The 113,596-nt window shown below is 72.6% G+C and carries 86 protein-coding genes, 1 tRNA gene and 1 rRNA gene (1 of these 88 running past the window's edge); 42 read left to right on the forward strand and 46 right to left on the reverse strand.

Annotated elements, in window-relative coordinates:
* Nucleotides 1-465: the 5' portion of a LuxR C-terminal-related transcriptional regulator gene (locus ABZ840_RS26805; RefSeq protein WP_361562989.1), read on the reverse strand. The gene continues 396 nt to the left of window position 1, outside the view; the window shows 465 of its 861 coding nt (coding positions 1-465); its start codon is at nucleotides 463-465; the stop codon falls past the left edge of the window.
* 459 nt (nucleotides 466-924) lie between these two features.
* Here ABZ840_RS26805 and ABZ840_RS26810 point away from each other — a divergent pair, with 459 nt between their 5' ends.
* The 22 genes from ABZ840_RS26810 to ABZ840_RS26915 all read left to right on the forward strand — a co-directional run bounded on the left by ABZ840_RS26810 (nucleotide 925) and on the right by ABZ840_RS26915 (nucleotide 29,729).
* Nucleotides 925-1,710, forward strand: a complete 786-nt coding sequence (locus tag ABZ840_RS26810) for an alpha/beta fold hydrolase (protein WP_361562990.1) — start codon at nucleotides 925-927, stop codon at nucleotides 1,708-1,710.
* Nucleotides 1,711-1,713: 3 nt separating this feature from the next.
* Nucleotides 1,714-2,628 carry an isocitrate lyase/phosphoenolpyruvate mutase family protein gene (locus ABZ840_RS26815; RefSeq protein ID WP_361562991.1) on the forward strand — a complete coding sequence of 305 codons (915 nt, stop codon included), beginning with the start codon at nucleotides 1,714-1,716 and terminating at the stop codon, nucleotides 2,626-2,628.
* Complete coding sequence (locus ABZ840_RS26820; RefSeq protein ID WP_361562992.1) at nucleotides 2,625-3,587, forward strand: 3-oxoacyl-ACP synthase; 963 nt, start codon at nucleotides 2,625-2,627, stop codon at nucleotides 3,585-3,587. Before ABZ840_RS26815 ends, ABZ840_RS26820 begins: the two co-directional genes overlap by 4 nt.
* Entirely contained in the window at nucleotides 3,587-5,833 is a 2,247-nt protein-coding gene (locus ABZ840_RS26825) for an iron-containing redox enzyme family protein (RefSeq protein WP_361562994.1), read from the forward strand. Before ABZ840_RS26820 ends, ABZ840_RS26825 begins: the two co-directional genes overlap by 1 nt.
* Before the next feature lie 38 nt (nucleotides 5,834-5,871).
* Nucleotides 5,872-7,080 carry an acyl-CoA dehydrogenase family protein gene (locus tag ABZ840_RS26830; protein WP_361562995.1) on the forward strand — a complete coding sequence of 403 codons (1,209 nt, stop codon included), beginning with the start codon at nucleotides 5,872-5,874 and terminating at the stop codon, nucleotides 7,078-7,080.
* Between the two features lie 65 nt (nucleotides 7,081-7,145).
* Nucleotides 7,146-8,267 carry a cytochrome P450 gene (locus ABZ840_RS26835; RefSeq protein WP_361562997.1) on the forward strand — a complete coding sequence of 374 codons (1,122 nt, stop codon included), beginning with the start codon at nucleotides 7,146-7,148 and terminating at the stop codon, nucleotides 8,265-8,267.
* A 61-nt stretch (nucleotides 8,268-8,328) separates the two neighbouring features.
* Entirely contained in the window at nucleotides 8,329-9,384 is a 1,056-nt protein-coding gene (locus ABZ840_RS26840) for a saccharopine dehydrogenase (RefSeq protein ID WP_361562998.1), read from the forward strand.
* Nucleotides 9,374-10,546 carry a saccharopine dehydrogenase C-terminal domain-containing protein gene (locus tag ABZ840_RS26845; protein WP_361563000.1) on the forward strand — a complete coding sequence of 391 codons (1,173 nt, stop codon included), beginning with the start codon at nucleotides 9,374-9,376 and terminating at the stop codon, nucleotides 10,544-10,546. The genes ABZ840_RS26840 and ABZ840_RS26845 overlap by 11 nt, the downstream gene beginning before the upstream one ends.
* 37 nt (nucleotides 10,547-10,583) lie before the next feature.
* Complete coding sequence (locus tag ABZ840_RS26850) at nucleotides 10,584-11,927, forward strand: ATP-grasp domain-containing protein (RefSeq protein WP_361563002.1); 1,344 nt, start codon at nucleotides 10,584-10,586, stop codon at nucleotides 11,925-11,927.
* Entirely contained in the window at nucleotides 11,920-13,230 is a 1,311-nt protein-coding gene (locus tag ABZ840_RS26855) for an MFS transporter (protein WP_361563004.1), read from the forward strand. Before ABZ840_RS26850 ends, ABZ840_RS26855 begins: the two co-directional genes overlap by 8 nt.
* A 161-nt stretch (nucleotides 13,231-13,391) precedes the next feature.
* Entirely contained in the window at nucleotides 13,392-14,711 is a 1,320-nt protein-coding gene (locus tag ABZ840_RS26860; protein ID WP_361563006.1) for a SidA/IucD/PvdA family monooxygenase, read from the forward strand.
* Complete coding sequence (locus ABZ840_RS26865; protein ID WP_361563008.1) at nucleotides 14,711-15,781, forward strand: FAD-dependent oxidoreductase; 1,071 nt, start codon at nucleotides 14,711-14,713, stop codon at nucleotides 15,779-15,781. Before ABZ840_RS26860 ends, ABZ840_RS26865 begins: the two co-directional genes overlap by 1 nt.
* Nucleotides 15,778-18,048 (forward strand): class I tRNA ligase family protein, encoded by a 2,271-nt coding sequence (locus tag ABZ840_RS26870; protein ID WP_361563009.1) that lies wholly within the window; start codon nucleotides 15,778-15,780, stop codon nucleotides 18,046-18,048. Before ABZ840_RS26865 ends, ABZ840_RS26870 begins: the two co-directional genes overlap by 4 nt.
* Nucleotides 18,045-21,377: an amino acid adenylation domain-containing protein gene (locus tag ABZ840_RS26875; RefSeq protein ID WP_361563010.1), complete on the forward strand. Its 3,333-nt coding sequence runs from the start codon at nucleotides 18,045-18,047 to the stop codon at nucleotides 21,375-21,377. Before ABZ840_RS26870 ends, ABZ840_RS26875 begins: the two co-directional genes overlap by 4 nt.
* Nucleotides 21,374-22,906, forward strand: a complete 1,533-nt coding sequence (locus tag ABZ840_RS26880; protein WP_361563012.1) for an AMP-binding protein — start codon at nucleotides 21,374-21,376, stop codon at nucleotides 22,904-22,906. The genes ABZ840_RS26875 and ABZ840_RS26880 overlap by 4 nt, the downstream gene beginning before the upstream one ends.
* On the forward strand, nucleotides 22,896-23,159 hold the full coding sequence (locus ABZ840_RS26885) for an acyl carrier protein (protein ID WP_361563014.1): 264 nt from the start codon (nucleotides 22,896-22,898) through the stop codon (nucleotides 23,157-23,159). The genes ABZ840_RS26880 and ABZ840_RS26885 overlap by 11 nt, the downstream gene beginning before the upstream one ends.
* 3 nt (nucleotides 23,160-23,162) lie before the next feature.
* Nucleotides 23,163-23,777 (forward strand): GNAT family protein, encoded by a 615-nt coding sequence (locus ABZ840_RS26890; protein WP_361563016.1) that lies wholly within the window; start codon nucleotides 23,163-23,165, stop codon nucleotides 23,775-23,777.
* An 8-nt stretch (nucleotides 23,778-23,785) separates the two neighbouring features.
* Nucleotides 23,786-24,820, forward strand: coding sequence for a C45 family peptidase (locus ABZ840_RS26895; protein ID WP_361563018.1), 1,035 nt, complete (start codon nucleotides 23,786-23,788; stop codon nucleotides 24,818-24,820).
* A 65-nt stretch (nucleotides 24,821-24,885) separates the two neighbouring features.
* Entirely contained in the window at nucleotides 24,886-25,650 is a 765-nt protein-coding gene (locus tag ABZ840_RS26900) for a 4'-phosphopantetheinyl transferase superfamily protein (protein WP_361563019.1), read from the forward strand.
* Entirely contained in the window at nucleotides 25,647-26,468 is an 822-nt protein-coding gene (locus ABZ840_RS26905) for a hypothetical protein (RefSeq protein WP_361563021.1), read from the forward strand. The genes ABZ840_RS26900 and ABZ840_RS26905 overlap by 4 nt, the downstream gene beginning before the upstream one ends.
* Nucleotides 26,469-26,517: 49 nt before the next feature.
* Nucleotides 26,518-28,689 (forward strand): RecQ family ATP-dependent DNA helicase, encoded by a 2,172-nt coding sequence (locus ABZ840_RS26910; RefSeq protein WP_361563023.1) that lies wholly within the window; start codon nucleotides 26,518-26,520, stop codon nucleotides 28,687-28,689.
* A 368-nt stretch (nucleotides 28,690-29,057) separates the two neighbouring features.
* A complete protein-coding gene (locus ABZ840_RS26915; RefSeq protein ID WP_361563025.1) occupies nucleotides 29,058-29,729 on the forward strand; it encodes a hypothetical protein in 672 nt (223 codons plus the stop codon).
* Nucleotides 29,730-29,925: 196 nt separating this feature from the next.
* On the opposite strand, the gene ABZ840_RS26920 is transcribed toward ABZ840_RS26915, so the two are convergent.
* From ABZ840_RS26920 to ABZ840_RS26935, 4 genes are all read right to left on the reverse strand, one after another.
* On the reverse strand, nucleotides 29,926-30,564 hold the full coding sequence (locus tag ABZ840_RS26920) for a hypothetical protein (RefSeq protein WP_361563027.1): 639 nt from the start codon (nucleotides 30,562-30,564) through the stop codon (nucleotides 29,926-29,928).
* 66 nt (nucleotides 30,565-30,630) lie between these two features.
* Nucleotides 30,631-31,332, reverse strand: coding sequence for a ribonuclease HII (locus ABZ840_RS26925; protein ID WP_361563028.1), 702 nt, complete (start codon nucleotides 31,330-31,332; stop codon nucleotides 30,631-30,633).
* A gap of 375 nt (nucleotides 31,333-31,707) precedes the next feature.
* A complete protein-coding gene (locus ABZ840_RS26930) occupies nucleotides 31,708-32,616 on the reverse strand; it encodes an ADP-ribosylglycohydrolase family protein (RefSeq protein ID WP_361563030.1) in 909 nt (302 codons plus the stop codon).
* Between the two features lie 10 nt (nucleotides 32,617-32,626).
* A complete protein-coding gene (locus tag ABZ840_RS26935) occupies nucleotides 32,627-33,286 on the reverse strand; it encodes a histidine phosphatase family protein (RefSeq protein ID WP_361563031.1) in 660 nt (219 codons plus the stop codon).
* 206 nt (nucleotides 33,287-33,492) lie between these two features.
* On the opposite strand from ABZ840_RS26935, the gene ABZ840_RS26940 reads away from it, so the two are divergent.
* Entirely contained in the window at nucleotides 33,493-34,152 is a 660-nt protein-coding gene (locus tag ABZ840_RS26940) for a TetR/AcrR family transcriptional regulator C-terminal ligand-binding domain-containing protein (protein ID WP_361563033.1), read from the forward strand.
* 70 nt (nucleotides 34,153-34,222) lie between these two features.
* Here ABZ840_RS26940 and ABZ840_RS26945 read toward each other — a convergent pair whose 3' ends face one another.
* Entirely contained in the window at nucleotides 34,223-34,828 is a 606-nt protein-coding gene (locus tag ABZ840_RS26945; protein ID WP_361563035.1) for a YdbC family protein, read from the reverse strand.
* 354 nt (nucleotides 34,829-35,182) lie between these two features.
* Here ABZ840_RS26945 and ABZ840_RS26950 point away from each other — a divergent pair, with 354 nt between their 5' ends.
* Entirely contained in the window at nucleotides 35,183-35,719 is a 537-nt protein-coding gene (locus tag ABZ840_RS26950) for a TerD family protein (RefSeq protein ID WP_361563037.1), read from the forward strand.
* Nucleotides 35,720-35,807: 88 nt separating this feature from the next.
* Here the strand turns inward: ABZ840_RS26950 and ABZ840_RS26955 are convergent, their stop codons facing one another.
* A complete protein-coding gene (locus ABZ840_RS26955; protein ID WP_361563039.1) occupies nucleotides 35,808-38,678 on the reverse strand; it encodes a vitamin B12-dependent ribonucleotide reductase in 2,871 nt (956 codons plus the stop codon).
* A 120-nt stretch (nucleotides 38,679-38,798) separates the two neighbouring features.
* Entirely contained in the window at nucleotides 38,799-39,320 is a 522-nt protein-coding gene (gene nrdR / locus ABZ840_RS26960) for a transcriptional regulator NrdR (protein ID WP_361563041.1), read from the reverse strand.
* Nucleotides 39,321-39,859: 539 nt separating this feature from the next.
* On the opposite strand from nrdR, the gene lexA reads away from it, so the two are divergent.
* Complete coding sequence (gene lexA / locus ABZ840_RS26965) at nucleotides 39,860-40,651, forward strand: transcriptional repressor LexA (protein ID WP_361563043.1); 792 nt, start codon at nucleotides 39,860-39,862, stop codon at nucleotides 40,649-40,651.
* Nucleotides 40,652-40,948: 297 nt separating this feature from the next.
* Here the strand turns inward: lexA and ABZ840_RS26970 are convergent, their stop codons facing one another.
* The 5 genes from ABZ840_RS26970 to ABZ840_RS26990 all read right to left on the reverse strand — a co-directional run bounded on the left by ABZ840_RS26970 (nucleotide 40,949) and on the right by ABZ840_RS26990 (nucleotide 49,824).
* Nucleotides 40,949-42,982, reverse strand: a complete 2,034-nt coding sequence (locus ABZ840_RS26970) for an ATP-dependent DNA helicase (RefSeq protein WP_361563044.1) — start codon at nucleotides 42,980-42,982, stop codon at nucleotides 40,949-40,951.
* Nucleotides 42,983-43,057: 75 nt separating this feature from the next.
* Nucleotides 43,058-44,830 (reverse strand): IucA/IucC family siderophore biosynthesis protein, encoded by a 1,773-nt coding sequence (locus ABZ840_RS26975; RefSeq protein WP_361563145.1) that lies wholly within the window; start codon nucleotides 44,828-44,830, stop codon nucleotides 43,058-43,060.
* Nucleotides 44,831-45,044: 214 nt separating this feature from the next.
* Nucleotides 45,045-45,692 carry a GNAT family N-acetyltransferase gene (locus ABZ840_RS26980; RefSeq protein WP_361563147.1) on the reverse strand — a complete coding sequence of 216 codons (648 nt, stop codon included), beginning with the start codon at nucleotides 45,690-45,692 and terminating at the stop codon, nucleotides 45,045-45,047.
* Between the two features lie 194 nt (nucleotides 45,693-45,886).
* Nucleotides 45,887-47,944, reverse strand: coding sequence for an IucA/IucC family protein (locus ABZ840_RS26985; RefSeq protein ID WP_361563149.1), 2,058 nt, complete (start codon nucleotides 47,942-47,944; stop codon nucleotides 45,887-45,889).
* Between the two features lie 437 nt (nucleotides 47,945-48,381).
* Nucleotides 48,382-49,824: a diaminobutyrate--2-oxoglutarate transaminase family protein gene (locus tag ABZ840_RS26990; RefSeq protein ID WP_361563046.1), complete on the reverse strand. Its 1,443-nt coding sequence runs from the start codon at nucleotides 49,822-49,824 to the stop codon at nucleotides 48,382-48,384.
* 355 nt (nucleotides 49,825-50,179) lie between these two features.
* On the opposite strand from ABZ840_RS26990, the gene ABZ840_RS26995 reads away from it, so the two are divergent.
* On the forward strand, nucleotides 50,180-51,406 hold the full coding sequence (locus tag ABZ840_RS26995) for a hypothetical protein (RefSeq protein ID WP_361563048.1): 1,227 nt from the start codon (nucleotides 50,180-50,182) through the stop codon (nucleotides 51,404-51,406).
* A 99-nt stretch (nucleotides 51,407-51,505) separates the two neighbouring features.
* Here the strand turns inward: ABZ840_RS26995 and hflX are convergent, their stop codons facing one another.
* From hflX to miaA, 6 genes are all read right to left on the reverse strand, one after another.
* The gene (gene hflX, locus ABZ840_RS27000) at nucleotides 51,506-53,005 is read right to left on the reverse strand and encodes a GTPase HflX (RefSeq protein WP_361563050.1); all 1,500 of its coding nucleotides are present in this window, start codon (nucleotides 53,003-53,005) and stop codon (nucleotides 51,506-51,508) included.
* Nucleotides 53,006-53,210: 205 nt separating this feature from the next.
* Complete coding sequence (locus ABZ840_RS27005) at nucleotides 53,211-54,761, reverse strand: M1 family metallopeptidase (RefSeq protein ID WP_361563052.1); 1,551 nt, start codon at nucleotides 54,759-54,761, stop codon at nucleotides 53,211-53,213.
* A gap of 152 nt (nucleotides 54,762-54,913) precedes the next feature.
* Nucleotides 54,914-57,265, reverse strand: coding sequence for an HD domain-containing protein (locus ABZ840_RS27010; protein ID WP_361563054.1), 2,352 nt, complete (start codon nucleotides 57,263-57,265; stop codon nucleotides 54,914-54,916).
* Between the two features lie 216 nt (nucleotides 57,266-57,481).
* On the reverse strand, nucleotides 57,482-58,372 hold the full coding sequence (gene dapF, locus ABZ840_RS27015; RefSeq protein ID WP_361563056.1) for a diaminopimelate epimerase: 891 nt from the start codon (nucleotides 58,370-58,372) through the stop codon (nucleotides 57,482-57,484).
* 74 nt (nucleotides 58,373-58,446) lie between these two features.
* The gene (locus ABZ840_RS27020) at nucleotides 58,447-58,899 is read right to left on the reverse strand and encodes a hypothetical protein (RefSeq protein WP_361563151.1); all 453 of its coding nucleotides are present in this window, start codon (nucleotides 58,897-58,899) and stop codon (nucleotides 58,447-58,449) included.
* Nucleotides 58,900-59,267: 368 nt separating this feature from the next.
* Nucleotides 59,268-60,218 carry a tRNA (adenosine(37)-N6)-dimethylallyltransferase MiaA gene (miaA, locus tag ABZ840_RS27025; RefSeq protein ID WP_361563058.1) on the reverse strand — a complete coding sequence of 317 codons (951 nt, stop codon included), beginning with the start codon at nucleotides 60,216-60,218 and terminating at the stop codon, nucleotides 59,268-59,270.
* Nucleotides 60,219-60,377: 159 nt separating this feature from the next.
* Here miaA and ABZ840_RS27030 point away from each other — a divergent pair, with 159 nt between their 5' ends.
* Complete coding sequence (locus ABZ840_RS27030) at nucleotides 60,378-60,665, forward strand: antitoxin (protein WP_361563060.1); 288 nt, start codon at nucleotides 60,378-60,380, stop codon at nucleotides 60,663-60,665.
* Nucleotides 60,666-60,765: 100 nt separating this feature from the next.
* Here ABZ840_RS27030 and ABZ840_RS27035 read toward each other — a convergent pair whose 3' ends face one another.
* The 4 genes from ABZ840_RS27035 to ABZ840_RS27050 form a co-directional block, all read right to left on the reverse strand.
* Nucleotides 60,766-61,485: a class III extradiol dioxygenase subunit B-like domain-containing protein gene (locus ABZ840_RS27035; protein WP_361563062.1), complete on the reverse strand. Its 720-nt coding sequence runs from the start codon at nucleotides 61,483-61,485 to the stop codon at nucleotides 60,766-60,768.
* A gap of 147 nt (nucleotides 61,486-61,632) precedes the next feature.
* Complete coding sequence (gene miaB, locus ABZ840_RS27040; RefSeq protein WP_361563064.1) at nucleotides 61,633-63,120, reverse strand: tRNA (N6-isopentenyl adenosine(37)-C2)-methylthiotransferase MiaB; 1,488 nt, start codon at nucleotides 63,118-63,120, stop codon at nucleotides 61,633-61,635.
* A gap of 93 nt (nucleotides 63,121-63,213) precedes the next feature.
* Nucleotides 63,214-66,060: an FUSC family protein gene (locus ABZ840_RS27045; protein ID WP_361563066.1), complete on the reverse strand. Its 2,847-nt coding sequence runs from the start codon at nucleotides 66,058-66,060 to the stop codon at nucleotides 63,214-63,216.
* Entirely contained in the window at nucleotides 66,057-66,515 is a 459-nt protein-coding gene (locus ABZ840_RS27050; protein WP_361563068.1) for a MarR family transcriptional regulator, read from the reverse strand. The genes ABZ840_RS27045 and ABZ840_RS27050 overlap by 4 nt, the downstream gene beginning before the upstream one ends.
* Nucleotides 66,516-66,628: 113 nt before the next feature.
* On the opposite strand from ABZ840_RS27050, the gene ABZ840_RS27055 reads away from it, so the two are divergent.
* Entirely contained in the window at nucleotides 66,629-67,624 is a 996-nt protein-coding gene (locus ABZ840_RS27055) for a TAXI family TRAP transporter solute-binding subunit (RefSeq protein ID WP_361563070.1), read from the forward strand.
* Between the two features lie 29 nt (nucleotides 67,625-67,653).
* On the opposite strand, the gene ABZ840_RS27060 is transcribed toward ABZ840_RS27055, so the two are convergent.
* Together ABZ840_RS27060 and ABZ840_RS27065 are read right to left on the reverse strand one after the other, a co-directional pair.
* Nucleotides 67,654-69,084: a HAMP domain-containing sensor histidine kinase gene (locus ABZ840_RS27060; protein WP_361563072.1), complete on the reverse strand. Its 1,431-nt coding sequence runs from the start codon at nucleotides 69,082-69,084 to the stop codon at nucleotides 67,654-67,656.
* Nucleotides 69,085-69,099: 15 nt separating this feature from the next.
* Entirely contained in the window at nucleotides 69,100-69,819 is a 720-nt protein-coding gene (locus ABZ840_RS27065) for a response regulator transcription factor (RefSeq protein ID WP_361563074.1), read from the reverse strand.
* Nucleotides 69,820-70,129: 310 nt separating this feature from the next.
* Here ABZ840_RS27065 and ABZ840_RS27070 point away from each other — a divergent pair, with 310 nt between their 5' ends.
* The 8 genes from ABZ840_RS27070 (at nucleotide 70,130) to ABZ840_RS27105 (ending at nucleotide 77,487) form a co-directional block, all read left to right on the forward strand.
* Nucleotides 70,130-70,915 carry an amino acid ABC transporter ATP-binding protein gene (locus ABZ840_RS27070; protein ID WP_361563076.1) on the forward strand — a complete coding sequence of 262 codons (786 nt, stop codon included), beginning with the start codon at nucleotides 70,130-70,132 and terminating at the stop codon, nucleotides 70,913-70,915.
* Nucleotides 70,916-70,969: 54 nt separating this feature from the next.
* Complete coding sequence (locus ABZ840_RS27075) at nucleotides 70,970-71,878, forward strand: glutamate ABC transporter substrate-binding protein (RefSeq protein ID WP_361563078.1); 909 nt, start codon at nucleotides 70,970-70,972, stop codon at nucleotides 71,876-71,878.
* Nucleotides 71,879-72,027: 149 nt separating this feature from the next.
* Nucleotides 72,028-72,675, forward strand: a complete 648-nt coding sequence (locus tag ABZ840_RS27080) for an amino acid ABC transporter permease (RefSeq protein WP_361563079.1) — start codon at nucleotides 72,028-72,030, stop codon at nucleotides 72,673-72,675.
* Nucleotides 72,676-72,748: 73 nt separating this feature from the next.
* Entirely contained in the window at nucleotides 72,749-73,684 is a 936-nt protein-coding gene (locus ABZ840_RS27085; RefSeq protein ID WP_361563081.1) for an amino acid ABC transporter permease, read from the forward strand.
* A gap of 431 nt (nucleotides 73,685-74,115) precedes the next feature.
* Entirely contained in the window at nucleotides 74,116-76,035 is a 1,920-nt protein-coding gene (locus tag ABZ840_RS27090) for an FAD-dependent monooxygenase (protein WP_361563083.1), read from the forward strand.
* 117 nt (nucleotides 76,036-76,152) lie between these two features.
* Nucleotides 76,153-76,239 carry a putative leader peptide gene (locus tag ABZ840_RS27095; RefSeq protein ID WP_324605607.1) on the forward strand — a complete coding sequence of 29 codons (87 nt, stop codon included), beginning with the start codon at nucleotides 76,153-76,155 and terminating at the stop codon, nucleotides 76,237-76,239.
* Between the two features lie 295 nt (nucleotides 76,240-76,534).
* The gene (locus ABZ840_RS27100; RefSeq protein ID WP_361563085.1) at nucleotides 76,535-77,095 is read left to right on the forward strand and encodes a cysteine dioxygenase; all 561 of its coding nucleotides are present in this window, start codon (nucleotides 76,535-76,537) and stop codon (nucleotides 77,093-77,095) included.
* On the forward strand, nucleotides 77,092-77,487 hold the full coding sequence (locus ABZ840_RS27105; protein WP_361563086.1) for a rhodanese-like domain-containing protein: 396 nt from the start codon (nucleotides 77,092-77,094) through the stop codon (nucleotides 77,485-77,487). Before ABZ840_RS27100 ends, ABZ840_RS27105 begins: the two co-directional genes overlap by 4 nt.
* A gap of 48 nt (nucleotides 77,488-77,535) precedes the next feature.
* Here ABZ840_RS27105 and recX read toward each other — a convergent pair whose 3' ends face one another.
* From recX to ABZ840_RS27125, 4 genes are all read right to left on the reverse strand, one after another.
* A complete protein-coding gene (gene recX, locus ABZ840_RS27110) occupies nucleotides 77,536-78,159 on the reverse strand; it encodes a recombination regulator RecX (RefSeq protein ID WP_361563088.1) in 624 nt (207 codons plus the stop codon).
* Between the two features lie 6 nt (nucleotides 78,160-78,165).
* Complete coding sequence (gene recA, locus ABZ840_RS27115) at nucleotides 78,166-79,287, reverse strand: recombinase RecA (protein ID WP_361563090.1); 1,122 nt, start codon at nucleotides 79,285-79,287, stop codon at nucleotides 78,166-78,168.
* 217 nt (nucleotides 79,288-79,504) lie between these two features.
* Nucleotides 79,505-80,728 carry an AI-2E family transporter gene (locus ABZ840_RS27120; protein WP_361563153.1) on the reverse strand — a complete coding sequence of 408 codons (1,224 nt, stop codon included), beginning with the start codon at nucleotides 80,726-80,728 and terminating at the stop codon, nucleotides 79,505-79,507.
* A gap of 185 nt (nucleotides 80,729-80,913) precedes the next feature.
* The gene (locus ABZ840_RS27125) at nucleotides 80,914-81,108 is read right to left on the reverse strand and encodes a DUF3046 domain-containing protein (protein WP_361563092.1); all 195 of its coding nucleotides are present in this window, start codon (nucleotides 81,106-81,108) and stop codon (nucleotides 80,914-80,916) included.
* 79 nt (nucleotides 81,109-81,187) lie between these two features.
* Here ABZ840_RS27125 and ABZ840_RS27130 point away from each other — a divergent pair, with 79 nt between their 5' ends.
* Nucleotides 81,188-82,111: a hypothetical protein gene (locus ABZ840_RS27130; protein ID WP_361563094.1), complete on the forward strand. Its 924-nt coding sequence runs from the start codon at nucleotides 81,188-81,190 to the stop codon at nucleotides 82,109-82,111.
* Here the strand turns inward: ABZ840_RS27130 and ABZ840_RS27135 are convergent.
* Entirely contained in the window at nucleotides 82,090-83,340 is a 1,251-nt protein-coding gene (locus ABZ840_RS27135; protein ID WP_361563095.1) for a helix-turn-helix domain-containing protein, read from the reverse strand. The genes ABZ840_RS27130 and ABZ840_RS27135 overlap by 22 nt on opposite strands.
* Nucleotides 83,341-83,538: 198 nt before the next feature.
* On the opposite strand from ABZ840_RS27135, the gene ABZ840_RS27140 reads away from it, so the two are divergent.
* Together ABZ840_RS27140 and ABZ840_RS27145 are read left to right on the forward strand one after the other, a co-directional pair.
* A complete protein-coding gene (locus ABZ840_RS27140; RefSeq protein WP_361563097.1) occupies nucleotides 83,539-84,990 on the forward strand; it encodes an alkyl sulfatase dimerization domain-containing protein in 1,452 nt (483 codons plus the stop codon).
* Complete coding sequence (locus ABZ840_RS27145) at nucleotides 84,987-86,351, forward strand: MFS transporter (protein ID WP_361563099.1); 1,365 nt, start codon at nucleotides 84,987-84,989, stop codon at nucleotides 86,349-86,351. The genes ABZ840_RS27140 and ABZ840_RS27145 overlap by 4 nt, the downstream gene beginning before the upstream one ends.
* Nucleotides 86,352-86,449: 98 nt before the next feature.
* Here ABZ840_RS27145 and ABZ840_RS27150 read toward each other — a convergent pair whose 3' ends face one another.
* Genes ABZ840_RS27150 through ABZ840_RS27160 form a run of 3 tightly spaced genes read right to left on the reverse strand, consistent with a single transcriptional unit; the run spans nucleotide 86,450 to nucleotide 88,506 of the window.
* Nucleotides 86,450-86,758 (reverse strand): AzlD domain-containing protein, encoded by a 309-nt coding sequence (locus tag ABZ840_RS27150; RefSeq protein ID WP_361563101.1) that lies wholly within the window; start codon nucleotides 86,756-86,758, stop codon nucleotides 86,450-86,452.
* Nucleotides 86,755-87,492, reverse strand: coding sequence for an AzlC family ABC transporter permease (locus ABZ840_RS27155; RefSeq protein ID WP_361563155.1), 738 nt, complete (start codon nucleotides 87,490-87,492; stop codon nucleotides 86,755-86,757). The genes ABZ840_RS27150 and ABZ840_RS27155 overlap by 4 nt, the downstream gene beginning before the upstream one ends.
* 45 nt (nucleotides 87,493-87,537) lie before the next feature.
* Nucleotides 87,538-88,506 carry an AraC family transcriptional regulator gene (locus ABZ840_RS27160; protein ID WP_361563103.1) on the reverse strand — a complete coding sequence of 323 codons (969 nt, stop codon included), beginning with the start codon at nucleotides 88,504-88,506 and terminating at the stop codon, nucleotides 87,538-87,540.
* Nucleotides 88,507-88,607: 101 nt separating this feature from the next.
* Here ABZ840_RS27160 and ABZ840_RS27165 point away from each other — a divergent pair, with 101 nt between their 5' ends.
* The gene (locus tag ABZ840_RS27165) at nucleotides 88,608-93,302 is read left to right on the forward strand and encodes an ATP-dependent helicase (protein ID WP_361563105.1); all 4,695 of its coding nucleotides are present in this window, start codon (nucleotides 88,608-88,610) and stop codon (nucleotides 93,300-93,302) included.
* 72 nt (nucleotides 93,303-93,374) lie between these two features.
* Nucleotides 93,375-94,181 (forward strand): DNA-formamidopyrimidine glycosylase family protein, encoded by an 807-nt coding sequence (locus tag ABZ840_RS27170; protein ID WP_361563107.1) that lies wholly within the window; start codon nucleotides 93,375-93,377, stop codon nucleotides 94,179-94,181.
* Nucleotides 94,182-94,299: 118 nt separating this feature from the next.
* On the opposite strand, the gene ABZ840_RS27175 is transcribed toward ABZ840_RS27170, so the two are convergent.
* From ABZ840_RS27175 to ABZ840_RS27220, 10 genes are all read right to left on the reverse strand, one after another.
* Nucleotides 94,300-94,650, reverse strand: a complete 351-nt coding sequence (locus tag ABZ840_RS27175) for a hypothetical protein (RefSeq protein WP_361563156.1) — start codon at nucleotides 94,648-94,650, stop codon at nucleotides 94,300-94,302.
* Nucleotides 94,651-94,969: 319 nt separating this feature from the next.
* Nucleotides 94,970-95,440, reverse strand: coding sequence for a DNA starvation/stationary phase protection protein (locus tag ABZ840_RS27180; RefSeq protein WP_361563109.1), 471 nt, complete (start codon nucleotides 95,438-95,440; stop codon nucleotides 94,970-94,972).
* Nucleotides 95,441-95,632: 192 nt separating this feature from the next.
* Complete coding sequence (locus ABZ840_RS27185; protein ID WP_361563111.1) at nucleotides 95,633-96,016, reverse strand: helix-turn-helix transcriptional regulator; 384 nt, start codon at nucleotides 96,014-96,016, stop codon at nucleotides 95,633-95,635.
* Between the two features lie 109 nt (nucleotides 96,017-96,125).
* A complete protein-coding gene (locus ABZ840_RS27190; RefSeq protein WP_361563158.1) occupies nucleotides 96,126-96,614 on the reverse strand; it encodes a nicotinamide-nucleotide amidohydrolase family protein in 489 nt (162 codons plus the stop codon).
* A gap of 119 nt (nucleotides 96,615-96,733) precedes the next feature.
* The gene (gene pgsA, locus ABZ840_RS27195; RefSeq protein WP_361563113.1) at nucleotides 96,734-97,429 is read right to left on the reverse strand and encodes a CDP-diacylglycerol--glycerol-3-phosphate 3-phosphatidyltransferase; all 696 of its coding nucleotides are present in this window, start codon (nucleotides 97,427-97,429) and stop codon (nucleotides 96,734-96,736) included.
* Nucleotides 97,426-98,922 (reverse strand): 30S ribosomal protein S12 methylthiotransferase RimO, encoded by a 1,497-nt coding sequence (gene rimO, locus ABZ840_RS27200; RefSeq protein WP_361563115.1) that lies wholly within the window; start codon nucleotides 98,920-98,922, stop codon nucleotides 97,426-97,428. Before rimO ends, pgsA begins: the two co-directional genes overlap by 4 nt.
* A gap of 140 nt (nucleotides 98,923-99,062) precedes the next feature.
* Nucleotides 99,063-99,866 (reverse strand): RodZ domain-containing protein, encoded by an 804-nt coding sequence (locus tag ABZ840_RS27205; RefSeq protein ID WP_361563116.1) that lies wholly within the window; start codon nucleotides 99,864-99,866, stop codon nucleotides 99,063-99,065.
* 214 nt (nucleotides 99,867-100,080) lie between these two features.
* Entirely contained in the window at nucleotides 100,081-102,843 is a 2,763-nt protein-coding gene (locus tag ABZ840_RS27210; RefSeq protein ID WP_361563118.1) for a DNA translocase FtsK, read from the reverse strand.
* 191 nt (nucleotides 102,844-103,034) lie between these two features.
* Nucleotides 103,035-103,718: a response regulator gene (locus ABZ840_RS27215; RefSeq protein ID WP_361563119.1), complete on the reverse strand. Its 684-nt coding sequence runs from the start codon at nucleotides 103,716-103,718 to the stop codon at nucleotides 103,035-103,037.
* Between the two features lie 253 nt (nucleotides 103,719-103,971).
* On the reverse strand, nucleotides 103,972-109,473 hold the full coding sequence (locus ABZ840_RS27220) for a HAMP domain-containing protein (RefSeq protein ID WP_361563121.1): 5,502 nt from the start codon (nucleotides 109,471-109,473) through the stop codon (nucleotides 103,972-103,974).
* 281 nt (nucleotides 109,474-109,754) lie between these two features.
* Here ABZ840_RS27220 and ABZ840_RS27225 point away from each other — a divergent pair, with 281 nt between their 5' ends.
* Nucleotides 109,755-112,403, forward strand: coding sequence for a SpoIIE family protein phosphatase (locus tag ABZ840_RS27225; RefSeq protein WP_361563122.1), 2,649 nt, complete (start codon nucleotides 109,755-109,757; stop codon nucleotides 112,401-112,403).
* Between the two features lie 95 nt (nucleotides 112,404-112,498).
* Here the strand turns inward: ABZ840_RS27225 and ABZ840_RS27230 are convergent.
* The 3 genes from ABZ840_RS27230 to rrf all read right to left on the reverse strand — a co-directional run.
* A tRNA-Thr gene (locus tag ABZ840_RS27230) sits at nucleotides 112,499-112,571 on the reverse strand.
* Nucleotides 112,572-112,709: 138 nt separating this feature from the next.
* The gene (locus ABZ840_RS27235) at nucleotides 112,710-113,387 is read right to left on the reverse strand and encodes a DegT/DnrJ/EryC1/StrS family aminotransferase (RefSeq protein ID WP_361563124.1); all 678 of its coding nucleotides are present in this window, start codon (nucleotides 113,385-113,387) and stop codon (nucleotides 112,710-112,712) included.
* 116 nt (nucleotides 113,388-113,503) lie between these two features.
* Nucleotides 113,504-113,596, reverse strand: a 5S ribosomal RNA gene (gene rrf, locus ABZ840_RS27240); the annotation flags it as partial.

A 113,596-nucleotide genomic window follows, 5' to 3' on the forward strand; every position in this document is an offset into this window, starting at 1 on the left:
CGTCCGGACCCGTACTCCGTAATCGGATACCGCCCGCACATACCTTTTGGTCGCCTCGTCGAATCGCGTGGTGTGCTGGTAGAGCGTCCGCATCGCGACACCCGCCTCGATATGTCGCCGCACGGAATCGAGCGCCTTGTCCAGAACGGGCCCCGGCCGGGGCCCGTCCGGCTGTGCGGTCAGGATTTCTCTTCGGGCGCCGGAGAGTGCCTCGTTGATGGCTTTCTCTATGGCTTCCAGCCCGTCCAGATGAGAAATGAATGGTTCCGGAGGCCCCGCCGGCACCTCCGGAACGCTGCCGATGCCGTCGATCGGACGGCCCACCGTGAGCCGCGACAGCTCGTCCAACTGCGCGGCCAGCCGCCGCAGAGTGCCTTCCGTCCCTTCTGGATCTTCCGGCACGGACTCTAATCGCGCAGATTTCTGTCCGTTTTGGCCTGCGTTAATACCATTTGCGTCATTCACGCCTCTAACCCCCATGCTGTCTGCATGTCCCTTTAGTGCGTGTAAGTCCCCTCAGTTTCCCGTAGTACGGAAACCCGAACCATCTTAGATCTTCAACTCGGGCTCCAGGCAAGGGACATTGATTGCAGGCGATCAAACGGAATGCGTTCGCTTCGGCCGGGCGGCGCTCTCCTCTTTGTTGATCGGACTCCCCACCACTTCGCAGGGAAGGTTCAGAGAACATGCGGGAAAACTTTTCCTCGTCCAGCCGGACGCCCCGTCGGCCGAACTTCACTCTTCGTATCGGGTTCGTCGCGGTAGCGAGTTTTCTGATGGTCGTGCCCGGGGTGAACGCGGCAGACGCCTCGGTATCCGCGGCCCCCACGGGTGACACCAGACTGGACGATGTCGGCTGGAATGCGGCCGGCTCCCGGTCGACTTCCTGAGTCCCCGTCAGGTACGAGAGATCGGTTCCCCACTGTGTCTTCTTCCCCCTGGTTTCTGTGCGACGAAGCCGGACCCCGGCGTGCCGCCCGCGTCTACTGCTTCCCCCACGCCGGAGGCAATCCCCGTTCCTTCCTCAGCTGGCAGAAGGACCTGGGAGAGGACGCGGAAGTGGTCGCGGTCTGTCCGCCCGGACGGGGGCCCCGGTACCGGGAGACCGCCCTCACCACCGTGCCGGACCTCGCCGACGGAGCCGCGGCGGCGATCGCCGCGGCCGCCGACCGCCCCTTCCTCCTCTTCGGGCACAGCTTCGGCGCCGTACTGGCCTTCGAGGTCGCGCGGCGCATCGAAGGACTGCCGGGCTTCCGGCACCTGGTCGCCTCCGGCTGCTCCGCCCCCTCCCTGCTGCCCACCCAGCGTGTGGTGGAGACCGCGCGGCTGGAAGGGCGTGCCTTCACCGAGGCCGTGGGCTTCTTCGGCGGACTGCCGCCGGAGGTCGTCGCCGACGAGGCGCTGCAGGAACTGCTGCTCCCGAACCTGCGGTCGGACTTCCGCATGGTCGCGGAGTACGCCTACCGGCCGGCGCCCCCGCTGCACGTCCCCGTCACCCTGATCAACGGCTACGACGATCCGCATGTCACCAAGGACGGCCTCGACCCCTGGGAGCGCGAGAGCAGCGACAAGGTCGACCAGCACTGGGCCGACGGCGGCCACTTCTACTTCGACGGCAGTCCCGGCGCCGTCACCGGCCTTCTGCGGTCGCTCATAAGTGGGGCACCTGGCGCGAACGCGCCTGTCGATGAGCACGTTGAGCTTATCTGAGCAGTGCCCGACACCTATGACACCCGTACCGCAGAGGGGACCCGCACCATGAACCGCTCCACCGCAGACCAGCAGGGCCGTGCCGAAACGTTCCGGAAGCTCCACGAGGGCCCTCAGCCCTTCGTCGTCCCCAACCCGTGGGACGCCGGCACCGCGCACGTCCTGACCGGAATGGGCTTCCCCGCGCTCGCCACCACCGGCGCCGGCCTGGCGCACGGACTGGGACTGCCCGACGGCCGTCCGGGCCGCGAGGAGATCCTGGACAACGCGGCGGCGATCGTCGCCGCGACCACCCTCCCGGTCTCCGCCGACCTTGAGAGCGGTTTCGGCGACACACCGGAAGAGGTCGCCGAGACCATTCGGCGCGCCGCCGCCGTCGGCCTGGTCGGCGGGTCGATCGAGGACTCCACCGGCCGTGCGGCGGACCCGGTGCGGCCGCTGGAGGAGGCCGTCGAGCGGGTGTCCGCGGCCGTCGCCGCGGCCAGGGAGCTCGACTTCCCCTTCATGGTGACCGCCCGCGCGGAGAACTTCTTCCAGGGCATCCCCGACCTCGACGACACCATCCGCCGCCTCCAGGCCTACGAAGCCGCGGGAGCCGACGTGCTCTACGCGCCGGCCCTGCCGGACGCCGACGCCATCCGCGCGGTGTGTTCCTCGGTCTCGGCGCCCGTCAACGTCCTGATGGGCTCGCCCGCGCTGCGGCTGTCCGTCACCGAACTCGGCGACCTGGGCGTACGGCGGATCAGCGTCGGCTCGGCGCTGTCCCGGGCCTCGCTCGGCGCCGTCGTCCGCGCCGCACAGGAAATCCGCGACCACGGCACCTTCGGCTTCGGGGCGGACGCCGTCCCCTATGCCGAGGCCAACACGATGATGGCGCCGGACCAGCCGGCCGGCCCGGAAAGTGACCCCACACCGTGAACACAGCACCGGCGTACCTGTCCGCCCCCTCCTACGTCCTCGGCGAGACGGAGGCCGACCACACGACCATCGCCAACCTCCACTCCCGCGCCCGTGAGTTCGGGATGCCACCGAAAGCGGAGCTGTGGGGGTGGGGCACGGTCCGGCGTACGGCGAAGAGCCTGGAGACCCTCGCCGTGGAGAGCGGCCGGGCGGCGCTGCGCGCCGCCGCGGTCGACCCCGGCACCGTCGACGGCCTCATCGTGTGCTCGACCAAGTTCCCCGGCGGCCCCCGGACCCACGGCAGGTTCGTGGAGACGGTGATGACCGGTATCGGCCTCGGCGATGCGGCCTTCACCGGCATCACCCTCAACCGCTGTACGAACCTCCTGGTCGGCCTGCGCACGGCCCATGCGCTGGTGGCCGCCGGACAGCACCGCAGGATGCTGGTCCTGTCCATCGACCGGATCACCGACGAGTCCGTGCGCATGGAGAACTTCGCCCTGTTCAGCGATGGTGCGGCGGCCTGTGTGGTGGGGGCGGAGCCGCACGGTGCGGACAGCTACGAGCTGGTCGCCGGGGCCTCCGCACAGGACCCGGCGTCGCTGGACTGGTCGAACGAGATCAGCTCGGACCTCGCCCGCGTGGTCAACGAGCGGGTGCTCACCGCGGCCGGCATGAAGCCGGGGGACATCGACGGCGTGCTGCACCTCAACCTCTTCAAGCCGCTCGTGGTGATGAAGGAGCGTCAGGCCGGTTTCTCCGCCGAACAGTTGTTCCTCGACAACATCAGCCGCGTCGGCCACTGCTTCGCCGCCGACCCGCTGATCAACCTGGTGGACCGGGGCGCGGCCGGACAGCTGCGGGACGACGGCCACTACCTGCTGGCCGCGAGCGTTCCCGGCGTCCGGGTGAGCGTCATGCTGCGCAAGCTGCCCGCCGCCCCCGCCCCGGCAGCCACCACTTCCCAGGAGCTCTGATGAACGCGCACACCGGATTCCCTCTTCCGGACCTGACCACGTCCCTGCCCCGCGCCCCCTTCCTCTTCAGCCCCAAGACGTTCGAGGAGGCCGCCGCGGTACTCGACGGCGAGCCGGCCGGCGTCTTCCAGCAGCTGCTCGGCGACCAGGAGAGCGAGACCACGCTCCTCGTGGCCCTGCGGGTCCTGGAGGCGTTCCTCGGCCGGGCCCGCGACGAGGCCGACCCCGCCCTGCAGGAGTGCGCGGACGCCGAGGAGATCGCCGCGTACGTCGGGCGGACGCGTGCCGGCCTCGTGCCGGCCCTGACCGCGCTGCGGGAGGCCGGGGAGGAGACCCGCGACCTGGTCCTGCGGCAGCGCGCGCCGTTGGGGCTCCTCGCGGGCTGCTGGCTGGACGTCGTGTCCCAGGCCGCCACCCAGCCGTCCGTCGTCGTCAACCGCCTCCACGGCCAGTACTTCCTCCTGCGGGGCGAGGGCACTCCGCAGCGCGGGCAGCTCGACCGGCGCCGCCGCGCCCTGGACGAGCAGGGCGTCCACCTGCCCCGGATCGAGACCGTCGACTTCCTGCACCGGGCCGGCGCCCGCCCGCTGACCGCCCTGCACGCCGCGTTCCCCCTCGCGCTCTCCCGGCTCCCCGCGTCCTTCCTGCCGGAAGTGGTGGGCCTGCACTACGCGATGTCCGCGCTGGGCGTCGACGACCTGCTGCTGGGCACCGAGCCGTTCCTGCCGGAGGAGACGGTCCGGCCGGTTCTCGCCGAGTACCTCGCGTTCACCGAGCAGTCGCCCACCGGCGAAGCGGACCGGCGGCGGATGCTCACCGCGATCGGGCTGGTCCTGCGGCTGGAGCGGGAGCACACCGACATGCTCACCGAGCTGGCGGCGTGGCACGACAGCCTGTCCCTGGACGCCAGGGTCGCCCAGATCGTGGCCCGGCACGCGCCGTTCGCGGGGAAGCAGCACCGCAGCGTCCGGATGGGCGGCCGGCGGCTCTCGGAGTGGCTCGACGACGACAACCTCGACCTCGCGGAGTTCGTCGAGGCGTTCCGGCAGGCCCGGCAGACGCAGCCCGGCCGCTCGGGGACCTGCCGGTTCCTGCAGTCGATCAAATTCGGCGGGCCGATGTTCGGCATCTTCGACGAGCGGGAGGCCGCCACCTTCGCGGCGTGGGCGGACTCCATCGCCGCGGGCGAGCCGGCGGACCTCGATTTCCGGCCGAACACCGCGGGTGACGAGCAGGCCGCGGAGTGGGCTGGGGCGCTGCGCCGTGCCGAGCCGGCCGACGCCGTGGCCGCCGAGGTCGCGACCGGCCTGGACGACCGGGAGCTGTTCCACCGCATCGTCAACGTCGAGCAGTTCCCGCACATCCTGCCGGTGGCCCGGGACCGGGCCGAGGCCGGGCTCACCGACGCGGAGCTGCTCTTCACCCACGGCGCCGGCGGAAAACTCACCAACGCCGAGTTCTTCGAGTACACCCCCGAGGCGCTCATGGAGCGCGTCGAGCGGATCTACTGGGACAAGCTGGTGAACCCCTACCGGCCGCTGACGGAGATACCCGACCGCGACGAAGTGATCTTCGGGCAGTCGACGTTCGCGCTGGGCAGCCTGATCGACGGCAGCTGGGCGCACCGCATCGGCAACCTCGGGCGCGACCACCGGCAGAGCGACCACATGCTGTTCGCCATCTACGCCGACGAGATGGGCCGCGGCGACGTCGCCAAGAACCACATCACCCTCATCCACCAGGTGCTGGCCAGCATGGACATCCACCTGCCGCACATCCGGCAGGAGGAGTTCCTGGAGCAGGGCGATCTGCCGGACGGGCTCTACGGGTTCTCCATCCACCAGGTGTGCCTGTCGCTCTTCCCCGACACGCTGTACAACGAGATCCTCGGCTACAACCTGGGCATCGAGATGTTCGGGCTCGGCGAGATGCGGCTGCACGAGATCCAGAAGCTGCGCCGCCACAACTTCGACGTGGGCTACGAAGAGGCGCACCTGTCGATCGACAACTTCTCCGCGGGGCACGCCCGGCAGTCGGCCGACATCATCGTCTCCTACCTCGACGACGTGCGGCGGGCCTCCGGTGAGGAGGCCGTCCAGCGGGAGTGGCGCCGCATCTGGCGCGGCTACGCGTCCTTCGCGTACTTCGTCGAGCACGAGCTGGTCAAGCAGGTCCGCGACCGGCCGGCCGTCCCGGCCCCGCCGGCGCCCGCCGCCCGGCCCGACGACGCCGACCTGGTCATCTGACACCGCGCCCCGCGCCCGTACCCGCCCGGAGAACTGCCTTGTCACAGCTCACGAGTTTTGACCCGGAGATCCTTGAACTCCCCTTCTACGAGGAGCCGCACCGCCGGCTCGCGGACGCCGTCGGCGCCTGGTGCGACGACCGCCCGGCCTTCTGGGACGAGATCCGCGCGGAGTCCCCGGAGAAGGCCGGACTGCGCCTGGTGCGGCAGCTCGGCGAGGACGGCTGGCTCGCCTTCCTGGACCCCGATTCCGGGGCGGCGGACCTGCCCGGCGACTTCCGGGCGATCTGTCTGATGCGCGAGGCGCTCGCGTACGCCGAGGACCTGGCCGACTTCGCGTTCTCCATCCAGGCGCTGGCCGCCACCCCGGTCATCCGGTACGGCAGCGAGGCGCAGCGGCGGCACTATCTGCCGCGGATGGCCACCGGCTCGCTGATCGGCGCGTTCGCGGTCTCCGAGGAGGAGGCGGGCTCCGACGTCGCGGCGGTCGCGCTGCGGGCCGAGCGGGACGCGGACGGCGGCTATGTGCTCAACGGGCAGAAGGCCTGGATCGCCAACGGCAGCATCGCCGATGTGTACGTCGTCATCGCGCGTACCGGGGAGGGGCCGGGGCCCCTGGGTCTGTCGGCGTTCCTCGTGCCCGCCGACACCCCCGGCGTACGGGTCGGGCGGCGGCTGGACGCCCTCGCGCCGCGCTCCTTCGCGCACCTGGTGTTCGAGGACTGCCGGGTGCCGGCCGACGCCGTGCTGGGCCGGCCGGGCAAGGGCTTCGTCATCGCCATGGACCTCCTGGAACGCTTCCGGATGACCGTGGGCGCGGCGGCGCTCGGCTTCGCCCGCCGGGCCGCCGACACGGCCCTGGCCCGGGCCCGTACGCGGCGGATCGGCGGCGGGAAGCTGATGGACCTCCAGCTGACGCAGGCGTCGCTGGCGGACATGGACGTCCAGCTCAACGCGGCCGCGCTGCTGGTGGCGCGGGCCGCCTGGGAGGCCGACCGCGGCAGCCGGCGCTTCGCCCGGCACTCCAGCATCGCCAAGCTGCACGCCACCGAGGAGGCGCAGCGCATCATCGACGCCTCCGTGCAGCTGCTCGGCGCGTCGGGGGTGGTCAAGGACAGCGTCACCGAGCGCCTCTACCGGCAGATCCGCTCCCTGCGGATCTACGAGGGCACGTCGGAGGTCATGCGGCTGACCATCGCCGGGACGCTCGACACCCGGCGCGCTGCCCGCGCCGCCGCCGACGTCTGACCGCCGGCCGCCCCTCGTCCCCCCGCTTTTTTCTCAACCGTTCCACCGAGCAAGGAGTTCCCCGGGTGACCACCCCCATCGAAGCGGTCCGGCTGCCGGACCCCTACGCCTACTACGCGCCGCTGGTGGCCGAGCGGCCCTTCGCCTTCGACCCCGCGGTGGGCGCCTGGGTGGCGAGCGACGCCGCGGCCGTCCGGGCCGTGCTGACCGACGACGCGCTGCGGGTGCGGCCCGCCGCCGAGCCGGTGCCGGCCGGGATCGACGGCACGCCCGCCGGTGAGGTGTTCGGGTCGCTGGTGCGGATGACCGACGGGGACCTGCAGCGGCGTCTGAAGGCGGTGGTCGTCGACGCGCTGGGCCGGGTGGACACCGCGCACGCCGCCCGGCTGGCCGCGGAGCGCACCCGGGCGTGCCTGACCGGTCCCCGGCCGCCCTTCGAGGAGCTGATGTTCGGGGTGCCGGCGCGGGTGGTGGCGGCGCTGTGCGGGCTGGACGACGGTGCGGACGCCGAAGCTGCCCGGCTCATCGGGGACTTCGTCCAGTGCATCCCCGCCTCGGCCACGCCCGAGCAGCAGCAGGCCGCGGCCCGTGCGGCCGGGCGGCTCCAGGAGCTGATGGGCCCCGGCATCGAGCGGGGCGGGGACGGCACGGGCCTCCTCGCCGAGCTGGTGCGGGCGGCGCGGCGCGCCTCCTGGTCCCGTACGGCGCCGCTGCTGGCCAACGCGGTGGGGTTCCTGTCCCAGACGTACGACGCCACCGCGGGGCTGATCGGCAACACCCTGCTGGCGCTGGCCCGGGAGGGGCGGCCGCAGGGCACGTTGGACTCCTTCGTCCGGGAGGTCGTGCGGCACGACGCGCCCATCCAGAACACGCGCCGGTTCGCCGCCGAGGTGTTCCGGTACGGCGACGCCGAACTCAAGCCGGGCGAGCAGGTGCTGGTGCTGCTGGCCGCCGCCAACCGCGACCCGGCGGCCAACCCCGACCCGCACGCCTTCCGGCCCGGCCGCCCGGACCCCGCGGTGTTCACGTTCAGCACGGCCGCCCACCGCTGTCCGGGAGAGGAGCTGGCCGTGGCCCTCGCGGGCGGAGTCGTCGGTGAGCTGCTCGCCGCCGGTTTCGACCCGGCGGAGCTGCCGGCCGAGGTGGCGTACCGGCCGCTGGCCAACGCCCGTATCCCGGTGCTGTGAGCGCGGTCCGTACAGCTCTTTCCTCCTGACAGCCGACCCCTGAAGAGGAAGTACCAGCCTGATGCCGGACATGCCACGCCTGTGGATGCGTCACGAGACCCGTGCCAGTGAGCGGCGCGCGCCGCTCGTTCCCGAGGACGCCGCGAAACTGGTCGAGCAAGGCGTCGAGATCACCGTCGAGGAGTCGGCGCAGCGCGCCTTCCCGCTCGCGGACTACGCCGCCGCCGGCTGCCGGACCGCCCCGGCGGGCAGCTGGGAGGAGGCGCCGGAGGACAGTTACGTACTGGGCCTGAAGGAGCTGCCCGGCCGGCCGGACCGGCTGCGGCACCGGCACATCTTCTTCGGCCACGCCTACAAGGGACAGTCGGGCGCGCAGGAGCTGCTCGGCCGGTTCACGGCGGGCGGCGGTGCGCTGCTGGACCTGGAGTACCTGACGGACGACGACGGCCGGCGGCTCGCGGCGTTCGGCTACTGGGCCGGTTACGTGGGTGCCGCGCTGGCCGTGCTGCACCACCGGGGCCGGCTGGAGACGCCGCTGCGTCCGGTCGACCGGCCCGCCCTGGATGCCCTGCTGATGGCCGGCGACGGCGGGACCGCGCTGGTGATCGGCGCGCTGGGCCGCAGCGGCCGGGGCGCCTGCGACGCCCTGGAGGCCGCCGGCATCGCCCCGACCCGGTGGGACGTGGCGGAGACCCGGTCGCTGGACCGGGCGGCCCTGCTCGGCCACGACATCGTGGTCAACACCGTGCTGACCACGCGGCCCGTGCCGCCGTTCGTGACCCACGCGGACCTCGACGCGCCGGACCGCCGCACCGCGGTGATCTCGGACGTCACCTGCGACGTGACCTCGGACTGCAACGTCCTGCCGGTCTACGACGAGGTCACCACCTGGGGCCGGCCCGTCCTGCGGCTGCGGGACGGGGACCGGCCCGCCGACCTGATCGCCATCGACAACCTGCCCTCGCTGCTGCCCGCCGAGTCCAGCCGGGCATTCTCCGCCGAACTGGCGCCGCAGCTGGGCCGGCTGACCGACACCGACCCGGCCTGGGCGCGCTGTCTGCGCACCTTCGAGGCCGCCGCACACGCCGACCACACAGGGAGCACTCATGTCCGCTAGCCGGCCGACCACCGGCCCCGCCGAGGCCGTACCCGCCAGCGGCACCGTCCACTGGATCGGCACCGGACTCTCCACCGGCCGCACCGGCCTCGGCGTGCTCTGCGAGCAGGCCGAGCGGGTGGTGCTGTGGGACCGTACCGCGGCCCGCGCCGCCGACCGGCTGGCCGCCCTCGGTTTGACCGGCCGGGCCGAGGTACGGGCCCTGGACGACGGGGCCCTGGAATCCGCCGTGGGCGCGGGGGACGTGCTCGTCTCGATGCTGCCCGCCACCGAACACCCGCGGCTGCTGCGGCTGGCCGTCGACCGCCGGGCGCACTTCGCCTGCACCAGCTATGTCTCCGACACCGTGGCCGAACTGGCCGTGGCCGCGGCGGAGGCGGGCCTGGTCGTGCTGACCGAGGCCGGTCTCGACCCGGGCATCGACCACCTGATGGCGCACCGGCTCGTCGGCCACGCCAGGGACGCGGTCGGCGACACGGCCGAGTCGGTGGAGTTCACCTCGTACTGCGGCGGCATACCGGCCGTGCCCAACGACTTCCGCTACCGGTTCAGCTGGGCGCCCTACGGCGTGCTGGCCGCGCTGGGCTCCCCCGCCCGGTACGTCGACGGGGGCGCGGAGCGCACCGCTGCGCACCCGTGGGAGGCCACCCGCGTCCACCGCCTGGGCGGCGAGGACTTCGAGGTCTACCCCAACCGCGACAGCCTGCCCTTCGTCGCGCAGTACGGCATCCCGGACGGCTGGCAGCTGCGGACGTTCGTCCGCGGGACGTTGCGCAACGCGGGCTGGCGGGCCGCCTGGGAGGAGGTCTTCCGCACCGTCCTCGCCGGTGACGAGGCGCGGACCAGGGCGCTGGCCAAGGAGCTGGCCGACCGGTACCCCACCACGGAGGCCGACCGCGACCGCGTGGTCCTCTCGGTCGCGCTCGGCGTCCGGGCCGCGGGCGGCGACAGCTGGCAGGGCTCCTACCTGATGGACCTGACCGGTGACGAGACCGAGAGCGCCATGGCCCGCTGCGTGTCCCTGCCGCTCGCCTTCGGCCTGACCCGGCTGCTGGCCGGCGCGCTGCCGGCCGGCCTGAACCGGGCCGCCGAATCCGCTGAGGAGGCCGGCCGCTGGATGGACTTCCTGGCCGGTCACGGCGTCCGCATCACCTTCGAGTAGTCCGTTCCTACATTCCGACACCACGGGGAGAAAGATCATGACTGTCGCCGCTCTGCCCGAACCGCCGCCGCGGGCCTTCGTTCTCACCGGCGCCTTCTGGGTGGTCTGCCGCAATCCGCGCTACCTCCGGGAGCTGTCGGCGCGGGGCCTGAAGGTGCTGCTCATCACGCCGGAGAGCTACCGCGAGTCCGCGCAGCGGTGCATGAAGGACGCCGACCATCCGGCGTCCCTCATCGACGACGTCGCCTTCGTCGACGGCTCCCTCGACCAGGAGGGTTCGTTCGTGCCGGGCTTCATCGCCCGTGCCCGGGCCTGGCGGCGGCAGTACACGATCGTCGGCGCGTACGCCGTGGGCGAGACCCTCGTGGAGCCGACCGGCCTGCTCGGGGACGCCCTAGGCCTGCCGGGGCCCGGGCTGCGGGCGACGCGGGCGTGCCGCAGCAAGTACCTGCAGCGCTGGTACCTGGACGAGTTCAGCCCCGCCTCGCTGGTGATCCCGCCGGGCGAGCGCGAGGAGACCGCCCTCGGCGACCTGCCGTACCCGGTGGTGGCCAAGCCCGCGACGCGGCACTCCAGTTCGGGGGTGGCCCATGTCGCGGACGCCGCCGAACTGCGGGACCTGCTGGCGGAGTACCCCGAGTACGAGACCGTGCTGGTCGAGCAGAAGGTCCAGGGCCAGGAGTACTCGGTGGAGAGCCTGGTGCAGGACGGGCAGGTGATCTTCGCTTCCGTCACGAGGAAGGAGACGACCGAGTCGCACGCCCGCACCTTCGTCGAGCTCTCGCACTCGGTGCCCAACGCCCGTACGGAGGAGGACGGGGCGCTGCTGACGGCCAATGAGCAGCTGCTGCGAAGACTCGGCTTCGGCGACGGCATCGCCCACGCGGAGTGGCGGGTCGCCGCCGACGGCCGGCCGTACCTGATGGAGATCGCGGCCCGCACCCCCGGGGACGGGCTGCTCGCGCTCTACCAACTCGCCACCGGGCAGCCGCTGGAGCCCGAGATCGTCCGGATCGCGCTGGGCGAGCCCGCCTCCTACCCGGCGCCGCGCCGCTGGGCCCGCCAGGTCTACCTCGACCACGAGCCCGGCACGCTGGAGGACGTCACGGTCGACTGGCCCGGCATCGAGCCGGTGTGGGTGGGCGAGGGCGGCATGTGGCCGGAGATCGCGCCGGGCGGCCCGGACGCGCCCCCGACGCTGCGCGCGGTCCTGGTGCTCAAGCCCAAGGGGGCCCGGCTCGCCCCGCTGGCCAGCTCCGACGACCGGGCGGTGACCTTCCTCATCGACGCGCCGACCCCCGGCGAGCTGGACGCGCTGGAACACCGGGTGCGCGCCGCGGTGAAGCTGACCACCGGAACGGCGGGCGGTCACGGTGTCTGAGCCGATTGCCGCGGAACGGGCCACGGTGTGGCGGACGTTCCGGGAGGCGCCGCTCGCGGTGAAGACCGTGCTCGCGGGCGTCCTGGTGAACCGCCTCAGTGGATTCCTCAACATCTTCCTGGTGCTGTTCCTGACCGCCCGGGGCTACTCCGACGGCCACACCGTCGCCGCCCTCGGCGTCTACGGGGCCGGGGCCGTGGCCGGCTCGCTGATCGGCGGCACCCTGGCCGACCGGATGGGCGTGCGCACCGCCACCGTGGTGTCCATGGGCAGCACCGCGCTGCTCACCGCCGCCCTGCTCTACCTGCCCGACTTCGGCACCCTGCTGGTGGCCGTCGCGCTGGTCAGCCTGGGCGCGCAGCTCTTCCGGCCGGCGTCCGCGACGCTGCTGGCGGAGCTGACGCCCGGCAACCGCCAGGTCATGATCTTCGCGATGTACCGGTTCGGGCTCAACGTGGGGGCGACCGCCGCGCCGCTGGTCGGCTACGGCCTCTACCACGCAGGCGGGCAGCAGTACACCCTGCTGTTCTGGGGCGAAGCGGTGATCGCCCTGGTGTACGCGGTCTTCGCGTGGTCGACGCTGCCCGCTCGCGTGCGTCCGGCGCCGGTGCCGGCCGCGGCCGGCGCGCCGGCCGGCGGCCCGTCCCGGGGCGGTTATCTGGCGGTGATGCGCGACCGGCGGTACCTGCTCTACCTCGTCGCGGCCTTCTGCCACTCCGCGGTCTACATGCAGTACCTGTCCACGCTGCCGCTCTACATGAAGGACGCCGGGCTCGCGCTCTTCTGGTACACCTTCGCGGTCTCCCTCAACGGGTTCATCGTCATCGCCTTCGAGCTGCTGATCACCAAGGTCTCGCAGGAGTGGCCGCTGAAGCTGACGATCGGGCTGGGCTTCGCGCTGGTGGGCGCCGGAGTGGCGTTCTACGGGCTGCCGATCGGCCCGGCCGCCGTCGTCGTCGGCACGCTCATCTGGTCGCTCGGCGAGATCATCGGCGGGCCCGCGGTGTTCGCCTACCCCGCGAAGGCGGGCCCGGAGCACCTGCGGTCCCGGTACATCGGCAGCTTCCAGTTCATGTTCGGCCTGGGCACCGCCGTGGGCCCGATGCTCGGCAGCTGGCTCTTCCTCCAGCTCGGCGGATGGGTCTGGCCGGCGGTGGCCGTCGGATCCTTCCTCGCCACGGTCTTCGGCCTGATCGCCGTACGCCGGCCGCCGCCGGCAGCGGCGGAACCGGCCCCCGCAGTTCCCGCCCCCGAGGAGAGCGAGGAGCTGCCCGAAGCGCACAAGGCCGCCTCCCCGGCCTGACCCCCCACAACTTCCCCTCCCCCGCCGGTCCGGACGGGTCGACCGCCCGTCCGGCCGGAACCGCACGACCGTCCCTCTGCCCGACATCACGCCAAATCACATCTCATATCCGGCACCACTGCGTCGGCTACCGCCGACATCCGCCTGAAGGAGAGATCTCAATGGGGCACGCGAACACCCAGGCCGATTCCGCGCAGTACCACTGCGTAGGAGTGGGTGTGGGACCCGCCAACCTGAGCCTGGCGTCGCTGCTGCACGGCCGCCCGGAGGTGCGCAACCTCTTCCTCGACCGCAAAGCCGCCTTCGGATGGCACGACGAGCAACAGATACCCGGCGCCACGCTGCAGGTGTCGATGTTCAAGGACCTGGTCAGTCTCTCCGACCCGAAGAGTCCGTTCTCCTTCCTGTCCTACCTGCACGACCAGGGCCGGGTGTACCACTTCCTCAACGCCCAGTTCGACGACGTGCCGCGCCTGGAGTTCCGCAACTACCTGGCCTGGGCGAGCCGCCGCAACGAGAACGTCGTCTTCGGCGAGAACGTGGAGGAGGTCGACTTCGACGGCGTCTTCACCGTCCGCACCGACCGCCGCACCGTGACCGCCGAGAACATCGTCGTCGGCGTGGGCAGCCGGCCGTGGGTCCCGCCGCTCGCCGACGGCATGCAGGGCGAGACGCAGTTCCACGTCAACGACTACATGAACGCGGCCAAGAGCCTGGGCGGCAAGCGGGTCGTGGTGGTCGGCGGCGGGCAGTCCGGCGCCGAGGCGTGCCTGGACCTGATGTCGCGCCCCGACAGCGAACTGCCGCGCCGCATCTCGTGGCTCTCCCGGCGCCGCAACTACTTCCCGATCGACGACTCGCCGTTCACCAACGACTACTACATGCCGTCCCACTCGGACTACTTCTACGGCCTGCGGCCGGAGATCCGGCAGGCGTTCAACGCGCAGCACATCCTCAGCAGCGACGGCATCTCGGAGTCGACGCTGCGCGACCTCTACCAGCGCATCTACGTCCACCGCTTCGTCCAGGGCAACCCGGACCTGGTCGGGCTGCACCCCAACCGCGAGGTCACCGGCGTCGAGGCCGGCGCCGCGGGCGGCTGGGACATCAGCGTCCGGCACAACGACGAGCCCGACGCCGTCGAGCACTTCGAGGCGGACGTCATCATCTGGGCCACCGGCTTCCGCCCGGCCCGGATGGACTTCCTCGCCCCGATCGCCGACCGCCTGGAGCGCCACGGCGACGAGCTGAGCATCGACGAGCACTACGCGGTGCGCTGGGACGGCCCCGACGACCGCCGGATCTTCGTGCAGAACGCCGCCCGCGGACAGCGCGGCCTCGCCGACCCCAACCTCAGCCTGAACGCCTGGCGCAGCCAGCGCATCGCCGACCGGCTGAGCGGGGTGCGCAGCGACGAGCAGCTGGCCTCGTTCATCGAGTGGTCGTCCAAGGCCGGCGCCAAGGTCCTGTGGGGCGCGTGATGACGGGGAACCGTACCGACTTCGCGGTGGTCGGCGGCGGCGTGCTCGGCTGCATGATCACCCGGGAGATCCTCGCCCGCGACCCGGACGCCTCCGTGGTCGTGCTGGAGCAGGACGCGGTCGGCAGCGGCGCCACCCGCCGCTCGGCCGGCCTGCACTTTCCCCGCGGCTCCACGGAGCGGGTCCGCGGCATGGCGGCGTACAGCCAGGACCACTGGGCCGCCCTCAAGGCCGCCCGCCCGGACCTGCCGATCCATCCGCTGGCCATGACGGTGATCGCCGACGCGGCGCACGAGGCGCGGCTGTACGAGACGTACCTGCCCGAGGCGAAGCTCCGGCCGGTCATCGAGGTGGCCGGGGGTACAGCCCTGGTGCCGGACGGCAAGGCCGCGTGGGAGGGGGACGGCTGCCAGTACGCGGACGTCCACGCCCTCACCCAGGTCCTGGCCCGCGACCTGCGCCGCACCGCGGAGTTCCGCGAAGGCGTCCGGGTCACCGGCGTGACCCCTGGCGCGGACGCGGTGGAGCTGGCGCTGGGCACCGGCGACAGCCTCACCGCCGGCCACGTCGTGCTGGCGCCCGGGCCCTGGCTCGCGGCCCCCGCCTGGAAGGACCTCGTCGCGCCGCTGGGCGCCCGGGTGAAGAAGATCGTGGCCCTGCACATCGAGGTGCCCCCGGCGCCCGGGGACCGCGCGGTCGTCTTCCAGGACGAGGACGCCTTCCTGCTGCCCTACCACGAGCGCGGGCACTGGCTGTTCAGCTACACCTGCCAGGAGTGGGACGTCGCCCCGGACACCCTCACCACGAGCGTGTCGGCCGCCGACCGGCGCGAGGCGCTGGCGACCCTGACGCGCTACGCACCCCGGCTGGCCGACCGCTGCGTGTCGGGCCGCATCTTCTGCGACGCCTACGGCCCCGCCATGGAGCCCGTGGTCAGTGCGGTCACCGACGACGCGCGGGTGGTCTTCGCGGGGGCCGCCAACGGCTCCGGATACCGGCTCGCCCCCGCCATCGCGGCGGAGACCGCAGGCCTGCTCCCCCTTTCCTCCCAGCGTAAGGACACGGCGTGATCATCAACACGTACGACGACACCGCCCTGCACGAGGCGTTCGGCATCGACATGAGCGACATCGAGGGCCTCGGCGTGGGCGCGGGCTGGGGGCGGGTCGCGCCCGGCCGCAGCTCGGCCAGCCACCAGCACGACGAGACCGAGTTCTTCGTGATCGTCGCGGGCCGCGGCGAGTTCGTCGTCGACGGGCGCCGCCACCCGGCGGCCCCCGGCACGGTCGCCCTCTTCGAGCCCTTCGAGTCCCACGTCCTGGAGAACACCGGCGACACCGACGTGGTCTTCCTGACGCAGTACTGGCGCGACGCGGACCGCGCCCTCGCCTCGGCCCGCAACACGGAGCGCACCAACTTCGGCGAGCGGCCGGTCTTCGTCTTCTCCACCCCGCCCACGCCCAACGGGGACCTGCACCTCGGGCACCTGTCGGGCCCGTACCTCGGCGCCGACGCCTACGTCCGCCACCAGCGGATGAACGGCACCAAGGCGTGGCACCTCACGGGCAGCGACGACTACCAGAGCTACGTGGTGGGCGCCGCCCGCGCCGAGGGCCGCGAGCCGGCCGAGACCGCCGCGCACTACAGCGCCGAGATCGCCCGGACGCTGGCGCTGATGGACATCACGCCCGACCAGTACACCGTGACCGACGACGACCCGACCTACCGCCCCGGGCTCCAGGACTTCTTCTCCCGCGTGGTCTCCGACGGCACGGTGCGGCCCACCGAGGCCGAGGCGCTCTTCGACGCGGAGAGCGGGCAGTACCTCTACGAGGTGGACGTCAAGGGCGGCTGCCCCGGGTGCGGTTCGGGCACCAGCGGCAACATCTGCGAGGAGTGCGGCGAGCCCAACACCGTCACCGACCTGGTCGACCCCGCCTCGGCGCACTCCGCGGCGACCCCGCGCAGCGCCCCCGTGGCCCGCTGGACGCTGCCGCTGCACTCCTTCCGCGAGCAGATCGCCGACCACCACCGCCTCGGCCGGGTCCCCGCCCGGCTGCGCGAGCTGAGCGACCGGCTCTTCCGCCGCCCGAGCCTGGACATCCCGATCAGCCACCCCTCCGGCTGGGGCGTCCCGCCCGCCGAGAAGGACGTGGACGGGCAGGTCATCTGGGTGTGGCCGGAGATGTCGTACGGCTTCCTGCACGGCATCCAGTCCCTCGGCGCCCGGCTGGGCGAGGAGTGGCGGGCGGCCGCGCCGCAGCAGGACTGGAAGGTCGTCCACTTCTTCGGGTACGACAACAGCTTCTACCACTCCGTGCTCTACCCGGCCCTCTACCGACTGGCCCACCCGGGCTGGAACCCGGACATCGACTACCACGTCAACGAGTTCTACCTGCTGGAGGGCAGCAAGTTCTCCACCAGCCGGCGGCACGCCATCTGGGGCAAGGAGATCCTCGGCCCGGACTCCGTCGACGCGGTCCGCTACTTCCTCGCCGCCACCCGCCCCGAGGGCCGGCGCACCAACTTCCAGCGCGCCGCGTACGACACGACCCTCGACGAGACGCTGATCGGCACCTGGCAGGGCTGGCTGAACGACCTCGGGGCGCGGGTCGCCAAGCGGTACGGCGGCAACGCGCCGGACGCGGGCACCTGGACCCCGGAGCACTCCGCCTTCCTCGGCCGGCTCGGCGCCCGCCTCGCCGCGGTCACCGGCAGCCTCGGCTCCGAGGGCTTCTCGCTCAACCAGGCGGCCGCCGAACTGGACGGCATCGTCCGGGACACACTGCGCTTCTCCCACCAGGAATCCGTCCTCGCGGAGACCGCGGGCTGGGAGAGCGAGGCCCGTACCGCGATCGCCCTCGAACTCGCCGCGGCCCGCCTCCTGGCGCACGCCGCAGCGCCCGTCATGCCCCGCTTCGCCGCGCGGCTCGCCGCTGCGCTCGGCCTGCCCGAGCCGGCCGTGTGGCCGCGCACCGTGGAGCTGGTCCCCGCGGAGAGCGAGATCCGCCTCGCGGACGCCGTCTTCTTCCGGCCGACGGCCCCCGCGCCGCGGCCCGCACAGGCCGGCCCGCAGCTGGTGCCGTGGCTGAGCGAGCAGGTCCGCACCGTGCTCCAGCTGGCGGCGGACACCGAGGTCAGCGCCAGCAACCTCAGCCAGCTGGGCACCAGTTCGCTGCAGGCCGTGACCTTGCAGTACCAGATATTGGAGGCCCTCGACGTGGACGTCAGCGTCGAGGAACTGCTCGGCAGCCACGACGTCAACGCGCTGGCCGTGCTGATCGAGGAGCGAGCCGACGAGGCGGCGCTGACCGCCTTCAGTGAGGGGGCCCGATGAACTACCGCGATGTGCTCCGCGAGATCGACAGCCGGGGCCTGTCCGTCTCCCTGTCCGGCAACGACCTGCGGCTCCAGGGCGGCCGCGAGCGCATGGACCCCGAGTTCATCGCCCTGGTGAAGAGCATGAAGGAGGAGCTGGTCGCCCACCTGGCCGAGGAGGAGCGGCACGGCCCCGGCTTCGCGCTCACTCCCCTGCAGCGGGCCTACCTGCTCGGCCGCAGCGGCATCTTCGAGATCGGCGACATCTCCAGCCACGTCTACCACGAGTTCGAAGGCGTGTGGGACCTGGACCGGCTGGAGAGCGCCCTGGAAGCGGTGGTGGACGCGCACAGCGCGCTGCGCTCCCGCTTCGTCTCGGACGAGCGGCAGGTCACCGAGTTCCGCCAGCACCGGCCGCGGATCAGCCGCCTCGACCTGCGCGGGGAGAGCCCCGAGGAGCAGGAGCGCATCCGCCGGGAACTGCGCGAGGAACGCTCCCACCGCGTGCTCGACGCCGACGAGGTGCCGCTGATCGCCGCCGAGGTGACGATCCTCGCCGACGACCGGATGGTGCTCCACGTCAGCCACGACGGGCTGGTGATGGACGGGATCAGCATGTTCCTGTTCTTCCGCGCCTGGTGGCAGCAGTACCGCGACGGCACGGCCGGCGACGCGCCGGGCGAACTGCCCTACGAGGAGTACGTCGCGGCCCTCGAGACCGCGCGGGGCAGGGCTCCGGCCCGCCGCTCGCGCGAGTACTGGCTCGACCGCGTCGACGACCTCGCGCCCCACCCGGACCTGCCGCTGCGCACCAGCCCGGCGGCGCTGACCGCCAGCCGCTTCACCCAGCGCCTGGTGCGGCTGGACGAGCAGACCTGGAAGGCCCTGAAGGAGCGGGCCTCCTTCGCCGGGCTGACGCCGTCGGCGGTGCTGCTCGCGGCGTACGCCGAGACGCTCGCCACCTGGGGCGCCGGCCGCCGGTTCACCCTCACCACCACGGTGGCCAACCGCCCGCCGATCCACCCGCGCGTCTTCGACGCCATCGGGAACTTCTCGGACACCCTCCTGGTCGAGGCCGACGTCGACCGGTCCCGCACCTTCGAGGAGCGGGCCCGCGCGCTCCAGGCACGGCTGCGCAGCGACCTGGACCACCGGCACTTCTCCGGCAGCGACGTCATGCAGGAGCTGGCGCGCCGCCGCGGCGGCGTGGCGGGCGCCCGGATGCCGTTCACGTTCAACAGCGCCATCGGCCACGTCAACGGCGAGGTCGACGGCTCCGCGCTGGAGCTGTTCGGGCCCGAGGTCTTCAGCGTCAGCCAGACCCCGCAGGTGTGGCTGAACGCCTTCGCCATGGAGCAGCACGGCGGGCTGGTCGTCCAGCTCGACGGGATCGACGAGCTGTTCCCCGAGGGCCTGCTGGACGACCTCGCCCAGGGGTACGGCTCCCTGCTCGGCACGCTGGCCGACGAGGCCGCCTGGCAGCGGCACACCTTCGACCTGCTGCCGGCGGCCCAGCGCGAGCGGCGCCGGGCGGCCAACGACACGGCCGTACCGCTGCCGGAGACGCAGCTGGGCGAGGCCTTCGCGGCCCAGGCCGAGCGCACCCCGGACGCGCCCGCGATCATCACCTCCGGCGGCAGCCTCGGTTACGGCGAGGTCCTGCGCCGCGCGGCCGCCGCGGCACGGTGGCTGCGGGACCGGGGCGTCGGCCGGGACGAGCTGGTCGGCCTGGTGATGGGCCGCGGACCCGAGCAGATCATCGGCATCCTCGCCACGGTCCTCGCGGGCGCCGCGTACCTGCCCGTGGACGGGGCACTGCCCGCCGAGCGGCAGAGCTACATGCTGCGCGACGGCCGGGTGCGCCAGGTGCTCACCAACCTCGACTGGCAGGACCCGTCGGGCGAACGGGAGGTGCTGCGCCTGGATGTCACGGAGCCGCTGGACACCGGCGCGCCGGTCGACCTGCCCGCCCCGCTGCCCGGCGCGCACCCCGACGACCTGGCGTACGTGCTGTACACCTCCGGCACCACCGGCGCGCCCAAGGGCGTCATGGTCACCCACCGCAACGTGGCGAACGTCGTCGCCGACTGCCACAAGCGCTTCGGCATCACGCCCGACGACCGGTTCTTCGCCATCAGCGCGTTCAACTTCGACCTGTCGGTCTGGGACGTCTTCGGCGCGCTGTCCGCGGGGGCCGCGCTGGTGATGCCCGACCGCGACCGGGCGGTGGATCCGGCGCACTGGCTGGACCTGTGTCGCGATGCCGGGGTGACGGTGTGGAACTCCGTGCCCGCCATCGTGTCCATGATGCACGAACAGGCCGTCGCCGACGCGGTGGTGCCGCCCGCGCTGCGCCTGGTGATGATGAGCGGCGACCGCATCCCGCCGGCGCTGCCGGCCGCGCTGCGCCGCCTCAAGCCCGGCCTGGACGTCGTCTCGCTCGGCGGCCCGACCGAGACGACGATCTGGAACATCCTGCACCCGGTCGGTCCGGAGGAGGACGGCAGCCGGTCGATCCCGTACGGCCGGCCGAACGCGAACAACCGCGCGTACATCCTGGACCGGGACGGGCTGGACGCCCCCGACTGGGTGACCGGCGAGATCTGTGCGGCGGGCACCGGCCTGGCGCGCGGCTACTGGGCCGACGAGGAGCGCACCGCCCAGCGGTTCGCGTACGACACGCGGCGCGACGAGCGGCTCTACCGCACCGGTGACCTGGGCCGCTATCTGCCCGACGGCAGCATCGCGATCCTCGGGCGGAGCGACTTCCAGATCAAGGTCAACGGCTACCGCATCGAGGCGGGCGAGGTCGAGACCCGCCTGGTCGCCGTGGACGCCGTCGCCAAGGCCGTGGTCGCCAGCCGGCCCGGCGCGCGGGGCGACCGGCTGGTGGCCCACCTCGTCCCGAGCGGTGACGAGCGGCCCACCGAGGCCGAACTGCGTGACGCGCTCCGCCGCGACCTGCCCGACTACATGATCCCGACCGCCGTCATCTGGCACGAGGACCTGCCGCTCACCAAGAACGGCAAGGTGGACCGCTCGAAGCTCGCCGCGACCGACGTCGAGGAGACGGCGCCCGCTGCCGACGCTCCGCAGGGCGGCGGCGAGCCCACGACGGACACCGAGAAGGCCCTGGTCGAGATCTGGACCACGGTGCTGCGCGGGGCCCGGGTGGGCGTGCACGACAGCCTGCGCGCGCTCGGGGGCGACTCCATCGCGGCGGCGCGCATCCTCACCGCCGTCCGCAAGCGGTTCGGGGTCACCATCCCGCTCGACGTGATGGCGGAGCTGGACACCGTGTCCGCGATGGCCACGGCGCTGACGGCGAAGCAGGAGGAGGCACGATGACCGGCCACTCGGTGATCAACCAGATCGTCTCCACGCCGCCGCTCGGCGGCCGGATCTCCTTCTCCCGCCTCGACGGCACGGAGACCATGGAGCTGCCGGAGCTGTACGAGCGGGCCGAGCGGCTGGCGCGCCGGCTGCGGGCGCGGGGCATCGGTCCGGGCGACCGGATCGGCATCCTCGCGGCCAACGGCCCGGAGTGGGTACTGCTGGACCTCGCGGCGCTGCTGCTGAAGGCGGAGACGGCAGGGCTGGAGCCCGGCAAGTTCGCGCCCTCGGCCGAGCTGATGACGCGCTACGGCATCAAGCTGCTCTTCACCGACCGGCCCACCGACGCCCCCGGGACCGTGCCGATCGGTGAGGTCCGCGGGCTCGCGGAGGAGCCGGGCGGCCCGGAGGAGGACACCGCTCTCCCCGCGGTGGAGTGGGCGCCGCGGGACGTGACGACGATCAAGTTCACGTCCGGCAGCACCGGCACCCCCAAGGGGCTGGGCGCGACCGTCGGCAGCATCGACAGCTCGCTCGCCGCGGTGCAGGAGATCTTCGAACACAAGCCGGGGGACGACCTGTTCGTCTTCCTGCCGCTGTCGCTGCTCCAGCAGCGCTACTGGATCTACTCGGCGCTGGTGCACGGCCATGACGTCACCGTCAGCAGCTACGAGGCGGCCTTCGCGGCGCTGCGCCGCGCGAAGCCCACCGTCGTGATGGGCGTGCCCGCCTTCTACGAGACGGCCCGGCGGCAGATCGAGGCCCGGGTGCGCCGCTCCGGCGGCGCGGAGACGGCCCGGGACGCGGGACGCCACCTGTTCGGGGACCGGATCCGCTACCTGTGGACCGGTTCGGCGCCGGCCGACGCGGCCATGCTCCGCTTCTTCACCGACGCGGGCCTGCCCATCTTCGAGGGGTACGGACTCAACGAGACCTGCATCGTCACCAAGAACCACCCCGGCGCCCACAAGGTGGGCAGCGTCGGCAAGGTCCTCCGCGGCAAGGAGGTGCTGGTGGACGAGGACGGGGTCGTCAGCGTACGCAGTGACCACCCGGTCAACCACCGGTACGCGTACGCCGAACCGGGCGCCTCCGAGCGGATGTTCGGCCCGGACGGCACCGTGCGGACCGGCGACCTCGGGTACCTCGACGAGGACGGTTTCCTCTTCATCCGGGGCCGTGCCGACGACGTCATCGTGCTGGACAACGGCAAGAAGATCGTCGTCAGGCCGATCGAGGAGCACATGCGGACCAGCCCGGCCATCGCCGAGTGCGTCCTGTTCTGCCCCTCCCAGACCGACCTCGTCGCCGTCGTCTCCCCGGCCTCCGTGCCCGCGGACCTGGAGGCCGTAGCGGCCCAGCTCGCCCGCACCAACGCCGCCTCCGAGGCGGACGAGAAGATCAGCCGGGTCGTGGTCGCCGAGACCCCCTTCAGCATCGAAAACGGCCTGCTCACGTCCCAGTACAAGCCCAAGCGGCAGCAGATACTCGCCGCTCACCACGGACTGATCCACGACAGGAAGGAAGGCATCCATGCTGCCTGACATCGAGAACGCGGCCCGCGAGTCGCTCTCCGCCGTCCTCGACCCCGCGGTCGCCCCCGAAGACCTCGATCTGGACGCGGACATGGCCGGCACCTACGGTCTGACTTCGCTCAACAAGGTGCTGTTCCTCACCGAGGTGTGCGAGGCGACCGACGTCGACCTCGCCAACTTCACCGAGCACGACCTCGCCGAGATGCGCACCCTGCGCAGCGTCGCCGAGTCCCTGTCCCGACACACGAAGAAGGTGGCCTGAACCATGGCCTGGGCACAGAACGCCGCGGTGGTACTGGAGAACGAGCACGTCCTGCTGCGGCCGGTCGCCGAGACCGACCGCGAGGCCGTACGGGCCGTCGCGATGGACCCCGACATCTGGCGGTACTTCGTCTCCGCCGTCGAGACCGACGCCGACTTCGAGAAGTTCTTCGACACCTGCCTGGCCGACCAGGCCGCGGGGCGTCGCGTCGTCCACATCATCACCGACAAGGCCACCGGCCGGGTCGCCGGCAGCATGAGCTACGGCAACATCGCGGAGGCCGACGCCCGGGTGGAGATCGGCTGGTCCTGGCTGGGCCGCGACTTCCGGGGGCAGGGCATCAACCGCTGGGCGAAGTACCTGCTGCTGGAGCACGCCTTCGAAAAACTGGGTGCCGAGCGCGTGGAGTTCAAGACCGACATCCTCAACACCCAGGCCCGCCGCGGGCTGCGCAACATCGGCGCGGTGGAGGAGGGCACCCTGCGCAGCTACAACTTCATGCCCGGCGGGCGCCGCCGCGACGCGATCTTCTACAGCGTGCTGCGCGCCGAGTGGCCCCGGGTGAAGGACGAGCTGGCCACGAAGCCGAAGGTCTCCCAGCTGGACGCCGTCGGATGAGCGAGGGCGTGGGCATACCTCTCGTCCGTGCGTCGGGCGGCCCCTTCGCCGCCGGACGGGCCCATGGTGAAGCCCTCGCCGGTCCGTTGCGCGCCTTCCTCGACGACTCGCTCTGCCGGCTGAACAAGGTCATGCCGGAGCCGGTCTCGCTGGACGGTCTGCTGCCGTCGATCGCCGCCTACGAGGCGGCGGTCGCGGCGGCCGCGCCGGACCTCGCGGAGGAGGTCGCGGGCCTCGCGGAGGGGGCCGGCATCCGGCCGGAGGAGGCATGGCTGCTGCAGCTGCGCCGGGAGATCATGGGGTACCGCAAGGTGCCCTCGGCGGGCGACTGCACGACGTACGCCCGCACCGGCGCGGGCGGGCCGGTCCTCGCACAGACCGTCGACCTCAACGGCAACCTCGACGACCACATCAGCGTGCTGGAGGTCGGCCGCACCGGATCGGCACGCCGCTCGCTCGTCCTCAGCTTCGGTGGCCTCCTCGGCTACCTGGGCCTGAACAGCGACGGCCTCGCGGTCGGTCTCAACCTGGTCCTGGGCGGCGACTGGCACCCGGGCGTACCGCCCTACCTCGCCATCCGGCACCTGCTGGACACGGCGCGGGACGTGCCGCAGGCCCTGGAGATCCTGCGCGGCCTGCCCCTGGCGAGCTCCCGCACCCTCGTCCTGTGCGACCGGCAACGGACCGTCGTCGTGGAGGCCCTGGGCGACGAACTGCGGGTCACCGAGGGTGCCGAGACGGTGCACACCAACCACTTCCTGCACCCCGACTTCGTCCCGTTCGACGAGATCAACGTGTTCGCCCGCAACTCCTCGGTGCGCAGGCTGAAGGCGGCCACCGCCGGGCTCGACGACCTCGCGCCGGGGTGCGGGGCCGAGGAGCACTTCGCGCTGCTGTCGACGCCGCCGATCTGCGTGCCGGACCGGGGGGACATCCGCGGCGAACGCACCGTCGCCGCCGTGGTGATGTTCCCCGACCGCGGCGAGCTGCACGTACGCCCCGGAGACCCCTCGCTCTCCGCCACCCAGGTCTTCGGCCTGTAGCGGCCGGGCGGCCCGGAGAACGGGGTGAACGGGGAGAACGGGGAGTACGGAAGGAGGTGGGAGCCGTGGACGTGTGGCTGGTGGACCTGGACGGGGACGGCGACGGACCGGCCGGGACTGCCGGGAGCACCGCGGCCGGCGGCCCCGCGCCGCCCGGCCGGGCCCGGCTCACGGAGGAGGAGCAACAGCGCGGCCGGGCCTTCCTGGACGCGACGGCCGCCCGCCGGTTCCGCCGCTCCCGGCTGGCGGTGCGCGACCTGCTGGGCCGGTGGGTGGGGGTGCCGCCCGCGGAGCTGCGCCTCGCGTACACGCCGCTGGGCAAGCCGTATCTGCCGGACCATCCGGGGCTGCACGTCAGCTGGTCCCGGTCCGGCCCCCTGCTGCTGGTCGGCGCGGCCGGCAGCGGGCCGCTGGGAGTGGACATCGAGCGGCTGCGGCCCGTGCCGGCCGCCCTGAGCGTGCTCGCCACGGTGTACCCGGCGCTGCCGGCCGCGGCCGGGCCCGCCGCGTTCTTCCCCGCGTGGACGCTGCTTGAGGCGTCGGTCAAGGCGACCGGGCGGGGCCTGGACCGCGGAGCGCGGGAGGTCCGCCTCGGCTTCGCTCCCGGCGGCGGGGTGGCCCTGCGCGGCATCTCCGGGCACGGGCCGCGCCCCTGGCACGGCCGTACGGCACCGCTGCCGGCGCGCGACGGCACGCCGGCGGCCGTCGCGGCCGTCGTCACTCAGGGCGGGCCGGTGCCGCCGGACGCCCTCCGGCGGTGGCCCACCGCGTATCCATGGCGCCGTGCCACCCCGGCCCGCACCGACGCGACCGAAAGCGAGCGGACATGACCGGAGCAGCCCGGAACCACCCCGGCGGACGGCTCCGCCTGCACGTCATCGCCCCGCACATCGCGGCGGCCGACCTGGCCGCCGGTGTCTCGCGGGTGCTGACCGGCCGGGACAGCCCGCCGACGTGCTGGCATACCGGTACCTACGGTCAGGTCGTGCGGTCGGCAGGCGTCACGGCCGAGCTGACCGCCGCCTGGGACGGACCAGAACTGCGGCTGACCTGCGAGGATGCCCGGTCCTTCGCACCGCGGGCCGGGCAGCTCCTGGCGGAGATCGCCGCGGCGGCGGCCGGTGCCGGCACCGGCCGGCCCTCGCCGGCGTCCGCCGACCGGCCGGCCGATCCGCCCGCGCGACCCGGTCCACCCACGAAGCACGGTCCACCCGCGCGGCCCGGTCCGAACCGCGACAGCATCGCGTACCGGGCGTGGGAGGCCCTCATGGCCTACTGGGAGGTGCCCGGAGCGGCGCGCGCGGAGATCGTCGCGCCCGGCGTGCTGGCCGCTCCGGACGCCCTCGGCGAACCCCTCTTCGTCTTCGACCACGTCGGCCCGCCGGTGCCACCGGCCGGCTGGCTGCTGCGCTCCTGGTACGCGCCCGACACCGGCGTCCACCACTTCTCGGCGCCGCCCTCGCCCGCCGGCCCCCGCCTGAAGGTCGGCTCACCACGCCCCGCGGAACGGAAACGCGCCGCCGAGCTGCTGCGTACCTGGCGCGCCCTGACCGCCGAGCTGACCGCGGCGCCCGGCTCGCCGCTCGCCGCCCTGCCCGTTCCGCCGTTGCGGTGCGTCCTCGGGGAGCGGCACCTGTCCGGCGCGTGAGAACGGTGGCGGTTCGCCGGTTGTCGGTGCCATGCGCTTGCATGGACGCATGGACGACACGAACGACACCACTCTGCGCACGGCGGCCGACACCGTGCTCGCCCGCCTCGTCGGCGACGACACCGGCAGGGCGCGGCTGCGCGAGGACCAGTGGCGGGCGATCGAGGCGCTGGTCGCCGACCATCGCCGGGCGCTGGTGGTGCAGCGCACGGGCTGGGGCAAGTCGGCGGTGTACTTCGTGGCGACCGCGCTGCTGCGGCAGCGCGGCAGCGGGCCGACGGTGATCGTCTCGCCGCTGCTGGCGCTGATGCGGAACCAGGTCGAGGCCGCCGCGCGCGCCGGCATCCGCGCGCGGACGATCAACTCCTCCAACACCGAGGAATGGGACACCGTCCAGGCCGAGGTGGCAGCGGGCGAGGTGGACGTGCTGCTGGTCAGCCCGGAGCGGCTGAACAACCCGGACTTCCGCGACCAGGTACTGCCCAAGCTCGCCGCGGCGACCGGCCTGCTCGTCGTCGACGAGGCACACTGCATCTCCGACTGGGGCCACGACTTCCGCCCCGACTACCGCCGGCTGCGCACGATGCTCGCGGACCTGCCGCCGGGCGTCCCGGTGCTGGCCACGACGGCGACGGCCAACGCCCGGGTGACGGCCGACGTGGCCGAGCAGCTCGGCACGGGCGGCAGCTCCGACGCGCTCGTGCTGCGCGGCCCGCTCGACCGCGAGAGCCTGAGCCTCGGCGTGCTCCGGCTGCCCGACGCCGCGCACCGGATGGCGTGGCTCGCCGAGCATCTGAACGACCTCCCGGGCTCCGGGATCATCTACACCCTCACGGTGGCCGCCGCCGAGGAGGTGACGGCCTTCCTGCGGCAGTGCGGGCACCCGGTCGCCTCGTACACCGGCAAGACCGAGAACGCCGACCGCCAGCAGGCCGAGGAGGATCTGCTCGGCAACCGCGTCAAGGCGCTGGTCGCCACGTCCGCGCTGGGCATGGGGTTCGACAAGCCCGACCTGGGCTTCGTCGTCCATCTCGGCTCGCCGTCCTCCCCCATCGCCTACTACCAGCAGGTGGGCCGCGCCGGCCGCGGTGTGGAGCACGCCGAGGTCCTGCTGCTGCCCGGCCGCGAGGACCAGGCGATCTGGGAGTACTTCGCGTCCATCGCCTTCCCGCCGGAGGAGCTGGTCCGCCGCACGATCGACGTACTCGCCCAGTCCGAGAGGCCGTTGTCGCTGCCCGCGCTGGAGCCCCTGGTGGAGCTGCGCCGCTCCCGTCTGGAGACGATGCTCAAGGTCCTCGACGTGGACGGCGCTGTCCGGCGGGTGAAGGGCGGCTGGACCGCCACGGGGCAGCCGTGGACGTACGACGCGGAGCGGTACGCCTGGGTGGCGAAGCAGCGCGAGGCGGAGCAGCAGGCGATGCGCGAGTACGCCGCGACGTCCGGCTGCCGGATGGAGTTCCTCCAGCGTCAGCTGGACGACGAAGGGGCGGCGCCGTGCGGGCGCTGCGACAACTGCGCGGGGCCGCGGTTCACCACGGACGTCTCCCCCGCCGCACTGGACGCGGCGCGCGGCGAGCTGGGCCGGGCGGGCGTCGTCGTGGAGCCGCGGCGCATGTGGCCGACGGGACTGCCGGCGATTGGCGTCGACCTCAAGGGGCGCATCCCGGCGGGTGAACAGGCGGCCGCGGGGCGGGCGCTCGGCCGGCTCTCGGACATCGGGTGGGGCAACAGGCTGCGACCGCTCCTCGCCCCGCAGGCTCCGGACGGTCCGGTGCCCGCCGACGTGCTCGACGCGGTGGTCGGCGTGCTGGCCGACTGGGCGAAGGGGCCCGGCGGCTGGGCGAGCGGCGATCCGGACGCGCCCGCGCGGCCCGTCGGGGTCGTCACGATGGCGTCGCACACCAGGCCGCAGTTGATCGAGTCCCTCGGTGCCCGGGTCGCGGAGATCGGCCGCATGCCGCTGCTGGGCTCGATCGCGTACGCGGCCGGGGCCGACGACGCGCATCTGCCGCGGTCGAACAGCGCGCAGCGGCTGCGTGCGCTGAGCGGGGCGCTGACCGTACCGCCGCCGCTCGCCGAGGCGTTGGCCGCCGCGGACGGCCCGGTGCTGCTCGTGGACGACGCGACCGAGACCGGCTGGACGCTGGCGGTGGCCGCACGGCTGCTGCGCCGGGCGGGGGCCGGCGGCGTTCTGCCGCTGGTACTCGCAGTGCAGAGCTGACCGGGGCGGGGCTCCGGGGCACGGCTGCCGGGCGTTCGGTCCGTCGCACCGGGGAGGGCGGTCCGTCCGGGGGCGGCGACGGGCGCCCGGTGGGGAACGGTGTTTCCGCCGGTGCTCGTTGTGCCCGTTGTGCGCGAGGAGCCGGTGCGGCGGTGTGCGCTTCGCCGGACGGCTGAGCGGGAAGGATGAAAGGGACGCACCCCGACGACTCCGGAACGCCGCGGCGCATTCTGCATTGCCGCAAGCGTGTACGACCGCGAGAATCGTGGTGCTTCCCCATTCCGGCCGTCCGCGGCTCCCAGGGGTGTGTCGTGGTGCGACGCTGCGCCCGGCCGCCCCGGTACCGCCGCGTCGACGAAGGGAGGACCGTGACCTTCGGCATCACTCCGCCCCTGACCGCGTCCCCGCCTTCCTCCGCCACGTCGGCCGCCAGGCTGGGCCGCATGCTGGAGCCCTCCGAATGGGCCGCGGCGGGAATTCCCGTGCTGAGCAACGCGCGTGAGGTCGTCACCGGCCTCCACGACCGGCATCTGCCCGGCCCCTCCACCGCCGTGGTCGCGGTGCTGGACCCCGGGGAACGGGTGACGGCCAGCGCGTCCTTCGTCCTGCGTACCGACGCCCCCGACGGCTGGGAGTTCCGCAACGCACTGCTGGCGCAGCTGCGCCGGGTGACCCCGCACGATCTGCGGCTGCGCGCACCGGTACGGACGGCCGTGCTGCTCTACTGCCGCGACGGCGAGCCGTTGTGGACGGAGGCGGACGGCGCCTGGATGTGGGGACTGCGTGACGCCTGCACCCTGCACGGGCTGCGCTGCGGCCCGTACATCACGCTGACGCGCGACGGCTGGCAGGTGTTCGGCGAGGGCCCCGGCGGGCGGCGGCCGTACATCGGCTCGCGGCCGGAACAGCCTCGGCTGTCGGGACCGGCCCAGAGGCCGCCGTCACCGAGCGGACGGCACGACGGCGGTGTCACCACCGGAGCGCCGCGGCGCTCGCGAGGCGGCTCGGCGGAGGCCCACCGGCGCACGGCGGCCCGCTGACCGCACGGGCACCGGGCCACGGACACCGGGCCGTCCCCACCGGGGGCGTCCCACCGGGCCGTTCCACCGGCGGCGGGCCCGGGAGCCCGGCGCGGCCGGACGCGGTCGCACCGCAGGGTGGCGGGCGGCGGCGGGCGGTACGGAGCGAGCCCGGCGGCCGTGACCGACCGGTCCGGGTCGCTCCGAGCCGGCTCGCTTACGCCGACGCCCCGATGAGGGCGTTGATGCGCTGCGGGTCACCGCAGACGACCAGCAGGGCGCCGGCCCGGGCCATGGCGGCGGGCAGGGCCTTGGCGACCGCCTCGTCCGAACCGCCGTTGACCGCGACGACGACCACGGGGCGACCCGTGGCACGCTCGGCGTCGGCAGCCGCGTAGAAGACGTCGTCACCGGCGTCGTGCTGCGCCCAGTAGGACGCCTCGCCGAAGGACAGCTCGTGCGCGGCCCAGGGGTGCCGTTCGCCGGTGGTCAGGACGAGCACCTCGCTCGGGGCACGTCCGGAGTCCAGCAGCAGGTCGACCGCCTCGTCGGCGGCGTCGACGGCACCGTCGGCCGGCGCGGGGATCAGCTGCAACTGCGCTTCGGCAGCGGCGGCGGCACCCGGCGCGGACGACTTGGGAGCCGTGCGCTGCGGAGGCGGGGCGGCGGCCGGTCCACGGGAGGGGCCGGGCTTGCCGGGGCGGGCACTGGCCGCGGGAGCGCCGCGCGGAGGCGCGGGGCGGGGGCCGGGACCAGGTACGGGACGGGGGGTCGACGCGGTGCGGCCGGCGGCCGGAGTTGCGCGGGGACCCGGGACACTCTCGTGAATCTGAGGCTCCTCGGGGATGAGAGGCATGAAGTGATGTCTATCAAACGTAGGTACGGAACATGTCAGGGGGTACCGGATTCACATCCGAACCGCTCAGAAGTCGAAGCCGAGTTGGCCACCGGCCTCCAGAGCGGATGCTTCGGGGGTGACACGCACCTTCTTCAGGTGCTGCCAGCGGGGCAGCGCGTCCATGTAGGACCACGACACCCGGTGGTGCGGGGTCGGCCCCCACTCCTCCAGCGCGGCGCGGTGCACCGGCGAGGGGTAACCGGCGTTGTCCGCGAAGCCGAAGTGCGCGTGCTCCAGGCCCAGTTCGGCCATCATCGCGTCGCGCTGCACCTTCGCGATCACGGAGGCGGCGGAGACGGCGATGCAGGACTGGTCGCCCTTGATGACCGTACGGACCTTCCAAGGCGCGCCGAGGTAGTCGTGCTTGCCGTCGAGGATGATCGCGTCCGGCCGTACGGGGAGGGCCTCCAGCGCGCGAACGGCGGCCAGCCGCAGAGCGGCGGTCATGCCCAGTTCGTCGATCTCCTCGGGGGCGGCGTGTCCGAGGGCGTGGCAGGTGACCCAGTCGCTGAGCACGGCGGCGAGTTCGTCACGGCGCTTGGGGGTCAGCAGCTTGGAGTCGGTGAGTCCGTCGGGCGGGCGGCGCAGTCCGGTCACGGCGGCGCAGACGCTCACCGGGCCGGCCCAGGCTCCGCGCCCGACCTCGTCCACTCCTGCGATGATCTTGGCGCCGGTCGTGGCGCGCAGCGATCGCTCGACCGTGTGCGTAGGGGGCTCGTAGGGCATGGCGCCAGACAGAGTACGCCCCCGCCCGCCGACGGCTCGCACCGCGGGTACCTCTCGTGCGATTCGTCCCGCACGGGAGGTGTCCGCACCGTCCGGAACGGGGTGCGGAAGACCTTCGCGCGGCGCCCGCTGGGACTTCGTACGCATGCCCTTGACCTTCGGACGGCGGCCACCGGCCCGTGACATCACGGACCCGCTGCCGCCACTTCTTCTCGATACGACCGGCCCGACGTGACCGACCCAATGCCACCGGCTCGGCGGCACCGGCTCGACGTCACCGGCACGGTCGGCGGTCCCGGCCGGGGCCGGCCCTGCGCACGGCAGGCTCTCGGGCCCCGGTGGTGCCGGGGATGTCAAGGGTACGCCGTACGGGGGTCAGGCGGGACGGGACGGCATCCAGGACGGGAGGTCCTCGGTCCGCTCCAGCCACTCCTGCGGCGGCGCACCCTCCGGCCCGGCACCCACGATGCCCCCGACGATCGCGCAGGTGGTGTCCACGTCACCGCCCGCCCGGGCCGTGGTCCAGATCGCCTGCTCGTAGTCGCCGAGGTGCCGCGCCGCGGCCCACAGGGTGAACGGCACGGTGTCGTGCGCCGTGGTCCGCCGCCCGCAGCCGAGCACCGCGGCGACGGTGCTCGCGTCGCCGTAGTCGAGCATGTCGCGGGCGCGGCGCAGCCCCGCCTGGACGGCGCTGCGCGGGATGAGCTCCAGGACGGCGTCCAGCAGCGCCTCGGGGCCGGTGGTGCGGTCCGGGCCGGCGACGACCGCGGCGGCGGCCGCGACCGCCATCGCCCCGACGACCGCCTCGCGGTGCTGGTGGGTGACGTACGCGGAGATCTCCGCCTGGTGCGTGGCCTGCTCGGGGTCGTCGGCGTACCAGGCGCCCAGCGGGGCGATGCGCATGGCGGCGCCGTTGCCCCAGGAGCCCCGGCCGTTGAAGAGCGCCGAGGCCAGCTCGCGCCAGTCCTCACCCTCCCGCACCTGCCGGAGCAGACGGTCCACGGCGGGGCCGTACGCCCGGTCCACGTCGTGGTGCTCGGCGAAGGAGCGGGCGAGCGCGTCCTGGTCGACGCGGCCGTGCCCGGTCAGCACGGCCAGCACGGAGGCCGCCATCTCGGTGTCGTCGGTCCACCGCCAGGGAGCCGGCGGCAGGGCACGGCTCTTGAGCGCGGGGTAATGGGCGGGCACGAAGAACTGGGACCCCAGGGCGTCGCCCACGGCGAGCCCCCGCAGGCTCTCCAGGGCCCGCGCGAAGCGCTCTGCGTCACGGTGATCGGCGGTCATCGAGTGCACTCTAACCGGTGCTGCCGTAGGACTGCGGTGTACACCAGTGCTCGAAGGGCCGGTCTAGGCGGTACCGCCCGTCCGGTCCCAGCAGCAGGGTGCGGTGGTCGGCGTTGTGCGGATTGGACAGCGACTCGAACTCGGCGACGGTCCAGTGGAACCACCGCATGCAGAACAGCCGCATGGTCAGCCCGTGCGTGACGATCAGGACGTTCGGCGGGTGGTCCGGCGCCTCGAAGCTGCGCCACAGGCTCTCCAGGAAGGCGCCGACCCGGTCGTAGACGTCGGCGCCCGACTCGCCCTGCGCGAAGCGGTAGAAGAAGTGGCCGTAGGCGTCGCGGTAAGCCTTCTGGAGCCGTACGTCGTCCCGGTCCTGCCAGTTGCCCCAGTCCTGCTCGCGCAGCCGCGGCTCCTCGCGCACCCGGACCAGGTCGGTGTCCAGACCGAGCGCCTGGAACGTCTGGTGCGTACGACGGTAGGGGGAGACGTACGCGGATATGCGCTCGCTCCCGAACAGGGCCCGCAGCCGCCCGCCGGCCTCCTCCGCCTGCTTGATGCCGCGCTCCGTCAGACTCAGGGCATGATCCGGCTCCCGCTCGTACACCGTGTCGTCGATATTGCCGTCGGACTCTCCATGCCTGATGAGGACGATGCGTCGGGGGCGTGCCATGCCGCCAGCCTAAAACGCGGCGTCGGGCCGTGCCCGGGGCGCCACGGCCCCACAGCGAGCGGAGCCCGGACACCGAAAAGAACCGAGTGAACATCGTCGCCTCCCCCGAGGCCGCACCGGGCGGCCGAGCGAACGTAATGCAACCGGTGTTGCGTTACGATGTCCATGATGACACACCGTAATCACTAACGCAACTGGAGTAGTCTTTGCCTGTCGAGGACGAGACCGCGAAGACCGGGCGGGGCGCCGGCACCGCCCAGCCGGGCACCCGGCGGCCCGGCGGCCGCACCGCCCGCACGCGGACGGCCGTCCGCGACGCCGTGCTGGCCGGCCTCACCGAACACGGCTACTCCGGCCTGACCGTCGAGTACGTCGCCGAGCACTCCGGCGTGCACAAGACGACGCTGTACCGCCGCTGGGGCGGGGTCGACGGGCTGATCGCCGACACCCTCGACCTGGCCGGCGAGGACCGCTGGACCCCGCCCGACACGGGCTCGCTCGACGGCGACCTGCGCGCCCTCGCGACGGAGGTGCTCCAGTCGTTCACCGACCCCACGACCGCGGCGCCCAGCTCCGCCGTGATCGCCGCAGCCTTCCCCTCCGAGCGGGCCGCGGCGGCGCTGCGCGCGTACTACACGGAAAGATTCGCGCGCTGCGAAGCGATCGTGGACCGCGCCGTCGCACGCGGCGACCTGCCCGGCCCCCGCTCGGCCCTGGACGCCGGCGCGCTGGTGCGCGCGCTCGCGGCCCCTCTCTTCTTCCGGCTGTTCATCACGCGTGAGGGACTGGACGAGAAGGACACCGAGCAGGCCGTGGCGCTGACCCTGGCGGCGGCCCGGGCGGGAGTGTTCACGACGGGCGAGTGAGGACGAGCGCCCCGGCCGGACCGCTCCGCGGGCAGGGCTGCCCGCGGTGGCGCCGGCCGCCCCACGGCGCTCAGACCGTCCAGGACGGTTCCAGGTCGACCACGTCGCCCGTGACGCCCGCGACATCGGCGGCGAACTGGGCTCTCAGCGCCAGCCGCTCCAGCCGTTCGGGGCGGTACTTGCCGCGCTCGGCCGCCGACTGCCAGAGCGAGAGGACCAGGAACTCCTCCCCCGGAGCGCGCCCCAGCAGGCCGCGCAGCATCCCGGGAGAGCCCGCCATCGCGGGGTTCCAGACCTTCTCCTGCATCAGCTTGTAGTGATCGACGCGGTCCGCCCTGACCTGGCAGTACGCGAGCCGCAGCACATCGGCGTCGGCGAAGACGGGACTGAAGCCGACCTTGACGTCCAGCTCGTGCTCGAAGAGCCGGGTCTGGCCGTTCTTGTACGTGCCGGTCTGGGCGGCGGCCAGGCGGTCGTGCGATCTCGCCATGAACGAGTCGTAGAACGCCCTGCTCTCCCAGAAAGCCACGAGATGCGCGACGCCGGGCCGGGTACGGCTCCACCCGCCGCCCTGCCCTCGGAAGCCCGGCTCACCGAGCAGCCCCGCCCACTTGCGCTGCCCCCGCTCGAACCCCCGACGGTCCACCACGGTGCAGCGAATCCACTTGACCAGCACCGCGCCATCGTACGGCCCTGGTGTCCCTCGCGTTACTGCGCGTCACAGAACGCACACCTCAACTCACGTGTACGGCGCCCGGAGTTCCGGCGCACGTTCCGGTTCGGGCTCCGGCGTACGTCCCGATCACCCCCGCGCGCCCGGCGGTTGTCAGTGGCGGCGGTTACGCTCCGGGCAAATCACCGCACTGCGTGTCGCACCGCCGTGGCAGCATGGGTGACTCATGTGAAGCAGCAGGTTGGGTAAGTCTGGGGAAGCAGCCGGTGGTTGGCCGCCGGAGCGGTCTCCGCCGGAAGACGGGCGGCAGACGGGCGGCTCCGGCCACGGTGCCCAGGTCCGAGGAAGGGAAGACCGGTGAGCAGTCTCAACAAGGGGATCGACAAGGCCGAGGTCACGCTGAAATGGGACCCGAGCCCCCAGGGTGAGCCCGCCAACGACCTCGACATCATCGCCGCGACGTACCTCAAGGACTCCGTGTGCGGCGAGCCCGACTACCTCGTGCACTTCGACCAGCGCTCCCCCGACGGCACCATCACCCTGAACCGGGACAGCAGGACCGGCCAGGGATTCGGCGTGGACGAGGCCATGACGCTGGAGTTCTCGCGGCTGGCGGACCGGTACGGCCGGGTGGTGGTGGGCGTCGCCATTCAGCAGCGGAACGGCGGCCGGACCTTCGGCGACATAGCGAACACGGTGGTCCGCGTCCTCGAAGGCTATGACGAGCTGGCCAAGGACGACTTCGGTGCGGTCGCCGGCTCCACCGCCGCGGTGGTCGCGGAATTCGTGCGGGACGACGACGGCGAGTGGCGGTTCAAGAACGGGGTCCGCGGGTTCGGCGGCGACCCCGAAGAGTTCGCCTCGTGGATGGGGCGCGGGCCCGCCGCGAGCTGATGCCGGCGGGAAACGCCGAGGGCGGTGGCGGCGAGACCTCGCCACCACCGCCCTCGGCGGTCACCTCAAGCCCCGGAGGGGCTCATCGTCAGCTGCAGCCGCTGGTGGAGCCGCAGCCCTCGCAGAGGTAGCAGCTGCCGGCGCGCTGCATCTTCGTGCCGCAGGAGAAGCACAGCGGGGCGTCGGCGTTGATGCCGAGCTGCATCTCGACCAGCTCCGCGTTGGTGTGCGCCTGCTTCGGGGCCGGCGCCGCGGTCTCCTCGACGACCTCCTCGGTGGAGGTCGGCGCGGACGTCGCCGGGGTCAGCGGGGCCGACTGGGCCAGGCCCTGGATGTCCAGCTCGTCCTCGGCCGGCTCGTACGAACCGGTCTCCAGGTGACGCTGCCGCTCCTCGACGGAGTGGATGCCGAGCGCCGAGCGGGTCTCGAAGGGCAGGAAGTCCAGCGCCAGGCGGCGGAAGATGTAGTCGACGATCGACTGCGCCATCCGCACGTCCGGGTCGTCCGTCATACCGGCCGGCTCGAAGCGCATGTTGGTGAACTTCGAGACGTAGGTCTCCAGCGGCACGCCGTACTGGAGGCCGACCGAGACCGCGATGGAGAAGGCGTCCATCATGCCCGCGAGGGTCGAGCCCTGCTTGGACATCTTCAGGAACACCTCGCCCAGACCGTCGTCCGGGTAGGAGTTCGCGGTCATGTAACCCTCGGCGCCGCCGACGGTGAAGGAGGTGGTGATGCCGGGACGGCCCTTCGGGAGACGCTTGCGGACCGGGCGGTACTCGACGACCTTCTTCTCGGCGACCGGCTCGGCCTTCTTCTCCTCCTCCTTCTTCTTGGCGGAGAGCGGCTGGCCGACCTTGCAGTTGTCGCGGTAGATCGCGAGCGCCTTCAGGCCGAGCTTCCAGCCCTGGAAGTAGACGTCCTCGATCTCCTCGACGGTGGCCGACTCCGGGACGTTGACCGTCTTGGAGATCGCGCCGGAGAGGAAGGGCTGCGCGGCGGCCATCATGCGGACGTGGCCCATCGCGGAGATGGAGCGCTCGCCCATGGCGCAGTCGAAGACCTCGTAGTGCTCCGGCTTGAGGGCCGGCGCGTCGATCACGTTGCCGTGCTCGGCGATGTGGGCCACGATCGCCTCGACCTGCTCGGGCTGGTAGCCCAGGCGCTTGAGGGCCTTCGGGACCGTGTTGTTCACGATCTGCATCGAGCCGCCGCCGACGAGCTTCTTGAACTTGACCAGGGCCAGGTCCGGCTCGACGCCCGTGGTGTCGCAGTCCATCATCAGGCCGATGGTGCCGGTGGGGGCCAGCACGGAGGCCTGCGCGTTGCGGAAGCCGTTCTTCTCGCCGAGGCGGAGGACGTCCTGCCAGGCCTCGGTGGCCGCGGCCCACACCGGGGTGTCCAGGTCGTCCATGCGCTTGGCGTCGCCGTTGGCGTCCGAGTGCTGCTTCATGACGCGCTTGTGGGCGTCGGCGTTGCGGGCGTAACCGTCGTACGGGCCGACGACCGCGGCCAGCTCGGCGGAGCGCTTGTACGAGGTGCCGGTCATCAGGGAGGTGATGGCACCGGCGAGCGCGCGGCCGCCGTCGGAGTCGTACGCGTGGCCGGTGGCCATCAGCAGGGCGCCGAGGTTGGCGTAGCCGATGCCCAGTTGGCGGAAGGCGCGGGTGGTCTCACCGATCTTCTCGGTCGGGAAGTCCGCGAAGCAGATGGAGATGTCCATCGCGGTGATGACCAGCTCGACGACCTTGGCGAAGCGCTCCGCGTCGAACGACTGGTTGCCCTTGTCGTCGTCGCGCAGGAACTTCATGAGGTTGAGCGAGGCCAGGTTGCACGAGGAGTTGTCCAGGTGCATGTACTCGCTGCACGGGTTCGAGGCGGTGATCCGGCCCGACTCCGGCGAGGTGTGCCAGTGGTTGATGGTGTCGTCGTACTGGATGCCGGGGTCGGCACAGGCCCAGGCCGCCTCGGCCATCTTGCGGAAGAGACCCTTGGCGTCGATCTCCTCGATGACCTCGTTGTCCATGCGGCCCCGCAGGCCGAACTTCGAACCGGTCTCGACCGCCTTCATGAACTCGTCGTTCACGCGGACGGAGTTGTTGGCGTTCTGGTACTGGACGGACGTGATGTCGTCGCCGCCCAGGTCCATGTCGAAGCCCGCGTCGCGCAGCGCGCGGACCTTCTCCTCCTCCTTCACCTTGGTCTCGATGAAGGCCTCGACGTCCGGGTGGTCCACGTCCAGGACGACCATCTTGGCGGCGCGGCGGGTGGCGCCGCCCGACTTGATCGTTCCGGCGGACGCGTCGGCGCCGCGCATGAAGGAGACCGGGCCGGAGGCGTTGCCGCCGGAGGACAGCAGCTCCTTGGAGGAGCGGATGCGGGAGAGGTTCAGGCCGGCACCGGAGCCGCCCTTGAAGATCATCCCCTCTTCCTTGTACCAGTCGAGGATCGACTCCATGGAGTCGTCGACGGAGAGGATGAAGCAGGCGCTGACCTGCTGCGGCTGCTTCGTGCCGACGTTGAACCAGACCGGCGAGTTGAAGCTGAAGATCTGGTGCAGGAGGGCGTACGCCAGCTCGTGCTCAAAGATCTCCGCGTCGGCCGGGGAAGCGAAGTAACCGTTCTCCTCGCCGGACTTCCGGTACGTCTTCACCACGCGGTCGATGAGCTGCTTGAGGCTCTTCTCCCGGTCCGGGGAGCCGACCGCGCCACGGAAGTACTTGCTTGTGACGATGTTGACCGCGTTCACCGACCAGGAGTCGGGGAACTCGACGCCACGCTGCTCGAAATTGACCGAGCCGTCGCGCCAGTTGGTCATGACGACGTCACGGCTCTCCCACGCCACCTCGTCGTACGGATGCACGCCGGGGGTGGTGTGGATGCGCTCGATACGCAGACCCTTGCTCGCCTTGCTGCCCTTGCGGGAGCCTCGCGCCGGGCCGCTCGTCGTCTCTGTCATGCCGCCTCCCTGTACGGGCGTAAACGCCCTGATGTGCACACTTCTTCCCGTGGCACGGTGTATGTCTTGCTGCGCCGGGGCTCCTGCTCAGCTCCGGCGAGGTCTGGGCCGCGCGCCGACTCAGTCGGCGGCGGGGGCGGGCACGGGGACCGCCGAATTCTCGGCCTCCCCGCAGTTCCCGCAGGCTTGCGAGGGCGGCCGCTGCTCACGCAGCTCCGCGATGGCCGCCTCGAAATCGTCGAGCGAATCGAACGCCCGGTACACGCTCGCGAAGCGCAGGTACGCCACGAGATCCAGCTCCTGAAGCGGGCCCAGTATCGCGAGCCCGACGTCGTGGGTGGACAGCTCGGCGCTGCCGGTCGCGCGGACCGCCTCCTCGACCCGCTGGCCGAGCTTGGCCAGCGCGTCCTCGGTGACCGGCCGGCCCTGGCACGCCTTGCGCACGCCGGCGATGACCTTGTCGCGGCTGAAGGGCTCGGTGACCCCGCTCCGCTTGATCACCGTGAGTGACGCCGTCTCGATCGTCGTGAACCGCCGGGAGCAGTCGGGGCACTGCCGGCGGCGGCGGATCGAGGTGCCGTCGTCGGTGGTGCGGCTGTCCACGACCCGGCTGTCGGGGTGCCTGCAGAAGGGGCAGTGCATGGCTTCACCCTCCTCACCCTCGAAAACGGACGTACGCCACGTCGTCCGACGTACGACTAATAGCCCGGACAGGGCCCGAACGGGGGCCTCCGGAGCGACCACAAGCATAGGCGATCCGCAGGCCGAAGAAGACCATGGACCACAACGTCTGGTGGCTGTCGCCCATCCAAGCACTACATGTGGTGCCGGGCGAGAAAATGCACACACCGCGTGTCGCGGCGGCGCGGCAGCCACGAGCGTACGTGAGACCCCCCGGTGGCCGCTCCCGAGGGGCGGCAATGACAGACTTGGGCAGGTCACGGCGGCGCGTCGTGATCGTCGCGGAACCACTGACGGAACAGGCACCCGCCGCGGAGAATTCCCGGCCGGAACGGTACCGTAATGCCCGTTATCGCCTTTCGGACGCCTGTCGGCTATACACCCGATCCCCTGATCAGGTCAGCTAATCCGCGAATTTTCACTCGAACGTGTGTTTGGCGCAACCTTTCGAAAGCAACTACCGTTGGCTAACTAGGGAGAACATTCCGAGAGGGGCCGACGTGACCACCACCGCAGACAGCGCCATCATCGCCGCACAGAGCCACTCCCAGGGCCGCTTCGAGCCGACACAGAAAGCACCCATGGAAGAGGCCACGATGAACCCGGAGGGCCAGAAGCCGGCGCGCTCGCTGCCCGGTCGTCCCCCAGGAATCCGCGCGGACAGCTCCGGTCTCACCGACCGGCAGCGACGGGTGATCGAAGTCATCCGGGACTCCGTCCAGCGCCGCGGGTACCCGCCGTCCATGCGCGAGATCGGCCAGGCGGTGGGGCTGTCGAGCACGTCGTCGGTGGCGCACCAGCTGATGGCCCTGGAGCGCAAGGGCTTCCTCCGCCGCGACCCGCACCGGCCGCGTGCGTACGAGGTCCGCGGCTCCGACCAGCCGGCCGCGGCCCCCGCCGACACCACGGGCAAGCCCGCCGCGTCGTACGTCCCGCTGGTGGGCCGGATCGCCGCCGGTGGCCCCATCCTCGCCGAGGAGTCCGTCGAGGACGTCTTCCCCCTCCCCCGGCAGCTGGTGGGCGACGGCGAGCTCTTCGTCCTGAAGGTCGTCGGTGACTCCATGGTCGAGGCCGCGATCTGCGACGGCGACTGGGTCACGGTCCGCCGCCAGCCGGTCGCGGAGAACGGCGACATCGTCGCCGCGATGCTGGACGGCGAGGCCACGGTCAAGCGCTTCAAGCGCGAGGACGGCCATGTGTGGCTGCTCCCGCACAACGCCGCGTACCAGCCCATCCCCGGCGACGAGGCGACCATCCTCGGCAAGGTGGTGGCGGTCCTCCGCCGCGTCTGAGCACCACGACCGCCCCGCGGCGCCTCCCCCCGGAGCAGACCGCTCCCCGGAGCCGCCCGCGGTGAACGCAACGGGCCCCGTGTACCGATCGGTATACGGGGCCCGCGTGTGTGGGGCCTGCGTGAGCGCCGCGTGTGGGCGCAGGTCCCGCGGGGGCGGCGGACGGCGTGCGCCCCGGATCGCGGCCTGCCCACGTCCTGGACCGTCGGGCCGTGTACGTACGAGGCCGTCGGGCGGCGGGCACCCTGAGTGCCCTCTCCGCCGGCTCAGCGGGGTCTCTCCGACCCCGGTTACGCGTCAGCCGACCGCAGGCTCCTCGACGTCCTCCGCATCCGCCTCAGCGGCCGTTCCGGCCTTTTCGGATGCCTCCGCCGCCTGGGCGGCCGCGTCGATCGCGGCCAGGGAGCGGCGGACCTGGTTGCGGTCGGTGGTGTACCAGAAGCCGGGCATCGAGGCGCGCAGGAACGAGCCGTACCGCGCCCGCTCGACCCTCGGGTCGAGGCAGGCGACCACGCCGCGGTCCCCGGAGGCGCGGATCAAACGGCCGGCGCCCTGTGCCATCAGCAGCGCCGCGTGCGTCGCCGCGACCGCCATGAAGCCGTTGCCGCCGGCCTCCTCCACGGCCTTCTGGCGGGCGCTCATCAGAGGGTCGTCGGGGCGCGGGAAGGGCACCCGGTCCATGACCACCAGCTGGCAGTTCGCCCCGGGCACGTCCACGCCCTGCCAGAGCGACAGCGTCCCGAACAGGCACGTACGGGGATCCGCAGCGAACGCCCGGATCAGCTCGCCGAGCGTCTCCTCGCCCTGCAGCAGGATCGGCACGTCCAGGCGGCCGCGCAGCTCCTCGGCGGCGGCCTGCGCGGCCCGCATCGAGGAGAACAGCCCGAGCGTCCGCCCGCCGGCCGCCTCCACCAGCTCCGCCAGCTCGTCCAGCATGTCCGTACGGGTGCCCTCGCGCCCCGGCTGGTTCAGGTGCTTCGCGACGTACAGAATGCCCTGTTTCGCATAGTTGAACGGGGAGCCGACGTCCAGTCCCTTCCAGGGCGGCACGTCCTCTCCCTGCGTGCCCTCGGGGGCCAGGCCCAGCGAGGCCGCGACACCGTTGAAGTCGCCGCCGAGCTTGAGGGTCGCGGAGGTCAGCACGACCGAGCGGTCGTCGAAGAGCTTCTCGCGCAGCAGCCCGGACACCGACAGCGGGGCGACGCGGAGCGAGGCGCCGAAGCGGTCGTGCCGCTCGTACCAGACCACGTCGTACTCGGAGCCGTTCGCGATCCGCTCGGCGACCGCGTGCACGTTCTCCACGGAGGCCAGCGCCTGCTTGCGGACGGCGTCCTCGTCCTGGACGGACTTGTCGCGGGTCGACCCGAGCGCCGAGATCACCGTACGGGCGGCGTCCCGCAGCGCCATCAGGCAGTACCCGAGGTCCTCCGGGATCTCCTCCAGGCGGCCGGGCAGGGCCAGCTCCATCAGCCGCTCGAAGGTCTCGGAGGCGGTCTGCAGCTGGTCGGCGGCCTTCTCGTTGACGAGCTTGGCGGCCCGCCGCACCGCGCGGTTGACCTGGCCCGGCGTGAGCTCGCCCGTCGCCACGCCGGTGACCCGGGAGACCAGCTCGTGGGCCTCGTCGATGATCAGTACCTCGTGCTGCGGCAGGACCGGCGCGCCCTCGATGGCGTCGATCGCGAGCAGCGCGTGGTTGGTGACCACCACGTCGGCGAGCTTGGCCCGCTCGCGGGCGGCCTCGGCGAAGCACTCCGCGCCGTACGCGCACTTCGACGCGCCCAGGCACTCCCGCGAGGACACCGAGACCTGGCCCCAGGCCCGGTCGGAGACGCCCGGGGTGAGCGCGTCCCGGTCGCCGGTCTCCGTCTCGTCCGCCCAGTCCCGCAGCCGCAGCAGGTCCTTGCCGAGCTTGCTCGTGGCCGTGGCCTGCTCGAAGGGGTCGAACAGGCCCTCCTCCTCGTCCTGCGGCACGCCCTCGTGCAGGCGGTGCAGGCAGAGATAGTTCGACCGGCCCTTGAGCATGGCGAACTGCGGGCGGCGGCGCAGCTGCGGATGCAGCGACTCGACCGTACGCGGCAGGTCGCGCTCGACCAGCTGGCGCTGGAGCGCCAGGGTGGCCGTAGCGATCACCACCCGCTCGCCGTGCGCCAGCGCCGGCACCAGATAGCCGAGGGACTTTCCGGTGCCGGTGCCGGCCTGGGCGAGCAGGTGCGTGCCGCTGTCGACGGCCTCGGCGACCGCCTCGGCCATGGCGACCTGGCCGGGGCGCTCGGTGCCGCCGACGGCGGTGACGGCGGCATGGAGCAGTTCGGGGAGGGAGGGCTTCGTCATAGCGCTGCCAGCCTACGCGGGCCCACTGACACTCCGCCCGGCCCAGGCCGCCCCGCGGCCGGTCGCACGGTCGTGTCAGGGGGCGTGCAGCGGATTCGGGATCATGCCGTGCACGGCGGCGTGCGGGCGGTGCGGCCGATCACGGTATCCGTCCAGGTGGAGACGGTTGCGGTTGAGGCAGAGCCGTTCGATCTCCGGCGTGAGCAGGTCGAACATGGCGTGCCGCTCCTTGAGGTGCGGGAAGCGCTCGTGGTGGCGCAGGATCTCGGCCCGTACGAGTGACCAGAACTCGCCCTCGGGTACGCCCAGTTGTTCCTCGCACAGCGGCGCCAGATAACGGAACACGCCGACGAACAGCCCGGAATGGATGAACTGGGTGAGGAAGGCGGGCGGTTCGGTGAGCAGGACCTCGCGTACGTCCTCGGGCATGGCGGCCAGTTCCGGCAGCGGCCCGTCGGTCGTGTTGACGTCGTCGACGAAGTCCTTGACCGCGAGGCGGGTGGGGACGTCGTGCGCGTCGAAACAGACGATCGCGTTCTCGCCGTGCGGGGAGAAGACGGTGCCGTACTGGTACAGGAAGTGCAGCAGCGGCGGCAGCAGGGCGGCGAAGAGGTGGCGCAGCCAGGTGCGCGGCGCGAGGCCGGAGCGGTGCACCAGCTCGGCGGTGAGGGCCCGGCCCTGCGGGTCGGTCTGCAGCAGCGAGGCGAGGGTGCGGGCCCGCTCGCCGGGGTCGAGCAGCGGACTGATCGGCTCGCGCCAGATGCAGCCGAGCAACTCCTTGTACTGGTAGGGGACGCCGGGGATGCGGTCGTACAGGGGGTGTTCGACGGTGACGGACGCGGTCTCGCCGAGGAGGATCACGCGGGTCTCGTCGCGGAGGTACGGGTCCGCGTCGCGCAGACCCTGGACCCAGGCGGTGACGGCGGGGGCGGCGAGGGTGCGTTCGGTGGGCAGCCCGCGCCAGACGAGGGTGTTGAGGACGGACAGCGGCAGCTTGACCGTGCGGGCGTGCGGGCGGCTGGTGTTGAGGAAGGTGCGGATGGACTGCTGCGGCAGCCGGAGGTCGTTGTCAGTGGTGAGTGGGACGATGAATTTGGCAGCGATCTGGGGGGCGAAGAGCGGGGCGACGGTCTCGTCCCACTGCCAGGGATGCACGGGGAGGTAGAGGTAATCGACGGGGTCGAGGCCCTGGTCGGTGAGGGTGCGGGCGAAGGCGTCGCGGAGTTCGGGGGTGAGTTCTTCGGAGTACAGGCGGTCGGGGAGGGCCAGCGGGCCGGTGCCGCGGTAGCGGGCCAGGTCGCGGTGGGCGGCGATCCACGGCAGCCGGCAGGGGGTGCGGGCTTCCGGGGCCCAGCGCCCGGCGTCGGCGGCGGAGAAGCCGAGCCGTCCCTTGTTGGCGATCAGCCAGGGGTGCCCGGTCTGGTGGCCTTCGAGGGCCGCGTAGTCGAGATCGGCCAGCTCGGCGGCGGAGACGGCGGTGGCGTCCAGACGGGTATCGGCGGCAAGGGTGGCGGTCAGTTCACGGATGAGGTGGCCGGTGGTGTCACCGCTCAGGCCCAGGACGGTCTCGTGGGCGTGGAAGAGGAAATGCAGGGGGTCGCCGGTGGGCGTGATGGAGTCCGGATCGACGCACCAGTGGCCGTACGCGCCACGCCGGGCGTGGAAGCGGTAGGTGACGTCGGGGGTGAGGGTCAGGCGGTAGCGCGGGGTGCCGCAGGGAGCGGTGCCGTCCGGCTCGGGGGCGATGACCTCCTCGTAGGCCAGTTCCGCGAGGGTCTTGGCGAGGAGGCGGCGGGCGGCATGCTGCCAGGCGGCGTCGGACGGGCCGGCCGGGACCGGCGGGCGGATCGGACCGGATCGGTCGGCGGCACCCGTCGGGTCCGTGACGTGCGACGGGTCGGTGGGGCCGGCGGTATGGGCGGGCTGGGCGGACGGTGACAAGGCTGGCTCCTCGGGGCTCGGCGTGAGCGGCATAAGGGAATTCGCAGCGGGTCGTTGTCGGAGGGAGCGGATACGGGGAGAACGTGTCCGGAGGGGGCCGGGGTCCGGGGCCGGTGCCGGGTCACAGGACGGTGCGCAACGCGCGGTCGCGGATCATCAGAGCGGCGCGCTTGTCGGGCAGGTCGGTCTCCGCGGCGAAACGGAACCCGCCACTGAGGAAGGCTGCCACGGAGGGGGTGTTGCGCAGGTCGGGTTCGGCCACGATCCGGCCGCACCGGGGCCGGTGGTCCAGGATGAGGTCGGCGGTGGCCCGCAGCAGGGCCGCGCCCAGGCCCCGGCCGCGGTCGGCCACGCCGCCGATGAGCAGGTGGATGCCGGTGTCGTGCGGGCGGGCCGGGTAGTAGCGGGCGAGCGGGTCGAGGTCGGCTCGGTAGATCTCCCAGTAGCTCATGGGGACGCCGGCCAGTACGCCCAGGCAGGGCACGCTGCGGCCGTCACCGTCGAGCTGCGTGCGCAGGTGGGCGGCGGTCCTGCCGGGCGGCCCCGCCAGTTCCCAGAAGGCGGCCACGGCGGGGTCGTTCATCCAGCCGGAGATCAGCGAGAGGTCGCGCTCCAGCCGTACCGGTACGAGCTGAAAGGGCCCGGCCGGGGTCTCGGCGGGCCCCCACCCGGCGAGCGCGTCCAACAGCGGCCCGGACGCCGGGTCACCGGGCCGCACCCGGGGCGCTACGTCCTGGGCACCGAGGGCAGCCGGCTCGGGCGGCAGCACGAGGTCGAGAGTGTCGCCCGAGCTGTCGCGGCGGCCGGGCTCGCCGGGGGTGGGGACACCGGCGGAGGCACCGGTGGCAACCCCGGCGGGGGCACCGGTGGGGGCCGCGGCCGGGGAGGAAGGCGGTTCGACAGGGGGCACGGCGGGTGCTCCTCTCGTGGCCTCGTGGGGGCGGGTTGCCGTGGCCGCTGGGGTCACGTGACGAGCGGGTTGGGGAGGGTGACGTACACGGACTGGGTGTCGACCGGGCCGACCAGTTCGTCCAGGCCGTGCAGCCGGGTGAGCAGGTTGGCCTTGCACCGCAGGGCCGGCGCGCCGAGGAGGTGCGCGGCGAGCGGCGAGCGGTGCTCCTTCGGCTCGGTGGCGGCCGAGGCCAGGAACCGCCGGAACGCCGCGAGGAGTACCCCCTCGTCCGCCAGCTTCTGAGCGCCGAACGCGCCGATCAGGCCGAGGACGTTGTTGATGCCGAGGTAGTACGCGAAGCGCTCGTCGGTGACGTCGTCGGGGACGAACGTGTCGCTCTCGACGCCGATGCCGGGCAGCCGCCGGTCCAGCTCGGCGCGCCGGGACTCGCGGAAGTAGTACCCCTGATTGTCGCGGTACCGGCCGCCCACCGGCCAGCCGTCGGCGTCGAGCATGACGAGGGTGTTCTGCTGGTGTGCCTCCAGGGCGACGCCCGCGGTGCCGTCGAGCCAGAGGACGGGGCGTACGACGGTGTGGAGGTAGCGCAGGAACCACTCGGCGGCGACGGCCCCGGTGGGCCGGCCGGTGCGCGCGGTCAGCGTGCCGATGAGGTCGGCGAGGCGCGAACGCAGGCCGTCGTGGCCGGGCCAGGGCCGCGGAGAGGTGAGCCCCGCGACGCACACGGCGTCGTCGGCCGGTCCGAAGGGGTTGTGGCGCAGCACGACGTCGAGGCCGCGGACGGGAGTGCCGTCGGTACCGGTGACGGCGAGCCAGGCCGGGTCGCGGATGACGTCGAAGCCCGGGTGCGCCGCGCGCCACTGCTCGGCGAGGCCGCTGCGGAGCAGGCGGTGCACCTCGACACCGCGCTGGAGTTCCTTGCGGAGGTTCTCCCGCCGCGAGTTGGTGATCCGGAGCCCGAGGGAGAGCTTGAGCATGGCGTCCGCGCCGGGGCAGTGGACGGTGCGTACGGAGGACGTGGGGTGCCAGTGCGCGCCGTGCGCGCCGAGGTCGTGCAGCAGACCGGCCTCCAGGAGGGCGGCGGCCTCGGGGCGGTGCCGTACCTCGCGGGCCTGCCAGGGGTGCAGCGGCAGCAGGGCGCTGCCCTCCGGGACGGCCGGCCCTTCGCCGGCGAGACCGGCGAGGCCGGCGGTGAGGTGGTCGGCCGGAACGGCGCGGCCGCGGGCGGTCCAGGCGGAGTCCATGGCCAGCACGGACCGGTCCACGGCCAGCCAGTGCAGCCGGAAGGAGCCGCGCAGCTCCGGTGAGTACGCGTGGATCTCCCCCTCGGACAGCCCCTCGCGGCTCTTGGGGGTGGGGTGCAGCGGGTGCCCCAGGATCAGCGACTGCTCGCCTTCCAGGAAGCGGTCGCCGTGCGGGGTGGCGGGGTGGTCCCGCCGCTCGCCGAGGATGACGGCGGTGCAGCGTACGGAGTTCGCCACCCGGCCGATCAGCTCGGCGGCGTCCTCGGCGGAGCCGCCCGAACCGGGAGCGGTGGCGCCCGAACCGGGAGCAGGGGTGCCCGAATCGGGAGCGGTGGTGCGGGAGTGCTCGTTGGCCGAGCCGTTGAGATGCGCCGGTGCGTGCGCGGTCGTGCCACGTGGCGCCGGTGCGTGCGCGCTCACGCCGTTGACCGCCGGGCCGTCGGAGGCCGGCGTCTCCCACGGCTCTCCGCCGTCCACCGCTCCGCCGTCCGCCGCGCTGCCGTCCACCGCTCCGCCGCCGACCGCTCCGCCGCCGACCGCTTCGCGGCGGAGCAGGGCGGCGAGGGTGACGGCGTCCACGGGCGGCGCGCCGGCCGGGGCCTGCTCCAGTACGGGCGGGCCGAAGCGGTGGCAGCCGGTGGCCGACCAGTAGCGGACCGGGATGCCGAGGACGGTACCGCTGGCGGCGAGCGGCAGCCGGAGGTGGGCGCCGGCCGGCCGCGGGACGCCGTTCTCCCGGATCCAGCAGCGCAGCAGGTTCTCGACGCCCGCCGCGTCCGCGGCCACCGCCGGGTCGGGGTGCTCCAGCGGGTCGGGGCCCTCCTCGGGGCCCGCCACGGGACCGGCCGCGGGGCCGGGCAGGGACATGGCGCCGGGCAGCGACGTGGCACCGGTGCGCGCGGCCACATCGGCGGCCACATCGATGGCCATCCCACCGCCTCCGTCGGCACTCGCCGGCAGGCCCGCCTCGCAGACGTGGCCGATGCGTCGTGCCTGACGGGGGACGCTGGGTTCGTCGGCCGGCGGCGTGCTCGCCGCCCCGTCACCGTCTTCGCCGGGGCCGCGCCGTACGTCGGGCTGCGGCGCGGCTCCGTCGTCGCCGGGGCCGGTCGCCGCGCGGCCGCCCCGGGGGGCCGTCGCGGCGGAGTCCGGTGAGTCCGTTGCGTTCGCCGGGGGCGCGGCGGCATCGGGGCCGTCGGCCGGTGACGGTGCGTGCTGTGCCGCGTCCGCCGGGTTCTCGGCCGTGGGGGCTGCGTCCGGGGAGGGGCCGGTCGGCCCGTTCGTCGCAGGGCCAAGGCGTTCGGTCATGGGGTGGTGCCTCGCATCGTGGGGAGGGGGGTGCCCGCGGATCCGGGAGTGGAACGGACCGCCGCCGCGATGGCGTCGGCGAGGCGGTCGAGTACGGCGTCGGCCTGTTCGTCGGTGAGGGTGAGCGGCGGGAGCAGGCGTACGACGGCGGATCCGCGCCCGCCCAGCTCCACGATCAGGCCGCGGTCGAGGCACTGCTGCTGGACCTCGGCGGCGAGCCGGGAGCCGGGCGGCGGCGCGCCGTCGGAGCCCACGGGGCCCTCCGCGTCGACCAGTTCCACGCCGAGCATCAGGCCGCGGCCGCGTACGTCGCCGATGCAGTCGTGGTGCGCGGCCAGGCCGCGCAACCGTGCGAGCATCCGTGCGCCCAGTTCGGCGGCGTGGTCGGCGAGGCCGTTCTCGCGTACGTACGCCAGTGTCGCGGCGCCCGCCGCCATGGCGAGCTGGTTGCCGCGGAACGTGCCGGCGTGCGCGCCGGGCCGCCAGGTGTCCAGCTCCTCGCGGTAGACGATCACCGCGAGCGGCAGGCTGCCGCCGATGGCCTTGGAGAGGACGAGGACGTCGGGGACGATACCGCTGTGTTCGACGGCCCAGAAGGCGCCGGTACGGCCGACGCCGGTCTGCACCTCGTCGACGATGAGCGGGACGTCGTGCGCCGCGGTGATCTCGCGCATCCGCCGCAGCCAGCTGTCGGGGGCGGGGATCACGCCGCCCTCGCCCTGCACGGGCTCCAGGATCATGGCCGCCGGACGCGGCACACCGCTCTTGGGGTCGGCGAGGGCGTTCTCCGCCCAGCGCGCGGACAGTTCGGCGCCGCGCTCGGCGGCCTCCGGTCCCCCGCCGTCGGCGGCTTCCCCGGTGTCGCGTCCGCCGCCGGTCCCGAAGGGGCAGCGGTAGGCGTACGGATACGGGAGACGGGTCACGGAGGTGTCGCGCGCGCCCCCGGACGCGGCGAGCGCCCCGGCAGTCATGCCGTGGTACGCGCCGGTGAAGGCCATCAGACCGCTGCGGCCGGTCGCGGTCCGTACGAGCGTCAGCGCGGCCTCGACGGCGTCCGTGCCGGCCGGGCCGCAGAACTGCACCTTCCCGTGCTCGGCCAGCTCGCGCGGCAGGGTGGCGAACAGCTCGCTGGTGAAGGCGTCCTTCACGGGGGTGGCGAGGTCCAGGACGTGCAGCGGGGCGCCGGAGTCCAGGACGGCGCGGATCGCTTCGAGCACGACGGGGTGGTTGTGTCCCAGCGCCAGGGTGCCGGCGCCGGAGAGGCAGTCGAGGTAGCGGCGGCCGTCCGCGCCCTCGATCGTCAGCCCGCGGGCGCGGACGGGGACGACGGGCAGCGAACGCGCGTATGTGCGGGCGGCGGATTCGCGGAGCGACTGCCTCCGCAGGATCTGCTCATGGGCCAGCGGCGGTGCCATCGGCGGAGGCTGGGTCAAGGCCACGGCGGTGTTGTCCTCCTGCTGTTCAACGGGCCACCGGGGCGCCTCGCGGCGCCTGTGGCCGGCTGTGTGGGCCGTCCCGTGAACACGGACCGGCCGTCCCCCGTACGTACCAACGACGTCACGGGCACCGGATCACGGCCTCGGCAAAGATCCTTGACGACCGGAACCGCGGACCCGCTCGGTGCCGTCCCCCACGGCACCGGCATAGTGGGGCTCTGCATTCCGGACCGGCCACAGGAACCGGCGGAACGGTCCGAACAAGTCCATATCGATCGCCGACGGTTGCCGAGCGGCCGCCTTACGGCCGCCGCGGTCGCCGAAGCGGTCACCGAACACACCCAGGGGGAATCCACTCATGCGATCCATCCGCCCGTCCGCCGCCCGGTCGCGTGCCGGCCGGAGAACCACGCGCCGCGTCCGCCCGGCCGTCGCCGCGGCCGCGCTGGTCGGCGCGCTGGCGCTGACCGCGACCGCCTGCGGCCCCTCGGAGAGCGACGCCGGTGCGCAGCCGGACCAGTCCTCCGTGGAGCAGCCGGGCGGGGACAAGCTGAAGATCCCCAAGGAGCTGCAGGACAAGCTCAAGGACCTCGGCGTGAACCTGGACGACTGGAAGCACGGCGAGTGGAAGAACTGGGACAAGGACAAGTGGCTGCGTGAGGCGGGCCAGTTCGTCAACCCCTACATCAAGGGGCTGTGGGACCCGGACCGCATGAAGGACGCCGAGCAGCCCGACAAGCCGGTCGAGCCGGAGGACATCTCCGGAGACCAGGGCGTCACCGACCCCGAGCCGGCGCCCGTGAAGGCGCAGCCGGTGTCCGCGCCGTACAGCACCAACGCGCCCGGCGTCGGCAAGGTGTTCTTCGACAGCCCCGAGGGCTCGATGGTCTGCTCCGGCGCCGTGGTCGAGGACCCGGCGAACCCGGGCAAGTCGAACCTGGTGTGGACGGCGGGCCACTGCGTGCACGCGGGCAAGAGCGGCGGCTGGTACCGCAACATCGCGTTCGTGCCCTCGTACAACGACAGCGGCAGGTCGGCGGCCGAGCTGCAGGGCGCCACGAAGGAACAGCTGGCCCCGAAGGGCGTGTTCTGGGCCGACGCCGCGCAGACCTCGGAGCAGTGGATCGACCAGGGCGCGAAGACCGGCGGCCAGGGCGCGCCGTACGACTTCGCGGTGCTGCACGTGAAGCCGGAGGCGGGCAACACCAAGTCGCTGGAGGAGACGGTCGGCCAGGCCTACCCGGTGCAGTTCAACGCGCCGGCCGTGCCGAGGATCCCGTCGATGACCGCGCAGGGCTACCCGGCGGCGAAGCCGTTCGACGGCCAGACGCTGCAGGAGTGCCCGTCGAAGCCCGGCCGGCTGTCGCTGGAGACCGCGCAGCCGACGATGTACCGCATCGGCTGCACCATGACCGCGGGCTCCTCCGGTGGTCCGTGGTTCGCCAAGGACCAGCAGGGCCGGACCGCGCTGGTGTCCAACACCTCGATCGGGCCGGTGACGGCCGACTGGCTGGCCGGGCCGCACCTGGGCGCGGAGGCCAAGGGCGTGTACGAGGCGGTCAGCAAGAAGTTCGCCGGCCGGTGACGGCCACGGCGTCCCTCTAGCGGACATGCGCGAGGGCCCGCTCCCCGGGTGTGGGGAGCGGGCCCTCGTCGTGCGTACGCCCCTACGGGCGCGGGCGCGTCAGCTCCTTGCGGCCGCCGGCACGTACGGCTGCAGCTCCGCGGCCAGCTCCTCGTGGACGCGGGCCTTGAGGACCGTGCCCTCCGCGGTGTGCTCCTCGGAGATCACCTCGCCCTCGGCGTGCGTCCGGGAGACCAGCTGACCGTGGGTGTACGGGACCAGCGCCTCGATCTCGACGCTGGGCCGCGGCAGCTCCTCGTCGATCAGCGCGAGCAGCTCGTCGATGCCCTGGCCCGTACGGGCCGAGACCAGCATGGCGCGCTTCTCCTGGCGCAGCAGGCGCTGGAGCACCAGCGGGTCCGCCGCGTCCGCCTTGTTGACGACCACGATCTCCGGCACGGCGGTCGCGCCGACGTCGCGGATCACCTCGCGGACGGCCGCCAGCTGCTCCTCGGGCACCGGGTGCGAGCCGTCGACCACGTGCAGGATGAGGTCGGAGTCGCCGACCTCCTCCATCGTGGAGCGGAACGCCTCGACGAGATGGTGCGGGAGGTGCCGTACGAAGCCGACGGTGTCGGCGAGGGTGTACAGCCGGCCGCTGGGCGTCTCGGCCCGCCGGACGGTCGGGTCCAGGGTGGCGAACAGGGCGTTCTCCACCAGGACACCGGCGCCGGTGAGGCGGTTGAGCAGCGAGGACTTGCCCGCGTTGGTGTAGCCGGCGATGGCGACCGAGGGGACCTTGTTGCGGCGGCGCTCCTGGCGCTTGGTGTCGCGCCCGGTCTTCATCTCCGCGATCTCCCGGCGCATCTTCGCCATCTTCTCGCGGATCCGCCGACGGTCCGTCTCGATCTTGGTCTCACCGGGACCACGGGTGGCCATGCCGCCGCCCGTCGAGCCGGAGCCACCGCCACCCATCTGCCGGGACAGCGACTGACCCCAGCCGCGCAGCCGGGGCAGCATGTACTGCATCTGTGCCAGCGAGACCTGCGCCTTGCCCTCTCGGGACTTGGCGTGCTGGGCGAAGATGTCGAGGATCAGGGCGGTCCGGTCGACCACCTTGACCTTGACGACGTCCTCCAGGTGGATCAGCTGGCCGGGGCTCAGCTCACCGTCGCAGACCACGGTGTCGGCGCCGGACTCCAGCACGATGTCGCGCAGCTCCTGCGCCTTGCCGGAGCCGATGTACGTGGCCGGGTCCGGCTTGTCGCGGCGCTGGACCACACCGTCCAGCACCATGGCGCCCGCGGTCTCGGCCAGGGCGGCCAGCTCCGCGAGGGAATTCTCCGCGTCCTTGACCGTCCCGGAGGTCCAGACACCGACCAGCACCACGCGCTCCAGGCGCAGCTGCCGGTACTCGACCTCGGTGACGTCCTCGAGCTCGGTGGAAAGGCCCGCCACACGGCGCAGTGCCGCGCGCGCGGAGCGGTCGTACTGGTCGCCGTCACGCGCCCCGTCGATCTCGTGGCTCCAGGCGACGTCCTCTTCCATCAGGGCGTCGGCCCGAAGGCTCTCGTGGAGGCGCTGTCGGTCCTGCTGAGGAAGGGAAGAAGAGGAGGTCATTTGATCCTTTGTGTCGTTGGGACGTCCCGGGATCGGGCCTGCGGGGCCCGGGGACTCTCGATCGTGACAACGTCCGGACGTCCCGGGAGATTCCCGGCGGTCCCGGCGTCGGCCCGTCGATGGTCGCACGGCGGGTGAGGCCCGTCACGCGACTTTTCCTGCCCTGCCATTGTCCCTGGTGAGCGGGGCGGGACCGGCCCCGGGGTCAGGAGGAGTGCGCCTTCGCGGGGCCCGGCTCCTTCTGGTCCTTCTTGACGTGCCAGTCCGGGTGGCCGGGCATCGGCGGGGTGCGGGTGTCGTAGAGCCAGGCGCGCAGGAAGCCGGACAGGTCCTTGCCGTGGATGCGGGAGGCCAGCGCGGTGAAGTCGCCGGTGTCCACGACGCCGTCGCGGTGCTGTGCGAACCAGGCGCGCTCCAGGCGGTCGAAGGCGGCGGCGCCCATCCGCTCCCGCAGCGCGAAGAGGACGAGCGCGCTGCCGTCGTAGACCACCGGGCGGAAGATGCCGATCTTCTGGCCCTTCTCGGGGACCTTCGGGGCGGCCGGCGGCCCGCCCGCTGCCCGCCAGGCGTCGGACTGCTCGTAGGCGCGCTTCATGCGCTCCTCCATGGCGGCCGTCCCCTTGCTCGCACGGTCGGCGTAGAGCGCTTCGTACCAGGTGGCGTGCGATTCGTTCAGCCACACGTCGGACCAGGTACGGGGGGTCACGCTGTCGCCGAACCACTGGTGTGCCAGCTCGTGCACCATCAGTGACTCCACGTACCAGGCCGGGAGCTTGTCGGTGGTGAAGAGGTGCTTCTCGAAGAGCGACAGCGTCTGGGTCTCCAGCTCGAAGCCGGTCGAGGCGTCGGCCAGCAGGACGCCGTACGTCTCGAACGGATAGCGGCCCACCTGGCGCTCCAGCCAGGAGATCTGCCCGGGCGTCTTCGCGAGCCAGGGCTCCAGCTTCTTGCGCGCGTCGGCCGGTACGACGTCCCTCAGGGGCAGCCCGTGCGGGCCCTGACGACGGACGACGGCGGACTTCCCCAGGGAGACCTGGGCCAACTCGGTGGCCATCGGGTGCATCGAACGGTACGTCCACGTGGTGGCGGGGCCGCGGGCGCTGCGCCCCAGGGGCAGGCCGTTGGCGACGGCCGTGATGCCACGGGGAGCGGTGATCCGGAAGGTGAAGGCGGCCTTGTCCGAGGGGTGGTCGTTGCTGGGGAAGACGCGGTGCGCGGCGTCCGCCTGGTTGGCCATCGCGAGCCCGTCGCCGGTACGGATCCAGCCGCCGTCCTTGCCCCCCTTGGGGTTGCTGGTGTGCCGCACCACGATGCGCATGGCCTGACCGGGCCCGACGGGGTGCGCCGGGGTCACCACGAGGTCCTCGCCGTGCGTGGCGTGGCGTGCGGGGGCGCCGTTGACCTCCACGGACCGCACGGTGCCGCGGGCGAAGTCGAGGTTGACGCGGTCCAGGTGGTCGGTGGCCCGAGCGGTGAGGGTGGTGACGGCGTCCAGCGGGACGTCGTTCCGCCCGGAGTACTTCAGGGCGATGTCGTACGCGTCGACGTCGTAGCCGGGGTTGCCGAGGTGCGGGTAGAGGCGGTCGCCGATCCCCCGGGGGCCGGGCTCCGGCGCGCCCGCCGCGAGGAGGGCGCCGACGGCCAGCACGGCCGGGACGGCACGGCGGGCGGCCACGAGGCGGCGCGGGGCGGCGGGGCGCGGCTGGTCCGGCGCCTGGCGGGTGGGGAACGCGGTACGGCGGGACGTAAAGGGCATGCGTTACCGCTACCAGCACGGCAACCCGCGAGAACGGCGGCGCGGCAGCGCGGCACCCGAATGAGCGGTTCCGCCCACTTCCCGGGCGCGTCGCCGAGAAGCGGCCCACGGGCCCTCAGGAAGCCGCGCCCCGAAGCCGCGCGTCGCCCGCTTCAGAAGCGGAGGGTCGCAGCCGGCTGGTTGCGGCCCGCGCGCAGCACGTCGAAGACGCCCGGCACCTGGCGCATCGCGCGCATCAGGGAGGGCAGTTCCGCGGCGTCCGGGAGGTGCAGCGTGTACGTGTGCCGTACGCGCTGCTCGCGGGGCGGTTCCACGTCCGCGGAGACGACGGCGGCACCCTGCGCGGCGATGACCTCGGTGAGATCGGCCAGCAGGCGGGGCCTGCTGAACGCCTCGGCGAGCAGCGTGACCCGGCAGCCCTGGTCCGGCGCGGCCGAGCGCTGCCACTGCACCCCTACGGGGGCCCGCCCGGCGGCCGCCATCCGGGCCACGGCCGGGCAGAGGGCGCGGTGCACGGTCACGGCGCCGCCGCGTACGGCGAAGCCGGTGACCTTGTCGGGCGGTACGGGGGTGCAGCAGCCGGCCAGCCGGACCGGGGCGTCGGGGAGGTCGGCGACGGCGGGGACGGGCGGCCGCGGCCGGCGCGCCTCGGGGGCCGGACAGCCCTCCTCCTGGTCGCCGGCGCCGCCCTCGGCGGTGGTCTCCGCCTCGTGGCGCGTGGCGCTCTCGTGACGTGTGGCGCTCTCGTGGCGCGGGGCGCTCCCGGCGCCGCCCTCGGGGCGCTCCGCCTCCTCGGCCGCTTCGGGCTCCACGGGCTCCGCGCCCGGGTGGGCGGTGAGCCAGCGGGAGATGGCGAGCCGGGCAGCGGGCGTGCGCGCGTACTCCAGCCACTGCGGGGAGGGGCCGGCCGCGGAGTCAGGGGCCATGAGGAGATGCAGGCTGTCGCCGTCGCGGAGGATCGTCGAGAGGGTCGCCAGGCGGCCGTTGACGCGCGCGCCGATGCAACAGTGCGCCCCGGCTCCGTGGAGTGCGTACGCGGCGTCCACGCAGCTCGCGCCCGCCGGCAGCCGGAACGCACCGCGGTCGCCGGAATCGTCGCCCGCCTCGCGCGCCGCGTCCGCTCCCGCCCCGAAGCCGACGTCCGCGCGGAAGACCGAGATCTCCCGGTCCTCGGCCAGGTCGTCGCGGAGCGAGGTCCAGAACGTGTCCGGGTCCGGCGCGACCCGCTGCCACTCCAGCAGCCGCGAGAGCCAGCCGGGACGAGTCGGGTCCACCCGTTCCCCGTCGGGCGTCTCCGCGCCCTCCTGGGGCCCGAACGGGCCGCCCTCGGCGAGGACGTGCGGGTCGCCCAGCGCGATCACGCCGGCCTCGGCCACCCGGTGCATTCGGTGGGTGCGGATAAGCGTTTCGGCAATGTGGCCGCCCTCGCTCATCACGGCCGTGTGCAAGGACTGGTACAGGTTGAACTTGGGCGCCGCGATGAAGTCCTTGAACTCCGAGACGACCGGCGTGAAGCAGGTGTGCAGCTCGCCCAGGACGGCGTAGCAGTCCGCGTCCTCGGCGACCAGCACCAGCAGTCGCCCCAGGTCCGCGCCGGTCAGCTCGCCGCGCCGTATCCGCACGCGGTGCACGGACACGAAGTGGCGCGGCCGGACGAGGACTTCGGCGTCGATGCCGGCGTCGTGCAGCACCGTGGACATACGTGCGGCGACGGCCGCGAGCGGGTCCGGGCGCTCGGCGTGCCGCAGCACGAGGGTGCGGGTCGCCGCGTACTCCTCGGGGTGCAGGATCGCGAAGACCAGGTCCTCCAGCTCGGTCTTGAGCGCCTGGACGCCGAGCCGCTCGGCGAGCGGGATCAGCACGTCACGGGTGACCTTGGCGATCCTGGCCTGCTTCTCGGGCCGCATCACGCCGAGGGTGCGCATGTTGTGCAGCCGGTCGGCGAGCTTGATCGACATCACCCGGACGTCGTTGCCCGTGGCCAGCAGCATCTTGCGGAAGGTCTCCGGCTCGGCGGCGGCGCCGTAGTCGACCTTCTCCAGCTTGGTGACGCCGTCGACGAGGAAGCGCACCTCCGCGCCGAACTCCTCACCCACCTGATCGAGCGTCACGTCCGTGTCCTCGACCGTGTCGTGGAGCAGGGACGCCGTCAACGCCGTCGTCTCCGCGCCCAGTTCGGCGAGGATGAGCGTCACGGCGAGGGGGTGGGTGATGTACGGCTCGCCGCTCTTGCGCATCTGTCCGCGGTGCGAGGACTCGGCGAGGACGTACGCCCTGCTGAGGACGTCGAGGTCGGCGTCCGGGTGGTGGGCCCGGTGGACCTTGGCGACGTGCTCCAGGGCGTCGGGCAGACCGTCGCGGGGGGCGGGCCCCAGCAGCGCCGCGCGGCCGAAGCGGCGCAGGCCTCTCAGTTCCAGCCGGGGCCGGCCGCGTTTGCGGACCGCAGCCCCTGCCGGGTGAAGCTCTGCGGGCGCACCGCTGGGTTCAGTGGCCTCTGCGCTCATGGGGCACCTCCGGCAGCATCGACCGGCGGCCGGACGCGATCAGGCGGTGACGGCGGTGTCCGGGCCGGTGCTTGATGCTACCGAGCCCATCACGCACCGCTCACCGCCTCTCGCCCAGAGTGAAACGGATCACCCATTCGAGCGAAACATCAGCCACGGCCGTTACCGTCCGAAACCGACTTCCGGGCTCCTTCCGGAGCCGGCCGGGCGCGCCCCTCAGGCGGTGGCCGCGCGCAGCCAGGAGGGGTCGAGCGTGCCCTCGGCGACGATCTCCGCGGGGCCCGTCATCTCCACCGTGCCGTCCGGCAGCTCGGTGATCACCAGGGTGCCGCCGAGGACGTCGACGGTGTACGTGACGGGGCTGCCCGTCACCGAGGGGTCGGCGCCGTCACGGCGGGCGGTGGCCACGGCGACCGCGCAGGCGCCCGTGCCGCAGGAGCGGGTCTCGCCGGAGCCGCGCTCGTGCACCCGCATCGCGACGTGGCGCGGGCCGCGGTCGGCGACGAACTCGACGTTGACCCCGTCGGGGTAAACGTCGGCAGGGCTGAACGGCGGAGCGCTGTACAGGTCACCGGCGTGGCCGAGGTCCTCGACGAAGGCGACGGCGTGCGGATTGCCCATGTTCACGTTGCGGGCGGGCCAGCTGCGGCCGTCGACCGTGACCGTGACCTGCTCCTCGGGCAGCTCGGCGCGGCCCATCACGACGGTGACGTCGCCCGTCGCGCCGCCGGCCGCGTCCTTGGCGAGGTGCACGCGGCGCACCCCGGCGCGGGTGGCGACGGCCAGGTCGCCGGCCTCGACGAGCCCGGCGTGCTGGAGGTAGCGGGCGAAGACGCGGACGCCGTTGCCGCACATCTCGGCGATCGAGCCGTCGCCGTTGCGGTAGTCCATGAACCACTCGGCCTCGTCGGCCATCGCGCGCGCCTCCGGGTGGGCCGCGGACCGCACGACGTGCAGCACCCCGTCGCCGCCGATGCCGGCCCTGCGGTCGCAGAGCCGCGCCACCAGGTCGGCGGGCAGCTCCAGCCGGCCGTCGGGGTCGGGGACGATCACGAAGTCGTTCTCGGTGCCGTGTCCCTTGAGGAAGGCGATGCGCTCGTTGCTCACCCTTGAATCGTACGGGGAAGCACCGACAGCGGCGCCATCGGCACGGGCGGCCCGCCGCGCACCGGGGCGGTGGCTCAGCCTCGGAGCCGGGCCACGCGCCAGATGGCGAGGGCCGCGAGCACCAGGACGACCGCGACGTACACCGCGACCACGCGCCAGTCCGCGCGCCGGCCCGAGCCGCGGGCCGGCAGCCCCGGCCAGGTGTGGCCGACCCGGCGGGCGGCCATCATGCCCCAGCCCGCCGCGCAGCAGCAGAGCAGCAGCCCCAGCATCGCGAAGACGGCGCCGCCGTCCCCGCCGAACTCGAAGGCCAGCGGGAAGGCGAACATCAGTGAGCCGACGGCGGCCAGGCCCACGATGGGCGCGAGCTGCCAGAGACGGAGGCGGCGCGGCGGCCGCAGCTCCCGGAAGGACGCGGCGTCCTCGGCGGGCCGGTCGTCCTCCGCCTGCGCGTCGGGCCCGTCCGAGCCGTCCAGCGCGTCCCCGTCCGCCGGTCCGTCGTCCTCCGGGGCCCGGTGTCCGCCCATGAGCGGATCGTCGTCGAGCGGGCGGTCGTCGGGGGCGATGCGGTCGTGCTCCGGAAGAGCCGCGTCCGCGCCCGGTGCGGGGTCGTCCGCGAAGCGGTCGGCCTCGGGGAGGCCCTCCGCGTCCGAAGGCCCGGGGCCGGCGGCCGGCCCGGGGTCGTCGTCGAGGGCGGGTGCGCGGCCCGGGATCGCCTCCCGTGCGCCGCGCTGTCCTTCGCGCCGCGTCTCCGGCTGTTGCGCTCTGCTGCGAGGGCGGGCCTCCATCGCCAATGCCCTCCCAGTTCCAGACGCCACGGCTCGGTCGATGGTCGATAATGACACGCCCTCAGGGGGCCGGATGACGGCCGGAGCGTCCCGATGCCAGGACGTGATCAGGCTGTGACCGGTCGTTCGAGCAACGCCAGCGCACGGTCCGGAAGTTCCTCGCGGGCGTCCGCCGCGCCGCTGAGCCAGTGGACCCGCGGGTCACGCCGGAACCAGGAGTCCTGCCGGCGCGCGAAGCGCTTGGTGGCGCGCACGGTCTCGGCCCGCGCCTCGTCCTCGGTGCACTCCCCCGCGAGGTACGCCAGCACCTGCTGGTACCCGAGGGCACGGGACGCCGTACGCCCCTCGCGCAGGCCCTGGGCCTCCAGCGCGCGTACCTCCGCCACGAGCCCCGCATCCCACATGCGGTCCACTCGTACGGCGATCCGCTCGTCCAGTTCGGGGCGGTCGACGTCGACACCGATCTGCACCGTGTCGGCGTAGACCTCGCGCTGGTCGCCGGGGCCGGGGAGGTTGGCCGTGAAGGGCCGCCCGGTGATCTCGATGACCTCCAGGGCGCGGACGATGCGGCGGCCGTTGCTCGGCAGGATCGCGCGCGCCGCTTCGGGGTCGGCGGCGGCCAGCCGGGCGTGCAGCTCACCGCTGCCCGCGTGCTCCAGCTCGGCCTCCAGGCGGGCCCGCACCTCGGGGTCGGTGCCGGGGAACTCCAGGTTGTCCAGCGCGCCGCGCACGTACAGGCCGGAGCCGCCCACGAGGACGGCGGTGCGCCCCTGGGCGAGCAGCCGGTCGATCTCGGCACGGGCCAGCCTCTGGTACTCGGCGACGCTCGCCGCCTGGGTGACGTCCCAGATGTCCAGGAGGTGGTGCGGGACGCCGGCCCGTTCCTCCTGGGTGAGCTTGGCGGTGCCGATGTCCATGCCCCGGTAGAGCTGCATGGAGTCGGCGTTGATGACCTCACCGCCGAGATGCCGGGCGAGGGCGACGCCCAGATCGGACTTACCGGCCGCGGTGGGGCCGACGACGGCGATGACCCGCGGAGCGGGAACTGCGTTGTTCACCGAGCCAGTGTGTCAAACCGCGCGGCCGGTTTCGAATGAGTGCCGGACGGTCGGTCCGCCCACAGGCGCAGTGGGGTGAGGTTTGGGCCGCAAGAGTAGGGTAAAGGCCAGGTATGGGCGCTTTCTCACTATGCGTCCTCCGACCAGGGAAGGTGGCTCATGGGCCTGCTGGACAATCTCAAGGCCAAGGCCGGCCTCCTCAAGGGCAAGGCCGGCGACCTCGCGCAGCAGCACGGGGACAAGATCGATCGGGGCCTGGACAAGGCCGGGAGGACGGTCGACGCCAGGACGAAGGGCAAGTACAGCGGCCAGATCGGCACCGGCACGGCCAAGGCCAAGGAGGCCCTGCGCCGGATGTCCGAGGGCCACGGCGAGCACGGTCCGGGCGCGAGCGGCCGGCCCGGCGAGGACCCGGGCACCGGAAAGCGGCCCGGCAACTCCGTGTGAGACCGGGAGAGCCGGACAGCGCGGTGGCCGGGGACCGCACGGTCCCCGGCCACCGTCGTTCATCGGGGGCCGCGCCCCGGTGTCTCCCGTTGCGGGCCGGTCAGGACCACGCCGCCACGAAGTACCCCACGCCGTACGGCGCCTCCTCGTAGAGAAGCGCGCCGTCCAGCCCGGCACCCTCCGCCGCGCCGGCCAGCACCTGCCAGCTGGACCGGCCCGAGACCATGAGCGACTGGGCGGGCTCCTCGTCCAGTGCCCCGAGGGCGGCCGCGTCCGCGGTGCCCAGCATGCGGGCCAGCTCCGCGTCGAACCCTTCGGCGCGCTCGTCGAAGTAGCCGGGCGCCTTGACCGTGCGGCAGGCGCTGCCGTCGCCCATCACGAGCAGGGCCACGCGCTCCGCCGACGCCGCGAGCTGACGTCCGGCGCCGAGGCACCTCTCCGGTTCGAGCGGTTCGCCCACCCCGAGGGCCGACACGGGAACGCCGGGCCGGTCGGCGCGCTCCAGGAGCCAGGCCCCGAGCGCCAGTGAGGGCGGCAGCTGCCGTCCCTCGGCGGCTCCTTCGCCGTCCGGCGCGCCGAGCCGTACGGAGAGGTCCACGCCGAACCCGGAGAACGATCCCGGGGCCCCCTCCTTGAACGCCCCGCGGCCCTCGGGCTCGGCGGGGCCGACGACGACCAGCCGGTCGGCCCGTGCGGCGGCGAGCACGCCGACGGCGTCCGCGCAGGCGGCCCGCAGGCCGTCCAGTTCGGCCGCGGCACCGGCGGCGATCTCGGGGACGAGCAGGGGCGGACAGGGACACAGAGCAGCAGCTACGAGCATGCTCCGCAGCGTATCCCCGCCGCCGCAGGGCATCGGTCCGCGGCCTCCCGGCCGACGCGGGAACCGGCCGCGCGGACGCCTGCGCGGGCGCCTGACGGCCCGGCGGGCGACCGGCGCCTCCCGGTCACCGGGAGTGGCGCCGGAGCCTCAGGAGGTCGGGCAGCAGCCGCCGGCCGGCTCCGCCGGCGCGGGGGCCGGGGCACCCACCGTCGGCAGCCCGAGCATGACGCCGGCGGGCTGCGGCGGAGCGGCGTTGCGGCGCTCCCAGGCGTCGCCGGAGCGGGTCCGGCGGACCGAGACGGCCTCGCCCTCGGCCAGCAGGTGGTGCGGCGCCGCGTACGTGATCTCGACCGTCACCATGTCGCCGGGGCGTACCTCGGCGGCCGGCTTGGTGAAGTGCACGAGGCGGTTGTCGGGCGCGCGCCCCGAGAGGCGGTGCGTGGCACCGTCCTTGCGGCCCTCGCCCTCGGCGACCATGACCTCGACCGTGCGGCCGACCTGCTTCTTGTTCTCCTCCCAGGAGATCTCCTCCTGGAGGGCGACCAGCCGCTCGTAGCGGGCCTGGACGACCTCCTTGGGGATCTGGCCCTCCATCGTGGCGGCCGGGGTCCCGGGGCGCTTGGAGTACTGGAAGGTGAAGGCCTGCGCGAAGCGGGACTCGCGGACCGTGTGGAGGGTCTGCTCGAAGTCCTCCTCGGTCTCGCCGGGGAAGCCCACGATGATGTCGGTGGAGATGGCCGCGTCGGGCATGGCCGCGCGGACCTTCTCGATGATCCCGAGGAAGCGCTCCTGGCGGTAGGAGCGGCGCATGCTCTTCAGGACGGCGTCGGAGCCGGACTGCAGCGGCATGTGGAGCTGCGGCATGACGTTCGGCGTCTCGGCCATGGCGGCGATGACGTCGTCGGTGAAGTCACGGGGGTGCGGGGAGGTGAAGCGGACCCGCTCCAGGCCCTCGATCTTCCCGCAGGCGCGCAGCAGCTTGGAGAACGCCTCGCGGTCGCCGATGTCGGAGCCGTAGGCGTTGACGTTCTGGCCGAGCAGCGTGATCTCGGAGACGCCCTCGGAGACCAGCGTCTCGATCTCGGCGAGGATGTCGCCGGGGCGGCGGTCCTTCTCCTTGCCGCGCAGCGCGGGGACGATGCAGAAGGTGCAGGTGTTGTTGCAGCCCACGGAGATGGAGACCCAGGCCGCGTACGCGCTCTCGCGGCGGGTGGGCAGCGTCGAGGGGAACGCCTCCAGGGACTCGGCGATCTCGACCTGCGCCTCCTCCTGGACGCGGGCGCGCTCCAGGAGGACCGGCAGCTTGCCGATGTTGTGCGTGCCGAAGACGACGTCCACCCAGGGCGCCTTCTTGACGATGGTGTCGCGGTCCTTCTGGGCCAGGCAGCCGCCGACGGCGATCTGCATGCCGGGCCGCGAGGCCTTCTTCGGGGCGAGCTGGCCGAGGTTGCCGTAGAGCTTGTTGTCGGCGTTCTCGCGTACCGCGCAGGTGTTGAAGACGACGACGTCCGCACCGTCGGCGCCCTCGGGCGCTGGCACGTACCCGGCGTCCTCCAGCAGGCCGGCCAGCCGCTCGGAGTCATGGACGTTCATCTGGCACCCGTGGGTGCGCACCTCGTATGTCTTCGCACTCATCTCAATCGACCAGGGTACGTGCTTCCGGAGGCCGTCCGCCCCCTCCGGGGGCATCCCGGAGGGGGCGGACGGGAAGCGGCCGCGGTCAGCGGCTCAGGGGCGGGCCGGCTTCAGTTCGATGTCCTGGTGGATGTCGCCCCGGGAGGGGTCGACCGCCACGAAGCGGGCCGTGGGCGCGTGCGCGGAGCCGGAGGCGATGACGGTGTAGCCGCCGGGCTCCAGGCCGGTGATGCGGTAGCGGCCGCCCACCGCGCGGACGCCGGCGCGGCGCTTGCCGCGGTCGCTGACGACCGTGATCCACGCTTCGCAGCCGCCGGGGTGCTCCGGGCAGTGCAGGGAGCCGCTGACGGTGCACGTGCCGGCCGGGGACGCCGTACGGGCGCCGGGGGCCGCCGAGCGGCCGCGGGGCCCGGCAGCGGGCGCCGGGGCGGCCTCCGCTGCCGGCTCCCGCCGGGCGGCGGGGGTGCCGGCCGTGGCGCCGGAGGACACCGGGACCTGCTTGGCGCCCGGAGCGCCCTCGTACCGGGTGTGCGCCAGCCATGCGGCCAGCGCCGCCTGGGTACGGCGGTCCAGGGTGGAGGCGGCGTGCGTCGTCGGGGCGGCGGACTTCGCGGCCGGGGCGGCCTGCGTGGCCGGGTCCGGCTCCGGGGTCGCGGTGGTGACGGCCAGGCCGCGGTCGTCGGCGTAACCGGCCAGCGCCTCGTCCAGCGCCGCCAGTTCCCGCAGCGCCACGTGGAGGCGGTCGGCGCGGGGTCCGGAGGGAGCGTGCAGCACGCCCTCCAGTTCGCGGATGAGCGGGCTGACCCGTACCCAGGTGCCGTCGGGCTCCCCCGTGGCGAAGCGGTGGTCCAGGGCGTGCAGCGACTCCACGAAAGTGGCGGTGATGCGGTCGACGCGGCCGGCCAGTTCGGGGGCGAGGTCGATGTCGATGTCGGCGGCCGCCGCGAGTGAGCGGGCGTGGCCGGTGGCGGCGGCGAGCAGCGCCAGGCGGTTCTCGGCGCCCCGGCCGCGGACGCCGACCGGCATCCGTACGAGCGGCCGGGCGACGCCGCGCACCTGGTACAGGGCGGCGTCGACGCCGCGGGCGGCGCCGCGCAGCCGGACCGGCGCCGCGGGGTCCTGCCAGCGCTCGGCGACCTGGGAGACCAGGTGTTCCAGCGCGGAGACGTAGCCTCGCTCGGCCTCTTGGGCGATCTTGCGGCTGGAGACGGGGAAGACCAGCGCGGCACAGGCGGTGGCGATGATGATGCCGAGTCCGTTGTCCAGCAGCCGCTCGCTGAGCAGGGTCTCCATGCCGGTGTACGGGGTGGACAGGCCGTAGAGCTGCACGAGGGCGGTGACCAGGCCGGCGACCCAGTAGCCGTACTGGCGCTGCATGCCCCAGGACCCGAAGGTCAGGCCGGCCACGATGACGAGCAGCGTCCAGTAGATGTGGCCGGGGCCGATCAGGCGGAGCAGCAGGACGCCGATGACGGCGCCGACGATGGTGCCCGCCATCCGGTGGCCGAGCTTGCGCAGCCTCTCGTGGGTGGTGTTGGTGCCGAACAGTGTGATCATCACGCCGACCAGGCCCCAGTAGAAGCGCTGCGGGTTGATGGCGTCGGTGATCGGGCACACGATGGCCGCGGCGAGCCCGGCGTGCACGGGAGCGCGCAGGTACGGGACGGCCCGCCGCCAGCCCTTCTCGTTCTGGGCCGCGATCACCCGGCGGGCGACGGCGCCGGTGCCGGCCGGGCGGTTCTGCTCCAGCGCGACCGTGGGCTGGAAGGGCACCTTGGCGCGCGCGGTGGGCGCGTTCCAGCCGAGGTCGAGCCAGTGCGCGAGGGAGTCGGCGAGCGTGTCCAGAAGGTGGCCGACCCGGCGGGCGAGCGCGGCGGCCTCGGCCTCCTCGGCGCCGGTCTCCGGCGCCTCCAGGACGGCGGTGGCCTGCTGCTGGATGAGCTGGGCGGCCGGGCGCAGCGCGTCGGCCCGGCCGAGCGGGGTGTCCCGGGCGATGACCAGGCCCACGACCATGGCCTCCCGCAGGTGCGCCGGCGCCGGGAGGCGGGTGAGCTGCTGCACGCACTGGCCGATGCCCTTCAGGGCCAGCTCGGCGTCGAAGAGGTGGCGGTGCAGGAGTTCCGCGGTGTCGGGGTCGGCGGCGACCTCGGGCTGGGCGAGGCGGCCGTCGATGGTGACGGTGGTGACGTTCAGGCGGCGCAGGCTGCGGCGCATCCGCTTGACGGCGACCTCGTGGTCGGCGTCCGGGTCCAGCGCGTCGGTGGCGGCGTCGGCGACCCTGCGGGCCTCGACGACGAAGGCGCGCTGCGTACGGAGGAGGTCCTCGCGCGGCATCGGGTAGCACAGCGCGAGGCGGGTCAGCAGGATGGCGACGGCGGACACGAGGGCGACGAGGAACATCTCGCCACAGAGGTTCAGCGGGACGTTCGCCATCATGCCGACCATGAAGGCGTTGAAGAGCAGCATGCCGCCCAGCAGCGCCAGGGTGCCGAACCGGGCGAGGAAGAAGGTCACCGCCAGCGCGGCCACCATGATGGTCAGTTCGACCACGCGGTACTGGTGCAGCCAGGCGGCGAGCGGCAGTGCGGCGGAGAACGGGAGCGGCATCCACAGGATGGCGCGGGTCAGCCGCTGCCAGGTGTTCTCGGCGACGGCGAACGCGCTCATCAGGCCCATCATGCCGCCGGCCATCATGCCGAGCATGGCGGGCAGGCCCAGCGCGACCGACATGCCGTAGCCGGTCGCGAGCCCGGTGACCATGGCGACCAGCGTCCGCCACCCGGCCTGCAGCTGGCCGAGTCCGGGGTCGGCGGCGAGCACCCAGTCCCACCAGCGTCTCGGCCCGCCGACGCGCCGGGGCGCGATGGCGCTCTCGTGGGCCGGGTCGCGGCCCTTGCGGCCGTCGGTGATGTCCGGGGTTCCGGTGGCTGGCGTGGTCAACTGACCTCCGGTTCGATGGCGTGCAGCACGGTCGTTACGGCATCCCGGGCGGCGCCCACGGCGCGCTCCGGTTCGTCGACGTTCGAACGCAGCCCTTCGAGGAGGGCGGCGGCCATCCGCTGCCGCGCGCGCTCCAGCAGCTCGCGCCCCGCGGGCGTCAGCGACGTCTCGATGCAGCGCCGGTCGTGGGCGCTGCGCTCGCGCTGGACGAGGCCGCGCTCCTCCAGCTCCTGCAGGACCACGGTGACCCGGGGCTGCGCGATGCCGGTGTACGCGGCGAGTCCGGTGACCCGCCGGGGACCGCCCTCCAGGGCGTCCAGGAGTGAGACGTGCGTACGCGGCAGCCCGAATTCACCGAGCCGGAAGAGTGCCTGGGAGAGCCTGCCGATGCCCCTGAGGAGCCCACGAGCGGCGTTCTCGATGCGCTGTTCGTCGGACGTCGACGATGAATGCATATAGCAATTATATAACAGGGGTATGCATCGGCGGGCAGTGGGGTGATCCGCGCCGCACGACGGCCACCGCTCGCCCCTCCCCTTCGAAGGCCTCGGCTGGCAGGATTTCCGCCATGGTCCACAGCCTCCCCCTGCCCTGCGGACGCCGGGCACTGCAGACGGCGGTCGCTGCGGCGGCCCTCGCCGGGCTGCTGCTGTGGTTCCTGCTGCCGAGCGGACCGCCGCCCCCCGAGGGCCGGGTCACGCTGGCCACGGGGGTGCCGACCGGTGTGTACGCCCGGTACGGGGAGCTGCTCAAGAAGGACCTCGCGCACGACCTACCGGAGCTCGACGTCACGCTCACCCGGAGCGAGGGATCCGTCGACAACATCCGCAAGCTGGTCTCGGGGCGCGCCGAATTCACCATCGCGGCGGCCGACGCCGTCGCCACCTATCAGGTGCAGGGCGGGCGGGACGCGCACCGGCTGCGCGCCTGCGCGCGGCTGTACGACGACTACATGCAGCTGGTCGTGCCCAAGGGCTCCGAGGTGCGCTCGACGCGCGACCTGAAGGGACTGCGGGTCGGGGTCGGCGCCGACGGCTCCGGGGTGCAGCTGATCACCCGGCGGCTGATGCGCGCGGCGGGGCTGGACTTCGACCGGGACATCCACGCGGAGCGGGTCGGCATCGACACGATGCCGCAGCTGCTGGAGCACGGGAAGATCGACGCGTTCTTCTGGTCCGGCGGACTGCCGACCACCGCCGTGCAGCGGCTGGCCGAGCGCTTCCCCGTACGGCTGGTGCAGCTCGGCGACCTGGTCGAGCCGCTGCACGCACAGGGCCGGGGCAGCCGCTACTACCGGGCGGCGGTGATGCCGGCCGACGCGTACCCGGAGACCCAGGACGACCGGGCCGTGAAGACCATCGCGGTGGCGAACCTCCTGGTCACCACCGACCGCGAGGACGCGGACCTGACCAGGGCCGTGACCCGGACGGTGATAGACAGCCGGGACCGCATCGGACGCGAGGTGCACGACGCCCAGAAGGTCGACCTGCGCACCGCGGTCTTCACCGACCCGCTGCCGCTGCACACGGGCGCCCGGCGGTACTACGTCTCGGCCAAGCCCTGACGGGGCGCTGACGGCGCCCGGCGGGGCCGTCAGGGGGCCGCGGGCGCTTCCGGGTGCGGGCGGTCGCGCGGGACGGTGAGCGTGACGCACAGGCCGCGTGGGGCGTTCGGGGCGTAGGAGATCTCCCCGCCGCCCGCGGCGAGCATGGCGCGGGTGATCGACAGTCCCAGGCCCGATCCGGAGACGTTCTGGTGGCGGCCGCTGCGCCAGAAGCGGTCACCGATGCGCTCCAGCTCCTCGTCCGTCAGGCCGGGGCCGTGATCGACGACGGTGATCCGGACCCGCTCGCCCTCGGGAGCCGCGGCGACCGTGACCTCCTCCCCGGCCGGGGTGAACTTCAGGGCGTTGTCGACGACCGCGTCCAGCGCGCTGGAGAGCGCCACCGGGTCCGCCCAGCCCGTGACCGCGCCGTGCCCCTCGTACCGCAGGCTCACGCCCTTGTCGTCGGCGAGCGGGCGCCAGGCGTCGGCGCGCTCGGCGGCGAGCGCCGCGACGTCGGTGAGCTGCAGGTCGGCCGGGGTGTGCTCGGCCAGCGCCAGGTCCAGCAGGCCGTCCAGGACCCGGGCCAGCCGCTTGCCCTCCGTGCGGACGGAGGCGATCTCCTCATTGCCGTCGGGGAGTTCCAGCGCGAGCAGTTCGATGCGGAGGAGCAGGGCGGAGAGCGGATTGCGGAGCTGGTGGGAGGCGTCGGCCACGAAGGCGCGCTGCTGCTCCAGCACGTCCTCGACGTTGTCCGCCATCTCGTTGAACGACCGGGCGAGCCTGCGGAGTTCCGGCGGCCCGGTACCGGCGACGACCCGTGACGCCATCCGGCCGGTGGCGATGTCGTGGGTGGCCGCGTCCAGGATCCGTACCGGCCGCAGCACCCACCCCGTGAGCCGGAACGCCGCCCCCACGGCGACCAGCATGGCCAGCGACTCCCCCGCCGCCAGCCACAGCCAGCCGTGCAGGATCCGCGACCGCAGCTGCTCCGTGGGCGAGTCGGTGAAGACCACCGCGACCACGTCACCGTCCCTGATGACCGGCGAGGCGACCGGCAGCCGGCGGTCGTCCCAGGGCCACGCCTGGTGCGGGTCGTGGCTGCGCCGCCCGGCCAGCGCCTCCTCGAATGCCTGCCGCCCCTCCCCCGACAGCGGCACCCGCCAGTCGGCCGGCGCGGCAGCCATGGGGGTGCGGTCGCGGTAGAAGACACCGGCACGGATGTCGTACAGGTCGTGGTACCGCTGGAGCTCCGTACGGAGCGTGCTCAGCCGTTCGTCGTCGGCGGGCGCGCGGCCGTCGGCACCGGGCCGGGCGGTGACGAACTGCCCCAGTGAGGCGAAGCGCGCGGCGTCGTCGATCCGGTCCACCACCACCCGCTGCTGCTCGGCCGCCGCCTGGCTGCCCGCCAGCGGGAAGCCGAGCGCCAGCAGCACACCGGCCAGCAGGACGATGAGGAGCGGGAGGAGGCGGGTGCGCACGGGAGAGAGCGTCCGTCAGGGAGCCGGGGGCGCGGGAGCGGGCGCCACGAGCCGGTAGCCGACGCCGCGCACCGTCTCGATGAGCGCGGGCATCCGCAGCTTCGAACGGAGCGAGGCGACGTGCACTTCGAGGGTGCGCCCGGTCCCCTCCCAACTGGTGCGCCACACCTCACTGATGATCTGTTCCCTGCGGAACACCACCCCCGGACGCTGCGCGAGCAGCGCCAGAAGGTCGAACTCCTTGCGGGTCAGCGGAACGGTGCTGCCGTTCACCGCGACGCGTCTCGTGGCCGGCTCGATGGTGACGGCACCGATGCGCAGCAGGTCCTCGCCGGCCGCCTCCTCCGGGGCGTGCTCCCCGGGGCCGTGCACCGTGCGCCGGCTGACCGCGTGGATGCGGGCCAGCAGTTCTCCGGTGTCGTAGGGCTTGACCACGTAGTCGTCGGCGCCGAGGTTGAGGCCGTGGATCCGCGAGCGGACGTCGGAGCGCGCGGTGACCATGATCACCGGGGTGCTGGTGAGCTTCCGTATCCGGCCGCAGACCTCGAATCCGTCCTGGTCGGGCAGGCCCAGGTCGAGCAGGACGACCGCGAAGGCGTCCTCCGCGTCCGGTACGAGCGCGTGCAGCGCCTCTTCCCCGCTGCGCGCGTGCACCACCTCGAAGCCGTGCCGGGCGAGCACGGCGGACAGCGCCGCGGCGACATGGTTGTCGTCCTCCACCAGCAGCAGCCGCATCGGCTCTCCCCCTCTCGTCGGCTCGCGTCCCGGGCCATCAGGGCATCTACCGCGATCGACGGCGCACCCGTCAAGAGGCAGCCGAGCCGGTACGGCCATCTGTTACGCAGCCGGTACCGGGTCCGTACGCAAGGGAGCGTTGCGCTCCGCAAACCGGCCGCCGGGGGCGTCCACGCACCCCGCGCCCCGTTCACCCAGAGTGTCCCTTTGCAGCCGGATCGTTATGCTCAATTTCCGCTCAGATGTAATGACGCTGATCGCAGTGCGTCACTACTGTCCTCTCAACCGAGGAGGACGGAGCTACCCGCCGATGAGCGAAGTATCGGTGACCAAGGACCCCGGGGGCCCCGCCCCGGCGGCGGACGATCTGGTCGCGCTGGCAGGCGTCAACAAGCACTTCGGTGCGCTGCACGTACTCCAGGACATCGACCTGACGATCAAGCGCGGCGAGGTCGTCGTGGTGATCGGCCCGTCCGGGTCCGGCAAGTCGACGCTGTGCCGCACGATCAACCGACTGGAGACCGTCGACTCCGGAAGCATCACCATCGACGGGAAGCCGCTGCCCCAGGAGGGCCGGGAGCTGGCGCGGCTCCGTGCCGACGTCGGCATGGTCTTCCAGTCCTTCAACCTCTTCGCGCACAAGACGGTGCTGGAGAACGTCACGCTGGGCCAGCTGAAGGTCCGCAAGGCGGACAAGCGCGCGGCCGAGCAGAAGGCCCGCGCGCTGCTGGACCGCGTGGGCGTGGGCACGCAGGCGGACAAGTACCCCGCGCAGCTCTCCGGAGGCCAGCAGCAGCGCGTAGCGATCGCCCGTGCGCTGGCGATGGATCCGAAGGTGATGCTCTTCGACGAGCCGACCTCGGCCCTGGACCCGGAGATGATCAACGAGGTGCTGGAGGTCATGCAGCAGCTCGCCCGGGACGGCATGACGATGGTCGTCGTCACGCACGAGATGGGTTTCGCGCGCTCGGCGGCGAACCGCGTCGTCTTCATGGCGGACGGCCGGATCGTCGAGGAGGCCGAGCCGACGCAGTTCTTCAACAACCCGCGCAGCGACCGTGCCAAGGACTTCCTGTCCAAGATCCTGCATCACTGAGCCCGCAGTGGCCCCGATGACTGCCCACACCTGCTGAACCGAAGGAACTTCACCATGAGGATGCGTAAGACGGCCGCTGCGGCCACTGTGGTGCTCGCGCTGACCGCGACGGCGACGGCGTGCGGCGGCCAGTCCGGCACCGCCGGCGACAAGCCCAAGGGCGAGAAGGTCTTCAGCGGGACGTACAAGGTCGCCGAGAAGGTCAAGATCGACTCCCCGACGCTGAAGAAGGCCCAGCAGCGCGGCAAGATCATCATCGGCGCCAAGGCGGACCAGCCGTTCCTGGGCTTCCAGGACTCCGACGGCAAGCGCACGGGCTTCGACATCGAGATCGCCAAGATGGTCGCCGCCGACCTGGGCTTCTCCGCCAAGCAGATCGAGTTCAAGACGATCGACTCCAACGTCCGCGAGACCTCGATCTCCAAGGGCCAGGTCGACTACTACGTCGGCACCTACACGATCAACGACGAGCGCAAGAAGCAGGTCGGCTTCGCCGGCCCGTACTACACCGCGGGCGCCGACCTGCTGGTGCGCAAGGACGAGAAGGGCATCACCGGCGCGGACAGCGTCAAGGGCAAGAAGGTCTGCTCGATCGTCGGCTCCACGCCGCTCCAGGAGATCAAGAAGGCCAAGTACGGCGCCGAGACCACCGAGCTGTCCAAGTACTCGCTCTGCGTGAAGCAGCTGCTGGACGGCCAGGTGGACGCGGTCACCACGGACGACGCGATCCTCAAGGGCTACGCGGCGGAGCGTCCCACGAAGCTGAAGCTCGTGGGCAAGCCGTTCACCGAGGAGCCCTACGGCGTCGGCATGGCCAAGAGCGACAAGGCGCTGCGCGACGCGGTCACCGACGCCATCGAGGCGCACATCAAGAACGGTGACTACAAGAAGGCGTACGAAGGCACGCTGGGCAAGTCCGGCTCGCCGTACGAGGCGCCGAAGACGCCGCTGCCCCGCTACTGACCACGCCGCTCACCGCCGGCCCGAGCCGTCGCGCCCCGTACGCCCGCCGCGGCGGGCGTACGGGGCGCGCTGCCTCGTGAACGTCCCTGTACGGGGCCGGCGCCCCCGCCCGTCCGCCGCCACCTTCTCACCGCCACCGCGGAGACCCCATGAACGTACTCCTCGATCATCTCCCGCAGTTCCGCGACGGATTCCTGGGGACCCTCGCGCTGACCGCGGCCAGCGGGGCACTCGCTCTCGTCCTGGGCGTCCTCATCGCCGGCTGCCGGGTCTCTCCCGTACCGCCGCTGCGCGCCTTCGGCACCGCCTGGGTCACGCTGCTGCGCAACACGCCCCTGACGCTGCTGTTCCTCGTCGCGTTCTTCATCGTGCCGCAGGTCTTCTTCCCCGGCACGAGCCCGTTCGTGCTGGCGATGCTGGCACTCGGCTTCTACACCTCGTCGTTCGTCTGCGAGGCCGTACGGTCCGGCATCAACACCGTGCCGCTCGGTCAGGCGGAGGCCGCCCGCAGCATCGGGATGACCTTCTTCCAGACCCTGCGCATGATCGTTCTGCCGCAGGCCACGCGTACCGTGATCCCGCCGCTGAGCAGCATCTTCATCGCGCTCACCAAGAACTCCGCGATCGCCGGCGCGTTCAGCAACACCGAGCTGTTCAACGTCTCCAAGCTGCTGAGCGACAAGGGCTTCGCCATCGGCTGGATCTTCCTCTGGATCGCCCTGGCCTACCTGGTCATCACCTTCTCCATCAGCGGCCTCTTCCGGCTGCTGGAGCGGCGCCTGGAGGTGGCCCGATGAACGCGCTCAGCGAGCACACCCCCACGAACTGCCCGTCGCCCGAGCGCGCGGCCGAGCGAAACAAGGCGGAAGCATGAGCAGCAGCGTCCTCTACGACTCGCCGGGCCCGAAGGCCCGCGTACGCAACCGGGTCTACACGGTCCTCGGCACCCTCGCCGTGCTCGCGCTCATCGCCTTCGCCGTGCTGCGGCTGGCCGCTCAGGGCCAGTTCGCGCCGGAGATGTGGGAGATCTTCAACTACGCCGGGGTGCGCACCTCGATCCGTAACGGCGTCCTCACCACGCTCCAGGTCTTCGCGGTGGCCGCGGTGCTGTCGCTGGTGCTCGGCGTGCTGCTGGCCGTGGGCCGGCTCTCGGACCACAAGCCCGTGCGCTGGCTGGCCACCGGCTTCATCGAGCTGTTCCGCGCCGTCCCGCTGCTGATCACGATCTACGTGCTGTGGGTGCTCTTCCTCAGCTACAAGTCCGAGCTGGGCTTCACCGGCGAGGGCACGCAGTTCTGGGCGCTGGTCATCGGCCTGACCGTCTACAACGGCTCCGTGCAGGCGGAGGTGCTGCGCGCGGGCATCAACTCCGTGCCCAAGGGGCAGCGCGAGGCCGCGTACGCGATCGGCATGAGCAAGACGCAGGTCATGATGACCGTGCTCATCCCGCAGGCGGTCCGCGCGATGCTCCCGACGATCATCAGCCAGCTCGTGGTGACCCTGAAGGACACCTCCCTCGGCTACGTCATCACCTACCAGGAGCTGCTGTACGCGATCCAGCAGCTGGCCGGCAACACGGTCGTCAACGACGAGAACCCGTACGTGCCGATGATCATCGTCGGCGGTGCGATCTACGTCGCCATGTGTCTGCTGCTCTCCGCGCTCGCCAACTGGATCGAGCGCCGCGGCCGGCGCGCCAAGACCGGTATCGCAGTCTCCGAGGCGGGCCAGGCGGTGACGGCCGGCGACGCCATGGCTCCCATCGACGGGGCGACGACCCAGGGCCCGACGGACAGGACCGGCTGACCCGGCGCCCCCGGGCGGCGGCCTACTCCCCAAGGAGGGGCGTCAACTGACGGGGCGAAAGGTTGCGGAGGCAGTGGCACGGGTGCCGCTGCCTCTGTCACTTGACGCGGCCCGCCCGCACTAGGTTGCATACGCTGTGTGATCGCGCACCGGGCCTCAACTGCCATGTCCTCTACGTCCCGCAAGAGCCTCCGGCCGAGCCCCGGTCCGTTCAGCTCACTCCGCCCGGAGCGCGCTGCCACGGGGCGCCGGCGGACACCTACGGCGGGGCCTTCAGGGGCGTGCGTCGGGAGTGGGGCCGGTAGAGGCGGGGGCGGTACGGGCGGTGTGGTCTCCGTGGCTTGTCCGGCCGGGGCGGCAGGCGCGGCGGGCGCGTCCGGTGCAGCCGGTGCGGTCGTGGGTTTCGCTCCGCTTCGCTTCGGAGGAGCGTCGTGGACCCGGTGATCGTGGCCGGGGCCGGCCCCGTCGGCCTCTCCCTCGCCGTCGCGCTCGCGCGCCTCGGCGTCCCGTGCATCGTGCTGGACGAGACGGACGGCCGTGACGAGGTCCGGCCCGCCCGTACCGCCGTGCTCCGCCCCGACACCGCCGCGTTCCTGGCCCGGCTGGGCTGCGGCGAGACCCTGGGCTCCGAAGGCACCCGCTGGGCCGCCTGGCGCACGGTCCAGCGCCGTCGGCTGCTGGACCGGGTGGCCTTCGCGGCGACCGGCGCCCTGGCGGTCAGGACGGCGGACGTCGACGCCGCCGGTCACGGCGCGGAGCGCGGCAACGACGGCGCACACGCCCCCCTCTCACCCATACACGTACCTCAACACGCCCTCGCGCGCGCCCTCCGCACCGCGCTCGACCGCGAACCACTCGTACAGGTGGTCCCGGAGAGCCGCGTCATCGAGCTGACGCAGGACCGCGACGGGGTCGGCATCCACACCCGCGGCCCGAAGGGCACGTGGTGGCGGGGCAGTTACGTCGTCGGCTGCGACGGCCCGCGGTCGACCGTCCGCAAGCTCCTGGACATCCGCTTCCCCGGGCGCACCGCCGTCGAACGGCACGCCGTCGCCGCCCTGCGCACCGAACTCCCCTGGCCCGGCGAGGCCCTGCTGCACCGCGCGCCCCCGCGCCGCGGCGCCGCCGGCACGGGCCGGGCCGGGGTCCTCGGCGGAACAACCGGCGAGGTGACAGCGCGCCCCCTCCCGGACGGCGTCTGGCGGCTGGACTGGCTGCTGCCGCCCGGCCGCGACCTGGTCACCCCGGACGCCCTCGTGGCGCGCATCCGCGACACGCTGGCCGGCTGGACGGAGGCCGGTACCGGGCAGGGCGGTACGGCCGCCGAAGGGGACGGTCACGCCTTTCGGGGCGGCCCCGCCTTCGGGCAGGGCCCGGGCGACGCCGGGAACGGCTCGCTCGTCCCCGCGTACGAACTGCTCGACACCGGGGTCCACACGGTCCACCACCGGCTGGCACGGCGCTGGCGCTCCGGCCGCGCGTTCCTCGCCGGGGACGCCGCGCACCTGCTCGGCGCGCTGGGCACACAGGGGCTGGACGAGGGGCTGCGGGACGCCGAGAACCTCGCCTGGAAGCTCGGCATCGCCTGGCACCACGGCGCCTCCGACACACTCCTGGACAGCTACCAGACGGAGCGCAGGAGCGCCGTCGCCGCCCGGCTGCGCGCCGCGGACCAGGCGCTGCCGCTGCTGCGCGACGGCGGTGCGCGGGGACGGCTGCGGGGCGTGGTCACAGCGGCGGGACGCGGCCGGACGGCGCTGCTCACGGACGGCCACCTCGGACGTGGGCCGCTGGGCGCCGCTCCGGTGTACGACCGGTCGCCGCTCGCGCCGGCCGTCGCTCCGCCCGGCGCGGTCCGCGTGGACACCGTGCCGGGCGCCCCGGCCGCCGATGTGACGGTGACGGCATCCGACGGCTCGGCCGTACGGCTGCGGGAGCGCCTGGGGCACGGCCTGCTGGTCGTCCTCGTCGCGCCGGGCACGGGGGTCTGGGACCGCAAGCACTGGATGTCGGCCGGGCTCATGCCACGCTTGGCCGACGCGGTCGCGGCGCTGCCGCTGCCCGCGGAGATCCTGGTCGCCGAGCACTACCCGGGCGCGGCCGCCCACACCGTCCTCCTGATCCGCCCCGACGGCCACCTCGTCACCGCCCTGGCCGGTGTCCGCCCCGCCGAACTCCAGGCGTGCGCGGAAAGGCTGTGCGGCGGTGGCGCGGACGACGCAGCCGGTGCGGAGCGGGAGACGAATACGGATCCGGATGCGGAAACGGATATAGCTACGGAGCTCATCGAGGAGAGCCGTGGTGGGGAGAGGGGCGGGGCCCCGGGGGCGGGAGCCGGGGGTGCCGGGTAGGCGGGGTCCCGGCTGGGTGAGGTGCCGGTTGGGCGGCTGTGGCGCACGGCTGATGCCTGCCGCCGATGGCCGGGATCTCGGTTGACCGGGCGGCACCGCCATGCTTCACTACGGAGCGTGACAGACACCGGCTCGCACTTCTGGCGGAGGGTCCATCTGGACCTGGTCCGCTACGCGGGCTGCGTATGTCGTCCGTCCTGCTGACCGGCTCCTGACCCGGACTCAGGTCACCGATCCCCTTCCTCTCCGCGCGGCGCACGTGCTCATGAGCACGCGTGCCCGGCGCCGCCATACGTACGTGGCCATACGAGCGTGGGGCCGCATGAGCGTGGCTCTACGTACGTGGCCTCACGCGTACGCGCAGGCCGGCGCCGAGGGCCGTCGAGCTGGCCGGCCGGCTCGATCCGGCCGTACCGAGCGATCCGGCCGCCCGGGCCGCCGCTGCCCGTTGCCGGGCCGTACGCCGCGCGCTCCCTCGTGATCATTCAGGACGGTTCCCATGACCGACGCACCCGCCGCCACCACCGCCGTACGCATCCCCACGCCCCCGCACCCCGCCGACAACTTCGGCCCCACCGCCGCCGAACTGCTCGACTTCGTCCGCCGGACCGCCGCGGACACGCAGCTCATCACCTCGCTGCCCCTCGACCCCGAGGGCCGTACCTGGATCCGGCTGGACGGGCCGGGCGGCAGCGAAGCGTGGATCATCGGCTGGCCGCCCGGCACGGGTACGGGCTGGCACGACCACGGCGGTTCGCGGGGCGCGTTCGCCGCCGCCGCGGGCGAACTGACCGAGCAGTCCCTCGCCGCTCAACTCCCCACCGAGGGCTGGAAGACGCTGGAGCTCGCCGACGACGTGGACCGGGAGCGGCGGCTCGCCGACGGCCGCGGCCGGGCCTTCGGTCCGCACCATGTGCACCAGGTGTTCAACGCCTCGGCCGCCACGCACGCCGTTTCCGTGCACGCCTACTACCCGCCGCTGCCCCTCATGCGACGCTACAGCCGCAGCGGCCCCGTACTGCGACTCGAAGAGGTCGAGCGTCCGGAGGGATGGGAATGAGCGCGATCGACGAGCTTCTGGCACAGGCCCGTACGGAGCTGAAGCGGGTGGAGCCGGACGAGGCGGCGGCCGTCCAGCGGGACGGCGGGCTGCTGGTGGACATCCGTTACGCGGCGCTGCGCGAGCGGGACGGCACGATCCCGGGCGCGCTGATCGTGGAGCGCAACGAACTGGAGTGGCGGCTCGACCCGACCGGCGATCACCGCGCGCCCGAAGCCACGGGGCACGACCTCCGGGTCGTCGTGGTCTGCAACGAGGGCTACGCGTCCAGCCTCGCCGCCGTCTCCCTCCGCCGGCTCGGCCTGCCGCACGCCACCGACCTCACCGGCGGCTTCCAGGCCTGGCGGGCCGCCGGCCTGCCGGTGACCGCGCCTCCCGAAGAACCCGTCTGACCGTCCTGGCAGGGGCCCGCGCGGGGGAGCTTCCCCCTCCCCCGCCGGTCAGTCCCCCATGTACGTGTCGAGGAAGTCCGGGTCGTCCGTGCCCTCCGCTTCGAGGGCGTCGCGGACGACGCGGAGGGCCAGGCCCTCCGGGTAGCCCTTGCGGGCGAGCATGCCCGCGAGGCGACGGAGCCGCTTCTCCCGGTCCAGGCCTCGTGTGGAACGGAGCTTGCGGTCGACCAGTTCCCGGGCGGTCTGCTCCTCCTGTTCCGGGTCGAGCTGTCCGACGGCCTCGTCGATCAGCGTGGACTCCACGCCCTTCGTCCGCAGCTCCCGGGCCAGCGCGCGGCGGGCCAGGCCACGGCTGTGGTGCCGGGACTCCACCCACGCCCCGGCGAAGGCCGCGTCGTTGATCAGTCCGGCCTCCTCGAAGCGGGAGAGGACCTCTTCGGCCGCCTCGTCGGGGATGCCGCGCTTCTGCAGCGCGTCCGCGAGCTGCTTCTTCGTGCGGGGGTTTCCGGTGAGCAGGCGCAGGCATATGGCCCGTGCCTGCTCCTCGGGTGTGCGCGGTGGCCCGTCCCCGGCCCTCGACGAGGCCGGGCCACCGCTGTCCGTGCTGCCGCCATCGGCGACGGGCGCGGCGTCGTGTTCGCCGCTGTCGGGCCAGTGCGTTCGGCGGGTCACGGCGGACTAGCTCTTGGCCGCTGCGGCCTTGGTTGCCTTGGCGCCCTTGGCCGCGGGGGCCGGAACGGTCTTGGCGGGCTCGGCCGCCTCGCCGGCCGCGTCCGCGCCCGGCTCCGCCGTCGGGTCCTCGGGCTTCACGCCGATGCCGAGCTTCTCCTTGATCTTCTTCTCGACCTCGTTGGCGAGGTCGGGGTTGTCCTTGAGGAAGTTACGGGCGTTCTCCTTGCCCTGGCCGAGCTGGTCGCCCTCGTACGTGTACCAGGCGCCGGACTTCCGGATGAAGCCGTGCTCCACACCCATGTCGATCAGGCCGCCCTCACGGCTGATGCCCTGGCCGTAGAGGATGTCGAACTCCGCCTGCTTGAAGGGCGGAGCGACCTTGTTCTTCACGACCTTGCAGCGGGTGCGGTTGCCGACCGCGTCCGTGCCGTCCTTGAGGGTCTCGATACGGCGGATGTCGATGCGCACCGAGGCGTAGAACTTGAGGGCGCGGCCACCGGTCGTGGTCTCCGGCGAGCCGAACATCACGCCGATCTTCTCGCGGAGCTGGTTAATGAAGATCGCGGTGGTCTTGGACTGGTTCAGCGCGCTGGTGATCTTCCGCAGCGCCTGGCTCATCAGCCGGGCCTGGAGGCCGACGTGCGAGTCGCCCATCTCGCCCTCGATCTCGGCCCGCGGCACCAGGGCGGCCACGGAGTCGATCACGATGAGGTCCAGCGCACCGGAGCGGACCAGCATGTCCGTGATCTCCAGGGCCTGCTCGCCGTTGTCCGGCTGGGAGAGGATCAGCGCGTCGGTGTCGACACCGAGCTTCTTGGCGTACTCGGGGTCGAGGGCGTGCTCGGCGTCCACGAAGGCCACCTGGCCGCCGGCCTTCTGCGCGTTGGCGACGGCGTGCAGCGTCAGGGTCGTCTTACCGGAGGACTCCGGGCCGTACACCTCGACCACGCGGCCGCGCGGGATGCCGCCGACGCCCAGCGCCACGTCGAGCGCGGTCGACCCGGTCGGGATGACCTCGATGGGATCGTTCGGCCGGTCACCCATGCGCATCACTGCGCCCTTGCCGAATTGTCGTTCAATCTGTGCGAGCGCGGCGTCGAGCGCCTTCTCGCGGTCAGTGCCTGCCATGGGTTCCACCCGGTTCGCTTGAGTCGATCGCTTCACGTCCATGACGCTAACGCCTGCCACTGACAATGCGCCCGGACCCGGCCTCGGCCTGTGGATAACTTCCAGGGAACCCCGGAAAATCGGGGCCGTGGCTCTCATAAGAATGGATGTTCGATTTTAGTGTCAAGCGCGCCACGCCGCGCCCCGGCCCCGCGAGAAACCGGCCACTGCCCACGGCTCAGCTGCCGTCGCGCCCGTCCTCCGCATGGCTGCCACCGCCCTCCCGGCGCTCCTCGCCCTCTTCCTCCCGCTTCTCGGCGCGCCGGCGTTCCTTCAGCGGGGCCGCCGCCTGCTCGGAGCGGAGGGTCTGGCGCATCTTGGCCAGGAGCGAGGCGCCCCGTCTGCGACGGCCGCGCCCCAGGACCCGCGGGTCGTCCGTGACCTCGTACCGCTTGACGTACGCGCCGAGGAAGCCCTGCAGCGTCGCGGTCGCCGGGATGGCGATCAGCGCGCCGACCGCCCCCAGCAGCGCGGTGCCGGCGATGACCGAGCCGAAGGCGACCGCCGGGTGGATGTCCACGGTCCGCGCGGTGATCCGCGGCTGCAGGAGGTAGTTCTCCAGCTGCTGGTAGACGACCACGAAGCCGAGCACCCAGACCGCGTACCAGGGGTTCACCGTGAAGGCGATCAGCATCGGCAGCGCGCCCGCGAGGTAGGTGCCGATCGTCGGGATGAACTGCGAGACCAGGCCGACCCACATGGCCAGCGCCGGCGCGTACGGCACGCCCAGGATCTCCAGCAGGACGTAGTGCGCGATGCCGGAGATCAAGGCCATCAGGCCGCGGGAGTACAGGTAGCCGCCGGTCTTGGCGACCGCGAGCTCCCAGGCGCGCAGCACCTCGGCCTGCCGGGTGGGCGGCAGTACGGAACACAGCGCGCGGCGGAGCCGGGGGCCGTCCGCCGCGAAGTAGAACGAGAACAGTGCCACCGTGAGCAGGTTGAACAGCGAGCCCAGGACGGTCGCGGAGACGGCGAGGACGTTGTTGGCACTGTCCTGGACGTACTTCTGCAGCCAGTCGGACTTCAGCAGGTTGTTCTGCACCTCGACGCGCGAGAGGTGGGTGTGGAACGTCTCGTTCGCCCAGCTGATCACGGAGTCGAGGTACTGCGGGAACTCCCCGACCATCGTGGCGATCTGCCCGGCCAGCATGGAGCCGAGCAGGGTCACGAAGCCCACGCCGACGATCAGGATGGCGAGGAAGACCAGCCCCGTGGCCACTCCCCGCCGCATGCCGCGCGCCGCCATCCAGTCCACCGCCGGCTCGACGGCCAGCGCCAGGAAGAACGCGATGAGGACGTTCAGCAGCAGCGAGATCAGCTGGTGGAACGCCCAGCTCGCCAGTTGGAAACAGGCCAGCAGGGCGAGTGCCAGCACCATCGCGCGCGGCAGCCAGCGTGGCATCCGCGTGGCGTGCGGATCGTTCGGTCGTCGGTCGTCGGGGCCGGTGGGCTTCGGAGTCGCGGACACGGGTCAAGTCTCGCGCACGGGTCGGACATCGCGGACTCGGCCCGCGTCGCCCGGTGGGTCGGCGGGGCGCGGAACCGGCGGACGTGGGCGGGTTCGGAGCCGCCGGGCGTGGGGTGGGGTCAGCGGTGCTCCGCCGGCACGCCCATGACCGAGCACACCACGCGCCAGACCTCCTTGGCGCTCCAGCCCGCGGCGAGCGCCTCGTGGACGGTCCGGCCGCCCAGTTCGGACATCACGTGATCGCGCGCGAAGGTGTCGGCGTACGCCGCACCGAAGTGATCTGTCATCCGCTGCCAGAAGTCCGTCAACCGCATGACACCAGTATCCCGCCCCTGAGGGTGCAGCCGTGCGCGAGCCGCTGACCGGCCGCGGGTTCCGTCCTACCGTCGGTCCATGGCCGAAACCGCAAGCCCACCGACGACTCCTCTGGCGCGCGCCGAGCACTTCATCTGGCTCACCGCGCGGGTCCTGGAACAGCGCCTCTTCGAGTACCACTTCCTCGGCGGCAGTGCGGACGCCGTGGAGACCGCACTGACCGCCTACCGCAATGACGACGACGGATACGGTCACGCCCTGGAGCCGGACCTGCGCGGCCCGGTGAGCCAGCCCCTGCACACGTCGCACGCGCTCGGTGTGCTGGACGCCATCGGGCGCTGCGACGGCCGCCGGGTGGAGCAGATCTGCCGCTATCTGACGCACATCTCGACGCCCGAGGGCGCGCTGCCCGCGCTGCACCCCTCGTTGCGCGGCTATCCCGCGGCACCGTGGGTTCCGATCCCGGACAACCCGCCGAGCGATCTGCTGGCGACCGGTCCCGTCGTGGGACTGCTGCACCGGAACGAGGTGTGGCACGCCTGGCTGTTCCGGGCCACGGACTACTGCTGGCGGGCGGTGGAGGCGCTGGAGAAGACGCATCCGTACGGTGCCGAGGCCGCGCTGGCCTTCCTGGCGGGCGTACCGGACCGGGAGCGCGCGGCTGCCGCTGCCGAGCGGCTGGGCCGGCTGGTGCGGGAGCAGGGCCTGGTCGTCGTGGAGCCGGAGCGGGCGCAGGAGGTCCCCGTGGCGGAGGGGTACGGACCCGGCGAACACCATTTCGCGTACGACTACGCCCCCACGCCGACGTCCCCGGCGCGCGGCTGGTTCACGGACGCCGAGATGGACCGGGCGCTGGACCACCTCGCGTCGCTCCAGGAGGAGGACGGCGGCTGGCCGATCAACTGGCGCTCGTGGGCGCCGGGCATCGCGCTGGAGTGCCGTCCGATGGCGACGCTCAAGGCGCTGCTGACGCTGCGCGCCTACGGACGGGACATCGGCTGACCCGGCTCGGCGCGCGGCGGGCCGGCGCGCGTCACCCCCGAGGGCGGCCGGGGAGCGCTGTCCTTGAGGAGCAGCGCGCACAGCGCCAGGGTGGTGCCGCGTGGTGAGGCCAGGTCGATGCCGGTGAGTTCGGCGATCCGGGCGAGGCGGTTGTCGACGGTGTTCGGGTGCAGTCCGAGTGCCTGCGCGGTCGCGCGGCGGTCCTGGCGCGTCTCCAGGTGGGTGCGCAGGGTCTCGGCCAGTTCGGGACGGCCGTCGAGCGGGTCGAGAAGGGCGGCGATCATCGGGCTGCTCTCGTCGTGGCGCGTGAGGTGGAATTCGAGCAGGACGTCGGCGAGCCGGTGCAGTTCCGGGGGCCGCCCGGCGGCGTGCGCGATGCGGATGACTTCGGAGGCGGTACGGGCGGCGTGCGGGATGCCCTCGAGGCTCTCGGCCCGTGCGGCGGCGCAGCGCACGGGCCCGTCGCACACTGCGTTCAGCCGCCGGGCGAGTCCGTCGGGGGGCTCGGGTGCTCCGGGGACGAGCGCGTGGCCGCCGGTGACGTCCAGGGAGGTGAGGACGTCGGTGCCGAAAGCGCGGTCCAGGGCCGTCTGGAGGCGCCGCAGCCGACGCCGGACGGCGACCGGTGCGGTGGCGGGCCCGTCGGCCGACGGCAGGCGCAGCGCGAGGACCGTGGCGGGCCCGGCCAGGCCCAGGTCGTCCAGTGCGGTGCGGTCAGCGGGCGGCGCGCCGTCGATCAGCGCGCGGGCCAGTGAGCGGCGTTCCTCGCGCCGTTCGGCGTCCAGGGCAGCGCGTTCGTCGAGGTAGGTCTCCGCGACCGCGCCGATGACGCTGCTCTGGTTGCGGAGGAGGAAGTCGGCGAGTTCGGCGAGGGCGGCCTCCTCGCCGGGGCCGGCCTCCTCGTGCAGCGTCCGCCACAGGGCGTACGTGCCCAGCGCGTGGGTGCGGAGCAGCAGGTGCAGGGGCAGCCCTTCTTCGGCGCGCTGGGCGGCGCGCTCCCTGAAGAGCGCGTGGTCCCCGTGGCGGCCGTCCTGGCCGCGCGCCCGCCGCATGAAGAGGCGCAGCCCGTGCCGCGCGGTGGCGGCGATCTCGACGTCCTTCATGTCGTCGGGGAGCTCGGCGTATCCGGGGATGTCCGCGAAGACGTCACCGGTCATCTCGCGGGCCAGTTCGTTGACGCGTGTCTCGCAGCGCAGGGCCAGGCGGCGGGCGGCTTCGGAGAGCGGCACTCGTGCCTCCTTCTCGGGGCGCGGACCCGCGCCGTACGGGGGCGGCGAGGGTTGTGACGCGTCACAGTACCGGCCGTCGGCGGGTGTGACGGCGGCGGATGTCCCCTGGTCCGCGGGCGGCTCAGACTCGGTGCACCGGCCGGAGAAGGCCGCAGCGCACCGGTGGGCATCCGATCCTTTCGTAGGGAGCCGCTTTCTATGACGCAGCACAACCTCGACGACTACCTCGCCTACGTGGACCGCGTCTGGGAGGGCGAGGAGACCCTCCTCGCCCATCTTTCGGGGCGGTACACGGGTGACGCCCTCGTGCGCATCGGCGAGCGGACCGGGTTCTTCCCGGCGTTCGCCAATGTGGCGGTGTTCGACACCGGATCGGACGGGCTGGTGCTGGTGGACTCGGGGGACGTCCGCACGGCCGGACAGCTGCACACGGCGGTGACCGCGTTCGGCACACCCGAGGACGGCACGCCGCGCAAGGAGGTGCGGGGCGTCGTGTACACCCATGGGCACGTGGACCATGTCTTCGGGGTCGCGCCGTTCGACGAGGACGCGCGGGCGCGGGGTGTCGCCGTTCCCGAGGTCGTCGCCCACGAGGCGGTCGCGGCGCGCTTCGACCGTTATCGGGAGACAGCGGGCTACAACTCCTGGATCAACCGGCGGCAGTTCGGGGTACCGTCGCTCAACTGGCCGACCCGGTACCGCTACCCGGACACCACCTACCGGGACCGGCTCACGCTCCGCCACGGGGAGCTGACCTTCGAGCTCTTCCATGCGCGCGGCGAGACGGACGACGCCACCTACGTGTGGATCCCGGAGCTGCGGACGCTGTGCACGGGCGATCTGTTCATCTGGAACTCGCCGAACGCCGGGAACCCCCAGAAGGTGCAGCGCTACCCCGAGGACTGGGCGCGGGCCCTGCGCGCCATGGCGGAACTGGGGGCCGAGGTGCTGCTCCCCGGGCACGGCGTGCCCGTCATCGGGGCGTCGCGCGTCGCGCAAGCCCTCGGGGACAGCGCCGAGCTGCTGGAGTCGCTGTGCACCCAGACGCGGGACCTGATGAACGCGGGGCTGCGCCTGGACGAGGTGCTGCACCGGGTGAAGGTGCCGGCCGAGCTGCTGGCCAAGCCCTACCTCCACCCCGCTTACGACGAGCCCGAGTTCGTGGTCCGCAATCTGTGGCGGCTGTGGGGCGGCTGGTACGACCAGAACCCGGCGCATCTGAAGCCGGCGCCCGAAGGGGAGCTGGCCGCGGAGCTGGCGGAGGCGGCGGGCGGTGCCGTGGTGCTGGCGCGGCGGGCGGCGGATCTGCTGGGCCGCGGAGAACTGCGGCTCGCCGCCCATCTGGCGGAGACGGCGGCGCTCGCGGCGCCGGAGGACCGCGAGGTGGCCCGGGTCCGCGCCGAGGTGTACGCGAAGCGGGCCGCCGCCGAGTCGTCCACGATGGCGCAGGGCGTCTTCCGGTGGGCCGCGGCGGAGTCGGCGGCGGTGGCCGGGGGGACGGACCTCACCACGGAGCTGACGCGCAGCGAGGGAGGCCGTCGGCGGGCCGCCGGCGGCATCGCGGTCGGTGTCGTTGCGGGCGGGGACGAGGACGGCTGTTCGTGCGGCACGGCGGACGGGGGCGGGGCCGCGACGGGGCGGCTTCGGTGACGTCCGCCGCCGGGGCCGCACCGGCCGTCGCCCCGGGCGCGGCCGCCGTCGTACGGGGACAGGCCTGGCGTACGACCTGGCTGCTGCTGGCCTTCATGCTGGTGAACTTCGCCGACAAGACGGTGATGGGCCTGGCCGCGAACCCGGTGATGCGCGATCTGGGGCTGACGCGCGAGCAGTTCGGTACGGCGTCGTCGGCGTTCTTCGCGCTGTTCAGCCTGGCGGCGCTGGCGGGGTCGTTCCTCACCCGTACGGTGCGCACCTCCGTACTGCTGCTGGGCATGGCGCTCCTGTGGTCGGCGGCGCAGCTCCCCATGCTGGTCGGCGCGGCCGGCTTCGGGGTGCTGGTGGCGACGCGCGTCCTGTTGGGCGCGGCGGAGGGCCCGGCTTCTCCGGTGGCGCTGCACCACCTGTACGGCTGGTTCGAGCAGAAGGACCGCACGCTGCCGACGGCGGTGCTGCTGGCGGGGGCGGCGGCCGGGGTGGCGATCGCGGCGCCCACGCTGGGCGTGGTGATCGACCACTGGGGCTGGCGCTGGGCCTTCGGGGTGGTCGGCATCGTCGGACTGGTCTGGGCGGCGGTCTGGCTCCGGTACGGCGCGGAGGGTCCGCTTGCCCCCGCGGTGGGCAGGCGGCGCGCTCCGGAGGGCGCGGCGGCCGCACGGCAGGCGGCGCCCGTGCCGTACCGGCGGCTGCTGCTGTCGGGGACCTGGCTGGCGGCCGCGCTGGGCTCGTTCGCCGCGTACTGGACGCTGTCGGCGGGACTGACCTGGTCGGCGGACTACTTCCAGGAGGTGGGCGGTCTCTCGCTGCGCGGCGCGAGCCTGCTGATCATGCTGTCGGCGCTGACCAAGGGTGCCGCGATGCTGGTCCACGGGGTGCTCGTGCAGCGGTCGGTCAAGCGGGCGGCGGCCGGGCTGCCACCCCGCCTCCGCTGGCCCTCAGGGGTGAAGACCGGGCTGGTGATGATCGTGGCGGGCGTGGCCACCGTGTGCTTCGCGGCGACGGACGTGCTGTGGCTGAAGATCGTTCTGCTGCTGGGGCCGCTGTCCGTCACGGACATCGTCCTCACGGTCGCCGCGACCGCGGTATCCCGGATCTCCCCCGCCGACCGGCGCGGTGTCACGCTGGGGGCGCTGACCGGCGTGTTCGCCCTGGCGGGGGTGCTCGCGCCGCTCGTCATGGGGCACATCGTCGACGCGGGCGCGACCGTGGCCTCCGGGTACTTCGGCGCGTACGGGCTGATGGCCGGCCTGGTGACGGTGGCCGGGGCGGCGGTCATGCTCTTCCTGCGCCCGGAGCGGGACGCCCGGCGGCTGGGCACGGAGGGGGCGGACGGCGGACCGGGCTCGCACCCGTAAGCACACGGCGGCGGGGCTGCCCCGAGGGGCCGCGCGCCCCGCCGCCCCTCGGGGCAGCCACCGAGTACCCGTAAGCCGTGCGCCCGCCGCCCTTCGGGTCACCCCCCGAGCGCCCGCACCCCCGCCGTGACCACCACCGCGACGGCGACCACGAGAAGGAACGGTGCGCGCAGCACGAGGGCGAGGGCCGCCGCGCCGACGCCGGCCACCTTGGCGTCCAGCAGGAGGTGGCTGCCGTCACTGAGGGTCTGCTGCGCGGTGAGGGCCGCCAGCAGGGCCACGGGCAGCAGCGCGGCCAGCCGCTTGACGAGCGGCCGCTCCAGGAGGCCGGCGGGCACCAGCAGGCCCGCGTACTTGAGCAGATAGCAGCCGACGGCGGTGGCGGCGATCGCGATCCAGGTGTTCACCGGCTCTCCTCCTCGGCGCCGGACGTCTTACGGGAGCGGGCGCCCTGGGCCAGCAGCACGGCGGGCGCGGCCAGTGCGGAGACCAGGACCGGCACCCCGGCGGGCAGTACCGGCAGGGTGACCAGCATGAGGACGACGGCGAGCCCGGCAGCGGCGCGCTCCACGGTCGTCCTGAGCATGGGGGCCAGCAGCGCCAGGAAGACGGCCGGCCCGGCCGCGTCCAGGCCCCAGGCGGCGGTGTCACCGAGCGCCTCGGCGCCGAGCGCGCCGGCCAGCGTCGTGAGGTTCCACAGGACGTAGAGCGTCAGGCCCGTGACGGTGAAGCCGAGGCGGGCGCTGTGCCGGTCGGGCTGGGCGAGCGTGACGGCGGAGGTCTCGTCGATGACCCAGTGGGCGGCGAACGGCTTGGCCAGTGCGCGGTAACCGAGCAGCCCGGACAGCCGCAGCCCGTAGAACGCGTTGCGGGCGCCCAGGAAGAACGCGCCGGCCGCGGCGGCGAACGGGTTGCCGCCCGCCCCGAGGGCGCCGACGAGTGCGAACTGCGAGGCACCGGTGAACACGAGCAGGCTGAGCAGGCAGCTCTGCAGCACGCTCAGGCCCGCGCCGGCCGAGGTGACCCCGAAGGCGAAGCCGGAGAGGCCGACGGCGACGCCGACGCCGAGCGCGTCCCTGATGACGGCGGCATCGGACTTGCCCGGCGCCGCGTCCGAGGGGGCGCGGTGCGGGTCCGGTATCTCTTGAGGTGCGGTCTGTTCGATCTGTTCAGGCACATCGCCACGCTAAGCAGGGCCGCCCCGGCAGTCTTGTACGTTCTTGCGGCCCTCTCCCGGCCCCCTCCCGATGGCCGGGAGTTCGAGGGCGCCCTGAGGGCCGGCGGCGCGTTCCCGCCGGTACGCGCCGGGCGGCACCCCGACGATCCTGGTGAAGTGCCGGTTCAGGTGCGGCTGGTCCGCGAAGCCGACCGTGACGGCGGCCTCGGCGGGCGTGCTGCCGGTCTCCAGGAGCCGCCGGGCCCGGCGTACCCGGAGATCGGTCAGCCAGGTGTGCGGCGGCATCCCGTACGCGTCCTTGAAGGCGCGCAGCAGCGCGAACGGGCTCGTTCCCAGCTGCGTGGCGAGCTCCTCCAGGGACGGTGGCTCGGCCAGCCGCTCCTGGAGGATGTCGCGGGCGCGCGCGGCCCGCAGGGCTCCGGCCGAGCGCGGCGTACGGGCCGGGAGGGAGCCGCCGTGCGCGCGCAGCAGCCGGGCCACGACGATGCGCAGCACGCTGTCGGCGGCCAGCGCGTCGCCCTCCTCCGCCGCGCGGTGCACCTCGTGGATGAGGCGGGCGGTGTGCGGGTCGGTCACGGCGGTCGCCGCGAATCCGGGGGTGCCGCGGAGCGTGGTGGTCTCTGCGGCGATCCCGGCGACGAGCTCTGCGGAGGGGTAGAGCGTGGAGTACGTCCAGCCCTCGTCGACGCCGGCCCGCGCGGTGTGCGGCACCTCCGGGTTGATCATGACGACGCTGCCGTGGCCGGCCCGTACCGTTCCCTCGGGCAGGCCCACCTCCTCGATGCCGCCGCTGACCGCGGCCAGCACGAACCCGTCGTGGCTGTGGCGGGGGAAGGTGTGGCGGACGTACCGGGCGCGCAGCAGGTCGAGGCCGGGCAGCCCGGCATGCTGCCAGTGCCGCGCCCACTCGCCGGACGCGCGCCCGCCGGTGCCCCCGCTCACCCGGCCCGCCGCCGGGCCGCCGCCGATGCTCCCCATGCACCCATTCTGCGTCCGGCGCGCCGTCGCTGACCTGGGCGTCCACCGTCCGGACCGCTCGTCGGCGGACCGTTGTCAGTGGTCCGAGGCACGATGGGGTCATGGCGAGGACCGCGCTCGATTCGTTCTCCCCCGCGACCAGAGGCTGGTTCACGGGGGCCTTCCACGCGCCCACCGCAGCTCAGGACGGTGCCTGGCGCGCCATCGGCGAGGGCTCCGACGTCCTGGTCGTCGCGCCGACCGGCTCCGGCAAGACCCTCGCCGCCTTCCTCGCCTCCCTGGACTCCCTCGCGAGCACGCCCCCGCCCGCAGAGGCCAAGAAGCGCTGCCGGGTGCTGTACGTCTCCCCGCTCAAGGCCCTCGCGGTCGACGTCGAGCGGAATCTGCGCTCCCCGCTGACCGGCATCCGCCAGGAGTCCGTACGGCTCGGGCAGCCCGAGCCCGACATCCGGGTCGGCATCCGCTCCGGCGACACCCCGGCGGCCGAGCGCCGCTCGATCGCCAACCGCCCGCCGGACATCCTGATCACCACCCCCGAGTCGCTGTTCCTGATGCTGACCTCCCAGGCGCGGGACGCGCTGGCGGGCGTGGAGACGGTCATCCTGGACGAGGTGCACGCCGTCGCGGGTACGAAGCGCGGGGCGCATCTGGCGCTGTCCCTGGAGCGCCTGGACGAGCTGCTGCCCCGCCCGGCCCGCCGCATCGGCCTGTCGGCGACGGTCCGGCCCGTGGAGGAGGTCGCACGCTATCTGTCGCCGCGCCGCCGGGTGGAGATCGTGCAGCCGGCCTCGGGCAAGGAGTTCGACCTCTCGGTCGTCGTGCCCGTCGAGGACCTCGGGGAGCTGGGCGGCTCGCCCGTGAAGGAGACCGGGCCCGACGGGGACAGCGGCGGCGACAAGCCGTCCATCTGGCCGCACGTCGAAGAGCGCATCGCCGACCTCGTCCAGGCGCACCGTTCGACGATCGTCTTCGCGAACTCCCGACGCCTCGCGGAGCGGCTCTGCAACCGTCTGAACGAGATCGCGTACGAGCGCGCCACGGGCGAGCCGATGCCCGAGGACCACTCCCCCGCCGAGCTGATGGCCCAGTCCGGCGGCGCCAAGGGGGCGCCCGCGCTGCTGGCCAGGGCGCACCACGGCTCGGTCTCCAAGGAGCAGCGCGCGCAGGTCGAGGAGGACCTCAAGGCGGGCCGGCTGCCGGCCGTGGTGGCCACCTCCAGCCTGGAGCTGGGCATCGACATGGGCGCGGTGGACCTGGTGGTCCAGGTGGAGTCGCCGCCGTCGGTCGCCTCCGGGCTGCAGCGGGTGGGCCGCGCCGGCCATCAGGTGGGCGCGGTCTCCACCGGCGTGGTCTTCCCGAAGTACCGCGGCGACCTGGTGCAGGCGGCGGTGGTCACGGAGCGGATGCGCGAGGGCGCCATCGAGGCGCTGCGCGTCCCGGCCAACCCGCTGGACGTCCTGGCCCAGCAGCTGGTCGCGATGGTGTCGATGGACGCCTGGGACGTCGAGGAGCTGCTGACGGTGGTGCGGCGGGCCGCGCCGTTCGCCGGGCTCCCGGAGTCGGCGTACAGCGGAGTGCTGGACATGCTGGCGGGGCGCTATCCCTCGGACGCGTTCGCGGAACTGCGGCCGCGCATCGTGTGGGACCGGGTGGCGAACACCGTCACGGGGCGGCCCGGCGCCCAGCGGCTGGCCGTCACCTCCGGCGGCACGATCCCCGACCGCGGCCTCTTCGGGGTGTTCCTGGCCGGCGCCGACCCCAAGAAGGGCGGCGGCCGCGTCGGCGAGCTCGACGAGGAGATGGTCTACGAGTCGCGGGTCGGCGACGTCTTCACGCTGGGTACGACCTCCTGGCGCATCGAGGACATCACCCGGGACCGGGTGCTGGTGTCGCCCGCCCCCGGAGTGCCCGGCCGGCTGCCCTTCTGGAAGGGCGACCAGCTCGGCCGCCCGCTCGAACTGGGCCGGGCGCTCGGCGCGTTCCTCCGCGAGGTCGGCGCGCTGGAGCCCGAAGCGGCCCGGAGCCGGCTGTCCGCCGCCGGGCTGGACGACTGGGCGGCGGGCAACGTCCTGAGCTACCTCACCGAGCAGCGCGAGGCCTGCGGCCACGTCCCCGACGACCGCACGATCGTCGTCGAGCGCTTCCGGGACGAGCTGGGCGACTGGCGGGTGGTGGTGCACTCACCGTTCGGCGCCCAGGTGCACGCCCCCTGGGCGCTGGCGCTCGGCGCCCGGCTCGCCGAGCGGTACGGCATGGACGCGCAGGTCATGCACGCCGACGACGGCATCGTGCTGCGGCTGCCGGACGCCGACCTGATGGGCCTGGACCTGCTGGACACCGACCCGGACGCCGCGGGCGCCGAGTTCGACCCCGACCAGTCCCCGGTGGGCGCCGCCGACGTCGTCTTCGACAAGGGCGAGGTCGACCAGGTGGTGACCGACGAGGTGGGCGGCTCGGCGCTGTTCGCCGCGCGCTTCCGCGAGTGCGCGGCCCGCGCCCTGCTGCTGCCCCGCCGCAACCCGGGCAGGCGCACGCCCCTGTGGCAGCAGCGGCAGCGCGCCGCACAGCTGCTCCAGGTGGCGAGCGAGTTCGGGTCCTTCCCGATCGTCCTCGAAGCCATCCGCGAGTGCCTCCAGGACGTCTTCGACGTACCCGGCCTGGCCGAACTGATGGGAGACATCGAGTCGCGCCGCGTCCGGCTCGTCGAGGTGACCACCCAGGAGCCGTCGCCGTTCGCCCGTTCGCTGCTCTTCGGGTACGTCGCGCAGTTCCTGTACGAGGGCGACTCGCCGCTCGCCGAGCGCCGCGCGGCCGCGCTCTCCCTGGACTCCCGGCTGCTCGCCGAACTGCTCGGCCAGGCCGACCTGCGCGAGCTGCTGGACCCGGAGGTCCTCACCGACCTGGAGCGCGAGCTGCAGTGGCTGACCGACGACCGCAAGGTCAAGGACGCCGAGGGCCTCGCCGACGTGCTGCGCCTCCTCGGCCCGCTGACCGGCTCCGAGCTGGCCGAGCGCGGCGCCGACCCCGCCTGGGCCGAGGAGCTGGCGGCCGCCCGCCGCGCCATCCGGGTCCGCATCGCGGGCGCCGACCACTGGGCCGCGGTCGAGGACGCCGGTCGGCTCCGGGACGCGCTGGGCACGGCGCTGCCCGTGGGAGTGCCCGAGTCCTTCACCGAGCCGGTCAAGGACCCGCTGGGCGACCTGCTGTCCCGGTACGCGCGCACCCACGGCCCGTTCACCTCCGAGCAGGCCGCCGCCCGCTTCGGCCTCGGCACGGCCGTCACCGACGGGGCACTGCACCGCCTCGCCGGGGCCGGCCGGGTCGTGCAGGGCGAGTTCGCGCCGTCCGGGGTGCACCAGGAGTGGTGCGACGCGCAGGTCCTGCGACGGCTGCGGCGCCGGTCGCTGGCCGCGCTGCGGCACGAGTTGGAGCCCGTGCCGCCGCCCGCGCTCGCCGCCTTCCTGCCGCAGTGGCAGAGCGTCGGCGGGCAGGGGCTGCGCGGCATCGACGGCCTGATGCGCGCCGTGGAGCAGCTGCAGGGCGCGCCGGTGCCGGCCTCGGCCCTGGAGCGGCTCGTCCTGCCGTCCCGGGTGTCGGGCTACTCCCCCGCCCTGCTGGACGAACTGACCTCCACGGGCGAGGTCCTGTGGGCGGGCGCCGGCGCGCTGCCCGGCAAGGACGGCTGGATCGCCCTGTACCCGGCCGACACCGCGCCGCTCCTCCTGCCGCAGCCGCACCCCTTCGAGGTGACGCCGCTGCACCAGTCGGTGCTGGACGCCCTCGCCCCCGGGTACGGCCTGTTCTTCCGTCAGATCGCGGACCAGGTACGGGCCACGACGCACCCGGAGGCCACCGATCCGCAACTGGCCGACGCACTCTGGGACCTGGCCTGGTCCGGGCGGCTGACCAACGACACCCTCGCGCCGCTGCGCGCGCTGCTTGGCTCGGGCCGTACGGCCGGCGCCACGGCGCACCGCGCCCGCCGGGCCACGCCGCGCGGCCGGTACGGCAGCCTCACCGCCGCCACCGGCCGGACGGGCCGGCCCACCGCCTCCCGGTCCGGTCCGCCCACGGTCGCCGGCCGCTGGTCGCTGCTGCCGGCCCTGGAGCCGGAGCCCACCCACCGGGCGCATGCCCTGGCCCACACCCTCCTGGACCGGCACGGCATCGTCACCCGTGGCGCGGTGGCCGCCGAGGGGGTCGAGGGCGGCTTCTCCGCCGCGTACCGCGTGCTGGCCGCCTTCGAGGAGACCGGCCAGGCCCGCCGCGGGTACGTCGTGGAGGGGCTGGGCGCGGCGCAGTTCGCGATGGACGGGGCGGTGGACCGGCTGCGGGCGGTCAGTACGAGCCGGGACCGTACGGCCGAGGAGACCGCGCCCGGCGGGTCCTGGCAGCCGGCCGGGCCGGCCCGCGGCGGCGCCCCGCGCGCCGTCGTGCTGGCCGCCGCGGACCCGGCCAACGCGTACGGCGCTGCGCTGCCCTGGCCCGAGCCGCCGGAGGGCTCGTCCCACAAGCCCGGCCGCAAGGCGGGTTCGCTGGTCGTCGTGGTCGACGGCGAGCTGGCGGTCTACATGGAGCGCGGCGGCAAGACGCTGCTGGCCTGGCAGGCCGAGGAAGGCGGCACCCGGGTGCGCCTGGCCCTGGAGGCGCTGGCCGCGGCCGTACGGAACGGCTTCGTGGGCGCGCTGACCGTCGAACGGATCAACGGCTCGTCCGCCCTCACCTCACCGCTGGCCGCCGAGCTGGAGCACGCGGGCTTCCACGCGACACCGAGGGGGCTGCGCCTGCGGACATGAGTGCGGTACAGGCGCGGCCGACGTGGCCCGGACCGCGCTCTGCCCGCAGGCCACGCACGGCATGATGGAGCCATGCCCGAAGGTGACACGGTCTGGCGGGCCGCCGCCGAGCTGCACAAGGCGCTGGGCGGACGGCTGCTGACCCGTACGGACCTGCGTGTGCCGAAGCTGGCCACGACGGACCTCGCCGGGCGCTCGGTGCTGGAGGTGGTGCCGCGCGGAAAGCACCTGCTGACCCGTATCGAGGGCGGGCTGACGCTCCACTCGCATCTGCGGATGGACGGCGCCTGGCGGGTGTACGCGGCGGGCGAGCGCTGGCGCGGCGGCCCCGACCACCAGATCCGCGCGGTGCTGGCCACGGCGGAACGCACAGCGGTGGGCTACCGCCTCCCCGTACTGGAGCTGCTGCGCACCGCCGACGAGGAGAACGCCGTCGGCCATCTGGGGCCGGATTTGCTGGGGCCCGACTGGGACGCGGACGAGGCGCTGCGGCGGCTGCTGTCCGACCCGGCCCGGACGCTCGGGGAAGCGCTGCTGGACCAGCGCAATCTGGCCGGCATCGGCAACGTCTTCAAGTGCGAGCTGTGCTTCCTGCTGCGCGCGTCCCCGTGGCTGCCGGTGGGCGCACTGCCGCGGCCGGAGCGGGCGATCACGCTGGCGAAGCGGCTGCTGGAGGCGAACAAGCGGCGCCCCGCCCGTACGACGACGCCGAGCGCGCGCCCGGACCGCCGCCTCTGGGTCTACGGACGCGCCGACCGCCCCTGTCTGCGCTGCGGGACTCCGGTACGGGTCGCCGACCAGGGGCCCGCGCCGCAGGCCCGGGTCACCTACTGGTGCCCCCGCTGCCAGCCGGAACCGGCCACGGAAGCGGGCGGCTGACACGGCCCTCGGGGTACGGCATCCGGGGTACGACAATCCCCGCTGTACGGGCTCCCCCGCAGGCCGACCAACGCGGCCTACGGATTCCCGTGCGAGCCTCGGACCTGACGAACGGGCTTCACGAACGGTCGGTACCGCCGCCCCAACGGCGGTACCGCCATGCCCTGACGAGCCGGTCCGTGACGGCGGGGGGACCCGGAGTCCCCACGCAGCCACTGCGGCGACGCCAGCCGGCCGCTCCCACGCGGCCGCCGCCCGAGCGCGTCCGGCGCGGTACGCAGTGCACCGGCAGCAGGCTGAGACCCCAGCCGCCCGCTGCCATCGCACCTTCCACCACCCCGGCGCCCTCGGGCCAGAAGAGCACTCTCAGCACGGCCCACCACCACAGCACCCCGAGGAGAAGCGCGGCGAGCCGGCGACCGGGCACCGAACGCAGCACTTCCGCCGGGCCGTGGCCCGATGCCCCCATCAGGCCGCTGCCCGGCGCCCCCACCGAGCCGCGGCCCGGTGTGCCGGGCGCCCCAGCGCCCGTGCCCCGGACCGGGTGCCGGGAGAAGAAGCCGCGCCGTGCCATGACTGCCTCCTCCGGTCGACGGTAGTCGGCCATGAAGGTGGGGCGGGAGGGCGCACTGGGGCACGAACGGCGCGTTCCGCAATGCGCGACACGCGGTCGGACGAAACCGTTCTCGGATCGGCCCGGTCCCGCTCAGAGCCCGTCAGTGGCCATCAGGCCGCGATCGGGCTCCGGCAGGATGCGCCGGAAACGGTCGGTCCGCCGCTGTTGCGCCTCAGGCCGCCTCGGCCTGGAACATCCAGTGGTGCTTCTCGAGGTCGGCGGTGAGCCCGATGAGGATGTCCTGGGTGACCGGATCCGGCTCGTCGGTGACCGCGATGCGCTCCCGCATCCGCTCGATGACGGAGCCCAGGGCCCGTACGAGGGCACCCACCGCGTCGTTGTCCTTGATCCAGCCGCCCTCGACGGTGCCGGCGCCGCTGGTCTTCGCGATCGTCTCGGCGCGGCCGTCGGGGTTCACGCCGATCGCGGAGGCACGCTCGGCGACGGTGTCGGCATGGCCGCGGGCGCTCGCGACGACATCGTCGAGCTGGAGGTGGACGGACCGGAAACGCGGACCGACGACGTTCCAGTGAACCTGCTTGGCGATGAGCGACAGGTCGACGAGGTCGACCAGGGCGCCCTGGAGCGCGTCGCCGACCGTCTTGCGGTCGCTCTCGGACAGCGTGCTGTTGACGACAGGCATGCATTTACTCCCTGTATCAGAGCGAAAGGTCCTTCTGACCTTCGTATGGCCGGTTGACCTTCGTATAAACGATGCCTCACCGCAGTAAATGCCGCAGTTCGGGGCAACGGGCCCTTCGCGTCACAAGAGCAACACGAAGACCCTGGAGGGCGGGTGCCCTCCAGGGTCTTCTTCATGCATCGAACCGAACGGTCAGGCCGCTACGACATCCACGGCCTCCGCCGGAGCCTTGATCGTCACGCGCTCTTCCGGGACGCCCGTCAGCGAAGCGACGGACACCGCGTTGAACGTGGGCCGCACCGGCGTCGGCACCGGCTCGCTCGCGGCCGCGGACTGTGCCAGCTCCGCGAGCGCCAGCTCGTCGCTGACCTCCCGCATCAGCTCGGACATCCGTACGTCCAGCGCGTCACAGATCGCCGAGAGCAGCTCGGAGGAAGCCTCCTTCTGTCCCCTCTCGACCTCGGACAAGTAGCCGAGCGACACCCGGGCGGAGGAGGAGACCTCGCGCAGGGTGCGGCCTTGACGCTGACGCTGTCGGCGCAGCACGTCACCCAGCAGGCGACGGAGCAGAATCATCGCTGGCTCCCTCCTCGGACCTCGGATCCGGATCCATCTCGCCCCACCGTACCGCCTCGGGCCTCAGCCGTGCCGGGAGCGAGTTCGTGTTCACTCAGGGCTGTAAACATCAGATACCCCCGTGATGTTCCGTATCCTTTGCCCGCGCATTTTCTGTCAGTTCGCTCAACAGCAGATCCACTGCTGCGGTGACGCTGTCCCGACGGATCCGGTCGCGATCGCCGTCCAGCGCCAGTCGGCGCACTTTTCCCTCACCGTCGGGCCCGGTGGCCGCGACGTAGACCGTGCCGACCGGCTGCCCGTCCTGTGGGTCGGGGCCGGCGACCCCTGTGGTGGCAATACCCCAGTCGGCGCCGAGCACACGGCGGACGCCCTGCGCCATTTGCCGGGCGACCTCGGCGTCCACCGCACCACGGGTGGCCAGAAGCGCGCCGTCCACACCCAGTACGAGGCTCTTCAGTTCCGTCGCGTACGCCGTGACCGAGCCCCGGAAGCACCGCGAGGCGCCAGGAACCGCGGTCAGCGCACCGGCGACCAGGCCACCGGTGAGGGATTCGGCCACCGCCAGGGTCTGCCCGCGCTCGGCCAAGGCCGCCAGCGCCCGTGCAGCGCCCTGCGGGCTGCCGGAGGCACTGGGGCGCCCCGGAGCCGCCACGGGGGCCTCAGCGCCCGCCCCAGCACCCTCCTGGGACCCGTGCGCAGCCTCCGTACCACCGTTCACCGTGCCGGCCCCCGGCCGGAGGCCGTCCCACCGGACCGCTCCCGCAGGGCCTCGCGCGACTTCGCCAGCCCGGCCCGCCGCAGGACGACGGCCTGCTTCACGTAGTCCAGGCCCGTGACGACGGTCAGCGCCACGGCCACGGCCATCACCCACCAGCGCAGGGTGGCCAGCGGGCCGGTGAGCACGAGGACGTACATCCCGACCGCGGTCCCCTGCGCGAGCGTCTTCATCTTGCCGCCGCGGCTCGCCGGGATGACCCCGTGCCTGATCACCCAGAAGCGCATCACGGTGATGCCGAGCTCCCGGAAGAGGATCACTCCGGTTACCCACCAGGGCAGGTCGCCGAGGATCGACAGACAGATCAGCGCGGCACCCATGATCGCCTTGTCGGCTATCGGGTCGGCGATCTTCCCGAAGTCGGTGACCAGGTCGTACGCGCGCGCCAGATGCCCGTCGAAGAGGTCGGTGATCATGGCGACGGCGAACGCGGCCCAGGCGAACGAGCGCCACGCGGGGTCGTAGCCGTCGCCGTGCATCAGGAGCAGCACGAACGCCGGCACGAGGACCAGCCGCAGCATCGTGAGGATGTTGGCGATGTTCCACAGCCCGGCCTGCTGCCGCCGGACGGTCTTCGGCCGGCCGGCGCCGCCAGCAGCGGAAGCGCCGGCGGCGGAAGCCGGGATTCCGGTCATCTGGCCGCCTCCTCGGGACAGCCGGCGCCGTGCTCGGCGCCGAGCGGCAGCGGTTCCGCCACGAGGTCCACGCCCTCGGTCGCCACCACCTTTGCTTCGACCATACGACCCGGGACCAGGTCCCGGCTGCCCGTGAGCAGGGTGACGCCGTCGGTCTCCGGCGCCTGGTGCGCGGCGCGGCCGACCACGCCGTCCTCGTCGTCGACCCGGTCGACCATGACGGTGAGGGTCTCGCCCAGGCGCTCCTCGGCGCGCTGCGCGGTCAGCTCCTCGGCCAGCCGGGACAGGTGCGCCAGGCGCTCGGCCACCACGTCGGGGTCGAGCTTGTCCTCGTAGCCGGCCGCCTCGGTGCCGTCCTCGTCGGAGTAGCCGAAGACGCCGATGGCGTCGAGTCTCGCCTCGCTGATGAAGCGTTCCAGCTCGGCGAAGTCCTCCTCGGTCTCACCGGGGAAGCCGACGATGAAGTTGGAGCGGGCACCGGCCTGCGGAGCCTTCGTACGGATCTGCGCCAGCAGGTCCAGGAAGCGCTCGGTGTCGCCGAAGCGGCGCATCGCGCGCAGCACACCGGGGGCGGAGTGCTGGAAGGACAGGTCGAAGTAGGGCGCGACCTTGTCCGTACCGGTCAGCACGTCGATCAGGCCGGGGCGCATCTCGGCGGGCTGGAGGTAGCTGACCCGGACGCGCTCGATGCCGTCGACCGCCGCCAGCTCGGGCAGCAGCGTCTCCAGCAGGCGGATGTCGCCGAGGTCCTTGCCGTAGGAGGTGTTGTTCTCGGAGACCAGCATGATCTCCTTCACCCCCTGCTCGGCCAGCCAGCGGGTCTCCCCCAGCACGTCCGAGGGGCGGCGCGAGATGAAGGAGCCGCGGAAGGAGGGGATGGCACAGAAGGAGCAGCGGCGGTCGCAGCCCGAGGCGAGCTTCACCGAGGCCACCGGGTTGCTGCCCAAGCGGCGGCGCAGCGGGGCGCGCGGCCCGGAGGCGGGCGCGACCCCCTCGGGCAGGTCAGTGGGCGCGGACGCGAGGGCGTCGCCGTGGCCGGGGAGCGCGACGCCGGCGCCCTGGCGCTCGGCCGGGCTGATCGGCAGCAGCTTGCGCCGGTCACGGGGGGCGTGGGCCTCGACGTTGCCGCCGCTCAGGATGGTCTGCAGACGGCCGGAGATGTCGGTGTAGTCGTCAAAGCCGAGCACGCCGTCGGCCTCGGGCAGCGCCTCGGCCAGCTCCTTGCCGTACCGCTCGGCCATGCAGCCGACGGCGACGACGGCCTGGGTGCGGCCGTGGTCCTTCAGATCATTGGCTTCGAGCAGGGCGTCGACGGAGTCCTTCTTGGCGGCCTCGACGAAACCACAGGTGTTGACGACGGCGACATCGGCTTCGGCGGCTTCCTCGACGAGCTCCCAGCCGTCCGCTGCCAGGCGGCCTGCGAGCTCCTCCGAGTCCACCTCGTTACGGGCGCAGCCAAGAGTGACAAGGGCGACGGTACGGCGTTCGGGCATGGGGCTCAGCCTACTTCGTCCCGGACGTCCACATGTCTGGGAGGGTTCCCGCGCGGCCACCGCGCCCCTTGCAGACGGCCGCCCGCCGCCTCTCCCCGAGAGGCGGCGGGCGTTTTCCCCGGAAGGCGGCCGGCGCTCGGTCAGCCTGCCTGCGGATCACCCGGGGTGTAGCTCAGGCGCTCCACGGAGCCCTTGTCGCCGATTTCCTTGATCTCCTTGCCGTTGACGTACAGCTGCACGGCTCCCGCGTTGCCGACGACAAGATCGATCCGCTTCTTGTCGCTGAAGGTCTTGGACTGGCCCTTGCGAAGCAGGCCGTCCTCCAGGAGCTTGCCGTTGGCGTCCTTGGCGGAGACCCAGCTCTGTCCGTCACGGGCGGTGATCTTGATGGTCACCTTGTCCTTCGGCAGCCCGGCGATGGCGCTGTCGGAGGGGTCGGGCTTGGGGTCTGCGGGCTTGGTCTTGGTCGGGGACGGCTTGACCGTCGGGCTCTCGCCGACGTTTCCGTCGGCGACCGAGGCCTCCTGGCTCCGGTCACCGTCGCTGAACAGCGTGAAGCCGACGAAACCGACCACGGCGACGATGGCGGCGACCATGGCCGCCGTCCAGTTCGGCCGGCGCGGTTCGGGACGGATGCGTTCCGCCTCGAAGAGCGGCGCCGCCGGGGTCGGCGCGGGCCGGCCGCCGTGCTCGGCGTCGTACTGAGCGATCAGCGGGGCCGGATCCAGCCCTACTGCGCGCGCGAGTGTTCGAATGTGACCACGGGCGTACACGTCCCCGCCGCAACGCGAGAAATCTTCCTGCTCGATCGCGTGCACGATGGGGATGCGCACCCGCGTGGTCGTACTGATCTCGTCGACGGTCAGTCCGGCGTCGACGCGGGCCTGCTGGAGGACTCGACCGACGGAAGGCCGGTCGTCTTCAGGGGAGTTGCCGATGGACACGGGGGCGCCTTTCGAGCGTGTAGCCACCTGCTGGATGTTCAGTCTAGGGGTGTACCGAAAGGGTCGGGCAAGCGGGAGAGCGGACTTTGTACGCCATCGGTATACCCCCCGGACCTGGCCGGGGGCCCGACGGCCGCGCATCGCGCCGTCTCTTCCCTCAACTTGACGTATGGGCAGAAGAAACGGTTGCTTGCGATCTCTTTCGAGTGACCTGTCAGTGAGCCTCCCCCCGAATGACGGCGAGCACTCCTTCCAAATCATCCGGTTTCACCAGAACATCGCGCGCCTTGGAGCCCTCGCTGGGCCCCACGATGTCCCTGGACTCCATCAGGTCCATCAGCCGCCCGGCCTTCGCGAACCCCACCCGCAGCTTGCGCTGCAGCATCGACGTGGACCCGAACTGGGTGGAAACGACCAGCTCAGCGGCCTGGCACAGCAGATCCAGGTCGTCGCCGATGTCCTCGTCGATCTCCTTCTTCTTGCTCTGCCCGACCGTGACGTCCTCGCGGAAGACCGGAGCCATCTGCTCCTTGCAGTGCCGGACCACCGCGGCGACTTCGCCCTCCTGGACGAAGGCGCCCTGCATACGGGTCGGCTTGCTCGCCCCCATCGGGAGGAACAGGCTGTCACCCTTTCCGATGAGCTTCTCCGCACCCGGTTGGTCGAGGATGACCCGGCTGTCCGCCAGCGACGACGTCGCGAAGGCGAGCCGCGAGGGCACGTTCGCCTTGATCAGGCCGGTGACCACGTCGACCGACGGGCGCTGCGTCGCCAGCACCAGGTGGATGCCGGCCGCGCGGGCCAACTGGGTGATACGGACGATGGAGTCCTCCACGTCCCGCGGCGCCACCATCATCAGGTCCGCCAGCTCGTCCACGATCACCAGCAGGTACGGATACGGCGACAGCTCGCGCTCGCTGCCCTCGGGGGCGGTGGCCTTCCCGGAACGCACCGCTTCATTGAAGTCGTCGATGTGCCGGTACCCGTATGCCGCGAGGTCGTCGTAGCGCAGGTCCATCTCGCGCACCACCCACTGCAGCGCCTCGGCGGCCCGCTTGGGGTTGGTGATGATCGGCGTGATCAGGTGCGGAATGCCCTCGTACGCGGTCAGCTCGACCCGCTTGGGGTCGATCAGCACCATCCGTACGTCGTCCGGAGTGGCCCTCACCATGATCGAGGTGATCAGGCAGTTGATGCAGGAGGACTTGCCGGAGCCGGTGGCGCCCGCGACGAGCACGTGCGGCATCTTCGCGAGGTTCGCCGAGACGTAACCGCCCTCGACGTCCTTGCCGAGCCCGACCACCATCGGATGGTCGTCGCCCACCGCGTCCGCCGACCGCAGCACGTCGCCGAGGTTGACCATCTCGCGGTCACTGTTGGGGATCTCGATGCCGACCGCGGACTTGCCCGGGATCGGGTTGATGATCCGCACGTCCGGGCTGGCCACCGCGTACGCGATGTTCTTCGCCAGCGCGGTGATCTTCTCGACCTTCACGCCCGGGCCGAGCTCGATCTCGTACCGGGTGACCGTCGGGCCGCGGGTGAAGCCGGTGACCGCGGCGTCCACCTTGAACTCCTGGAACACCTTGCTCAGCGACTCGACCACGGCGTCGTTGGCCGCGCTGCGGGTCTTGCCGGGCCCGCCGCGCTCCATGAGGTCCAGCGAGGGCAGCGCGTACGTGATGTCGCCGGCGAGCTGGAGCTGCTCGGCGCGCGCCGGCAGCTCACTGGTGGGCTCCGGCGCGGCCTTGGTGAAGTCCGGAACGCTGGACGAGGAGGACGGCGCGGGCTCGGCGTCGCGCGCGGGCGGCACGGAGGTGTGCAGACCCTTCGTCGCGCCGGAGTCGTCGTACTCGCCCCGCTCGCCCTTGATGCCGCTGCTGAGGTCGGCCACCAGCGGCGAGGGCTGGATACCGTGCAGCACCGCGCCGTCCAGATTGGCGGCGTACCCGGCGGCCACGTCCACCGCGTCCTGGGAGCCCTCGTCCGCCGGCTCGGCGGCCGGCTCCACGGCGCCCCGGCGCGGCTTGCGGCGCTTGGCGAGGGCAGCCTCCTCCGCCGCCTCAGGGGACCCCTCCAGGGCCTCCGTGCGGCTCCTGCGGCTCCTGCGGGCCGGCTCGGCCACCGGCTCGTCGGCGAAGGCGTCGGCGTCCGGCTCGTACGTCTCCAGCAGGCCCAGCCGGACACCCAGCGCCTTGAAGCGCCGCGGGATGGCCGTGACCGGGGTGGCGGTGACCACGAGCAGCCCGAAGACGGTCACCAGCACCAGCAGGGCGACCGACAGCGTCTGCCCCACCATGAAGAGCAGCGGCTTGGAGACCGCCCAGCCGAGGTAGCCGCCGGCGTCGCGCACGCCGGCGACGTCCTTCTGGTCGGGGGAACCGCACGCGATCGCGACCTGGCCGAGCACGCCGACGACCAGTGCCGACAGTCCGATGACGATCCGCCCGTTGGCCTCCGGCTGCTCCGGGCGGAAGAAGACGCGGGCGGCGATGCCGCCCACCAGTATCGGGACGAGGAGGTCGAGCCGGCCGAACGCGCCGGTGACCAGCATCTCCACGATGTCCCCGACCGGGCCCTGGAGGTTGGCCCAGGTGCCCGCCGCGATCACCAGGCCGAGGCCCAGGAGGCCGAGCGCCAGGCCGTCCTTGCGGTGCGCGGGGTCGAGGTTCTTCGCGCTGCGCCCCATGCTGCGGAAGAACCAGCCGACGCCGTGCGCGAGGCCCAGCCAGAGGGCGCGCACCGCACGGTAGACGCCTCCGGTCGGGGACGGTGCGGGCTTCTTCGCCACCGCCTTCTTCGCCGGGGCCTTCTTCGCGGCCGCGGTCTTCTTCGGCGGCGCCTTCTTGGCCGCCGCCTTCTTGGCGGCGGGCGGTTTCGCGGCGGTCTTCTTGGCGGCGCCCCCGGGGCGCCCGGCGCGCTGCTTCGAGGGGCCCGCCGTGCTCTGGGAACCCTTGCCGGACGTACGTGAGGCCATGGTGACGAGGTTACAGGCGACGCCCCGGGGTGACACGGGCGCTCGGGCCTTCACCCGTTCGTGTCGTAACCAACGCGCCATATGGGCGGTTGGCCCGCTCCGGGCCCAACGCCCGGGACTGCGCCGGAAGCTGCTGCCGGGTCAGCTTCCGTACGGCACCGGGCGGATGCCGTACGGCCGGGCCGGCGGCGTCAGTTCTGCGTCGGTACGGACGGCGTGTCGCTGTTGCCCGCGCCCGGCTCCAGGGCGTCCAGCGCGCGGCGCAGTCCGGTGAGCTTCCGCTCCAGATGCGCGGCGGTCGCCACTGCGGCGGCGTCCGCCGACTCGTCCAGCTGTTTGGACAGCGCCTCGGCCTGCTCCTCGACGGCGGCGAGCCGCGCGGAGAGTTCCGCGAGCAGCCCCGCGGCCTCCTTGGCGTCCTCGCCGGCGGCCGGCTGGCCGCCCTCGAGCTGGAGCCGCAGCAGCGACGCCTGCTCGCGCAGCTTGACGTTCTTCATGTACAGCTCGACGAACACCGAAACCTTGGCGCGCAGCACCCACGGGTCGAACGGCTTGGAGATGTAGTCGACCGCACCGGCCGCGTACCCGCGGAAGGTGTGGTGCGGACCGTGGTTGATCGCCGTGAGGAAGATGATCGGGATGTCCCGGGTCCGCTCGCGCCGCTTGATGTGCGCCGCCGTCTCGAACCCGTCCATCCCCGGCATCTGCACGTCGAGCAGAATCACCGCGAAATCGTCGGTGAGCAGCGCCTTGAGCGCTTCCTCCCCGGACGATGCCCGCACCAGCGTCTGATCGAGCGCAGAGAGGATCGCCTCCAGCGCCAGCAGATTCTCCGGCCGGTCATCGACCAGGAGGATCTTGGCCTTCTGCACCATGGCCCGTCCTCCTCGCCCCGGCACTCCACCGGACGCCGCCCCAGGGGACGGCTCCGTCATGCCGCCCGTACTTGTGCCGGTCATGGTAGCCGCACCCCGCCTGTCGCCACACCCTGTCACCGCTATGTCACCGTGCACGTAGCAGAAACGCAGCAGGAGACCAGAAGGTTCCCCGAATGCCGTGCTCCCACACGTCCGCGACCACACTGAGTCAGCATAGGGGCCAAGATCCGGTCTCTCTGTGCACGCCCCGTCACTCCGCGCGCATCCATTGCCGCATGACCGCGAGCAGGTGATCGGTGTCCACGGGCTTCGTCACGTAGTCCGAGGCCCCCGACTCGATGCTCTTCTCCCGGTCGCCCTTCATGGCCTTGGCGGTCAGGGCGATGATCGGCAGACCGGCGAACTGCGGCATCCGGCGGATCGCCGCGGTCGTGGCGTAGCCGTCCATCTCCGGCATCATGATGTCCATCAGCACCACTGTCACATCATCGTGCTGTTCCAGCACCTCGATTCCCTCACGGCCGTTCTCGGCGTAGAGCACCGACAGACCGTGCTGCTCCAAGACGCTGGTGAGCGCGAAGACGTTGCGGATGTCGTCGTCGACGATCAGCACCTTCTCGCCGTGGAAGCCGTCGCCGTCGCCGGACGGCGCCACCAGGTCCTGACCGTTGCCCAGCCACGGTTCCTCGGTCGCCGGCTGCTGCGGTTGCGCGGTCGGCGGCTGGCCGGGCAGGGCCGCGCGCTGCGGCGCCGCCGAAAGTCCGCGCCTGCGGCGCCTGTTGAGGCCCGAGGCCGCGGCGTCCGGAGTCGTCGGCTGCTCCTCCTGCGCCGCGTTGTTCGCCGCCTCCTGCTCGGCGATCTCCGCGTCGTGCGCCTCGGCGTCCATCGCGAAACCGCCCGCGACCAGCTGCGGGTAGCCCTGCGGCGGCAGCCCGCCCGGGTTGTACGGGAGGTACAGCGTGAACGTCGAGCCGCGGCCCGGCTCACTGGCGGCGTGGATCTCGCCGCCCAGCAGCCGCGCGATCTCGCGGCTGATGGAGAGGCCCAGGCCCGTACCGCCGTACTTGCGGCTCGTCGTGCCGTCGGCCTGCTTGAACGCCTCGAAGATGACCCGCATCTTGCTGGACGCGATACCGATGCCGGTGTCGGTCACCGAGAAGGCGATCATGTCGGCATCCGGGTCGCGCAGCGCGCCGTGCTCCAGGAGCTGCTCGCGGATGGCCACGGGGACGTCCGTGCCGGCCGGCCGGATGACCAGCTCGACGGCGCCGGAGTCGGTGAACTTCACCGCGTTCGAGAGCAGGTTGCGCAGCACCTGGAGGAGGCGCTGCTCATCGGTGTGCAGCGTCGCGGGCAGCTCCGGGGAGACCCGTACGGAGAAGTCCAGGCCCTTCTCCGCGGTCAGCGGCCGGAACGTGGCCTCGACGTAGTCCACCAGCTGCACCAGCGCGATGCGGGTCGGGCTGACGTCCATCTTGCCCGCCTCGACCTTGGACAGGTCCAGGATGTCGTTGATCAGCTGGAGCAGGTCGGAGCCCGCACCATGGATCGTTTCGGCGAACTCCACCTGCTTCGGGGAGAGGTTCCCCTCGGCGTTGTCCGCCAGCAACTTGGCCAGAATCAGCAGGGAGTTCAGCGGCGTCCGCAGCTCGTGCGACATGTTCGCGAGGAACTCGCTCTTGTAGCGCATCGAGACCGCCAGCTGCTCGGCGCGCTCCTCCAGGACCTGCCGGGCCTCTTCGATCTCGGTGTTCTTCACCTCGATGTCGCGGTTCTGCTTGCGCAGCTGCTCCGCCTTCTCCTCCAGCTCGGAGTTGGACAGCTCCAGCGCGCGCTGCCGGCTCTCCAGCTCCGCCGAGCGCTCCTTGAGCTGCTCGGTCAGCTCCTGCGACTGGCTCAGCAGGATCTCGGTCTTGGTGTTCACGGAGATGGTGTTGACGCTGGTCGCGATCATCTCGGCGATCTGGCTGAGGAAGTCCTTCTGGATCTGGGTGAACGGCTGGAACGAGGCCAGCTCGATGACGCCCAGCACCTTGTCCTCGAAGAGCACCGGCAGCACGATCACGTTGGCGGGCGGTGCCTCACCCAGGCCAGAGGAGATCTTCAGGTATCCGGAGGGCACGTTCTCCACCAGGATGGTGCGCTTCTCCTCCGCCGCGGTGCCGATGAGCGTCTCGCCCGGAACGAAGGTGGTGGGCATTGCACCCATCGAATAGCCGTACGAGCCCGTCAGCCGGAGCTCGTAGTCGCCCGCCTCGCCTCCGTCCGCGCCGATCTCCTGGTTGTCGTCGGCCGACGTCGCGAGGAAGAACGCGCCGTGCTGCGCGGAGACCGCGGGCGACAGCTCGCTCATGATCAGCTTGGCCACGTCCTTGAGGTCGCGGCGGCCCTGCATCAGGCCGGAGATCCGGGCGAGGTTGCCCTTCAGCCAGTCCTGCTCCTCGTTGGCGAGGGTGGTCTCGCGGAGCGTGGCGATCATCGTGTTGACGTTGTCCTGGAGCTCCAGGATCTCGCCGGCCGCGTCCACGTCGATGCGGACGTTGTGGTCGCCGAGGGTCACCGCCGCGGCGACGGCGGCGATCGCCCGCACCTGACGGGTCAGGTTCCCCGCCATCTCGTTCACCGATTCGGTCAGGTCCTTCCAGGTGCCGGCCACGCCGCGCACCTGCGCCTGACCGCCCAGCTGGCCTTCCGTACCCACCTCGCGGGCCACCCGGGTGACCTGCTCGGCGAAGGACGACAGCTGGTCGACCATCGTGTTGATCGTCGTCTTCAGCTCCAGGATCTCGCCCCGGGCGTCGATGTCGATCTTCTTGGTCAGATCACCCTTGGCGATGGCCGTGGTGACCATCGCGATGTTCCGCACCTGGCCGGTCAGGTTGGACGCCATGGAGTTCACCGACTCCGTGAGGTCCTTCCACGTACCGGCGACGCCCGGCACCCGCGCCTGGCCGCCCAGAATCCCGTCGGTGCCCACCTCGCGGGCGACCCGCGTCACCTCGTCGGCGAACGACGACAGGGTCGTCACCATGGTGTTCACCGTGTCGGCGAGCGTCGCGACCTCGCCGCGCGCCTCGACCGTCACCTTCTTGGTCAGGTCACCGTTGGCCACCGCGGCGGAGACCTGGGAGATGTTCCGCACCTGGATGGTCAGGTTGTTGGCCATCAGGTTCACGTTGTCGCTGAGGTCCTTCCAGATGCCGGTGACTCCCGGCACCCGGGCCTGACCGCCCAGCTGGCCCTCCGTACCCACCTCGCGGGCCACTCGCGTCACCTGCTCGGCGAAGAGCGACAGCTGGTCCACCATCGTGTTGACGGTCGTGACCAGTTCGAGGATCTCGCCCTTGGCGTCGACGGTGATCTTCTTGGAGAGGTCGCCGCGGGCCACCGCGGTCGTCACCTCGCCGATGTTCCGCACCTGGGAGGTGAGGTTGTTCGCCATGAAGTTCACGGACTGGGTGAGGTCCTTCCAGGTACCGCTCACCCCCTGGACCTCGGCCTGGCCGCCCAGGATGCCCTCGGTGCCCACCTCGCGGGCCACCCGCGTCACCTGGTCGGCGAAGGACGACAGCTGGTCCACCATCGTGTTCAGCGTGTTCTTCAGCTCCAGGATCTCGCCGCGGGCGTCCACGTCGATCTTCTGGGAGAGGTCACCACGGGCCACCGCGGTCGCGACCTGTGCGATGTTGCGGACCTGAGCGGTGAGGTTGCCGGCCATGCCGTTCACCGAATCGGTCAGATCCCGCCACACTCCGGCCACGCCCGGAACCTGGGCCTGACCGCCCAGCCGGCCGTCCGTACCCACCTCACGGGCCACCCGGGTGACCTGCTCGGCGAACGCCGAGAGCTGGTCGACCATCGTGTTGATGGTGTTCTTCAGCTCCAGGATCTCGCCGCGGGCGTCCACGTCGATCTTCTGGGAGAGGTCACCCCGCGCGACCGCCGTCGTCACCTGCGCGATCTGCCGCACCTGGGACGTGAGGTTCCCCGCCATGAAGTTGACGGAGTCGGTCAGTTCCTTCCACGTACCGCTCACGCCCGGAACCTGGGCCTGACCGCCCAGCCGGCCCTCCGTACCCACGTCCCTGGCCATCCGCGTGACCTGGTCAGCGAACGAGGAGAGCTGGTCCACCATCGTGTTCACGGTGTTCTTCAGCTGGAGCATCTCGCCGGAGACGTCCACGGTGACCTTCTGCGACAGATCGCCGTTGGCCACCGCCGTCGTGACCTGCGCAATGTTCCGGACCTGTCCGGTCAGGTTGCGGAAGGCCGTGTTCACCGAGTCGGTGAGGTCCTTCCACGTACCGGCCGCGCCCGGCACCTGCGCCTGGCCGCCCAGCTCACCCTCGACACCGATCTCCCGGGCCACCCTCGTGACCTCGGCACCGAAGGAGGACAGCTGGTCCACCATCGTGTTCACGGTGTTCTTCAGTTCGAGCATCTCGCCGGAGACGTCGACCGTGATCTTCTGTGACAGGTCACCGTTGGCCACCGCCGTCGTGACCTGCGCGATGTCCCGCACCTGGCCGGTGAGGTTACGGAAGGCGTTGTTCACCGAGTCGGTGAGGTCCTTCCACGTGCCCGCCGCGCCCGGCACCTGCGCCTGGCCACCCAGCTGGCCCTCGGCGCCGACCTCGTTCGCCACCCTCGTCACCTCGTCGGCGAACGTGCGCAGCGTCTCGGTCATCGTGTTGATCGTGTCGGCCAGCTGCGCGACCTCGCCGCGCGCGCTCACCGTGACCTTCTGGGACAGGTCGCCGTTCGCGACCGCCGTCGTCACCTGCGCGATCCCGCGCACCTGGGCCGTGAGGTTGCCGGCCATCAGGTTGACCGAATCGGTCAGGTCCTTCCAGACGCCCGCGACGCCCGGCACCCCGGCCTGGCCGCCCAGCTCGCCCTCCGTACCGACCTCCCGGGCCACCCGGGTCACCTCGGAGGCGAAGGAGGAGAGCTGGTCCACCATCGTGTTGACGGTGTTCTTCAGCTCCAGCATCTCGCCCGCGACGTGGACGGTGACCTTTCTCGACAGGTCACCCTTGGCCACCGCGGTCGTCACGAGAGCAATGTCACGCACCTGCGCGGTGAGCCGCGAGGCCATCGTGTTGACGGAATCCGTCAGGTCCTTCCACGAACCGGACATTCCGCGTACCCGGGCCTGACCGCCGAGCTTGCCCTCGGTACCGACCTCACTGGCGACCCTGGTCACCTCGTCGGTGAACGCCGACAGCTGGTCCACGAGCCCGTTGACCGTACGGCCGACCTTCAGGAACTCGCCCCGCAGCGGATGCGCCGTGGTCCCGTCGCTGCTGCGTGTCCGCAGGTCCATGCGCTGTTCGAGGTCGCCCTCGGAGACGGCGGAGAGAACCCTGCCCACCTCGGAGACCGGCCGGACGAGATCGTCCACGAGGGCGTTCGAAGCGTCGATCGCGGCCGCCCAGGAGCCCTCACAGGCCCCGACCTCCAGCCGCTCTGTGAGCTTTCCCTCACGTCCCACGACCCGTCGCACCCGGGCCAGCTCGCCCGTGAGGTGCAGATTGCGGTCGGCGACCTCGTTGAAAACGGCCGCCACCTCCGCCATGACACCTTCGCCGGAGACGGTCAGCCGCTTGCGGAAGTTCCCGTCCCGCATCGACACGAGGGCGGACAGCAGGCGGTTCAGCGCCGCCGTGTCCACCTCTGTCGTCCCGTTGTTGCGGGAGCGTCCGCCTTTCGCGCGCGTGCTTGCACCCCGCGCCGCTCCGCCAGACTCCACCGTGTCCCTCCCGCAGGGTCGACCGTTCTACCCGGGCCTTCTCTTGAAGCCTTCCCAGTGTTTCACCATGGCCCAACCAGGCCATAACAGTTCGGCAGCATCGCATACCCGTCCGTGGCGAGCCCGGGGCGGGAAACACACGTGACCGGCATCCATGCGGGCGTCGAAGGTAAGTACCCTGGGCTCCGGCTGTCCACCCGCACTGCCGGTGCGGTGGTGCGAGCACGACGGGCATTCGGAGGGGCGCCGCGATGATGGGGGAGCAGATCACCGACACACGCATGAGGAGACCAGTGATCACCGCGCGGGCCGCTGCCACCTTCGAGCCGGTTGGACGTTCGGTCGCCACGGCCCGGGCTTTCGTGCGCGACACCCTCCAGGGCTGGGGCCACGGCGACATCATCGACGACGCCGTCGTCCTCACCAGTGAGCTGGTCACCAACGCCGTCGTGCACGCCGGCACCGCAGCCGACGTGCTCTGCCTCCGTACCGACACCGGCGTCCGCATCGAGGTCGCCGACCGCTACCCCGAGCGCGAGGTGCCCGTGCAGAGCGCCGGCCAGGCGCTCGCCCACCCCGACCGCGAGGGCGGCCGCGGGCTGCTCCTGTGCGGCGCCCTGGCCACCCGCTGGGGCGTGGAGTACACCGCCTCCCAGAAGCACGTCTGGTTCCAGCTCGACCTGCCGGAGCGGCCCGCCGGCACCCGTACGGCCGGTCCCGCGCTCCCCGTGGACGCCCTGCCCGTCGCCGAGCACCGGGTCCGCGTCGCCGTCATCCAGATCGACCGCGGCGGCTGCATCAGCTCCTGGAACGAGGACGCACAGGATCTTTTCGCCTATGCGCCCGAACAGGTGATCGGCAAGCCCCTCACCGACTTCGCCGCCTGGCCGCACACCCCCGGCACGGGCACCGGCATCGTCGAGGCCCTCCAGCTCTCCCGGTGGGAGGGCTCGTACGGCATAAGGGGTGCCGACGGCCGCGTCGTCCCCGTGTACGCCTCCCACCTCCGCGTACGGGACGCCGACGGCGAGCCCTCCACGGTCTGTCTCCTCGTACGCGACCACGAGCGCGCCGTGCTCCAGAGCCCGCCGCGCACCCCCTCGGACTCCTCCGGCCAGCAGTCGGAGGGCCACGGCCCCGCCGACCCGTTCGAGGTCTTCATCGGCTCCCCCGCCCCCGACGACCTCGACGGCCTGCTGCAGCGCACGGTCGAGCGCGCCCGCGACATGCTCGACGGCGACGCCGCGTACCTCCTCCTGGCCACCGACGACGAGACCGAGCTGGAGGTACGCGCCTCCACCGGGCTGCCCTCCGCACGGCAGCGCTTCGCACGCGTCCCCGTGGAGGCCGGCAGCGGCCGCTACGGGTCGGCACGCATGCCCGCCGTCCACGAGGACCTCACGGCCGTACAGGGCGCCGTCCCGCTGCTCTCCGGTACGGGCATGCGCTCCGTCGTCACGGTCCCCCTGAAGGTCGAAGGGCGCCTCACCGGCTCCCTAGGCGTCGCCGCCGAGGCCCCGGGCCGCTACACCAACGAAGAGGCGCTGCGCCTCCAGTTCGCCGCCGACCGCATCGCGCTCGCCGTCGAACGCGCCCGCCTCACCGAGCTGGAACGGCTCCGCCGCGGCTCGCTCTCCTTCCTCGTCGAGGCCTCCGACCTGCTCGCGGGCACGCTGGACCGCAATCAGACGCTGGCCCTCATGGCCCAGATGACGGTCCCCACGCTCGCCACCTGGTGCGCCGTGTACACCGTCGCCGACCAGGCCTCCGAGCCCGAGCTCTCCTTCGTGCTGCACGAGGACGAGGACCGCATCGACGGCCTCAAGACGCTGCTCCAGAAGGTGCCGCCGCCGGAACCGGTGCCCACCCCCGGAGCCCGCGTCTGGAGCGCCCCCGGAGACGCCGCGCACGACGCCGCACTGCGCACCTCACTGCGCAGCCTCGGGCTGGGCGCCTCCGCGCGCCCGTCCAGCGGCCCCGGCGCCACGCTCGCCACCGCCTCGGCGGTCGGCGGCGAGACCGTCGTCCTGCCGCTCGTCGCCCGTAACCGCGTCATCGGCATGCTCACCCTCGGCAAGCCCACCGAGGAGCACTTCCGCCAGGAGATCCTCGAACTCGCCGAGGACCTCTCCCGCCGGGCCGCGCTCGCCCTGGACAACGCGCGCCTGTACTCGGAGCGCACGGCCATCAGCCAGTCCCTCCAGCGCAGCCTGCTGCCTCCGGAGCTGCCGGACGTGCCCGGCGTCGAGGTCGAGGTCATCTACCGCGCGGCCGGCGAGGGCAACGAGGTCGGCGGCGACTTCTACGACCTCTTCCCCATCCGGGACGGCGCGTACGGCTTCGCCATCGGCGACGTCTGCGGCACCGGCCCCGAGGCCGCGGCCGTCACGGGCCTGGCCCGGCACGCGCTGCGGCTGCTCGCCCGCGAGGGCTTCGGCGGCCCGGCCGTCCTTGAACGCCTCAACGCCGCGATCCTCGACGAGGGCGCACGCAGCCGTTTCCTCACGCTCCTCTACGGCGAGCTCTGGCCGCAGCGCGACGGCAGCGCCGTCCTGAAGGTCGTCTGCGCGGGGCACCCGCTGCCCCTGCGGCTGCGGCAGGACGGCACGGTCGAGCCCGCCGCCGAACCGCAGCCCCTGCTGGGCGTCATGGAGGATCTGGAGCTGTACGCGCAGACCGTCACGCTCGACCCGGGCGACGTCCTGCTCTGCGTCACCGACGGCGTCACGGAGCGCCGCGAGGGCACCCGCATGCTCGGCGACGACGGCCTGGCCGACGTTCTGACGACGTGTACGGGCCTCACCGCCGGCGCGGTCGCCGCGCGCATCCTGCGTGCCGTCGAGCGCTTCGCCGCCGAACCCGCCTCCGACGACATGGCCATCCTCGCCATGCGGGTGCCGGAGGCCGTGCACGAAGGAAAGCTGCCGTAGGAACTCCGCGCCCCGGGGCACGTCCCCGGGGCCCGACTTCGGTGCATCCGCATACGAAAAAGGCCCCCGCCTGTTGGCGGGGGCCTTTTCTTCAGAGCCCCAATACGGAATCGAACCGTAGACCTTCTCCTTACCATGGAGACGCTCTGCCGACTGAGCTATTGGGGCGCGTCGACGGGTTTAACTATACCCGATCACAGACGATGGTTCGAATCGCCTCCGGACGCCCGGCAGGCCTCTCCCGGCCTCTCCGTATAAATCGGAATTACCCGGCGCCATTACCTCGCGCCGGGTTTACCGGCGGCTTCAGAACGCCGGCTGCAGCAGCCCGCCCAGCGCATTGCAGGCACTCACCATCCGCTGCAATTCACGACGGGTCAGCGACTCGGCCACGGGCAGCGCCAGCGTCTCGTCGCACGCCCGCTCCGTGTGCGGCAGCAGCAGGTCCCGCCGGTACTCCGGCATCCGGTACACCGGCACCGGTACGGGCACCCGGCAGGCCACGCCCTTGCCCCGCAGGGTCCGCGCGAAGGCGTCGCGGTCCGGCCGGCCGTTGCCGGGGACCCGCACCACGTACTGCTCGTACGTGTGCTCAGCGTGCTCCACGGGCGTCCGTACGCCGCGGAGCCGCCCTGCGAGGTACGTCGCGTACGTGCGGCGCCGCTCGGCGCCGGCCGGGGCCACACCGGGCTCCGCGGTCGTGTGCACGAGAAGGCCGTGCCGCTCGCCCAGCGCCTGGAGGCGGCCCAGGTCGGCCTGGTGCCCGAAGCGATGGACGGCAATGACGGCGGCGGTCCTGGAGTTCACCACGTCGGCCACGGCGGCCGGATCGAGGCAGTAGGTGTCCGGGTCGATGTCGGCGAAGACCGGTACGGCTCCGGCACGCACGACGGCCTCGGTGACCTCGGCGTTCCCGAACGCCGGCACCACGACCTCGTCACCGGTGCCGATACCGGCCGACTCAAGCGTTCCACTTGTCCCCATGCCTCCGGATGTTGGCGGCCGAACGTGAACACCAAGTGACACGCGGCACTGCAGCAACCGAACAAAAAAGCTCCGGTCCCTGAACCAAAAGGCTCAGGGACCGGAGCTGAAGAATTGTTCGGCGGCGTCCTACTCTCCCACAGGGTCCCCCCTGCAGTACCATCGGCGCTGAAAGGCTTAGCTTCCGGGTTCGAAATGTAACCGGGCGT

This window comes from Streptomyces sp. NPDC047117, assembly GCF_040643545.1.
Classification (GTDB): domain Bacteria; phylum Actinomycetota; class Actinomycetes; order Streptomycetales; family Streptomycetaceae; genus Streptomyces.

Coding starts and splice junctions, on each gene's coding strand:
- ABZ840_RS26825 (WP_361562994.1), top strand. CDS start 3,587: ATGAACGCGCACACCGGATTCCCTCTTCCGGACCTGACCACGTCCCTG.
- ABZ840_RS26840 (WP_361562998.1), top strand. CDS start 8,329: ATGCCGGACATGCCACGCCTGTGGATGCGTCACGAGACCCGTGCCAGT.
- ABZ840_RS26845 (WP_361563000.1), top strand. CDS start 9,374: ATGTCCGCTAGCCGGCCGACCACCGGCCCCGCCGAGGCCGTACCCGCC.
- ABZ840_RS26850 (WP_361563002.1), top strand. CDS start 10,584: ATGACTGTCGCCGCTCTGCCCGAACCGCCGCCGCGGGCCTTCGTTCTC.
- ABZ840_RS26860 (WP_361563006.1), top strand. CDS start 13,392: ATGGGGCACGCGAACACCCAGGCCGATTCCGCGCAGTACCACTGCGTA.
- ABZ840_RS26865 (WP_361563008.1), top strand. CDS start 14,711: ATGACGGGGAACCGTACCGACTTCGCGGTGGTCGGCGGCGGCGTGCTC.
- ABZ840_RS26875 (WP_361563010.1), top strand. CDS start 18,045: ATGAACTACCGCGATGTGCTCCGCGAGATCGACAGCCGGGGCCTGTCC.
- ABZ840_RS26880 (WP_361563012.1), top strand. CDS start 21,374: ATGACCGGCCACTCGGTGATCAACCAGATCGTCTCCACGCCGCCGCTC.
- ABZ840_RS26885 (WP_361563014.1), top strand. CDS start 22,896: ATGCTGCCTGACATCGAGAACGCGGCCCGCGAGTCGCTCTCCGCCGTC.
- ABZ840_RS26890 (WP_361563016.1), top strand. CDS start 23,163: ATGGCCTGGGCACAGAACGCCGCGGTGGTACTGGAGAACGAGCACGTC.
- ABZ840_RS26905 (WP_361563021.1), top strand. CDS start 25,647: ATGACCGGAGCAGCCCGGAACCACCCCGGCGGACGGCTCCGCCTGCAC.
- ABZ840_RS26910 (WP_361563023.1), top strand. CDS start 26,518: ATGGACGACACGAACGACACCACTCTGCGCACGGCGGCCGACACCGTG.
- ABZ840_RS26920 (WP_361563027.1), bottom strand. CDS start 30,564: ATGCCTCTCATCCCCGAGGAGCCTCAGATTCACGAGAGTGTCCCGGGT.
- ABZ840_RS26925 (WP_361563028.1), bottom strand. CDS start 31,332: ATGCCCTACGAGCCCCCTACGCACACGGTCGAGCGATCGCTGCGCGCC.
- ABZ840_RS26930 (WP_361563030.1), bottom strand. CDS start 32,616: ATGACCGCCGATCACCGTGACGCAGAGCGCTTCGCGCGGGCCCTGGAG.
- ABZ840_RS26935 (WP_361563031.1), bottom strand. CDS start 33,286: ATGGCACGCCCCCGACGCATCGTCCTCATCAGGCATGGAGAGTCCGAC.
- ABZ840_RS26955 (WP_361563039.1), bottom strand. CDS start 38,678: ATGACAGAGACGACGAGCGGCCCGGCGCGAGGCTCCCGCAAGGGCAGC.
- nrdR (WP_361563041.1), bottom strand. CDS start 39,320: ATGCACTGCCCCTTCTGCAGGCACCCCGACAGCCGGGTCGTGGACAGC.
- ABZ840_RS26970 (WP_361563044.1), bottom strand. CDS start 42,982: ATGACGAAGCCCTCCCTCCCCGAACTGCTCCATGCCGCCGTCACCGCC.
- ABZ840_RS26985 (WP_361563149.1), bottom strand. CDS start 47,944: ATGTCCCTGCCCGGCCCCGCGGCCGGTCCCGTGGCGGGCCCCGAGGAG.
- ABZ840_RS26995 (WP_361563048.1), top strand. CDS start 50,180: ATGCGATCCATCCGCCCGTCCGCCGCCCGGTCGCGTGCCGGCCGGAGA.
- hflX (WP_361563050.1), bottom strand. CDS start 53,005: ATGACCTCCTCTTCTTCCCTTCCTCAGCAGGACCGACAGCGCCTCCAC.
- ABZ840_RS27005 (WP_361563052.1), bottom strand. CDS start 54,761: ATGCCCTTTACGTCCCGCCGTACCGCGTTCCCCACCCGCCAGGCGCCG.
- ABZ840_RS27010 (WP_361563054.1), bottom strand. CDS start 57,265: ATGAGCGCAGAGGCCACTGAACCCAGCGGTGCGCCCGCAGAGCTTCAC.
- ABZ840_RS27020 (WP_361563151.1), bottom strand. CDS start 58,899: ATGGGCGGACACCGGGCCCCGGAGGACGACGGACCGGCGGACGGGGAC.
- ABZ840_RS27030 (WP_361563060.1), top strand. CDS start 60,378: ATGGGCCTGCTGGACAATCTCAAGGCCAAGGCCGGCCTCCTCAAGGGC.
- ABZ840_RS27035 (WP_361563062.1), bottom strand. CDS start 61,485: ATGCTCGTAGCTGCTGCTCTGTGTCCCTGTCCGCCCCTGCTCGTCCCC.
- miaB (WP_361563064.1), bottom strand. CDS start 63,120: ATGAGTGCGAAGACATACGAGGTGCGCACCCACGGGTGCCAGATGAAC.
- ABZ840_RS27050 (WP_361563068.1), bottom strand. CDS start 66,515: ATGCATTCATCGTCGACGTCCGACGAACAGCGCATCGAGAACGCCGCT.
- ABZ840_RS27055 (WP_361563070.1), top strand. CDS start 66,629: ATGGTCCACAGCCTCCCCCTGCCCTGCGGACGCCGGGCACTGCAGACG.
- ABZ840_RS27065 (WP_361563074.1), bottom strand. CDS start 69,819: ATGCGGCTGCTGCTGGTGGAGGACGACAACCATGTCGCCGCGGCGCTG.
- ABZ840_RS27070 (WP_361563076.1), top strand. CDS start 70,130: ATGAGCGAAGTATCGGTGACCAAGGACCCCGGGGGCCCCGCCCCGGCG.
- ABZ840_RS27075 (WP_361563078.1), top strand. CDS start 70,970: ATGAGGATGCGTAAGACGGCCGCTGCGGCCACTGTGGTGCTCGCGCTG.
- ABZ840_RS27080 (WP_361563079.1), top strand. CDS start 72,028: ATGAACGTACTCCTCGATCATCTCCCGCAGTTCCGCGACGGATTCCTG.
- ABZ840_RS27085 (WP_361563081.1), top strand. CDS start 72,749: ATGAGCAGCAGCGTCCTCTACGACTCGCCGGGCCCGAAGGCCCGCGTA.
- ABZ840_RS27100 (WP_361563085.1), top strand. CDS start 76,535: ATGACCGACGCACCCGCCGCCACCACCGCCGTACGCATCCCCACGCCC.
- ABZ840_RS27105 (WP_361563086.1), top strand. CDS start 77,092: ATGAGCGCGATCGACGAGCTTCTGGCACAGGCCCGTACGGAGCTGAAG.
- recA (WP_361563090.1), bottom strand. CDS start 79,287: ATGGCAGGCACTGACCGCGAGAAGGCGCTCGACGCCGCGCTCGCACAG.
- ABZ840_RS27120 (WP_361563153.1), bottom strand. CDS start 80,728: ATGCCACGCTGGCTGCCGCGCGCGATGGTGCTGGCACTCGCCCTGCTG.
- ABZ840_RS27125 (WP_361563092.1), bottom strand. CDS start 81,108: ATGCGGTTGACGGACTTCTGGCAGCGGATGACAGATCACTTCGGTGCG.
- ABZ840_RS27130 (WP_361563094.1), top strand. CDS start 81,188: ATGGCCGAAACCGCAAGCCCACCGACGACTCCTCTGGCGCGCGCCGAG.
- ABZ840_RS27140 (WP_361563097.1), top strand. CDS start 83,539: ATGACGCAGCACAACCTCGACGACTACCTCGCCTACGTGGACCGCGTC.
- ABZ840_RS27160 (WP_361563103.1), bottom strand. CDS start 88,506: ATGGGGAGCATCGGCGGCGGCCCGGCGGCGGGCCGGGTGAGCGGGGGC.
- ABZ840_RS27165 (WP_361563105.1), top strand. CDS start 88,608: ATGGCGAGGACCGCGCTCGATTCGTTCTCCCCCGCGACCAGAGGCTGG.
- ABZ840_RS27170 (WP_361563107.1), top strand. CDS start 93,375: ATGCCCGAAGGTGACACGGTCTGGCGGGCCGCCGCCGAGCTGCACAAG.
- ABZ840_RS27175 (WP_361563156.1), bottom strand. CDS start 94,650: ATGGGGGCATCGGGCCACGGCCCGGCGGAAGTGCTGCGTTCGGTGCCC.
- ABZ840_RS27180 (WP_361563109.1), bottom strand. CDS start 95,440: ATGCCTGTCGTCAACAGCACGCTGTCCGAGAGCGACCGCAAGACGGTC.
- ABZ840_RS27185 (WP_361563111.1), bottom strand. CDS start 96,016: ATGATTCTGCTCCGTCGCCTGCTGGGTGACGTGCTGCGCCGACAGCGT.
- pgsA (WP_361563113.1), bottom strand. CDS start 97,429: ATGACCGGAATCCCGGCTTCCGCCGCCGGCGCTTCCGCTGCTGGCGGC.
- rimO (WP_361563115.1), bottom strand. CDS start 98,922: ATGCCCGAACGCCGTACCGTCGCCCTTGTCACTCTTGGCTGCGCCCGT.
- ABZ840_RS27210 (WP_361563118.1), bottom strand. CDS start 102,843: ATGGCCTCACGTACGTCCGGCAAGGGTTCCCAGAGCACGGCGGGCCCC.
- ABZ840_RS27215 (WP_361563119.1), bottom strand. CDS start 103,718: ATGGTGCAGAAGGCCAAGATCCTCCTGGTCGATGACCGGCCGGAGAAT.
- ABZ840_RS27225 (WP_361563122.1), top strand. CDS start 109,755: ATGAGGAGACCAGTGATCACCGCGCGGGCCGCTGCCACCTTCGAGCCG.
- ABZ840_RS27235 (WP_361563124.1), bottom strand. CDS start 113,387: ATGGGGACAAGTGGAACGCTTGAGTCGGCCGGTATCGGCACCGGTGAC.